The sequence below is a fragment of the Pseudarthrobacter polychromogenes genome (genome assembly GCF_014644495.1).
Classification (GTDB): Bacteria; Actinomycetota; Actinomycetes; order Actinomycetales; family Micrococcaceae; genus Arthrobacter; species Arthrobacter polychromogenes.
Map to the genome: position 1 here is coordinate 224,223 of NZ_BMKU01000001.1, position 112,027 is coordinate 336,249.

The following is a 112,027-nucleotide window of genomic DNA, read 5'->3' on the forward strand; positions in this document are numbered from 1 at the left end:
ACGGCGGCATCGGCGTCGGGCAGTTACGCCGTGCTGGCCGCAGCAGTCCTGCCCTGCTTCTGGCTGTACGCCGAGGTGGGCACAACACTCCACGCCCAGTTCGTGGCTGACGGGGAACCGGGCGGCCACCCCTACGCCGAGTGGCTGCGCACGTACGCGGATGAGGACTTCGCTGCCGCCACCCGCACGGCGGTTGCCATGGTGGACGGGGCCGGCCGCGCTGCTTCCGCGGGGGACCGGGATGCCATGGTGACGGCGTTCAGGCAGTCCTGCCGCCTCGAAGTGGACTTTTTCGACGCGCCGCGCATTCATTCCTGACACCTGGTGGCGCGTCCCGCCGGTACTATGGTGGGGCACGGGTAAGGGCGCGGACCTGGGCTGTGGTGCCTATCACAGACAACCCGCCGGAACCAGCCTCATTTGCGGCCGAAGCCAAAACTAGCGTATTCTAGATCTTCGGTGCTTACGCCAACACTTGGGTTATGACCCCACGGCGTTGAGGCACAGCGAGAGCCCACCCAATCATGGAACCGGGTTCCGCACGCAAATTTGTAATAAACGTCGAGAGAAGTGAGTTCCCAAGTGGTGTACGCGATTGTCCGCGCAGGCGGCCGCCAAGAGAAGGTTTCCGTTGGAGACTTCGTTACCCTGAACCGCGTCGCCGGTGGAGCTGGCAGCACCATTCAGCTGCCCGCACTGCTCCTGGTTGACGGTGACAAGGTCACCTCCGCCGCTGCTGACCTGGCCAAGGTAACTGTTACGGCTGAGATCCTCCAGGACCTCCGTGGTCCTAAGATTGTGATCCAGAAGTTCAAGAACAAGACCGGTTACAAGAAGCGCCAGGGTCACCGCCAGGAACTGACCAAGGTCAAGATCACTGGTATCAAGTAACCTTCCGTGACTGTTCAGGTTTTTCAGCAGATTCCCCAGAATTTAGAGGCAGGCATTTCAGATGGCACATAAAAAGGGCGCGAGCTCCACTCGCAACGGTCGTGACTCCAACGCACAGTACCTCGGCGTCAAGCGGTTCGGCGGCCAGGTAGTTTCCGCCGGCGAGATCATCGTCCGCCAGCGCGGCACCCACTTCCACCCGGGCGCCGGCGTTGGCCGTGGCGGCGACGACACCCTGTTCGCACTGACCCCGGGAGCCGTTGAGTTCGGTACCCGCCGCGGTCGTCGCGTCGTCAACATCGTTGCTGCTGCAGCTGCAGAGTAACAACCAGATCTGAAGCGGTGGAGCGGGCCATATGGTCCGCTCCACTGTTCTTTTAACCGCATTACAATCATCTTGGCGCCCTTGGGCGTCCAGGAAACAGCACTGAGGAGATCCACGTGGCCAGCTTTGTAGACCGGGTAGTACTGCACGTATCCGGCGGTACCGGCGGCCACGGGTGCGTCTCCGTCCACCGCGAGAAGTTCAAGCCGCTGGGCGGCCCCGACGGCGGCAATGGCGGCAATGGCGGCGACGTGATCCTTCGCGTGGACCACCAGACCACCACGCTCCTGGACTACCACCACGCACCCCACCGCCACGCCACCAACGGCGGCCCCGGCATGGGCGACTGGCGCGGCGGCAAGAACGGCGAGACGCTCATCCTTCCCGTCCCGGACGGCACCGTGGTCAAGTCCAAGGACGGCACCGTCCTGGCGGACCTCGTCGGCGAAGGCACCGAATTCGTGGCGGCGGCCGGCGGCATCGGCGGCCTGGGTAACGCCGCCCTCTCCTCCCAGAAGCGCCGCGCGCCCGGGTTCGCCCTGCTCGGCATCGAAGGCGAATCCAGTGACATCGTCCTGGAACTGAAGTCCATTGCGGACATCGCCCTGGTGGGGTTCCCGTCCGCCGGAAAATCGAGCCTCATCGCAGCCATGTCCGCGGCCCGTCCCAAGATCGCCGACTATCCGTTCACCACACTGGTCCCCAACCTTGGCGTCGTGCAGGCCGGCGACGTCCGCTTCACCATCGCCGACGTGCCCGGGCTGATTGAAGGCGCCAGCGAAGGCAAGGGCCTGGGCCACCACTTCCTGCGCCACGTGGAGCGCTGCGCGGCCCTGGTCCACGTGCTGGACTGCGGCACCCTTGAGGCAGACCGCGATCCGCTCTCGGACCTGGCCGTGATTGAGGCCGAGCTGGAGAAGTACGCCGTGGACATGAGCTACGCAGGCCAGGACGGCGAAGTGGTTCCGCTGAACCACCGTCCCCGCCTCGTGGCCCTGAACAAGGTGGACCTGCCCGACGGCAAGGACATGGCCGAATTCGTCCGCCCGGAACTCGAGTCCCGCGGCTACCGGGTCTTCGAAATCTCCGCGACCAGCCACGAGGGCCTGCGCCAGTTGGGCTTCGCGATGGCCGAAATCGTGCAGGCAGCCCGGGACGCGGTGGCAGCCGCGCCGCCCAAGGTCCAGCCTGTGGTCATCAAGCCCCGCGCCGTCAACGAAACCGGGTTCCGGATCCGCCGGGAGGAGAAGGGCCTTGAGCCGCTGTTCCGCGTGCTGGGCGAAAAGCCGGTGCGCTGGGTCAAGCAGACCGACTTCACCAACGAGGAAGCCATCGGTTACCTGGCCGACCGGCTTGCCAAGCTCGGCGTGGAGACGGAACTGTTCAAGCAGGGTGCCAAGCCGGGCGACACGGTTGTTATCGGCGAGGATGACGGCGTCGTCTTCGACTGGGAGCCCACCATGATGGCAGGCGCCGAACTGCTGGCTTCGCCACGCGGTACGGACGTCCGTTTTGCAGACATCGGCGACCGCCCCACGCGTGGGCAGAAACGTGAAGAGCAGCAGGAACGCAAGGACGCCAGGGCCGCTGCCCGCGCTGAACTCGAAGCGGAGCGCAAGGCCGGCATCTGGACCGAATCCGTGAGCAGCCGCAGGGTTGCCAAGCCGCTCAAGGAGAGTGGACTGGGCGCAGACGATGACATCTAGGGCTGCGTCCGCGGAACCGCTGGCGCGGTCCGTGGACAGGAGCGTGCTGGCCAACGCGCACCGGATCGTGGTGAAGGTGGGCTCGTCGTCGCTGACCAGCATCAAGGGCGGCATCTCGGAAGAGTCGCTGACCGCCCTCGCGGACGCACTCGCCGCCAAGCGCAACACCGGAACAGAGATCATCCTGGTTTCCTCCGGTGCCATCGCGGCGGGCCTTGCACCGCTGGGCCTCGCCAAGCGCCCCCGCGACCTCGCCACCCAGCAGGCGGCCGCCAGCGTCGGCCAGGGCCTGCTCATGGCCCGCTACACCCAGGCTTTCGGGGCCCACGGGGTGACCGTCAGCCAGGTGCTCCTCACCGCCGAAGACCTGATGCGCCGCAGCCAGCACACCAACGCGTTCCGCGCCCTCAACCGGCTGCTCAGCCTCGGCGTGGTCCCCGTGGTCAACGAAAACGACACCGTAGCCACCCATGAAATCCGCTTCGGTGACAACGACCGGCTCGCAGCCCTCGTGGCCCACCTGGTCCGCGCCGACGCGCTGGTCCTGCTGTCCGACGTCGACTCCCTCTACGACGGCCCGCCGTCCCTTGGCGCGAAGCGGATCCCGCTGGTGGAGGGGGCGCACGACCTCGACGGTGTCTCCATTGGCAAGACCGGCAAGGCGGGCGTCGGCACCGGCGGCATGCTCACCAAAGTGGAGGCAGCGTCCATGGCGGCGGGATCCGGCATCCACGCACTGGTCACTTCCACGCCCAACGCCGCCGCGGCCCTTAACGGCGAGGACGTGGGCACCTGGTTCACGGTCAACGGCGCCCGGAAGCCCGTCAGGCTTCTCTGGCTGGCGCACGTGGCCTCCGTCCAGGGACGGCTCGTGCTGGACGACGGCGCCGTGAAGGCCATCCGCCATCACCGCACGTCACTGCTGCCTGCCGGCATTTCCGCCGTCCACGGTGATTTTGAAGCCGGCGACGCCGTGGAGATAGCAGGAGCCGACGGTACGGTGGTGGCGCGCGGACTGGTGAACTACTCCTCCGCGGAGCTGCCCCAAATGCTGGGCCGGTCCACTAGGGACCTCGGTGAGGCGCTGGGCAGCGGCTATGACCGTGAAGTTGTTCATGTTGACGACCTGGTGCTGGTCTGAGCTTCCGGCTCGCCTAAACTTGGAACATGACTGAGGCCCTGATCCACAAGACTGCCGAAAATTCCGGAGACACCGCTGCCGCCACGCGGCCCGTTGAGTCATCGGCAGCACCGGTCCCGGCTGGCGTTCCGCTGTCTTCCGGCGACGTCGAGGCAGCAGTGCACGCCATCGCCGACCGCTCCCGCCATGCGGCGCGGCGGATGGCCATGGCCAACCGGGCATGGAAGGACCGTGCCCTCCGCGCAGTAGGCACAGCCCTGCAGGAGAGCACGGAATCCATTCTCACCGCCAACGCCATGGACGTGGCGGCAGGAAAGGCCAACGGCACCTCCGCTGCCATGCTGGACCGCCTCACCCTGACGGAAACCCGCATCGCGGGCCTGGTGGCGGCCCTGGAAAACCTGGCCAACCTGCCCGATCCCGTAGGCAACGTTGTGCGCGGGCAGACACTCCCCAACGGCCTGCGCCTCCGCCAGGTCAACGTCCCCATGGGCGTGGTGGCCGCCATCTATGAAGCACGGCCGAACGTCACGGTGGACATTGCCGGGCTGGCACTCAAGAGCGGCAACGCCGTGATCCTGCGCGGTGGCAGCGCCGCCCAGGCAACCAACGAGGTGTTGGTGCGGGTGCTGCGCGAAGCGCTCGACTCCGTGGGCCTGCCCGCAGACGCGGTCCAGACGGTCGACCAGTATGGCCGCGCCGGCGCCAATGTCCTGATGAAGGCCCGCGGCAGGGTGGACGTCCTGATTCCCCGCGGCGGCCGCGAGTTGATCCAGACTGTCGTCACCAACTCCGCCGTCCCCGTCATCGAAACCGGTGAAGGGAACGTGCACATCTTTATCGACGAGTCGGCCAGCGAGGACATGGCGGTGGAGATCCTCCTGAACGCCAAGACGCAACGGCCCAGCGTCTGCAACACGGTGGAGACCCTCCTGGTCCACTCCGGTTCACGCGTGCTCCCGGCCGTAGCGGCCGCCCTGCGTAAGGCCGGCGTCAGGCTGCACACCGATGAGCGCACGCGCGCCGCGCTTCCCGCCTCCATCGAGTCCGAACCGGCCACCGACGAGGACTGGGCCACCGAATACATGGACCTTGACCTTGCGGTTGCCATGGTGGACAGCCTCGACGAGGCAGTCAGTCACATCCGCACCTGGTCTACCGGCCATACCGAGGCCATCCTCACCAATGACCTGTCCAACGCCGAGCGCTTCATCGCCGAGGTGGATTCCGCGGCCGTCATTGTCAATGCGTCCACCCGGTTTACCGACGGCGGGGAGTTGGGGCTGGGTGCCGAGGTGGGCATCTCCACCCAGAAACTGCACGCCCGCGGTCCCATGGGGCTGACCGAACTCACCACCACGAAGTGGATCGTGCAGGGTGAGGGCCAGGTGCGCGGGTAGCGCACGGTAACATAGACCAGAAGCCAGAAACGGCGGAGCTTTCCGCTGCCACAATCGTTTGAGCCCAAGGGGAGAACATGCTGTTCCAGCAGATTGCCACGTCCGTCGCCGAAGGCGAAGAACACGAACTCGCGCCGCTGTGGGCTGAGCCGTGGGTCTTCGGTGTGGTCATCTTCGCCATCCTGCTGGTCATGATGTTCATCACGCTGTCCTACTCCAACCTGGGCAACCGCCACACGGCCACCGAGGAGCACGCGGATCCGCACCGCCAGCACCCGAACAAGCACGACCACGGGCAGGGCCACTAACATTTCCCGCGTTTTGCACCGCTCGGGTGCCAACGGCAGGCTGCGGCTGGGCGTGATGGGCGGGACGTTCGATCCCATCCACCACGGCCACCTGGTGGCTGCCAGCGAGGTGGCGGCGGAATTCGACCTGGACGAGGTGGTTTTCGTCCCCACCGGCCAACCGTGGCAGAAGTCCCACAAGCACGTCAGCGAACCCGAGCACCGCTACCTGATGACCGTCATCGCCACGGCGTCCAACCCGCGCTTTACGGTCAGCAGGGTGGACGTCGACCGGCCAGGTCCCACGTACACCATCGATACCCTTCGCGACCTCCGGGCCCAGCGCCCCGACGCCGATCTCTTCTTCATCACCGGGGCGGACGCCCTGGCACAGATCCTCTCCTGGAAGGACATCGACGAACTGTGGTCGCTGGCCCATTTCGTCGGGGTCACCAGGCCCGGGCATGTTCTGGACGGCATGGGACGCGATGACGTCAGCCTCCTGGAGGTCCCGGCCATGGCCATCTCCTCGACGGACTGCCGCGCGCGCGTGGCCGCGAACCATCCGGTCTGGTACCTGGTACCGGACGGCGTCGTGCAGTACATCGCCAAGTACGGCCTGTACGAAGCCGCCGCGGAAGCCGATGCCCCACCGTCCCTAGCACGTGAACCAGCCAGTACTGAATGAGTTCTCAATGAGTCAGGAACAGCCCCCCATCCGCAGCCGCCGGGAACTCCGGAAGGCCAGGGACGCCCAGCAGGAGTCTGCTTCCAAGGGCACGGAGCAGCTCCAGCCTGCCCTAAAGACGGATGCTGGTGCGCCGGGTGCTGCTGCCCCCTCGGGGCCCGTTGCTCCCTCGGGACCCGGTGCCGCCGGAGCGGCCGCCGGGCAGGCCAACACCCAGCGGTCATCCCAGATCCGGGCGCGGGACCGTGCAGCCCTTCGCGCCATCAAGGAGCTGGAGGAAAAGGAAGGCCAGCTCTCCGCCGGTGGTCCTCCCACCCGTCGGCAGCTCCGCCTCCAGCAGCTCAAGGAACAGGCGCTGACTGCGGCTAACCCCATTGTGCCGTTGGCTTCCACTTCGCCTGCTTCCACTCCTCAGCGTTCAACGGACGGGCCCCGGAATGGCGTCAGCCACAAGGACAGCGGCCACGAGGACAGTCACAGCGGCAGCAGCCAGGGCAGTGGCCCGTCCACCGACGCGAAAAACACCGGCGCGGGGGAGCAGGCCCGTCAGGGCGGGACAACCACCCCTGGCGTTAAGGCCGGTTCACCGGGCCCCGAGGGCATGACCGTGGAACAGGCGCTGGCGGCCCGGTCCCTGCTCGCGGAGCAGGCCAAAAACCAGATCGCGAAAATGGAGCACATCGCCTCCCTGGATCCCGAAGCGGTTGATCCGGAGATCCTGGCCGAGCAAATCGCCCTGGCGGAGCGTGCGGCGGTCATGAACCGCCGGGCCATGGCCAAGCAAAAGCTGGCCGAGCAGGCCGGTACACCCGCGGTTCCGGCGGCTCCGGCTGCCCCTCCGAAAAATCACGTCCAGGGACGTTCGCGGGATGCCGGAAAGCGTCCCGGGGATGCCGGAAAGCGTCCCGGGGATGCCGGCAAGAAGGACCAGGCCGGGAAGCCGGCGGCCGGACAACGCCCCGCCCCTTCTACTGCCAACAATCTGGCCATGGTCACGCCGCTGGAATTCGTGCAGGTCCCCGGCATCGACCGGCCCGTCATGAAGCCGCCCGCAACTTCGCACGTACCGGTCACCACCCGCCCGGGAACCAAGGTCACGCCTTCCAGGACCAAGAAGCGGCGATCACCAGGCCCCCAGCGCACTGCCCCAGCTGATGCTGGACCCGGCCGCTCGCAGGTGATCGCAAGGGCTGAAGCTGCCGCCCGGGCCGCTGCCCGCCCGCAGCAGGTGGTTACTGATGAGCACCAGGGGGAGGACCTCTTCGAGGACCTTCCTCGAATCCCGGCTTCGTCCGCCCACGGCCTTGATCCCCTGGACGCAGCCACGGCGGGACTGGCCCGGGCGAACAGGACCAGGGTCCTGCAGTTCCTGGTCCTGGCATTCGGCGTCGTGGCACTGGTCTCGGGCGTCATCCTGATCATCAACGGCATGGCCCGCTGATCACCAACCGCCGGCCGGCAACGGTCGGCCACTGCATATTTAACCCAACAAGGAGTCACGTGACTGCATCAGAATCGTCCATCACCATAGCCCGCGCCGCCGCCAGGGCAGCCGCGGACAAGATTGCCCAGGATATTGTTGCCCTGGACGTCAGCGAGCGGCTGGCCCTGGCCGACGTTTTCCTCATCGCCTCGGCACCCAGCGAACGCCAGGTCAATGCCATCGTTGACGGTATAGAGGAAGAACTCGCCAAGCAGGACCTGCGGCCCGTCCGGCGTGAGGGCCGCTCCGGTGGCCGCTGGGTGCTGCTCGATTACTCGGACATTGTCATCCACGTCCAGCATGAGGAGGACCGGGTGTTCTACGCCCTGGAACGCCTCTGGAAGGACTGCCCCGTGGTGGACCTGCAGCTCGGGGACGACGCGTCGGCCAAAGCCACCGCGGGGTCCGAGACCGAATAATTCCGCGGAATCGCGCGGAATATGCCCGATTTGGAATTTTCGGAATTGCTGTTCTAAGATATTTGAGTTGCTTCGGGGAAAGCCGAAAAAGCTCGACAGGGCAGCAATAGTTCGGGGCTGTGGCGCAGCTGGTAGCGCACCTGCATGGCATGCAGGGGGTCAGGGGTTCGAGTCCCCTCAGCTCCACCGAATATCCGCCGGAATCACTGCGATTCCGGCGGATTTTTTGTTAGCACTGTTCCGCGGACGCAGCCGGCAGGCCCGGACGGACCCCAGGCCGGGACGCGACACCACGATTGGCGTGCGGGGCGAAAGTGCATTAAGCTGAACAGGTTGCTTCGGGGAGTTACTCCGAAAGCGGCAAGTCCGGGGCTGTGGCGCAGCTGGTAGCGCACCTGCATGGCATGCAGGGGGTCAGGGGTTCGAGTCCCCTCAGCTCCACCGGTAGGCATCCTGCAACAAGCCGGAAGGCACAGGAGCATCGGAAGGGACGGTCCCATCGGGACCGTCCCTTCCGCGTTAACCCAGCTGCCCCTTCAGAGCCAGGTTGTCCGCCGCAGCGGGGGTTCATCACCGCCCGGCCGCTGGACCAGGACCTGGTTGACGCCCGTCAGGCCGCCCTCAAAGCCAAGCGCGCTGGAAGCCATATACAACCGCCACACCCGCGCCCTGCCCAGGCTGGCCAGCTTCACGGCGTGGTCCCAGTTGGCCTCCAGCCTGCTGACCCAGGCACGGAGGGTCAACGCATAGTGCCGCCGCAGCGCCTCTACATCCAGGACCTCGAATCCGGCGCCCTCCAGGGCGGACACCATCTCGCCAAGGCTGATCATCTCCCCGTCCGGAAACACATAGCGGGGAATGAACGAATCGGGATCCGGCTTGGTGGGCCCGGCGTTCCAGGAAACTGCATGGTTCAGCAGCCGCCCGCCGGGCCGGAGCAGGCTGAACAAGGCCGTTGCGTAGGCTGGCGTCTGCTCCCTGCCCACATGTTCGGACATCCCGATGGAGCTGATGGCATCGAAAGGTCCGTCGCCGATGTCCCGGTAGTCCCGGACCCGGATGTCCACCCGCTCCGTCAGGCCGGCCTCGGCAGCCCGCTTGCGTGCAAGGTTTGCCTGCTCCGTGGAAAGGGTGATGCCCACCACTGTTGCGCCGTACTGTCCGGCAGCATGGAGGGCGAAACTTCCCCACCCGCAGCCTACGTCCAGCACCCGCATTCCCGGCCGCAGGCCCAGCTTCCGGCACACCAGGTCCAGTTTTTCCTCCTGGGCTTCGTCCAGGCCTGCGGCGAGCAGGTTGCCTGACTCCGGGGATTCCGTGCCGTAGCTGCCGTCCGGCCAGACCGCGCACGAGTAGACCATGGACTGCCCCAGCACCAGGGCGTAGAAATCGTTGCCCACATCGTAATGATGGGAAATGGCTGCCGAGTCGCGCCGGCGCGAATGCAACCGGCCCTTCTTTACAACCTTTGCCTCCTCCGGCGGCGGCGCCGGATTCGGGCCCAGCGCACCCAGCCGGACGGCCGTGCGCAGCAGCGTCCACATTTCCCGGGCCGTGGGCCGCCGGAACGGGCCGGGCTCCGCGAACTTCCCCGCTGAACTCAAGGCAGTGAAGGCAGCGAAGATGTCCCCGGGGGAGTCGATATCTCCCGCCACGTAGGCCCGGCTCAAGCCGAGCTGGCCCGGGGACCACAGGATCCGGCGGAGGGCCCGGCGGGAATGGAACTCCAGGACAGGTGCACCCTCCGGCCCTGCCTCTGACCCGTCCCAGGCCCGCAGGCGCAACGGTATCTCTTTGGTGTCCAGCACAACTGACAGGGCCTGGGCCAGGCGCGCTGCGTGTCCTTTGCTTGTGGTCATGGTGGTCCTCCCGTCTCCATGGGCCAAGACTAAGGCCGGGAGACGCCCCGCGACTATCATGGGGGAGTGAATTCTGCCCGTGCCGACGTCGTCGTTATCGGCGCGGGCCAGGCCGGGCTCTCGGCTGCCTACCACCTTCAGCGCCGTGGCGTAGACCACGTAATTTTCGACGCCGAGGATGGTCCCGGCGGCGCGTGGCGGCACCGGTGGAAGAGCCTGCGGATGGAAACGGTCAACGGCATCAGTGATCTTCCCGGGATCGCCAAGCCCGCCGTGGATCCGCGGGAACCCAGCTCGGAATTCCTGGCGCGCTACTTCCGTGACTACGAGGAGGAACTGGGGCTGTCCGTCCGGCGGCCCGTGAAGGTCCGGTCGGTCAGCCGGGAGGACGCAAACCCTGCCGGCCTTCTGGGAATCGCCACATCGGACGGAGACTGGACAGCCGGGGCCGTCATCAACGCCACCGGCACCTGGACCCGCCCGTTCTGGCCTACCTACCCCGGGCAGTCCACCTTCCGCGGACGCCAGCTCCACGTGGCGGACTACGTCTCCGCGGAGGAGTTCAAAGGACAGCACGTGATTGTGGTGGGCGGCGGCATCTCGGCTGTCGGCCTCCTTGACGAAATCTCGCGCGTCACCACCACCAGCTGGTTCACCCGCCGGGAACCGGTGTGGCGGGATGAGGAGTTCGACGCCAGGGCGGGACACGACGCGGTGGCCCTGGTGGAGGAACGGGTCCGCAGGGGCCTGCCGCCGCAGAGCGTGGTGTCGGTGACCGGCCTGATCTGGACGCCGGCATTCAAGGCGGCGGCGGCCAGGGGCGCCCTGGACCGGCAGCCGATGTTCACCTCCATAGAGCCCGGCGGCGTCAGGCTCGCGGACGGAGGTTTCCAGCCGGCAGGCGCGATCGTGTGGGCCACCGGTTTCCGTGCGGAGCTGGAGCATCTCGCGCCGCTGCACCTGAGGGGACACGGCGGCGGAATCGTGATGGAAGGAACCCAGGTAGCCTCGGAACCCCGCGTCCACCTGGTAGGTTACGGGCCGTCGTCGTCCACAATCGGGGCCAACAGAGCCGGACGCGCCGCCGTGGCGGCCATCCTGAAACTCCCCGGGATCAGTCCGGCGGCAACACCAGTAAGTTGGGGCTGACGGCGGGGCACGGTCCGTGCCCGGTCCACGCACTCCAGCAAACGTACACACTCAACGCACAACGGAAGCGGCAGGAACACTTGGCATCAGACACTCTTGAGGACGTCTTCAGCGCACTTCGCCGGAGGCCGGATGTGGAAGCGCCCAACCTGCAGGCGTGGGACGCCACGGACCGGCTCCTGCTGGAGGCAGCTGCGGACTTGGTCCCCGGCGGAAGCACGGTTGCCGTTATCGGGGACCGCTATGGCGCCCTGACCCTCGGCGCCCTGGCCACCCTCAGCCCGGGCGCGGTGCGCGTGCACCAGGACCTGGTCACCGGAGAACGCGCCCTGCAGCTCAACGCCGCCGGACTTCGCAGCGGCGGCCTCCTGCCGGACACCACAGCAGGAATGCCCGACGGCGGCGCCGGGAACCAGCCCGGCTTCACGCAGGTGCCACTCGGGCCTGAGCTCCTTGCCGGCGCCCAAACGGTGCTTTTGCAGCTGCCCAAGACCCTGGCGGAACTGGATGAAGTTGCTGCCGCCGTGGCCCGGTACGCCGCGCCTGACGTCACGCTGCTCGCGGGCGGGCGGGTTAAGCACATGTCCCTCGGCATGAACTCGGTGCTGGAACGGCACTTCCGCTCGGTCCGGCCCCAGCTCGCCCGGCAGAAATCCCGCGTGATCCTGGCGGGCGGGCCGCAGGGGAGCGGGGAGCAGGAACGCTATCCCGTCGTCGAACACCTCGCTGAACTGGACCTCAAGGTCGCCGCCCATGGTGCCGTCTTCGCAGGCACCAAACTGGATATTGGCACCAGGTTCCTGCTGACGTTCCTTCCCTCCATGAAGGCAGCCCGGCACGCTGTCGACCTCGGCTGCGGCACCGGAATCCTCGCCGCCATGTACGCCCGGCAGCACCCCGGTTCGCAGGTGACCGCCACGGACCAGTCCGCCGCGGCCGTGGCCTCCGCCCAGGCCACGGCACAGGCCAACGGCCTGGCCGAGCGCATCACGGTCCTGCAGGACGACGCCCTCGGCACCATGGCGGACGGCAGCGTGGACCTGGTCCTGCTCAACCCGCCGTTCCATGTAGGTGCGGGCGTCCATGCAGGAGCAGGTTTGAAAATGATTGAAGCCGCGGGCAGGGTGCTCGCTCCGAAGGGAGAACTGTGGACGGTCTTCAACCGCCACCTGCCCTACCTGCCGGCGCTTGAGCGGCACGTGGGGCCAACCGTGGTGAAGGGCCGGAACCCCAAGTTCACGGTGACCTTGAGCACCCGCCGCAGCGCGGACCAGGCAGGGGCCTGAGCCGTGGCCCGCAGCCTGTCGGGCAGCGCCACCTTCCATGGCGGGCAGCGCCACCTTCGCTGCCGGGCCCGCGCACGGGGCCGCGCCGCGCCGTCGTGCCGTCCTATGGGTCTCTGACCACGCGTAACGTACGATTCAAGCATCACCATATGTACGTGGCCGAAGACGTTTAGGGGACGCTGTGACTGAGATCCGCCAATCCTCTCCGAGGCGCGGAACCAACCTGCCCAAAATGGGGGACTTCAACCTCACGGTGATCCTGGACGCCATCCGCAGGTCCTCCGGCGGCCTCAGCCGCGTGGAACTTGCCCAGATTGTGGGCCTGTCGCCGCAGACCATCTCCAACATCTCACGGCGCCTCCTGGACCAGAACCTGATCGTGGAAGCCGGCAAGGAAGGCAGCGGCCCGGGCAAGCCGCGCACCATCCTCCGGCTCAACCCTGGCGGTGTGTACGCCCTCGGCGTCCACCTCGATCCCGCGGTGACCACGTTCGTGGTCCTGGACCTGGTGGGATCGGTGGTGCGGCATTCCCGGATCAAAACCCCCGGCGGCAACGACCCCTCGGCGGTCATCGCCACCATCGCGGCCGAGATCGACCAGTTGGTGGAGGATTCCGGCGTGGACCGGGAGCGGATCGCCGGCCTGGGAGTGGCCGCACCGGGCCCCATCGACCTGGACAACGGCACTGTGGTGGATCCGCCGCTGCTGCCCGGCTGGGACAGGGTGGAACTGCGCAGCGCCCTTTCCGAAGCCACCGGATACTCGGTCCTGGTGGACAAGGACGTCACCAGCGCGGCCGTAGCGGAAACCTGGGCCGGCGGCCCCAGCGGCTCCGGCAGCTTCATCTTCATGTACATGGGCACCGGCATAGGCTGCGGCATTGTCCTCAATGACGAGGTGATCCGGGGAACCTCCGGAAATGCCGGCGAGATCGGCCACATCATTGTGGATCCTGACGGCGCCCCCTGTGATTGCGGCCTGCGCGGCTGCGTAAAATCCACCTGCATCCCGCAGGTGCTGGTGTCCGAAGCGGAAAACGCCGGCATCCTGGACGGCTCCCGTTCAGGCAACAGCGGAGCGGAAATCCAGCAGAGCTTTTCCCGGTTGTGCGACCTCGCGGACCAGGGCAACGAGCAGGCCCTTGCCATCATCGACCGGTCCGCGGTGCGCGTGGCCCGGGCGGTGGCCGTGGTGACCAACACGCTGGACGTTGAACGGGTGGTGTTCGGTGGGCCGTTCTGGAGCCGCCTGGCGGACCGATACCTCGAGAAGATCCCGGCGCTGCTGGACGCCCACAGCGACACCCGGCTCATCCATCCCATCGAGGTTGTGGGCACCGGGGTGGGGGACGACGTCGGCGCCATCGGGGCGGCTTCCCTGGTCCTGGAACATACGCTGGCCCCGCGGGCCCAGCGGCTCCTCCTCGAGAGCTGACCCGGCGGGCTGTTCGCAGCGTCTTGCCTGCGGCAGGACGTCCATCTAGCATGTGCATACTGTGCGGTTTGGGGCCCGCCAACAACAGGGCCGCCGCCATCGACCGAATGGAGCGCCATGCGTCGCCGGGCCCTGAAGACCATGTCCCTGATTGCCGCGGCAACGGTAGCCCTGGCGGCCTGCAGCCCGGACGATCCCGGCGCTTCGTCCAAAACCCTGAAAGTTGCGTATCAGAAAACGGACTCCTTCACCGCCCTGGACACCATGCTCCAGGCCGCCAAACAGGAGTTTGAGGCGGCTAACCAGGGAGTGACCGTTGAACTGCAGCCCATCCAGGCCAACGACGACGACTACGGGACAAAACTGGCCCTCGCGCTGCGCTCGCCATCCACGGCGCCCGACGTTTTCTACGAGGACACGTTCAAGGTCCGCTCCGACGTGGACGCCGGCTACCTCCTGAAACTGGACAGCTACCTGGAGGGCTGGGAGGAATGGGACACGTTCGACGACGGCGCCAAGGCGGCAGGGCGTGCGGACGACGGCGGGACGTACGCAGTGCCCCTTGGCACCGACACCCGCGCCATCTGGTACAACCGGAAAGTCCTGGAAGCTGCCGGGGTCACCCTTCCCTGGGAGCCGCGCAGCTGGCAGGACATCCTGGACACGGCACGGAAGATCAAGGCCAACGACCCCACCGTTGTCCCGTTCAACATGTACGCAGGCAAGGGAACCGGCGAGGGGACCGTCATGCAGAGCTTCTACGAGCTGCTCTACGGCACGGGATCCTCGCTCTATGACGAAGAGACCGGGAAATGGGTGGTGGGCTCGGCCGGCTTCCAGGACTCGCTGGCCTTCCTCAAGACCCTTTATGACGAACAGCTGGCCGTTTCACCAGCCGAGGCCCTCGATGCCAACGTGTGGAAGAAAGTGTTCGGGGAGTGGCTGCCCAACGCAAAGATGGGCGCCACCGTTGAAGGGTCCTACGCGCCGTCGTTCTGGCAGGATGGCGGGAGCTATGAGTGGCCGGGCTACGAACAGGAGATGGGCGTTGCCCCCTTCCCCACCCAGGACGGCCAGGCACCGGGGGCTGTGAGCATGTCCGGCGGCTGGACGCTGGCGCTCGGGGCGGAGACCAAGGAGCCTGAGCTGGCGTTCAGCTTCCTGACCACTGCGCTCAACGAACAGAACTCCCTCAGCTTCACCGTGGAAAGCTCGCAGATTGCCGTCCGGAAAGACGTGGCCGCCGACCCCGGGTACCTTGACGCCAACCCGTTCGTCAGGGATGTTTCCGCCCTCGTTTCGGTGACGAAGTACCGCCCTGCAACTGCCGACTACCCCCGTATTTCCGCGGCTGTTCAGGAAGCCACCGAGGCCGTCATCACCGGCACCAGGTCGCCCCAGGAAGCGGCTGCGGACTATGACGCCGCCGTGGCGGACATCGTGGGTGCCGCCAAGACCGTCCGGAAGTAGCGGGTGCGGTCTCCAGCCACGGCACGGCAACTGCTCCGTTACCTTCCGGTCCTTCCTGCTGTCCTGCTCCTCCTTGTCTTCCTGGCGGGCCCCGTGCTCTGGGCCTTCCACGCATCCCTCACGGACGCCGGCCTCACCGGCCGCAGTGCCCGCAATCCCTCATGGGTGGGGCTGGAGAACTACCAGCGGCTGCTGGCGGACCCGGTGTTTCCGCTCTCCGTCCTCCTCACGGTGGTGTTCGTGGCGGGTTCGGCGGTACTGGGGCAGAACCTGCTGGGCCTCGCGCTGGCCGTGCTGATGCGGCGGGCACGGCCGCTGGTGTCCGCCGTCGTCGGCACCACCGTGGTGGCCGCCTGGGTGCTGCCGGAAATCGTGGCCGCCTTCGCCGCCTATGCGTACTTCAGCGGGGACGGGACCCTGAACCAGCTACTGGGCGGCCTGGGACTTGTCCGGCAGGAGTGGCTGTACGCCTTTCCCATGGTGGCCGTGATGCTCGCCAACGTGTGGCGGGGGACAGCCTTTTCCATGCTGGTGTACCGGGCCGCATTGAATGAGGTTCCGGCGGAGGTGACCGAGGCGGCCCAGATGGATGGAGCCCACGGCTGGCAGCGGTTCGCGTTCATTACGCTGCCGATGATCCGGGGGAGCATCACCACCAACCTGATGCTGATCACGCTGCAGACCCTCGCCGTCTTTACGCTCGTCTGGGTGATGACGGCGGGCGGGCCCGCCAACGCCAGCACCACCCTGCCTGTCCTTGCCTACCAGGAGGCCTTCAAGTTCGGGGATATCGGCTACGGGACAGCCGTGGCTTCGGTGCTGATCCTGATCGGCGCCGCGTTTGGGCTGGCGTACGTGCGGCTGCTCCGGGAGCCGCGGCCATGACCGCCCCCACCAGGACGCTGGGCAGCCTTCCGCTCCGGCCCGCCGCGCCCAGGCGGCGCCAGGCCGGCAGCACCCCGGCTGACCTGGTGCTGCTGCTGATTGGCGCCTGCTTCCTGCTGCCCCTGCTCTGGCTCATCCTGGCTTCGCTGGACGCCGAAGCCGGGCATGAGCTGAAGCTTCCGGACCGGGCCGGCCTGGACAACTTCGCCGCAGTGCTGACGCCGGAGTTGCTGCTCCGGCCCTTATGGAACAGTGTGCTGCTGTCCGGGGGGACGGCGACGGTCACCGTTGTGGCCGCTGTACTGGCGGCCTACCCGCTGTCCCGCTACCGGTCCAGGTTCAACCGGCGCTTCATGTACACCGTCCTCTTTGGGACCTGCCTGCCCATCACGGCGATCATGGTCCCCGTGTATGGGCTCTTCGTCCAGCTTGAATTGCTTGACTCGATGACTGCCACCATCTTCTTTATGGCCACCACCACCTTGCCCATGGCCATCTGGATGACCCGGAACTTCATGGAGGGCGTGCCGGTGTCGCTGGAAGAAGCAGCCTGGGTGGATGGCGCATCGCGGATGACGGCACTGCGGACCATTGTCCTGCCGCTGATGAAGCAGGGGCTGGGGGTGGTGTTCATTTTTGTGTTCATCCAGGCCTGGGGAAACTTCTTCGTCCCATTCGTGCTGCTCCTCTCGGAAGCACGGCAGCCCGCGGCGGTGTCCATCTTCAGTTTCTTCGGACAGCATGGTGCAGTGGCCTACGGCCAGCTGGCCGCATTCTCCATTCTGTATTCGCTGCCGGTGCTGGTTCTCTATGTCATCGTGGCGAGGGGCGGCAGCGGTTCCTTTGCCCTGTCCGGAGCGGTGCGGGGCTGAACGGGCTTTGCTGCCGCAGCCGGACGGGCAGGAGGAACGGTTTCAGTCGATGTCCTCCAGGACCACACCGAACGGAAGGGTCTCGTCGAGGTGGGCCTGGTGGCCGGTGGAACCCGGGTTGTACGTGACCCGTACTCCATGAAGCCTGTCTGCCGCGGACTGCTGCAGGACGGGCTTGACGGTGCTGATGAACATCTCGCTTTTGTCGGCGAGAAACTCCTTGTAACTGGCTGGAAGCTCGCTCATGCCAAAAGGATAGACCTGGCAACGGCTGATGGGGAGGGGTCCCCATTGTCCAAAATGCCGGGGCGGTCTTGGATAGGATGGCGGGCGGAGTGCAGCCGGCCGGCAGCCACGCCCAGATCAGTTACCAGGGGGAAAATCCAGTGCTTTCGACCAGTGCGTCCGCGAGAATCGAACCCTCGGAACTGGCCCGGGCACAGCAGGTGGCGGCGAAGATTGCCGGCAGCTTTGACGCTAAGGTTGTGGGGCAGGCCCGGCTGCGTGAATCGCTGCTGGTGGGGCTGCTGACCGGCGGGCATATCCTCCTGGAAAGCGTCCCGGGCCTTGCCAAGACCACGGCCGCCCAGGCCGTTGCAGACGCAGTGAGCGCCGATTTCCGGCGGATCCAGTGCACCCCGGACCTGCTGCCCAGCGACATTGTGGGTACCCAGATCTACGACGCCGTCAACGGCACCTTCGTCACGCAGCTGGGACCGGTCCACGCCAACATTGTGCTCCTCGACGAAATCAACCGTTCCAGCGCCAAAACGCAGAGCGCCATGCTTGAGGCAATGCAGGAACGCCAGACCTCCATCGGCGGCCAGGAGTACCCGCTGCCCTCGCCCTTCCTGGTCCTGGCCACCCAGAACCCCATCGAGCAGGAGGGCACCTACCAGCTGCCGGAAGCCCAGATGGACCGTTTCATGCTCAAGGACGTGCTGGACTATCCGTCCCCCGCGGAGGAAGCCGAGATCATCCGGCGCATCGATGCCGGGGTGTACACGCCGGAGCAGGTGCCCGCCGCCGCCGCCTCCCTGGAGGCCGTCACCGCCGCCCAGGAACTGGTCCGGCGTGTTTACATCGATCCCGCCGTCATCAACTACATCGTGGGCCTGGTCTTCGTCACCAGGAACGCCCACCAGTACATCGACTCCCGGCTGGCCGGCTTCATCGAGTTCGGCGCGAGCCCCCGGGCCAGTATTGCCTTTAGCCAGGCCGCCCGTGCAGTGGCACTGCTGAACGGCAGGGACCACGTCATTCCCGAGGACGTCAAAACGCTGGCCCACCGGGTACTGCGCCACCGCCTGATCCTGAACTTCGACGCAGTGGCGGAACAGGTGCGGGTGGAAACGGTGATCGACGCCGTCGTCGCTGCCGTCCAGACCCCCTGAGGCCCGGGTGACCAGCCTCCTCCAGCGGGTGAAGTCGGATATGGCCATCTTCGCCCACCGCAAAGCCCGCGGCATGCTTGACGGCGAATACGGCTCGGTGTTCCGCGGCCGCAGCCTGGACTTCGATGACCTCCGCGCCTACATCCCGGGGGACGAGGTCCGCGACATCGACTGGAAGGCATCGGCACGGCACGGTTCACCGCTGATCAGGAGGTACGTGGCGGTCCGCCGGCAGACAGTCATCCTTGTCACCGACACCGGCCGCAACATGGCCGCGGCGGCCCGCGGCGGGGAAACGAAAAAGGACATCGCAGTGATGGCACTGGGCGTCATGGGGTACCTTGCCCACCGTCACGGCGACGTGGTGGGACTGGTGGCCGGCGATTCAGGGGGCACGACCGCGTTGCCGGCCAAGGGCGGCGAGGCCCACCTGGAACGGCTTCTCCGGCGGGTGGATTCTGCGGCAACACTGGACGCCGCGCCCAGCAGGATCGAGGACCAGCTGGAGCACGTGGCGCGGACCATCAAAGGCCGCAACCTGCTGTTCGTCGTCGCCGATGAGGTGGCGGCGAGCCCGGCCACCAGCCAGCTGCTGCGCCGCCTTCAGGCCCAGCACGAGATCCTCTGGCTTACGGTCAGGGACGCCGGACTGGTCCCGGGCGCACCCCTCCTGCCGCCGGACCAGGTTCCGGACTCCTACAGCGTCTCCGGCTCCTACCCGCTTCTTGCACACCTTGCCAGGGACCCGGCTGTCGCCTCTGCCTATGCCACCGCCGTCGCCGCTCGCGACGCCGGCCGGAAAGCCATGCTGCGCCAGGCCGGCATCACGGAGGGCGAGGTGGCGGGCAGCCGGGACGTGGTCACCGCGCTGTTCGCTCTCCTGGAAAGGCACCGCCGTGCAGGCTGACCCCGAATTTTACGGCCCGCTGCAGTATGGCCCGGTGTGGATGTGGGCAGGCGTGGCGCTGCTTGTCCTGGTGGCCGCCTGGTACGCCTTCGTGCTTGCAGCCACGCGAAGGCCCCGGGAGGCGCACAGCATCCAGCGTCCTGCCCAGCTGACGAACCTGGCAGCCCTCAAGGCGGCGTACCTGCAGCGGATCGATGATGTGGAACGGGACGCCGCCGCCGGAACGCGGAGCGCCCGCGGCTCCCACCAGGAAATCAGCCTCCTGCTGAGGAAGTTCGTCCGCGACGCCACCGGAGTGGACGCGCCCCGCATGACGCAGGCGGACCTGGCCAGGCATCCCCTTCCCGCGGCTGCGGCCGCCGTCGGAGCCCTGTACCCGGCCGCGTTCGGCCCCGACCCCGTTCCTTCCGTAGCCTCATCCGCTGCCGCAGCGCGAAGGGCGGTGCAGGCATGGAACTGATGTGGTGGTGGCTGCTTCCCCCCGCCGCGGTGGCGGCAGGCGCAGCCTGGTGGGCAGCCAAACGGACGGACAGCACAGCCAACGCACGACGGCGTCCGGTGGCCCATGCGGACCGGCTCACCCTCCTTCCGGAATACCAGGCTGCCCTGCGGCGGCACCGCCGCTGGCTTGCGGCGGCCCTGCTCGCCTGTGCCGCGCTGCTCGCCTCCACGGCGGTGGCAGCAGCCCGGCCCGTCGGGGTCACAACCACACGGCCCGAACAGCACAACCGGGACATCATGCTGTGCCTTGACACCTCGGGGTCCATGAGCAGTTCCGACGCCGCGGTGGTGGATGTCTTCGCCGAACTCGCCGCGGAATTCGACGGCGAACGGATCGGACTCACCATCTTTGACAGCACGGCCATCCAGGTTTTCCCGCTGACCGACGACTACCACTACGCCCGGGAGCAGCTGAAGCTGGCCCGGGACGCGTTCGACGGCAAGCCCGGCAGTTCGGGATTCCTGGACGGAACGTGGAGCGGCCGGGGCTCCTCCCTGATCGGGGACGGCCTGGCGTCCTGCCTCAACAGCTTCCCCCGCACCGCCGGCCAGCCGCAGCGCTCGCGGTCCGTGGTCCTGGCGACGGACAACTTCCTCTCCGGGGAGCCCATCATGACCCTTGGCGAAGCCGCAGCCCTCGCAAGACACAGGGCGGTGCACGTCTACGCGCTCAATCCGGGGGACCTCGACTACGGTTCAGGCCCGGACCAGCCAGGGGCGCAGCTGCGGGCCGCGGCAGAGTCCACCGGCGGGGCCTACTACGCTCTGGACAACCCCGAGGCCGTAACGGGTGTGGTGCGGGGCGTTGAGGAAACGGAAAAAACAGCGCTCAGCGGCGCCCCGCGGGCAGTCGTCTCCGATGAGCCGGGCCTTCCGCTGGCCGCTGCCCTCCTGTCCGGACTGGTCCTCGCGGTTGCCGGCTGGCGGTTGCGGCCATGACCCTCCAGCCGGTGCTGCCCTGGTGGCTGCTTCTTCCCCTCATCGCTGCCGCCGTGGCCTCCCTGGGATGGCAGCTCCGCGGGCCGGGGAACAGCCGGCATCAGCGCGGGGGAGCGGGCCGCCGCGCCGGGGTCCGGCACGCCATGCTGGTCCTGTTGCTGGCGGGGGCTTCGCTGCGCCCGGGGCTGCCGGGAGGAACGGCCCAGGCGGCCGCGGCCGACCTGAACGTGTTCTTCGTGGTGGACACCACCACCAGCATGGTGGCGGAGGACTACGGCAACGCGGAACCACGGATGGCGGGGGTTCGGCAGGACATCGCGGCCATCGCCGAAGAATTGCCCGGTGCCCGGTTCTCCGTCATCACCTTCGACACCGCGGCGCACGTCCGGATGCCCCTGACCACCGACACGCTGGCGCTGGACACCATCACGTCCGTCCTTGAGCCGCAGGTGACCGCCTATGCCAAGGGAAGCAGCATCACGGCGGCCCGCCAGATGCTGTCCGAACGCCTTACCCTTGCCCGGCAGAGCCACCCCGGGCGGCCCCGGCTCGTGTTCTACCTCGGCGACGGCGAACAGACCAGCGCGAAAGCACCGGCGCCGATGGACCTTGAGGACGGCCTGGTGGCCGGGGGAGCGGTGCTGGGCTACGGCACTGCCAGCGGCGGCAGGATGCGGGAGAACACCGGGGAGGATTACGACGACGGTTCCACAGGAGGTGGGGACGGCACCTATCTCCGGGACAGCAGCGGTGATGGCGCCGGATATGCACTTTCCACGATTGATGAAGGCCGGCTCCAGCAGATCGCGGGGCAACTGGGCGTCCCCTACGTACACCGGTCAGCCGGGGACCCCGCCGCGCCGATGCTGCAGGACGCCCGCCCCGCCGCCTTGGACGCCGGCGCCCTCACCAACGCCGGCCAGGACGGCTCCCTGGCCGCACGGACCGAGCTGTACTGGATACCGGCGGCAGGAGCCTTCGTCCTTGGCCTGGGGGAGCTGGTTCTTCTCCTTCGCCAGTTCCGGGAACTTCGCAGGATCCCGGCAGGCCCTGCTTCAAACACAGCTCCTTCACGCGCCGCTTCTGCACGCACCGCTCCGGATGCTGCCGGGCGCTCCGGCGTCCAAAAATCCAGCGCTGGCAAGGGGGTTATCCGGTGACGTCCGCCAGGCATGGCATGGACCGGCGGACGTCAAGGCGGCGCCTCCTGGCCTGGTCGGCCATACCCGTGATCCTCATGCTGTGTGTTGCGGCCAAACTCCTGAGCCTTGGCCTGTTGGGAGCACGGGCTGCCGGCGCCTATGAAGCGAACGACGCCGCATCGGTCCGGTCCGCGGCGGAAGCACTCCACGTCGTGAACCTCATCGAGCCGCACAAAGCGCCCCTCGCAGCCGGGGACGCCGACGTCCTTGCAGGGGATTTCGCAGCCGCCCGGCTCCGGTTCGAGGAAGCGCTTGGCCTCGTCCCTCCACGGCAATCCGGATCAGCCGAGGCCTGTGTCATCAGGGTGAACCTCGTCCTGGCCATTGAGCGGCTGGGCGACGAAAAGCTCGGTGCGGAGGACCCGGCAGCGGCCGCCGTCTTGTTCGAGGAAGCGCTCGCCGCCGTCGCGGCGGCGCCGGACGACTGTTTTTCCGAACACCTTCCGGCGGATACGGGGGACAGGCTGGCCGGAGCGGAAGTGCGGTTGCAGGAGAAACTCGCTGACACCCGCCAGGAGCAGGAGCAGGACCCGGATCCGGCCCCGGAAACCGGGCAGGAGGAAGGCCCAGGGGAGGACAGCCAGGAATCCGCGCAGCAGAGCAAGCTTGAACAACTTGAGGACAGTGCCCGGCAGGCCCAGCGTGAGCGCAACAGCGGCCGCGAAAGGGAGGACTACCTGGACGACTCAGGGGACTCTGCCGGTACCAGCAGGCCGTGGTAGGGCACAGGCGCGAAACAAAATTCCGTGGGGACGAGCTGCAAGCCGTAAAACTGCGTCTTAATTCGGGAGCCAACTTGAAAGCGGCACCTGCCCCTCATAGAGTCTTATACAAGTTACCGAGGTAACGTGTCAGCGATCCTCCTTCTGGAGGGTGTGGGTGCCCCCATGTGGGCCTGACATTTGCTCACGGAGAACTTCAATCCAGGCGTAACAGTCGCGGCTGCGTCCTGTGGAGTTCTTCTGTGTTCCCCAAACTCAAATTCATTGCCGGTCTACCGTCGCATTCGACGGTAGCCCCCAATGGCCCAAAGCCAAGGATGCAAATGTCTCCACCAAGCCTTATTGACACACACCCGAATCTCTCCGACACCGCTCCGGTGGCGCTCTCCTACGAGCTGTTCCCGCCCCGTTCGCCGGCAGCCGCGGAAACCCTCTGGACCACCATCCGGGAACTGGAAACAACCGCACCGGACTACGTCTCCGTTACCTATGGTGCCAGCGGCTCAAACCGGGACACCGCCGTCGAACTCATCAACCGGCTCCTGCTGGAAACCACCCTCCGGCCGCTGGCGCACCTGACGTGCGTGGGCAACACGCCCCAGGAACTGGCGGGAATCATCGGTGAACTGCTGGACACCGGGGTGCGCGGGATCCTGGCGCTCCGCGGCGACCTGCCCAAGGACGGCGCGGCGCCGGTTGCCGGTTCGCTCCGGTACGCCCAGGACCTGATCGAGCTGATCCGCCGCGTCGAGCAGCGACGTTCGGCATTGCTCTGCGCCGGAAAGATCGCGGTAGGCGTGGCGGCGTATCCCACCCGCCACCCGGAGTCGCCCAGCGAGGAGCACGACGTCGAGGTGCTGCTTGCCAAGCAGCGTTCCGGCGCGGACTTCGCCATCACACAGGTCTTCTTCCACACCGACCAGTACGCGGACCTCCTCACCAGGGCACGCCGTGCCGGGGTCACCATCCCGATCATCCCGGGAGTCATGCCCCTCACCAGCCTCCGGCGCGTCAGGCGCCTCGGCGAACTGACCGGCGTGGAGCCCGCTCCCGAGCTGCTGGAACGCCTGGCCTCAGCGGAGAATGACATCGAACGCCTCCGCATTGGTGTCGATGCCACGGTGGACCTTGCCAACGCAGCCCTGCAGGCCGGCGCACCCGGCATCCACATCTACACCTTCAATGAGCACCAGAGTGCCCTGGAGTTGCTGGACAAGCTGGCCCTCCCGCGGCGCACCCATTCCGGCATCCGCCCGGACGCAGCAGCCCGCCAGCTCGCCAGCTGACGCGCCACTTCCTGCATCGCAATCTTTCCGCCCACGGCGGACCTGTACCCAACCCTTAGGATTTTCCATGTCTGAAAACAACACGCCCAACCACACTCCGTTCCCCGCTGCGTCCCTCCTGGGCTACCCGCGTATCGGCCGCCGCCGCGAGCTTAAGAAGGCCGTCGAAGCCTACTGGGCAGGAAAGATCGACGCCGCCGCCCTGGACGCCGCCGCCAAGGACATCCAGCTGAGCATCGCCAACCGCCTGCGGGAACTCGGGCTCACCGAACCGGCCGCAGTGCCGGGCACTTTCTCCTACTACGACCAGGTCCTGGACACCACCGCCCACCTCGGCGCCGTGCCCGCCCGGTTCGGCAAGCTCCTCAACGGCCAGGGACAGCTGGACGTCGACGGCTACTTCACCCTGGCCCGCGGCACCAAGGACCAGCAGCCCCTCGAAATGACCAAGTGGTTCGACACCAACTACCACTACCTGGTCCCGGAGATCGGGCCGGAGACAGAGTTCACCCTCGCCTCCACCGCCAAGGTTGACGAGTTCGCCTTCGCGCTGGCCAACGGCATCGAGACCCGCCCCTACATCGTGGGTCCTGTCACCTACCTGCTCCTGTCCAAGGCGTCCGACGGCGCCCCCGCCGGGTTCGCGCCGCTGTCCCGCCTCGAGGACATCCTGCCCGTCTACGTCCAGCTCCTGGAGAAGCTCTCCGCCGCGGGCGCCAGCTGGGTCCAGCTCGACGAGCCCGCCCTGGTGGTGGACCAGGACACCCCGGCCGGCGAGGTCGAGGCCGCCGTGGCCCGCGCCTACGAGGTCCTCTCCTCGGCGGCCAACCGCCCGCAGATCCTCGTCTCAACACCGTACGGCTCACTGGACGGCGAGCTCGGCACCCTCGCCGCCACCAACATCGACGCGCTCCACATCGATGTCTTCAAGGGCGCTGTTCCCTCCGCCGCGGCACTCGCCGGCCTGGGCAACAAGACCCTGGTTGCCGGCGTCGTGGACGGCCACAACATCTGGCGCAACGACCTTGCCGCGTCCGCAGCCAAACTGGATGCACTGAAGGCGGCGGCGGGCAGGGTTGCCGTCTCCACCTCCACCTCCACCCAGCACGTCCCGCATGATGTTGCCGAGGAATCCCAGCTCTCCGAGCAGCTCCGCAGCTGGCTGGCGTTCTCGGATCAGAAGGCCGCCGAGGTGAAGACCCTCGCGTCCTACCTGGCCGATCCCGCCTCCGCCCAGGCGGCCATCGACGAGGCAACGGCCGTGATCGCCTCCCGGGCCTCCGCAGAAGGCGTGCGCCGCTCCGACGTCCGTGCACGCACCGAAGCGCTGACCGCAGCCGACTTCACCCGCTCGGCCTACGAAGTCCGCCAAGCCGCCCAGGAAGAGGCGCTGCACCTGCCGCCGCTGCCCACCACCACCATCGGCTCCTTCCCGCAGACCTCCGAGATCCGTTCGGCGCGGGCCCGCAACAACAAGGGGGACCTCACCGACGAGCAGTATGAAAAGCTGATGAAGGACGAGATCAAGCGCGTTGTAGAGCTGCAGGAAGAGCTTGGCTACGACGTCCTGGTGCATGGCGAGCCCGAGCGCAACGACATGGTCCAGTACTTCGCCGAGAACCTGGAGGGCTTCGACGTCACTGTCCACGGCTGGGTCCAGTCCTACGGCTCACGCTGCACCCGTCCGTCCATCCTGTGGGGCGACGTCACCCGCAGTGCTCCCATCACGGTTGAGTGGGCAAAGTACGCGCAGTCCCTGACCAGCAAGCCGATGAAGGGCATGCTCACCGGTCCGGTCACCATCCTGGCCTGGTCCTTCGTCCGCGACGACCAGCCCCTGGGCGAGACCGCCAACCAGGTTGGCCTGGCCCTGCGGGACGAAATCGCAGACCTCGAAGCTGCCGACATCAAGGTCATCCAGGTGGACGAGCCCGCGCTGCGCGAACTCCTTCCGCTGAGGAAGGCCGACCACGCCGACTACCTGAAGTGGTCCGTGGACTCCTTCCGCCTGGCCACCGCCGGTGCTGCCGACGCCACCCAGATCCACACCCACCTGTGCTACTCCGAGTTCGGCGTGATCATCGACGCGATCGACGGACTGGATGCGGACGTCACGTCCATCGAGGCCGCCCGGTCCCGCATGGAGGTTGTCCACGACCTCGAGTCCCACGGCTTCGGCCGCGGCGTTGGCCCGGGCGTCTACGACATCCACTCACCGCGTGTGCCGGGCGAGGCGGAGGTGACCGAACTGCTGGCCACCGCCGTCAAGCACGTCCCCTCCCGCCAGCTGTGGGTGAACCCGGACTGCGGCCTGAAGACCCGCGGCTACGCCGAGACCGAGGATTCCCTGCGGAACCTGGTCAAGGCAACCCAGACGGTCCGCGCCGGACTGCTGCAGGCAGCCAAGCAGTAGCAGCGAAGTAGGCATTAGCCAGAAGCGGCGGCTGCCCACCTTAGGTGGGCCGGCCGCCGTCGGCATTTAACCATCCATTGCTCCGTACTTGCCGTTATCGACGTTCAAAACGGCAGGTACGGAGCACTCGATTCAGGACTCCCAGACGATCTCGTCGTCCACCACGCCGTCCTCGTCGGCCGAGGCCACCAGCACCTCATCGGTGAAGTGCTCGCCCAGGGTGAAGTCCAGGACGAAGTAGCGCTCGGGCTGGCCGGGATAGATGCCCACGTGGCCCAGCTTCAGGGCTTTGAGGAAGACGTCGTTGGTGAGCTGGCTGCGGTCGGTGACGCCGAAGACTTTTTGCAGGTGTTCGTCCTTGAGGGCGTTGCAGTGGAAGTGCAGGTATTCCTGGGGGCTGGTGCCTTCCTGCTCCAGCTCCTCGGCGATCATGTCCCGGACCTCGTCCACGAGTTCGGGCAGGAACCGCAGGCGGTAGTCCACTTTCCGGAGGGCGGCTTCATCGAAGTGGTCGTGCGCCGTGATGTTGAGGTCGAGTTCCAGCGGATGTCCGCGAAGCTCATGCTTCGCGGCCACTAAGTGATCCTTGCCGTGGTTGAGTTCGATCTCTCCGAAGTGCCGGCTCGCTACCTTGCTCATAGTTTCAACATAGACCCGAACAGCGGCGCATTCCAGCATTCAGGCCTAATTCACGGCCGTCCGCATTCCGGCGAGCGTCTCGGCCAGGAGGTCCACGAAGAGCTGGACCCGTGCCGTTTTCCTGTCATTGATAATGAGGGCAAAGACGTTCCTGGCCAGCCGGATCTCCGGAACGTCCAGTACCACAACACCGGCCGGCTTGTTTCGCAGCGCGAGTTCCGGAACCAGGGCCGCTCCCAGTCCTGCGGCCGCCATCTCCAGGCTGGCGTGGAAGTCGTCGCTGTGGGCCACCACGCGCGGGTGCAGGTTGCAGCCGGCGAAGAGCCGCTCGATCACCATGGCGTCGCTGGTTCCCGGATGGTGCATGATCCACGGCATTTCGGAGAGGTGGTCGGCGGCGACCTTTGCGTCACTGCGGAAGCCCCAGCCGGCGGGCAGCACCACCCGGAAGTCGTCGTCGCCGATCCATTGCCGGTTGATGGTGTTGGGCCATGCGAAACCGGTCTGCCCCACCTGGAAAACCACGGCGAGGTCCAGTTCGCCGCCGGTGCGCAGCCCCTGGATGGTCTGCCCGGGTTCAGCGACGGATACTTTGAGGTCGATTCCCAGGTTCTTCCATGCCGGGTTCTTCAGGATCCGCGGCAGGACGTAGGTGGCCAGGCTGGGAAAGATCCCCAGCCGCAGTTCCTGGTTGGCCGAGTCCTGGGTTTTGGAGGCGGCAGCCATCAGCGCCTCGATGTCCGTCAGCACCTTGGCGGCGTGCCGGGTCATAACGACGGCGGCTTCCGTGGGCACCACGCTGCGTGCCGAGCGCTGGAACAGGACGACGCCGGTGTCCCGTTCCAGGGCGGACATCTGTTGGGAGACGGCTGAGGCCGTATAGCCCAACGTGGCGGCCGCGGCCGCGAAGGAGCCGAGGCGGCTGACCTCCAGGAGGGTCTTCAGGTGTACCGGGTTTACCACCTGCCCACAGTACTCCGCCGCCCGGCGCTGAAGAAGTTGCCCGGCGCGGCACCCATCCGCTGGCACGGTGGTGCCGAATTGCCCTCTAGCATTGGCAAATGTCCAGTAGAGGAGCATGCATTGTCACCTGACCCAGCAGTAACCGGAGGCGGGCGACGGCGGGTGGCCGTCATCGGCAGCGGCGTGGCCGGCCTGACCGCAGCCTACGTCCTCAACAGGCAGGACGACGTCACGCTGTTTGAAGCGGATTCCCGGCTGGGAGGGCACGCGCACACGCACGACATGCCGCAGGCGGACGGCTCCACCATCGGCGTGGATACCGGTTTCATAGTCCACAACACGCGGACCTATCCCACGCTTCTGCGGCTCTTTGCGGAACTTGGGGTGGAGACGCAGGACTCCGAGATGAGCATGTCCATCCGGTGTGATGGCTGCGGGCTGGAATATGCAGGCGCCCGCGAGGGCGGACGCGGAATCATTGCCCGGCCCTCCAGCCTGCTGCGTGGCCGCTATCTGCTGATGCTGCTGGAAGTGACCCGTTTTTACCGCAGGGCGCGGGCGCTGCTGGAGACGGCACCGGTTTCTTCGGTCACCCCGGACCTCGAGGTTCCCGAACCCACCCTCGGCGAGTTCCTGGAACGCGAGAAGTTCAGCCCCTACTTTGTTTCGCACTTCATGACCCCGGTGGTCAGTGCCGTGTGGTCCTGCGACCCCACCACCGCGCTGGCCTACCCGGCGCGGTACCTCTTCACCTTCCTGGGCCATCACGGCCTGCTGGGCGTCAAGGGCTCCCCGCAGTGGCGTACCGTCACCGGCGGTTCCGCCAGGTACGTCGAAAAACTGGCCGCCACGCTGACGGACGTCCGGCTCAACACCCCCGTGACCGCCATCCGGCGCACTCCCGACGGCGTGGAGATCACCACTGCACACGGGCAGGAAGACTTCGCCGCCGTCGTCATCGCCACCCACCCGGCCCAGGCACTGGGGTTCCTCGCCGACGCCACCCCGGCCGAGAAGGAGGCGCTGGGCGGCATGCCGTACTCGGTCAACCACACTGTCTTCCACCAGGATCCGGCCGTCCTGCCCTCCGCGGACAACGCCAAGGCGTCCTGGAACTACCGCCTGCCCTCCTGCGAAGCCCGGCCGGACAAGGTCCTTGTCAGCTACGACCTCACGCGGCTGCAGCGGCTCAGTCCGGCGGACGGCAAGCCCTACCTGGTGAGTCTGGGGGAATCGGAGCTGATCGCGGAGGATCGGGTCCTGGAGCGGATGGTATACGAGCACCCGCAGTACACGCCCGAATCGCTGCGGGCCCAGCAGGCGATTGCCGGGCTCAGCGACAACAGAATCGCGTACGCCGGCGCCTACCTGGGCTGGGGTTTCCATGAGGACGGCGCGCTCTCGGGCGTGCGGGCGGCCGGGGCGCTGGGCCGCTCCTGGGTGGCTGCGGAGGCTGCTGACCAGGTTGATTCCCGGGACGGCGGGGAACGGGAGCTGCTTTCCGCGGCTGAGCCGGCATGACCATTGAGGCAGCGATCTACCGCACAGCCATTTCGCATGTGCGGCGCACGCCGCTGAAGAACGCGTTCACGTACCGCAGCTACTCCTGGTTCGTGGACGTGGACCATCTGCCCCGTCTTCCGTTCCTGCTCCGGCCGCTCGCGGTTTTCCGGTCCGGTGACCACCTGGGGGACCCCGGGGCCAGCATCCGGAGCAACGTGGAGCGGTTCCTGCGCACCCAGGGCATGGAGCCCGACGGCGGCGCGATCCACATGCTGACCAGCGCCAGGGTCTTCGGCTACGTCTTCAACCCGCTGACGCTGTTCTGGTGCTACCGGACCAACGGCGAACTTGAGTGCGTGGTGGCCGAAGTCCACAACACGTACGGGGAGCGCCACTGTTACCTGCTGCATACGGACGCGGCGGGCCGCGCCTCGGTGCCGAAGGCGTTCTACGTTTCGCCGTTCAACGAGGTGGACGGGCAGTACCGCATGAAGCTGCCCGCGCCGGGAGAGCGGCTGGGGGTGTCCATCGTGCTGGAGCGCGAGGGCCACCGGCCATTCGTGGCATCCATGGATGGAGTCCGCCGGCCCGCCACAGTTTGGAACATCCTGGCGGCGGCGGTTGCCGTGCCTGCCGCGCCACTGCTGGTTTCCGCACTCATCCGGGTGCAGGGCATTACACTCTGGGCAAGACGCCTGCCGGTCGTCGCCCGACCCCACCACCCCTCACAGGAGGCAGTTCAATGACAATGACGGACGACAACCAGGCAACTGCATCCACCGGAGGCAAGGCGCAGCGCAAGACGCTGGAGGATGCTGCCACTCCGTATGCCGCAACATGGACCGCAACCGGGGTGCCGGCGTCGCCCGCCACCATCGATCCGGATCTGTGGCCGGAAGTTGCGCAGCCGCCGTCGGGAGCCAAAGCGGCGGTGGCCGGAAAAGCTGCAGGCCTCCTCTTCAAGGGGGCCGTGAAGCGGCTGCCCCTCCGCGTGCAGTACCCCGATGGCACCGTGCTGGGCACGGGTGGACCGGAGGCGCCGGTGATGACCATGGTCCGGCCGGACGCGTTTGAAGCCCGGATCGGCGACAACGGGCTGATCGGGCTGGGCGAGTCCTTCATGGCGGGGGACTGGGAAGCCAGCGACCTCGCAGGCGTGCTGGAGGTCTTTGCCGCCTCGGTGGACACGCTCATTCCCACGCCGCTGCAGAAGCTGCGCGCGCTGTACCTGCCGCGCACGCCCCGGCAGGAGCGGAACGCCGAGCAGAACACCCGGAGCAACATCTCGCGGCACTACGACCTCTCCAACGAGCTGTTCTCCAACTTCCTCGACTCCACCATGAGCTACTCTTCGGCGCTGTTTCCGCTCGCCGCGGGACCGCTGGCTTCCGTTGGCTGGGAGGCGCTCGCGGAAGCGCAGCAGGCGAAGATCGACAGGCTGCTGGACAAAGCCGGAGTCGGGGCAGGCACCAGGCTCCTGGAGATTGGCACCGGCTGGGGTGAGCTCGCGCTGCGGGCAGCGGCCCGCGGCGCCACTGTCTACAGCGTCACCCTGTCCAGTGAACAGCAGGCCCTTGCGCAGGAACGCATCGCGGCTGCCGGCTATGCGGACAAGGTGACCGTGGCGCTGCAGGACTACCGGGCTGTTGAGGGCGAATACGACGCCGTTGTCTCCGTGGAGATGATCGAGGCCGTGGGCTACGAGTACTGGCCCATCTACTTCCAGACCATCGACCGGGTGCTGGCGCCCGGCGGCAAGGTGGCCATCCAGGCGATCACCATGCCGCACGGCCGGATGCTCGCCACCCGGAACGCCTACACCTGGGTGCACAAGTACATTTTCCCCGGCGGCTTCCTGCCCTCCGTCCGCGCCATCGAGAGCATCACCCAGCAGCACACCACGCTGCGGGTGCGCGAACGGATGGGCATGGGGGACCACTACGCCGCCACGCTGCGGCTGTGGGAGGAACGGTTCCTGGAGCGCTCCCGCGAGGTGGGCGAGCTGGGCTTCGACGCGGTGTTCCAGCGGATGTGGCTGTTCTACCTGTGCTACTCGCGGGCAGGGTTCCAGTCCGGCTACCTGGACGTGCAGCAGGTTGTGCTGGACCGCAGGGAGGCGCAGCTGTAGCTGCTGCGCCCGGGCGGCTGCAGCCGCCGTGTGTTTCATCACCATAAGGGGTTCCGAAGCTCACGTCGGGGCCCCTTTTTGGTGCCCCGTGCAGCTGGCCGGGGGCGCGCGACACGCCGTCTTTTCCCCGACACGCTGGGCGAAAATTGTGGCTAAGTACTCCACAGGGTGTGGACGCCGTCCCCAAAAACAGCGGGATTCCGGACATTTTGGGGGCACCTGCCTGTGGATTAAAAGTGCATTAAATGACATACTTGTAATACATCATCTTGGGGTTCCAAAGAGGCGTCTGCACTAGATGTAGTATCTAGGTACAGCTTGGGCGGGGACACCGGACCAGCAAGTTTTCCAGAAAAGGGGACAGGAACCATGACCGTAACGGTTTACACAAAGCCTGCTTGTGTTCAGTGCAACGCCACCTACCGGGCGCTCGACAAAAAGGGCATCACCTACCAGAGCGTTGACATCTCCCAGGACGCCGAGGCCCTCGAGCGCCTGAAGTCACTGGGCTACATGCAGGCTCCCGTTGTGGTCACGGACCAGGACCACTGGTCAGGTTTCCGCCCGGACAAGATCGAGGAACTGGCCCTCTCCGCCGTTTCCTCTGTGGCATAAGGACCCTTTCCCTGCCGGCTTCCGGCAGCCAGCAACCAGCCGAGGTGACTTCAACGGCAGCACCAGCAGTCCAGGACATCCACACGGCTCAGCGTGTGGACCCTTCAGTGCCGGTCCCGCCGGTGGTCACCGGCAGCCGGCTCATCTACTTTTCCTCGGCATCCGAGAACACCAGCCGCTTTGTCTCGAAGCTTGGCCGTGACGCGGCGCGGATCCCGCTGCTGGCCAAGGATGCCCCCCTCCTCGCCACCCGGCCGTTCGTGCTGGTGGTGCCCACCTATGGCGGCACCGGGGGAGAAGGTTCCGTGCCCAAGCAGGTCATCCGGTTCCTGAACACCCCGCAGAACAGGGAGCTTCTGCGCGGTGTTATTGGGGCCGGCAACACGAACTTTGGGGACAACTACTGCATGGCGGGGGACATCATCGCCGCCAAGTGCGGAGTGCCGCACCTCTACCGCTTCGAATTAATGGGCACGCCAGAAGACGTGGCCCGCGTAAACAATGGATTGGACACGTTTTGGACACGACTGTCGCAGACACAGAAGTAACCAGGGCCCAGAAGCCCGAGATGCCCGCAGCGTACAAGGGCCTGGGCTACCACGAGCTCAACGCGATGCTGAACCTGTACGGCCCCAACGGCGAGATCCAGTTCGAGGCCGACCGTGAGGCTGCGCACCAGTACTTCCTGCAGCACGTCAACAACAACACCGTGTTCTTCCATGACCTGGAAGAGAAGCTCGAGTACCTGGTCAAGAACGACTACTACGAGCGTGAAACGCTGGACCAGTACACGATGAACTTCATCCGTGAGCTGTTCAACCGCGCCTACAAGAAGAAGTTCCGCTTCGAGACCTTCCTGGGCGCGTTCAAGTTCTACACGTCCTACACACTGAAGACGTTCGACGGCAAGCGTTTCCTGGAGCGCTACGAGGACCGCGTGTGCATGGTCGCCCTGCACCTGGCCCGCGGCAACGAGCAGCTCGCCCTGCAGATGGTGGATGAGATCATCGAGGGCCGCTTCCAGCCGGCCACGCCCACCTTCCTGAACGCCGGCAAGAAGCAGCGCGGCGAGCTGGTCTCCTGCTTCCTGCTCCGCATCGAAGACAACATGGAGTCGATCGGCCGCTCCATCAACTCCGCCCTGCAGCTGTCCAAGCGCGGTGGCGGCGTGGCCTTCGCGCTGACCAACATCCGCGAGGTGGGCGCGCCCATCAAGCAGATCGAGAACCAGTCCTCCGGCGTCATCCCCGTGATGAAGCTCCTCGAAGACAGCTTCTCCTACGCCAACCAGCTTGGTGCCCGCCAGGGTGCCGGCGCCGTTTACCTGCACGCACACCACCCGGACATCTACCGGTTCCTGGACACCAAGCGCGAGAACGCGGATGAGAAGATCCGCATCAAGACCCTCTCGCTCGGCGTTGTCATCCCGGACATCACGTTCGAGCTGGCCAAGCGGGATGAGGACATGTACCTGTTCTCCCCGTACGACGTTGAACGCGTCTACGGTATGCCGTTCTCCGACGTCTCCGTCACCGAGAAGTACTACGAGATGGTGGACGATTCCCGGATCAAGAAGACCAAGATCAAGGCGCGCGAGTTCTTCCAGACCCTCGCCGAGATCCAGTTCGAATCCGGCTACCCGTACATCATGTTCGAGGACACCGTGAACCGGGCCAACCCGATCGACGGCAAGATCATCATGTCCAACCTGTGCTCGGAGATCCTCCAGGTTTCCCAGCCCACCACGTACAACGATGACCTGTCCTACGACGACACCGGCAAGGACATCTCCTGCAACCTGGGCTCGCTTAACATCGCGAAGACCATGGACAGCCCGGACTTCGGCCTGACCATCGAGACGGCCATCCGGTCCCTCTCTGCCGTGTCCGACATGTCCAACATCACCTCGGTCCCGTCCATCGCCAAGGGCAACGACCAGAGCCACGCCATCGGCCTGGGCCAGATGAACCTGCACGGCTACCTGGCGCGTGAGCGGGTGCACTACGGTTCCGAAGAGGGCCTGGATTTCACCAACATCTACTTCTACTCGGTGGTGTACCACGCGGTCCGCGCCTCCAACCTGCTGGCCATCGAAACCGGCCAGACCTTCGGCGGGTTCGAGAAGTCCAAGTACGCCTCCGGCGAGTTCTTCGACAAGTACACGGAGCAGGAATGGGTGCCGCAGACCGAGAAGGTTGCGGAGCTGTTCAAGAACGTGCACATCCCCACGCAGGCTGACTGGCTGGCGCTGAAGGCTTCGGTCATGGAGCACGGCATCTACAACCAGAACCTGCAGGCTGTTCCGCCCACCGGCTCGATCTCCTACATCAACAACTCCACCTCCTCGATCCACCCGGTGGCGTCCAAGATCGAGATCCGCAAGGAAGGCAAACTGGGCCGCGTGTACTACCCGGCGCCGTACCTCACCAACGACAACCTGGAGTACTACCAGGACGCGTACGAGATCGGTTACGAGAAGGTCATCGACACCTACGCCGCAGCCACCCAGCACGTGGACCAGGGCCTGTCCCTGACGCTGTTCTTCAAGGACACCGCCACCACGCGCGACATCAACAAGGCCCAGATCTACGCCTGGAAGAAGGGCATCAAGACCATCTACTACATCCGTCTCCGCCAGCTCGCGCTGGAAGGGACTGAGGTGGAGGGCTGTGTTTCATGCATGCTTTAGTTGTAGCTTCAACTAACTAGCCAAGTACGACGGCGGGTGCCCGCCCGCCGTCGTACGCTTTAACTTAGAGAAAACCACCCAACGTTTAGGGGATGACATGACCGAGAAGGTCAAGCTGCTTAGCCACGTCGAGGCCATCAACTGGAACCGCATCCAGGACGACAAGGACGTGGACGTCTGGAACCGACTGGTCAACAACTTCTGGCTGCCCGAGAAGGTGCCGCTGTCCAACGACGTCCAGTCATGGAACACGCTGACGCCCGCCGAGCAGCAGCTCACCATGCGCGTGTTCACTGGCCTGACCCTGCTGGACACCATCCAGGGCACGGTGGGTGCGGTCTCCCTGATTCCGGATGCGCTGACCCCGCACGAGGAAGCCGTCTACACGAACATCGCGTTCATGGAGTCCGTGCACGCCAAGAGCTACTCCTCGATCTTCTCCACGCTGGCCTCCACCAAGGAGATCGACGAGGCATTCCGCTGGTCCACCGAGAACGAGAACCTTCAGAAGAAGGCCCAGATCGTGATGGACTACTACCAGGGTGACGACCCCCTGAAGCGCAAGGTGGCCTCCACGCTGCTGGAGAGCTTCCTGTTCTACTCGGGCTTCTACCTGCCCATGTACTGGTCCTCGCGCGCCAAGCTGACGAACACGGCTGACCTGATCCGCCTGATCATCCGCGACGAGGCAGTGCACGGCTACTACATCGGCTACAAGTTCCAGCGTGGCCTGGAGGCTGTTTCCCCGGAGCGCCGCCAGGAAATCAAGGACTACACCTTCGAGCTGCTGTTCGAGCTGTACGAGAACGAAGTCCAGTACACGCACGATCTTTACGACGGCGTGGGACTGGCCGAGGACGTCAAGAAGTTCCTGCACTACAACGCCAACAAGGCCCTGATGAACCTGGGCTACGAGGCGATGTTCCCGGCTTCCGTTACCGACGTGAACCCGGCCATCCTCTCCGCCCTGTCGCCGAACGCGGACGAGAACCACGACTTCTTCTCGGGGTCCGGCTCGTCCTACGTCATTGGCAAGGCTGTCAACACCGAAGACGAGGACTGGGACTTCTAGTCTCCTCTTCGTCTCCTTCCTTCAGCTCAGCCCTCCCGCGCATGAACGTGGGAGGGCTGAACTGTTCAGTCCTCGTGCCCGCATCCCGTCCGCAGATGATGGGCGATTCGGACGAAACGATGGTTGCTGCTGTACCTGAAGGTATGTCGCGTTCGCCTGTGGCAATGAACATGGAGGAAATTTGGCGAGTAGGTCCCATTGGAGGGCTGGAAGGAATCTACACGGGGGTGGAACAGGTGCTGGGGGCCGAGGACGAGTGGCCAGCCGTTCGAATGCTGACAGACGCGCCAATAAAGCCGCTTGAGTTGAACACTTTGGTTAATGATCCTCCATGGGATCGCGAAACCGACGCTCTCACCGAAGCGCGCAGGTCGTTGTTTGGTGATGCTTCGCGCTGGATTGCTGCTGATGGTTACCCCGATGGCTTGGCCTTAGCTATTACCGACTCCATTTTCTCAACGGGTTCGCGCTACCAGAGCGTCATCAACGTCGTGAACAGGTGCCGGGAGTACCGGCAGGTCCAGGGCGGTGACGCCGATCAGGACCCGGGATGATGTGCACGTAGCCTGCCCGGGAGATGTTCCGTTCGGATGAGCTGAGCTAAGCAGCCAGCCCAGTGTGGAGAGGGCGGCACCAGGGATCGTCATGGGGCCGCCTGCCTTTGGGTCCGGCCGAGTAACGCGTAGAGCGTTGCGGCCGTAGCTCCGGCAAGGGTAATCACATTCAGTCCGCAATGCCGGCGATCTCATGCAACGCCCGCAGGTGCGCGTCGAAGGCGTTCCGCCCGGCCCGAGTGAGGGTAATCCAGGTCAGACGGCGGGCATCACTGCGCGAAACCGATGCGGCTTTGCTCAGGCTGACGTATCCGGCCTCAGCCAGGGTCTTGAGGTGCTTCGAGAGGGTTGCGTCCGAGACGTCGAGCGTGTCACGCAGCACAGCGAAGTCCATCTGCTCCACCTGCCGCAACACTCCACAGATCCGGAGCCGGGCAGGGGCGTGGATGAGGTCGTCGAACTGTGCCTTGGTCATCGGCGGAGCTGGTCCAGTGCCGAGCGGAAGGCGATGCCTGCGAGCCACGTGACCATGCCGAAGGCGCACAAACTGGTCAGTACCACCGCCCAGCGCGCCCCGAAGGAAACAAGGCCGAGCGAGATTGAGAACAGCGCCAGGCAAAGCACGAGAATTGCGACCGCTACGAGTCCTGCCCGCAAGCCCATCTGACGGAAGCGGATGCCGGTTTCCCGGCGGATCAAGTGAGCTATTACCAAAGCTGCGACCAGACCCAGCCACCCGGATGTTGGCGGCTCGTAGTTCTCGCCGGGGTTGGCGGCTGCGGCCCCAGCCACCCACCAGGCCGCCACGCCTCCGAGCGCAGCCATGAGCATCTTCGGGACTTGCACTCCATTGGCCAGGGCGTGCCGGTCAGCAGCAAGGTCCCGGAGACTGGCAGCGGCCTCATAGGGCGACGGGCGCCGTTCAAAGTCGTTTTCCATGATGGAAAGAATAGCGGGATACTTTCCGTTCCGGCAAGTCACATGCGGCTGATGAACCTAAGCGGGCGCACAAATACGCGAGGATGGCTTCCTAAGTGATTTTTATTTGGGCGGACCCTGCCAGCCTGGATCCAGGGCGGGGCGGGCGGTGGAATGCGGGGAATGGCTGGCATCGGGAACATGCTCAAACTGAAATTCCCCCAGATGGTGTTGAACGTGAAGATCGCTTTACCCACCACCAGTGGGCCGGGCTGCGACATAGCCGGGCGGCGCGCTCTAGTATTGCCGAGCACGCCGGCTGGTGAATCAGTCCCGTAACTCTTTTAGAACAGCGGCCAGGGCACCGCCGACATCTGACCGTGTGGAGCGGGGAAACGGCCCGCCGAGCGCAACCGGGCGCAGCGTGCGGCGAGTGAAGCAATTTCCCCAGCGCTGAGCAGGTCCGCCAGGTTTCGGCCCAGCTCACCGTCCAGTCCTGCGCTGACGCGGTCGATGCCCTCAAGTTCCTCGGCGGTCAGGGCGTCCCCCAGCCACCCCCACAGCACCGTGCGCAGCTTGTGGTCACGGTGGAAGGTAAGCCCGTGGTCCACGCCGTGCCGGTGTCCGTCCGTCATGGCAAGGATGTGGTCGCCTTTGCGGTCGGCATTGTTTACGACGACGTCGAACACCGCCATGCGCCTGAGCGCCGGAGAGTCCTCGTGGATGAGGGCGACCATCCGTCCGGTCTCATCCTGACCCTCGAGGACGTGCTTCCAACCCGTTTCCGGTACGTCGTCCGACGCGACGAGGTCCACCGCGTTCTGGTCGGGGTCTGTCTCCTGCCACAGTTGCACCATCCCTTCGCCTAACGGACCATCGCGCAACCAGGTGCGGGGCACCACGTTCCAGCCGAGGACCTCCGAGACCAGGTAGGCGGAAACTTCTCTGTGGGCAAGGACGCCGTCAGGAAAATCCCACAGCGGCTTCTCCCCGGCTATCGGCTTATAGACAACCGTGGTGTCGCCGATGCTGCCTACGAAAGTGGCGTTGGACGCCGTCGTAATGCGTCCGGTGAGCGTCAGCTCGGCCGCCACCAGGTCCGGCGCCGGCATCAGGCCTCGGGCACAGTGCAGACGTGCCCGTCGGCGTCTACGGGGTAACCGCAGAGCGGGCACGCGGGACGCCCTGCGCCCACAACCTCCCGCGTGCACTTAGCAAATGCGCGGGCGGTGCCAACGGGAATCCGCACCAGCAGCATTTCGGGCACCTCGGCGTCATCCGCATCTGACGATTCGTCATCACTATCAGCGTCGACATCGGTGATCGGGTAGGCCTCGATCACCACCTGCGCCGTCGTCGGGTCCCACCCTAAGCCCATGGCGCCGGTCCGAAACTGCTCCTCAACGGCCTCAAGCCCGTCATTGTCAACCAGCTCAATGGGAGTGCTGGTGGGAACGCTGTGGGGGTTTCCCTCGACGGTGAGAAGCTGGTCGAGGATTTCGTCGATCTTCTCCGCGAGCAGGGCTGACTGCTGCTTCTCCATGGCGATACTGACGATCTGGTTCCCAGCCCGCACCTGCAGGTAGAACGTCCGTGCCCCCGGAAGGCCAATGGTGCCGACGACGACCCGATCGGGCCAGTCGAACTCATGAACACGTGTAGGCATAAGAGCATTTTAGGCACAGGCGCTTCATGGCGCCTGTTGCCCTGCACCGCCGCCCACCGGCGCGTCGGCAGAAAGGATGCTGTTCGACAGCCACGACAGGTCCCCGGCATCGGTGTTGGTCGCGTAAACGCTTGGCCTTGTGGCGCTGTAGCGCACGATCGATACGGATGCCGGGCCAACATTAATTCGCTGGAACAGGTCCAGGTGCATGCCCAGCGCGTCGGCAAGGATTGCTTTGATGACGTCACCGTGACTCACCGCCACCCATACGGCTCCTGGCCCGTACCCGGTTTCGAAGGCTGCATCGTGGCGTCGAATGGCTGCCACCGCCCGGGCCTGCATTCCGGCCATTGATTCGCCGCCGGGAAAGACGACGGCGGACGGCTGCGATTGCACAGCCGACCACAGATCTTCGGTTGCGAGGTCACTGAGCATGCGGCCCTGCCACTGGCCGTAGTCGCACTCGGTAAGGTCGGGTTCCACCGGCGCGTACGGAGTGCCGGCCTGGCGGTCGAGGATGAGCTGGGCGGTTTGCTGACAACGCTCGAGCGGGCTCGATACCACCCCTGCTAAGGGCACTGCCGCGAGCCGCTCTCCGGTCAAAGCCGCCTGCTCACTCCCAACCTGGTCCAGGCTGACACCGGCGGCCCGCCCGGCCAGCAGTCCAGTGGCATTGGCTGTGGTGCGTCCGTGCCGCACGAGGATAACTGTCGCCATCCACCCAGCCTATCCACCCGCTCGATGGCAGCGGCCACCCGGGCCCATTGAAATCTGCCGGCCACAGGTCACAGACCACTCACGGTGATCGTTCACCCACCAAGAAGACCACCGGGGGAGTAGTGACCGGGCCGGGGCAAGGATTGAAGGGGTCTTCCCTGGTCCACTCCAGATCGTTCGCCTGCTCGGCAAGCACCGAGCCGTCCGTAGCGAGGGCGCGCAGGGTGATGTAACTGGGTACCGGGCCAGGGATGAAGGTGAACCGCCAGGTGTCCTCGCCCTGCCTGCTGCCGATGTAGCGGGTGTCGGGGTAGGCGGGCGGCGGGACACTTGGGCCGGGTGCGGGGGAGAATCCTCCACCGGGAAGCTGTATCCAGTGGTCGGTGACTGCGAGGGAAGCGGCTGGGGCTGCAGTGGGTTCCGGCGCCGAGCGCCCCTCGTCCGTGCATAGCTGGACGTCGTCGACAGCTTCCGCACCGCCTTGAACGGTCACTTCGAGGGTGCTGACGTAGCCAATGGCGGGACACGCCGTACTGCAGCCCGCAGCCGGCAGCGTGACCGCGATCAGCGCGGCAACGCCCAGGATCCCCCAACCCGTTTTCATGGATGCAGTCTATGGCTGGAAGGTGTTGTCCGGTCACATTCGAAAAACAAGCGTTCCCGGTGCAGCGTCCCACCAATACGGATACTGTGGCTTCACCACGTGTAGGCGTGACCTGGGAGCAGCGGGCAGGGTTGTAATGAGCTGGCAGAACCGCCCGCGACCCAAGGAATTTCATGAACGTGTTCACCTCCCAGCCAACAAGCGTCCTCCAGTGGTAGCCGGAACCTCCCACTCGAGGCTGCGCCGGAAGAGGACCCGGCATCCGCGGTTCACTGTAGGGGAGAGGGTGAGCTTCCTGGACGCCGGCCTGTCCGGCACGGGCGTCGTGGATGCCATGACGGGCGACCACTCCATTGTCTGGATCTGGGCCGACGGCGGTCTTGGCCGCCGGATGTTCTTCCAGGGCTGCGGCAGTATCATCTCGTCCCTTGAGGACCATCCGGGGTGAGCAGTGGGACGTTATCGTCCGCCTTCTGCTGCGGCAAGGGGGCCTGTCACGCGGACCCCGCCAACTGCCCCCGTCCACGGAGTATCACCGGGCCCGGGAAGGTCCAGGTGCGCGAAAATGTAGCCCTGCTCGAGTTCAATGACTTTCGAAGTGGACCCGGCACAATCCAGCGCCAGCTCCAGAGGCTGAAAGGGCGCACCCGGATGCTCCTGGCCAACGGAAACCTTGGCGCCTGATGCACCAACACAGGCTGCGGTGACAGTGTACTGTCCGGCCGCCGGCACCTTTTCCATTGCTCCAAAGCCCCTGACCGGCCCATCCAGTGGCCCCTCCTCAAAAAGGATGGCGGGCCCCGGCACTGCCTTGAGCAGCCGGTCCAGCTCACCATAGTTCTTGACCTCCCGCTCCAGGACCAGCGGGTCGACATAAACCGGCGGGGACGCAGCCGACGCATCAGGGGCGGTGGTTGGCTTGTTCAATGAAGCAGTGCCACCTGGTGGCGGATACCCCGGCTCAGGGTAGTCATAAGAGCACCCCGCCAGAGTGATCAGCGAGCATGCGGCAAGCGCAACCAGCTGCCGCCTGTCCCTCGCTCCCATGGTCGTACCAAGTCCTGCCGGTCAGGCCGTCTGCCAAGTCACCGGGAGTGCCTTCAGTCCGTAGACGATCGTGCTCTCCATTCGTTCCAGGCGAGCTTCCTGATCCAGGGAAAGTCCTGGCAAACGGGACAGCAGGGCCTCCAGCGCGATCCTGGCTTCGAGCCGGGCAAGGGGCGCGCCAAGGCAAAAGTGAACGCCGTGGCCGAATGCCAGGTGCCGGTTCTGGCCGCGGTCTATATCGAACTCGGCAGGCCGCTGGAACTGCCGCTCGTCCCGGTTGGCGGAGCCTATCCAAGCCACGACCGGTGCCCCGGCGGGAATCACTTCGTCTCCCAGGGCAGTCTCCGCGACAGCCATTCGATACATGGACTGGACCGGCGATCGAAAACGCAGCACCTCTTCGATGGTCTGGGGCAGCAGAGCGGGTTCCCTTATCAGGCGGTCCATGGTGCCGGGGTTCTCGGACAGGCACAGAACTGCGTTGCCGATCAGATTGGTGGTGGTTTCATTGCCTGCGACAAGCAGCAAAGCGCAAAAACCGAGCAGTTCGGGCACCGTCAGTTTTTGGCCGTCAATCTCCGCTGCCAGCAGGGTGCTGATCAGGTCCTGGCCCGGGCGGCTCCTGCGTTCGTCGATCAAGGCCAGGAAGTACTCCGTCATCTCCATGTGCGCTGCGGTGTGATTCTCACTGGCCGAACCGGTCCGCGTTTGGCTGACAATCACATCCGACCACCGTTTGAAGCGCTCACGGTCCTGCGGGGGGATTCCCATGAGTTCAGAGATCACTATGACAGGCAACGGGTAGGCCAACTCCTTGATCAGGTCTGCGCTGCCGCGGTCCGCGATCCCCTCCAGAAGCTCGTCCGTGAGCCCGGCGATGCGGGGAGCCAGCGCATCCACGGCCTTGGGAGTGAACGCCTGGGTAACCAAGGAGCGCAGCTGCCGGTGCCTTGGAGGATCGGTGGCGATCAGGCTCGAGGAAAACAGTTGGCCGGTCCCCGATGCATCATCACCTCCCATGTGCGACGAGAAGGTGGCATATTCGGACAAAGCCCGCTGAACGTCGTCGTACCGGAAGACGTGCCAACTGCCAGATTGTTCGTCGTAATAGACGGGGGCAGTTTCCCGCTTGCGTTCGTAGTAGGGGAAAGGGTTGAGCTGATATTCAGGGGACGCACTGAAATCCATGGCTGGCCTCTCTGCTCGCCGGGGACTCTTCGGCTCCACGGACGCCGTGCCCTCAGCCGGTTGGAGCGTTGAACCCTGATTTTAGCCACTGCCAGCTTCCGGGTCATTAGCAGGAGTTGGCCCGGTTTACTCCGGATCGCTACCTACTGGGTGCAGGCGGTCCCGCCAGTCTTCCGGTACCTTGTCCGCCGGTGCAGGTGCCGGCTGTTCCGGTGGCCTGGATTGGGGATCCGGAAGCCTTGGTCCGCGGAAGAACTTCTTTGTGGTGTGTTCGTAGAACCAGGCCTCCCCAGGTTCAAAGGACCGCATCACGGGGTGACCGGCTTTTCGCACGTGGGCACTGGCATGCTGGGAGGGAGATGAATCGCAGCATCCGATGTGGCCGCACTGTGCGCAACGGCGAAGATGCAGCCACCAACCCGGGCCGTCACCGCCAAGGCACTCCAGGCACCCTGTTCCACTGGGTGTGGCAGCAAGGTTGATTCCCGCGATAGGGCGGTCCTCCAAGGGGTACTCCATGTCCATCACTCCGGTCCTGCTCAGGTCATCCCGGCTGCCCCTGTCGGGAGCAATTCTGGCAGAATCTCCGTGCCCTTGTCTGCACTGTCCCAGCGCGAGTATCGTGAGCGCCACCGAACCATTGAACCGGAAAGACGGCGGCCATGGATCACTCGGTTCCGATCATGCTGATTGCCACCTCAGACTCGGACTCCCGGCGCATTCTGGGAGATGAGTTACGCCGACGCTACGGTGCCGACTATGAGGTGGTGGCCTGCGAGGGGCACGCCCACGGGCGGGCGGTGCTTGAGGGGCTAAGGCGCTGGAACCGCCCGGTCGCGCTCATACTCGGGTGTTACGGACCGGCTGACCGCGGTGGGCTCGATTTCCTGCGTCGTGCCTATGGCTTCCACCCGGCGGCAAAGCGTGCAGTTGTGGTGACCTGGGGTGACTTCGCCAGCGCCCCCACCGTATTCCGTGCGATCGGGCAGGGGTATGCCGAACTGCTGATCATCCGCCCCGAACGCCCGCGCGACGAAGAATTTCACGGGGCGATCACTGACGCCCTTGACGACTGGCACCTGGCCCAGGGCGTCGGGTTCGAGGCGGTCCGGCTGATCGGGGAGGTTGGCGACGGGAGGACACATTCGCTGCGCGACTCCCTGAGCCGAAACCACATCCCGGTGGGCTTCCATCCTGTGGGGTCCGAGACGGCGGAACGGACGCTGGAGAGCCTTGGCCTGCGCGACCCCATGCTGCCGGTCCTGGTGTTGGAGTTCACTGCTTCACCCATTGTCCTCCAGAACCCAACTGACCTGGAGATTGCCGAAGCGATGGGGGTGACGCGACCGCCACCACCGGACAAGATTTTCGATGTAGTGGTGGTTGGGGCCGGCCCCTCCGGTCTTGCGACCGCCGTCTATGCCTCCTCGGAGGGCCTCGCCACCATGGTGGTTGAGGGAGAGGCTGTGGGGGGCCAAGCCGGCACCAGCTCCTTGATCCGCAACTACCCTGGCTTCTCCCGCGGTGTAAGTGGCGCCCATCTGGCCTACCGCTCGTTCCACCAGGCCTGGACCTTGGGCACGGACTTCCTGTTCTTACGGAAGGTGGAGGGCCTCGGCGCGGACGGAGCACTGTACTCTGTGTCGATTTCCGATGGCAGCGTGGTGCGGTGCCGCACAGTGGTGGTGGCCACCGGAGTGGACTACCGCCGCCTCGGGATACCCCAGATAGAGGATCTGGTGGGCAGGGGCGTCTTCTACGGGGCCACAGTCTCCGAGGCGCCGTCGATGGCCGGAAAGAACGTCTGCGTTGTGGGGGGCGGCAACTCGGCCGGACAGGCGGTCCTGCACCTTGCGAAGTTCGCGAAGAAGGTGACGCTGCTGGTGCGTGGACCCACCCTGTCGGTCAGCATGTCGGAATACCTCATCTCCCAACTGGAGGCCACCAGGAACGTTGCGATCCGCTATGGCACCGTGATCGTGGGCGCACGCGACCGGGACGGATTCCTTGCCTCGGTTAAGGTCGCCGCACCCGGCGCCCCCGACGCAGCGCCGGGTGAGGAGATCGAAGCCGGCGGTTTATTTGTGCTCATCGGTTCGGTGCCGCGGACCTCCTGGCTGCCCGACACCGTAGAGCGTGACCAGGCCGGCTTCCTCCGCACTGGCGCCAACCGGGATGTGAATGACGCCGGGTCCCTCAGGCCCGGCAGGCATCCGCTGGCCCTGGAAACGAGCATGCCCGGCATCTTCGCGATCGGCGACGTGCGGGCCGGTTCCATCAAAAGGGTGGCTACCGCCGTGGGGGACGGCGCCACCGTGGTTTCTATGCTCCACACGTACCTGGCCGAGCACCCCCTGCCTGCTTCGCCCCCTGCCCCAGGTGATGCTGCCGTACCCGAGGAGCTGCCCGGAGATGTCCGCTTCAACTGAGGCCACACCCTTGATCCAGCCGATGAGGCTGTTGCTCTACGTTGCTGCATTCCTCGTATTTCTTGCCGGGCTCGTGCTGTTCGTGTTTCCGCTGCGGACAGCGGAATGGTTCGCATGGACAGTCAATCCGCCCATGACCGCCGTCTTCCTCGGGGCGGCATACTGGTCGGCCGCCGGCCTGGAGGTGACGGGCGCCCGCTCAGCGAGTTGGGAGTCAGCGAAGCTGGCAGTCTGGCCCGTGTTCGTCTTCACCACGCTGACTCTCGGAGTCACCCTGCTTCATCTGGATCGCTTCCACCTCTCGCCAGAAAATGGCGCACTGGCCCAGATAGCCACTTGGGCGTGGCTGGCGATCTATGCCATGGTGCCCGTGGCGATGCTCGTGATCAGCTGGATGCAGCTCCGCTCCCGGCGTCCTGCCCCAACGTCCGTGACGGCGGGTCGGCCGGTGCTGCCCCCTGCGCTACGGCTGCTCATGGCGGGGATCGCCGGAGTACTGCTGTGCTATGGTCTGGCGCTTCTGGCAGTACCGGCTTATGCCGCCTCGTGGTGGCCCTGGACACTGTCCGAGCTCACGGCGAGGGCGGTCGGAGCGTGGCTGGTCGGCCTGGGATGGTCGGCTGCGCAGGGCCAGTCCAGCGCCGACCTCCGCACCGTACGCCCCGTGGCCCTGACCTCGGTTGCCTTCGTCATTCTGCAGGCGCTTGCCCTGCTGCGGTATGGCGGCGCCCTGACATGGCCGAGCGCACCGGCCATCGGCTTCGTCACCGTGCTGCTGGCCATTGGAACCGCCGGTGGATGGGCACTCGCTCTGTCCCGATCGCCCGGAGCACAGGCCCGAATCAGCTGAGCGGGCTTCCCGCCGTTGCTTGCTCCTTCTTGTGCGCCTGCCGCTCAGCGCGCTGCTTGATGCCCAACAGCATCGCGCGGTCCATGACCACATAACCCGGCTGAAGCAGGAAGTCCATGAAGCGCAGTCCTGCCGGCCGCCCCGGACCGGTGCGTGTCCGCAGCAGCAGCCGCGTCCCGCCGTCGTCCGCTTCGTGGAGGATGAACTGCAGTCCAGCCCCGTGAACCCTCATCTGCACCAGCCAGGGCCACACCTGGGCAGGCGGCGCGGAAATAGAGCCCATACCCAGGTACAGGATCAAAACTTTTGGTCCGGGGTCTGCTTCATCCCAGGCGAAATGACTTACGATCGAACTCACTTCGAGACCGGCTAATTCGATGACATGTCGCTGCGGACCCAGGACGGGTACCGATGCCCGCCCTTAGGGCGGTCCCGGTCCTGGTCCGCACTAATTCTGGGGGAGCTTGCTGGTGCAGCACCGAGTGAACAAATATGACTGTACTGTTCACACCGCTGATCTTGTCCGGCGGTTGGGACTCCTCGTGCCGTGCATTGCGGGGGAGGATCTCAGACCCGTTGGTGCGGCGGAGTTGGCGGGCTGGATCGATGTGGAGCTCGAGGCCGAACCCGAGATTCCCGGTCACGGCTGGCAGGTGGGACTGGGTGATGAAGTTGGCCTGTTTGTTCGCCCCGACCATGACGATCTGGCCGAATTCTTGGGCGGGCAGGCCGGCGTCCGCTCGGTTGTCCAGCTCGATCGGGAGGTGTTTGCCGTTGACGCGCCCCGGTTGTGTGCCGATGGACTGCGCGCAGCCGTGATGCAGGCTGTCGCAGCTGCCAACGTGAGGGCGCATGACCCCTCTGTCGCGGAGCGGCCGGAAGTCCCGGCCGGTGGCGCCGTCACTTTGGACGTTTCAGCAACTGTGTTCCATCCGGAGCAGCCGGTGGAACCTGAAGAGGACGATGACCTGTGCCGGCTGGTTTGCGGGGACGCCGCCAGCGGTGGCCGGCGGGTTCAAGTGTGGGTCAACATGAACGGCATCCTTATCCTGCCCGCTGGAACCATCCCGCACGGTCCGTTGGACCAGGGCGAGAACCCCCGTTTTCAGCGCGCCACCGTTACACCGGCGCGTGCCGTCAGGCTCGCGAAGCAGCACGAAGGACGTTGGATCCCGTATGCCTCCCTCACCAACCTCCGGCTCCGCCGGCCCAGGCTGGTACGCCGCCGGTGGTCGGCCACTGTTGTGGAGCGGGACGGCTTTTCTGTCCCCTTCAGCTGGCGGGGAACGCGTCCACACGCGCTGTTGCTGTGGGGGTACGTTGTGGCCCGGCGTGGGCTCGGCGCGGCGGACGGGCTGCCGTAGAAGGTACGTGGCGGGACGCTGCGAAGCGTTGGATAGGGCACCACATTCACTCTTCCGCAAGAAGTGCTCAACGTCCTGTCAATATTCCGGAAGCATTCAGGAACCGGGCCGTCAGCCGCTGTTTTTCGAACCCTTCCGGATCTACGCTGTCCAGCATCCGAAAGTTTGGGAGACGGCCATGAGCGCTGATGCCACACCACTGCTGTTGGGCGAGCGGGTTCCCGGGCAGGCAGTGCTCGGAGAGTTGATGGCGCTCCAAAGCCGCGTTCCGCCCCGCAACTGGCTACAGCGGGTGTTTGGTGCCAGCCCGCTCAGACCGGAAACCATCATGGGGTACAAGGGGGTGCTCGGCGAGATCGCCGTTGGGCGGATCCTTGAGGGGCTCGGCCCCGAGTGGCTGGTCCTGCATGCAGTGCCGGTGGGCGCAGGCTCCGCGGATATAGACCACGTGCTGGTAGGGCCAGCGGGAGTGTTCACCTTGAACACCAAGAACCACTCCGGCCAGCCCGTGTGGGTGGCCGGGCGGGCACTCCTGGTTGCGGGAAAGAGGACACACCACATTCGGAGCGCTGCGTACGAAGCTGCCCGGGCGGCAAAACTTCTGGGCTCCGCTGCTGGCTTCCCCGTCGAGGTGACTGGCGTCGTGGTCATCGTCCAGCCGAAGAGCCTGACCATCAAAGCGCGGCCCGAGCGCGTGGCCGTGGTGAGGGACGCACGGCTCCTTGACTGGCTGCGCCGGAGCCAGCCCGTCCTGGGCCCGGAGCAGGTTTCCCAGATCGCGTCGGCGGCCGTCCGGCCGGGGACCTGGTGCCGGAATCCACCTGCCGCGAGCGATCTGCCGGCCCTTCAGGACAGCTTCACTGCCCTCCGGAAGATGGTTGAACAAGCACGACGGCGGCAGGCAGCCTGGGCGTTGAGCGTTCCGGCAGTCGGTTTCGTGGTCCTGGCTAACAGCGTGCAGTGGGGCGCAGCAATCCTCCAAGGCCTCGGCGGTCGCTGAACCGCCCGGGACGTTTGGCCTCTGGATCCGGCACGGGGGTGACGCGCAGACTGGGGTAATGCGGTTCCACAGGCGTTTGGTCATCGTGTTCGCAGCTGGCGCTGCGGTCGCAACCTATGCCCGGTACGTGCGTGCGTGGCAGCTCCATTGGGGCGCGACGCCTGCAGAGATCTCACGTGCTTTGCCCGGAGATGAGCTCGTGCCGAGACCAACCTTCAACGCCACGCGAGCGGTCACGGTTGGCGCGCCACCGGAGCGGATCTGGCCGTGGCTGGTCCAGGCCGGCCTGACCCGTGCCGGCTGGTACAGCTACGACATCCTCGACAACCTGGGCCGTCCAAGCGCCCGGCGCATCATCCCCGAATTTCAACACCTCGCCGTCGGCGACATTGTGCCGATGAGCCCCGACGGCAAGCACGGCATGCCAGTCCAGGCGATGGACGCACCGAAGTCCATGATCTGGGGTACGCCCGGTGACACCACCTGGACGTGGCAGCTCGATCCCATGCCGGACGGCTCAACGCGGTTGATCAGCCGTGTGCGCTCGCGGTACCGGTGGTTTTCACCCACCATAGCTTTCTCCCTCTTGCTTGAGTTCGGCGACTTCTGGATGATGCGCAAAATGCTGCTGAACGTGCGCAGCCGGGCTGAATCGGCGTCACGCTGAAGTCGGGCTCGACGGGGAGAGCTGCACAACGATCAGGAGCCGCCGTAGAGGAATCGGCGCAGGCTGTCTTCCGCCGGGGATCGTGGAATGTACAGATAGTCTGCGTGGCCGCCGGGCTCAGTGGGCACGGACGTGCAGGGCGGCGGGCGGTGCGCTTGTCCCTTATGACGTTCCCGGGGCTGCTCCTCCGGTTTTGGTCGCGCGGGCATGGCCGACATGACAGTTTCGGGCCAGTGGGGTGGTTCCCAGTCCTGGTGTTCGCTTTTGTAGTGGCGCCCGGACGGTGAGGTCCAGCCGGGTGGTTCATCCTTGGTGGCCGGTGTTGGTTCCCAGCCGGTGGTGTGTCGAAGTTTGTGGTGCTTCGGGCAGGGTTGTCCGAGGTTGCTGATCCCGGTTGTCCCGCCGTGCTGCCAGGCCAGGAGGTGGTCTGCCTCGTTATCCAGGGAGCTGTTGCTGCAGCCGGGGAAGGGGCATGTGCCGTCCCGCATCCGCAGCCAGTTCCGCATGGCTTTGGTAACCCGGTAGCTGGTCCGCCCGATCTCCAGCGGCGCCCCGTCCCTCGGATCAACAAGGACCCGGTGGAACGAATCAGCACCGTTCGCAACCAGGTCCCGTGCCATGGACGCCGGGATGGGCCCGAAGCCGTCCAGCATGGCCGGCTCACCGGTCATTCCCGTCAGGGAGAATACCGGCACGGTGACGAGGACCTGCGCCCGGATCGGCGACGAGTGGGCGGGATTGCTGCCGCTGGTGAGGATCGCTGAGGCGAATTCGTCGGCCCGGATCTGGGTGAGGGTGCGGGGCTCGTTAGGTCCTTGTGCGGCCCGGGCGAGGGCGTTGAGGCGGTTCCAGCCTGCCAGTGCCTGATGGGCGGGGAGGCAGGCCGACAGCCAGGCCATGCCGTCCTGGTCCGGCCGGTATTCCACCCGCCGGTCCGCCAGACCCTTGGCGTGGCGCTTCTCGATAGATTCGGGATGGTGGCGTTCCCGCCAGGTGCGTGCTTTGTGCTTGAACCGGTGCGCGGGCATCTCCCCGATCGTGGCCGCGGTGGCGGGCCTGGGGGTGTCCGGGTCCAGGAAATGGCCCTCAAGGGCGGCGGCGCCGGCGGCATCGAGGGTGGCTGCCTCCTCCGCCATGCCCCGGGCGTGCTGCCACGAGAGCGTGCCGGCCTGCAGGGCCAAAAGTGTCAGGGGCAAGGTGGTGGTCAGGGCGTGGGAGACGGACAGGAACGCGCTGGCGGCCCGCGGCCCGATGGCCAGCACGCACCCGATCTCCGCGGCGACGGCCATTTCCTGCGCGCGGGCAGGCGTCCCGGGAGGGGCCAGGGCATGGGCGGTGTCGGCGTACTTCATGGCAGCGCGAGACTTCAACCCCGCCACGCCGGCCTCCACAGCCGCCGCGCCGGCGAGGATGTCCAGGTTTCCATCGGCCAGCCCGGCCAACGGATCGGCAGCCGAGAACGGCTCCGCGCCACACCCGTCCACCTCAGCGTTGAGCACGGCAAGGGCGGACCGGATGTCCGCAAACGCCTTCACCACCGCTTCCCTGCCCATGTACTCATCATCGGGGGAGGGTCTGACAATGACCGCAGAGAGGGCCGGATGGACGGGAAAGCGAGCTGGCACGAGATCCGGGAACTCCCGGGGGGAAGGAGCCGGGCACACGGGGAAACCGAGGGCTGCAGCCAGATCGGAGTGAAGCCCAGCGCCTACTGCCGTCATCATAAGAGTACGATCGCGATGTGAGCGATCCAGAGCTTGTTGCCCTGCCGGTGGGGTTTGAACGATTCCACCGACGGGACTTCATCAACTACCAACTCAACCGCGCCCATGCCCTGGGCTTTGCAGACCGGGATGAGCTGCTCGGCGCCGCTGCACATGTGCGGGGGATGGATGACTGTGCCGGCGTGTTCGAGGGCTTGTCCAACCGCGCCGCAGCCGAGGGCCGGCACAGGCAGGCGGCGGGCTACGCGAGGATCGCGGAGTTCTTCACGCCACCACGGTCAGTGGAGAAAACAGACCGCTACCGCCGCTACCTGCAGCTCTTCGACACGGCATTCGGTGCCGGACTGGCACGCCACACCATCCCCTACGGCGGGGCGTCGCTGCCGGCCTATGCGCTTCCGGCGTCCGGACCGCGCAACGGCGGCAGGGTACTGCTCCGCGGCGGGTTCGACTCCCTGATCGAGGAGTTCTTCCCCATCTGCCAGCGGATCGCGGCCGCCGGTTTCCAGGTGATTGCCTTCGAGGGGCCGGGCCAAGGCGGTGCCCGGACGTTGAACGGGCTCACCTTCGACCACGACTGGGAAAAGCCGGTGGGGGCGGTGCTGGACCACTTCCGGCTGGACCAGGCCGCCCTGGTGGGCATCTCGATGGGTGGGTACTGGGCATTGCGTGCCGCAGGGTGTGAGCCCCGGATCCACCGGGTGGTGGCCTGGCCGCCGGTGTATGACTGGCTTTACAGGCTTCCACCCGTGGCTCGCGGCCCGGTCCGCGCCATGGTGCGGCACCGCGACTTCACGCGGTGGAGCGTTCGCATCCGTGCCCGGCTGTTTCCCACCCTCCGCGCAGTGGTGGACCAAGTGCTGTACATGCTGGACAGCTACGATCCGGCGGACGTCGCCGAGTGGTTCTTGGGAATGAACACGGAGCACCTGGGCAGCGGCCGGGTGAACCAGGACGTACTGCTGATGTGCGGCGAAAACGACGCCTTCCAACCGCCAGCGCTGGCCAGGGCACAGGCAAGAGCGCTCGTGGCAGCCCGAAGCGTCACCACGCGCGTGTTCACCCGGGCCGAGAACGCCGACCAGCACTGCCAGATGGGGAACCTCGAGCTCGCCTGCGGGGTGCTCACCACCTGGCTGCAGGCTGCCGACACGGGCTCAGCCGAAACGTCCCCAGCCTAAGGACAGGTGGTCCTGAACACCGGGACCACCTGTCCGCTTCAGCGTCCGACGACGTCGAGCGCCACGAGATGCGCGCCCCCACCTTCCGCGAAGACCGCCAGGGCCGTGCTTGCCTCTGCAGGGAACACCAGGTCCGTGATGGTGGCAACCCCGTCCTGGGCGAAGACCTCCACGGAGCAGCGGTCCAGATGGATCCTCAGGCGGAGGCGGCCATCCTGCAGCGGCGCCGCGACGGCTTCAACGGAAGGAAAGGTGCTGTGGAAGCCTGCCTGCCCCGTCTCCCGCCGGTCCAGCCGAAGGATGCCCTCCACCACGTCGTAGCTGATCACGGTACGTTCGGCTCCGCCGGCCCGGACCAGTAAGCCCACCCTGTCTGCTGTGCCCGGTTCGAATTCGACGTCAATACGGGCCACAGCGGCCGCAACCGGCAGATCCTGGACGCCAGGTGCCAGAGCCTGCGGACCCAGACTGAAGCTCCTGGATTCCTGTTCGGCAAACGGGTCAATGGCCGTTTGCCGAAGCACCACTTTTCCGTCCCGCCTGGCCAGTGAGACTTCCCGCGGCAGCGTCATCGCACTGCGCCAGCCGCCGGTGGGGGTGGAGCCGGCATAGTCCCAGTTGTTCATCCAGCCGATCATGATCCGCCGGCCGCCAGCGACCCCGCTGAAGGAGACCGCGGCGTAGTAGTCGCGTCCCCAGTCCAGCCAGCCGTACTCACGCATCCGGCTGCCGTCCTGTTGGAAGCCCTCGGTGACCGTCGACACGGAACGGAACTCCACGCCGTCGAACGTGCCCAGGAAGTACTGCCCTGCCGAGCCGCCGGCGATGCCGCCGGGGTTGATGTTGACGATGAGGACCCACTTGGTTTCATCAGGGTTGCCGTCCACGGGCAGTTCGAAGAGGTCCGGGCACTCCCAGACCCCGCCGGTGGCGTTGGCCGGGCCAAAGGTGCTCAGGTACTCCCAGCTCTTCAGGTCCGCCGACTTGTAAAGCACCACCCGGCGCTCCACCGCCTCCACGGCGGCCATCACCCAGTAACTGCCGGCACCGCCGTCGTACCAAAACACCTTGGGATCCCGGAAGTCCGCGGACGCTCGGTCCAGGACCGGATTGCCGGAGTACTTTGTCCAGGTAGTCCCCTCGTCGAGGCTGTAGGCGAGCGACTGGGCCTGCCGGCCGGCCAACGGTGAGGGTTCACTGTAGGCGCTGGTGTAGATGGCAACCAGCGGAGGATTCCCGGCAGTGCCGAGGCCACTGGTGTTGTGCTCGTCGAACACTGCCGAGCCGGAGAAGATCGCCTCACGTTCGTCGCACGGGATGGCCACCGGATGCTCTTCCCAATGGAGCAGGTCCCGGGAGGTTGCGTGGCCCCAGGACATGTTCCCCCAGTCCGGGCCGAACGGGTTGTGCTGGTAGAAGAGGTGGTACGTGCCATTGAGGTACACCAGCCCGTTGGGATCGTTCAGCCAGTTGCGTTCGGCGGTGAAGTGGAACTCCGGCCGGTAAGGGTCCGCAGCGGCACGGGCAGGCGCAGCGGCACGTGCCGCGGGAGCGGAAGGTGCGCCGGCCGCCGTCGCTAATGAATTCATGCTCAGCCCTTCACGCCGCTGGAGGCGATGCTGTTGACGAACGAACGCTGGAAGGCGATGAAGAGCACCACCACCGGAACGGTGATGAGGGACGCGTAGGCCATCACCTCACCCCACGAGACGTTCAGCTGGAAGAAGTACTGGATGCCGATCATCACCGGGCGCAGTTCCTCTGACTGGACCACCATCAGCGGCCAGAGGTAGGAGTTCCAGGCCGGCAGGAACGTCAGGATCGCCACCGTGGCGGTGGCCGGCCCGGACAGCGGCATGACCACCTGGCGATAGATCTTGAACCAACCGGCGCCGTCGATGCGTGCGGCCTCGTCCAGCTCCTTGGGAATGGACTCGAAGTACTGGTGGAACAGGTAGATGGAGAAGGCGTTGGCGATGAAGGGGATGATCTGGACCTGGTAGGTGTCCAGCCAGCCCTTGGAAAATTCGAGGCTGAAGCCGTTCAGCTCGAAGTAGGGCAGTTGGTTGACCCACCACACCAGCGGCAGGGCCAGGGTCTGGAAAGGCACAATCAGCGTGGCCAGGATGGCGGTGAACACGATCTTCTTTCCGCGAACCTCCATCCGGGACAGGGCGAAGGCGCAGAGGCTGTTGACGAAGATGCCAAGCACCACCGTGATCGCGGATATTCCGATGGAGTTCATCAGGAAGCGGGCGGCCGGCACCCGGTCAAACACGGCTGCATAGTTGTCGAACGAGATGTTGCCGATGGGCAGGAACGCTGCCACGGAGGACATGTCACCGAAGATCTGCTGGTCCGGCTTGAGCGAGGACACCAGCATGAAAACGATGGGGAAAGCGGCGGCGACGGCGAACAGGATCCGTACCGCCATGGTCCCTGCGATGCTGAGACGGTTTGACTTGGGAGTCTGCTTCACGTCAGTCCTTCTCTCGGGTCAGGTAGCGCTGCACTGCGGAGATCAGCAGCACCAGGACGAAGAATACGAGGGAGATGGCCGAGGCGTAGGAGGTTTCCTGCTGCTTGAAGCCGGAGCGCACCGCCTCGAAAATGATGGTGGTGGTGGAATCGAGCGGTCCGCCCTGGGTCATGACGCTGACCTGGTCGAAGAGCCCGAGTGCCTGGATGGTGATGGTCACCATAATCAGGGTGCGGGTGTGCTTGAGGCCCGGCCAGGTCACGTAGCGGAACTGGTGCCAGCGGCTGGCTCCGTCCAGCTGGGCAGCCTCGTACAGTTCCCCGGAAATGCTCTGCAGGCCGGCGAGCCAGATGATCATATGGAAGCCGGCGGCCTGCCAGATGGACAGGATGATGATGGCCGGCATGGCGGTGGCGGGGTCATTGAGCCAGTCCGGGCCGTCGATCAAGCCAAAGCTGGCCGCGGACAGGAACTCGTTAATGAGCCCATCCTTGCGGTACATGAACAGCCACAGCAGCGACACCACCACCATGGACGTCACCACGGGCAGGAAGTACAGGGTGCGGAAGAAGTTCACGCCGCGGAACTTCTTGTTGATCAGCAGCGCCATAGCGAGGGCCAGGCCGGACTGGACGGGCACCACCACAACCGCAAAGTAGCTGACGTTCAGCAGCGCCCGCCAAAACGTGGGATCCGTGAAGAGCCGGACGAAATTGTCCGTTCCGACAAACTCAACGGGCCGTGGCGACACAAGGCGTGCATTAGTGAATGCCAGGCCAAAGCCCAGGATCGCCGGGAGGAAGACAAAGAGGAGCAGCAGGGCTGCCGCGGGGGCGATCATCGCCCACCCACTGAGCTGCTCGCGCAGGTAGCGCGGCCTGCGATGGGGTTTGCTGGGCGGTGCGGCCGGGGCCGGGGCCGCCACTCGGCGGCCAGGATTAGGGGGAAGCTGGGTGGTTGTCATGGGATTCTCCGTTGACAGTCAGGGCCGGAGGTACGACGACGGCGGGTTGCGCGCCGCCGTCGCCGTACCGTTCGGCAGCTGGCTAGCTCTTGTAGCCGCCGTTGGACTTGATATTGGCGTCAATCGCCTTGACTGCCTTGTCCAGGGCTGCCTTGGGATCCGCACCGGCAAGGATGTCCTGGACAGCCTTGCCGTATTCGGTGGCGATGAACGGGTAGGCCGGAGTCTCAGGCCGCAGCACGGCGTACTCGCGGGAGAACTCCATGAAGATTCGGTTGGCACCGCCCTCGGCGAACGCGGGAATCAGGGCTGCGGCTTCATCAGTGGCGGGGATGCCTCCCGTTGCCTTGATGACGGCAGCCACGTTTTCCGGCTTTAGGGAATAGGACAGGTAGTCCATCGCGGCATCCGTATTGTTGCAGCCACTGGTGACGCCCCACTGCCAGGAGGCTCCACCGATCTTGGGACCGTTGCCCAGGTCCACCGTGGGCATGACAACCAGCTCATCTCCCAGGGTTTCCCGGGCCTTGTCTCCTGCCCAGGAACCGGTGTACAGGAGGCCGCTCTTGTTGTTCAGGAAGTCCTGGGTGGAGTCTTTCCCGCTCTTCGTCGCCATGAAGCCCTGGTCCGCCAGGCCGCGGAACCACTTGGCCCACTCGACAGCGTTGTCACCATTCAGGGCTCCGTCAGCCGACTGGTAGTCCTCGCGGTCGATCAGGTCTCCGCCGAAGGACTGCAGGAACGGCGAGTACGCATACGGCAGCCATTCGCCCGTTCCGGCAGTACCCATGTCCAGCGGGTAATCCCACTTACCCAGCGCCTTGAGCTTGGTCAGCGCGTCCTGGAACTCCTCCTTCGTCCATGGCTTCTCAATGGTGGCGGCCCGGATGCCCGCTTCAGCGAGATCAGATTTGCGGGCAAACATGGACAAAGCGACGTCGCCGTACCCAACCGCATAAGTCTCGCCCTCCCACGTGGCAACGGTGCTGGGGAGGTTCTTGGAAAGGTCCGCGGATAGCTTCAGTGGCGTGAGGTACTCGGCCCACGCCCAGTTGGGAACGTTGGGCCCGTCAATGTCCACAATGCAGGGAAGATTGCCGGCTGAGGCGGCCCCAACGACGGAATCGTTGTAGGACTCCTGCGGGAAAGCCTGTACCTTGATTTGCGCCTTCGCGCCGCTGCTCTTGTTATAGGAGTCCACGATCGACTGGGTCGCCGCCAGTTCGGCCGGGTTTCCGGCTGCGTGGGTCCACATGGTGATCTCAGTGGAGCCTTCGGTTGTGGCGGAGGAACTGCCCTTGCCGCAGCCGGCGAGGGCGGAGGTGAGGGCGGCAGCGGCTATGCTGGTCGCCAGGATCCTTGTGAGCTTCTTGTTCATGGGTCGGTCTTTCTGCTTGGACAGCGGGGGATTGATGAGGGTCCTGCAAGGGAACGCGGCCGCTGCAACGGCTGCGTTCCCGTTTTTTCTGGGGGTAATTCAGGGGGATGGAGTCTGACGCGCCTCTTTCGCCGGATCAGTTCTTCTGCCGCTCAGTTCCTGGGTGGAGCAACAGAGTCCCGCTCCACCAGCGGGCAGGGGATTTTTTCGTGGGTTCGGGGCGCCCCGGGGTTTTCGAGCTCGCTGAGGAGCTTCAGGACAGCCCAGCGGCCCATTTCATAGTGGGGGAGTGCCATGGTGGACAGCCCCGGCCAGAGGGCGTCCGCGATGAGTTCGAGGTTGTCCACGCCCACAATCGAGAGGTCGTCCGGGATATTCAGGCCGAGGTGGCCAGCCGCCTGGTAGGCGCCCATGGCCATCTGGTCGTTGAAGCAGAAGAGCGCGGTGGGCCGTTCGCTGCCGGCCAACAACTCCAGTGCGGCCTCCCGTCCTCCCGCAGTGCTCGGATATGCAACCACCAGGCGGCTCTCCGGCAGCTGCATGCCGTGGCGGTCCAGGCCTGCCTGGAAGCCTGCGAGCCGCCCGTGGGCGGCGGGAATGTCGTCCTCGTTGTTGATCATGGCGATGTTGCGGTGGCCCGCTGAGACCAGCAGCTCGGCGGCAGATTCTCCTGCGCCGAACTCGTCCGGTACTACGGAGGACAGCCGTGGGTTGTCCGAGGTGGCGTCCAGGACGATGGTGGGCACGGCCTGGAGCTCCTCCGGGACAGATACCAGCTGGTTGAACATGCGGGCGTAGATGATGCCGTCCACCTGGTGCTGCTGGAGTGCCCGGATTTCCTGGCGCTCCAGTTCGTTATCGAGGCCGGAGTTGACCACCATGAGCAGGTGCCCGTGCTCGGAGGCGGCGTCCTGTGCGCCTTGGATCATGGCCCCGGCAAAAGGGGTGGTGGTGATTTCGTCGCTGACAATGCCCAGGATCTGGGAGCGCTGGTTGCGCAGTCCGCTGGCCAGCCGGTTCGGAGCGTAGCCGAGATCGCAGGCCACGGCTTTGACGTGCTCCACGGTCCGGGCATTGACCCGGGAGCTGTGCGCTTCGCTCAGGGCATGCGACACAGTGGTCACGGAGACGCCTGCGGCCTTGGCCACGTCCCTGATGTTTACCTTTGTCGCCATTGACTTCGTTCCTTTGCAAAACGTTTTGTATGTTGCTTGCATCACTATATGCAAAACGTTTTGCAGCCGTCAAGCTTTCTTGCGGATTCCGCTGTCGGTGACTTCGCGCAGCGGGGGAATAAAGGCTTTCTTCTGAGAGGTTAATCAGCCCGCCTCTTCCCGGGAAACTCCTCTTGACAGGCGTGCGGACAGGGGACTCTCATCAAAGAAAAACGTGAAGCAGAAAGGGGGTGGCGGCTGTGCCTGCCATCCAAACTACCCCCGCGACGCAGTCCCGGCTCCGGGCCGGAGCAGCCCTGATGGCTCTCGCCGGGCTGGCCTTCGTGGGGTACGCCGCAGCCTTCCTGGCACTCAACTTCTCGGGCGCCTTCCTGGAGCTGGGCATCGGTCCCGAACAGGTGGACAAGGGCAGGGCGGAGGTCCAGGCGTTCAGCCCCCAGCTGCATCACTACATCAGCCATCTGCACATTGCGCTGAGCGGGTTCATCGCTGCCACCGGGCTGGCCATTGCAGCCTTGTCCTGGTTCGGGGTGCGGCGGGGGGAACGGTGGGCCTTCGCCGCCACCGTCACCATTACGGCAGTCAGCCTCGCAATCTCTGTCCCGGCGCATTACCCGTGGGGCCTGGCAACGCTCGGACACCTCGGCCCGGTGTACGTGGCCCTCCTCATATTCTTGGCGGGCGCCGCCGCGGCCTACAGCGGACTGCGGGACATGACGGTGGAAGCAGGTGAAAGCAGCTGACAGCGGTCTTTGTGCCCTGCGCAGGGACGTCCCTGGCGTGCAACACTTTGCGAATGAGCAGCGCACGCAAGTTGGTTCCCCTGGCGGAGCATCACCGCGACCCGGCCAGCGGCCTGCACCCGGACAGCCCGTGGGTCCGGGCGGTCCGGCTGCTGGTGGGCGCGTTCGTGCTCGCCGCACTCGTGCAGAAGACCTATGACGCAACCCTGCCGGGCAACGACGTCGACAGCTTTCAGCTGTATTCGGAATTCACCGTCCAGGCGAACCTCGGACTCGGGCTCCTGCTGATCGCATCGGCGGCATGGCCGGCGGCCAGGCTTCCGCGTTGGTGGGTCCACCTCTTCGGCGCCTTTGTCCTCTACTTGGTGATGACGGGACTTATCTACATTGTCCTCGTGGCGCCGCCGGACGAACCTTGGTGGAGCTGGGACCTGTACTGGCCGCAGATGGCACACCACCGCCTGGCTCCCCTGTATGTTCTCCTCGATTGGCTCCTGGTCACGAGGACGGTGCGCGGTCCTTGGTGGCGGCCCCTGGCGTGGCTTGCCTACCCGGCGGCCTTCCTCATCTTTTCCTGGCTCCGGGGTTCGATCGACGGCTGGTACGTCTACGATTTCCTGGATCCAACGCTTGAGGGCGGCTGGCCTGCTGCCCTGGCGTCCATAGCCCAGGTCCTGGTGGCTTTCCTGGTGATTGCGGCCCTGGTGCATCTTGCCGGCAACGCGCGCGCCGCTCCCGCCCTCAGTCGCTCGCGGCGCCAACGCCAGGCAACCTAGGCCTGGGGATCCTGCCGGTATATCCCCGGTCCTTCCAGGATCCTCCTCGCATCTTCCTGGGCTCCGAGGGCAAGATCGCCCACCACCTCGCCCCTCAGGTGGCCGGAGGCGGAAATGATGTGCCGGAGCTCCGACACGGTGCGCGGCGGGCCGGCACTGCCGTGTGCCAGGGTGTGGCAGTTGGGGCACATTGGCACGAGGTCGGCTACGGGATCCAGCTGGTAGCCGCTCCCAAGCAGCTCCGGCGGCACCACGTGGTGGACGTCAATGGACCCGGAGCCGGCATCGCCATAAAAGGCTTCGAAGGAGAAACCGCAGGCAGCGCAGGACGTTCCATGGAAGGCCAAGCACACCCGGCGTGCGTCAAGGTTCCGCTCATGGCGGTTCACGTCGATAGTGCTGACGGCGTCCGGCGGGCAGGTCCCCGAAACAACGTGCGGGGGACGGGTCGCCGCGGGCCCGAGGTCCCGCCACAGACGGCGAAGGCCCGGCTCTTCATGGCTAGGAACGGCAAGGCCTGGGCGGTTAAGTGCCTCACCCCAGGGAATCCCGGGGACTGCTGTGCGGAGGGCATCCTGGCGGACCTGCTCACCGAGGGGGAGCAGCGCGTCGAACAGGATGCTGACGTGCCACTCCGCGGCGCTGTCTCGGGGCAGCGTCTTGTACGGCTCCGACATGACCACCCCGTGGCCGATCAGTCCGGTGCCAGCGTCGCTGCTTCCCTGGACGAACAGCCAGGCTTCACTTCCCGCGGTGACGTTGAGTGGCTGGTCAGCACTCCAGCGCTGCAGAAACCTTCCGGACTCCGCCACGAGGTCGACGGCGGCGCGGTAGTCCCAGCGTGCGGATCCGGTGGAGTTCCATCCAAGAATTACTGCAGCCACTACTCACCCAATCCAGCACACACGTGCGTTGGCCTTCACAGCCTGCAGAAGGGAACCTAGATGGGTTCCTTGGCCAGCGCCTTGGTCCTGGGCGGGGTTTCGCGGCCGAGCCGCTGGTCGAGCGTGACGCGCAGCCTGGCAGCAGCCACCTGGACACGATGCTCGGCAGGGGTGGCTTTCTTCGGGGCCGGCTTGGCGGCTGCGCTCCGCGGAGGATGGACGAACCGGTGTTCGGACGATGCTGCGCTCATGGTCCAACCTCCTTGGTAGTGTCTTCACCCGTAGTTCCATTCTCGCCTATGTTGCCATCGGCGTCCACGAACACCGTGTCCTGGCCAGCCTCGGTGCCCTGCCCGTCGTCGTCCGCGTTTTCATCGCCCCACACGCTTTTCCAGGCGATGTCGAACAACTCAAGCTCTTCGTTGCGGGCGAGCTCGCTGCGTGCCAGGACTTCCAGGGTTGCCAGCCCCAGGGCTTTCGTTCCTTCGTCCTGGTCCAGTGCCCGGTCCAGCGCCCACTGCGTCCGGCGCCACCATTCCGCGCGGCTGTCAGCTTCGGTCTTTTGCAGCAGTGCATGGGCGTCCGCTTCCCGCTTCTGCTCCAGCGCAGTGGCATCGGCAGCAGTGCGCTGTTTAAGCGTGCGCCAATTGATGTAGAAGGCCAGCAGGGCAGCGATGAGGACCGCCAGGGGACCCAGGCCGGCGAGGATGACCCACCAGTCAGCCGGTCCCGAATGGACGACGACGTCGAGCGGGCTTGGGGAGGGAGCAGGGGTCACTGGACCAGCATAGGCCGCGGCGGGGCTGTCAGCCGGGCGGCTGCCGCCGCGCCGTGCCCATCAGGACGCGACCATCAGGCGGTGATGACCACTTTCAGTGCGTTGGTCTCCGCGGCCCGGGCGAAAGTGTCGTACGCGTCCATGAACTGGTCGAAGCGGAAATGGTGTGTGGCGAACTTTTCTGCGGGCAGTTTCTTCTGCGCAACAAGTTTCAGCAGCATGGGCGTTGTGTTGGCGTTTACCAGGCCCATGCTGATGTTGATGTTCTGGATCCAGAGGTTCTCCAGGTGCAGTTCCACCGGTTTGCCGTGCACGCCAACGTTGGCAACTGTGCCACCGGGCCTGACGATCTCGGTGCACATGCCAAAGGTTGCCGGAACGCCCACGGCCTCAATGGCAACGTCCACGCCCTGCCCGTCCGTACGGGACAGCACTTGGTCCTTCCAGTCGGAATCACCGGACCGCACAACGTGGGTGGCCCCGAACGCGCGGGATTGCTCCAGGCGGTTTTGGTCAAGGTCTATGGCGATGATGGTGGCCGCCCCGTAGAGCCCCGCCGTGGCAATCGCGGCCAGTCCCACCGGGCCCGCTCCCACCACAGCCACCGTGTCCCCGGGCTTCACGCGGCCGTACTGGACCCCGATTTCGAAGCCTGTGGGGAGGATGTCCGAGAGCATGACGGCCTGTTCGTCCGTGACCCCCTCGGGGAGGAGATGTAGGGAGTTTTCCGCATAGGGAACGCGGACGTATTCTGCTTGGGTGCCGTCGATGAGGTGGCCAAAGACCCACCCGATTCCTGATGCGCCTTCGTCCCCGAGGCAATGGGAATAGAGCCCGGTCTTGCAGTTGGCGCAGTGGCCGCAGGACTTGATGCAGGAAATGATCACCCTGTCGCCGGGTTTCAGTGTGGTGACGGAGGCCCCCACTTCGGTGATGGTTCCCACGCCTTCGTGGCCCAGGATCCGTCCCTCCTGGACTGCAGGGACATCACCCTTGAGGATGTGCAGGTCTGTTCCGCAGATGGTGGTGGTGTCCACCTTGACGATGGCGTCGCTTGGATTGATGATCGACGGGTCCGGCACATCGGTCCAGGATTTTTTCCCGGGCCCGCCGTAGACAATGGCCTTCATGACTGCTCCTTGTTGGTCGGCGATCGGGTTGATTCCGGACTGCTGCGTCAACCTCAAGGATGGAGGAGGGGGCCGGGATCGATAAGGGTCCTAGGTCCCGGTGGCCAGGATTCTGCCGTCCATGGGTGTCAGTCTTTCTGCAGTTTCTCGGCGGGCATCACAATGATTCCGCTGGGGCCGCGGAGGTATGTGAGCTTGTACGCGTCGCCGTAGGTCGCCACGCCGCGCAGCGGACGGCATCCGTGCTTCGCGGCTACCTCAAGTGCTGTGTCCAGGTTGTCCACCGAGAAGGCCACGCGGTGCTTGCCAATGTCGTTGGGCCGGGTTGGATCTGTCTGGTTCGCTTCGGGGTGGATGTATTCGAAGAGCTCAAGTTGACCGTGGCCGTCCGGGGTCTGGAGCATGGCAATCCTGGCATGGTTGCCATCAAGCCCGACCACAGTATCCGTCCACTCGCCGCTGACCGTATCGCGGCCGACGACCGTGAGCCCGAGGTCGGTAAAGAAGGCGATTGCTGCTTCGATGTCGCGGACGGCGATGCCGACGTTCTCGAATTTGATGGCCATGGGTTGCAGCTACCAAGGCCGAGCCATCAGCTCCAGCGGCCTTATTGTTCCCCCCTGATGCGGGCGGTTGTGCCGCGGCGTGAGATGAGGACCGGGCCACGTGCGTGGTGCAGGACAGCATGGGCGGTGGAACCTATCGTCTCCCTGAGGAGCCCTTGGCCCTTGGTGCCCACAACCAGCATTCGTGCACCCTCCGACGCTTTGAGGATGGCATGGGCGACCGACGTATCGGAGAGCACCTTTCCGTCCACTGCAACAGCCGGGGCGAGGGTGCGGACACGGCCGAGGGTGGAACTGAGGACCTCCCTGGCGGCAGCCTCGGCGTCAGGCATCCCGCGATGCCCGTACCCGGGCGGCGTGTGGCGGACATGGACGACGGTGAGGCCCGCCTGCCAGGCAGAGGCGAGTTCACAGGCGTCCTCAAGCGCCGTGGGGGACCCCGTTCCGTCCACCGCGACGACGACGGGCCCGCCGGGGTGGAGATCAGGCCTTATCACTGCTACCGGGCACGTTGCGGTGGCCGCCAGCTCCAGGCTTACGGATCCCACCAGGAGTCCCAGGAACCCGCCCAGGCCCCGGCTGCCGACGACGATCATCTCCTCCCCGGAAGAGATCTCGGCAAGATACGATGCGGGCAATCCATGCAACAGGGTGCCTTCAACCTTCAGACCGGGTGCCGCCGCTTCGGCACGGCTGATGCCCTCGTCCAGAATTGCCTGCGCCGCCCGTTCCAGCCCGCTGTCCGCAACTCCAGGAACCGGGCCGAGGTTCCTGGTCAGCAGCGGCCAGATGGAGCAGTGGACCACAAGAAGGGAGCGATTGCGCAGCTGCGCCTGTTCCGCCGCCCAGTTGATTGCGGTTGCAGCTTCAGCCGAACCGTCATAGCCGGCAACGATGGACCTTGAATCCTGCATAGCGTCTGCGCTCCTGGTCAGGGGACTTTCGGCCCTGTGGTTGCTTCTTCTGGGACTGCAAGCTGGTGGCGTGGGTTCCTGTGTACCCGCTCAATCAAGCAGAGCACCACACAGCAGCGGGAAGCAACACATGCTGAGGATTGAGGAGCACCGCATGGCTGTGTGGCAGGAAAATGTCACGCCGGGCCGGTTCGAGGGCCAGACCGTCATCGTCACCGGCGCCGCATCCGGGATAGGACGTGCAACTGCCCTGCGCGTTGCCCGCGAAGGGGGCAGGGTGGTTGCCACCGACGTGGGCGAGGAACGGCTGGAAGAACTGGTGGTCGAATACGCGGAGCTCGGTTTCGTACCCGTGGCCGGCGACATCAGCAAAGAGGACGTGGTGCAGAGGGTGGTGTCTGCGGCTGGTGGACGCATCGACGCGCTGGCCAACGTGGCAGGCATCATGGATAGCTTCCAGCCCGTGCATGAGCTCGACGACGACACGTGGGAGCGGGTGCTGGAGGTCAACCTGACTGCCGTCATGCGCCTTACAAGGGCCGTGGTGCCGGTGATGCTGACGGCGGGGTACGGCTCGATAGTGAACGTCTCCTCCGAAGCGGGCCTGCGCGGGTCGGCGGCAGGTGCTGCCTACACCGTCTCCAAACATGCCCTGATCGGCCTGACCCGCAGCTCAGCAGTCATGTACGGCCGCCGCGGGATCCGGGTCAATGCAGTAGCCCCCGGCGGCACCAGGACCAACATCCACGCAGAATTCAAGTCCCAGCTTGGCGCGGAGGTCCTTGGCACCCTGCTCCAGGCAAATGTGCCGCCCATCGCGGAAGCCGGGGAAGTCGCCGCCGGGATCACCTTCCTTCTCAGCAGGGACGGCACCAACATCAACGGCGTGGTGCTTCCCTCCGATAACGGATGGAATGCTGTCTGAATGGGTATGGGAGCAGCCGGGTGACGCAGATGAACACCGCAGTGCACAGGCTCGTGGGCCTGCTGCTGGTCCTGGCGGCGCTGCTGCCGGCCGGATCAGCCGCCGCTTTCGCTGATCCGCCCTTGTCTGTGGAAGTCCAGGACACGGCGGGGGTGCTGGACCAGAACAAGCTGATTCCGGCCCTTGAGGGGATCGAGTTTTACGAGCCCACGAGGGTTGTCATCTACACGTACAACGGCAGCACCGAGGACAACCTCAACGAAGAAGTCCTCAGGTTTGCCCGGAGCGGGCATCCGGAATGGATCAGCCCGGACGGGCAGAAATGGGCAGACGGGATGTTTATCTTCGCCCTTGACCCCATAGGCCGCCATGTTGGGACCTACATGGGCGAAGACCGGAAGGTGTCCCTTGAACAACGGAGCGACATCCAGGACGCCGCCAAGGATCTCTTCCGTGACGCGCAGTGGACGGACGGAACAATTGCAGGCGTACGCCGCGGAGCCGAGCTCATCAACCAGCCGTGGTACCTGTCCGCGGCGTTCCTGATCACCGCCTGGGTAACCGCCGGAACTGCAGCCCTGGGCGCGGCAGCCTGGATCACTGTGCGGGCCGTCACCAGATCCTCCAGCCGTAAAGAGATTGAGCGCGGTGACCAAAGCTACGCCAGCGTCAGCATGGACCTTGAGGTGACAGAGCTGAACGCGGGCACCATCCCCGAGGCCTCCCGGTACGGAGGCCACGTCCTCGAGAAGCACCGCACTTTCCTCAACCGGTACAACACCGCCAGCCAGCTCTCAAACAAGGTGCATGCGCTGTCCAGGCGCGACCTGGGCCGCCGAAGGCACCTCAAGCTCGCCCGGGAATACGCAGACGCGGCCTCCGAGCTCGACGCGCTGGACGATGTCATCGCCGACACCAACGCCCTCCTCAACAGGGCCGGCACGTGGCCTGCGGCGTGGGACCGCCAACTCGCCCCCTTCCGCAAGGATCTCGCAGGGCTGGAGCAACTCCTTACCAAGCGCCACGGGCAGGGGGACTCTGCCACCGCGGCGGCCCTGCGGTCCTTCCGGGACCAGAGCCACCGGGATATCGAACGCTGGACGGCGGAACTGGCCGAAGCAAAGACCAGCCCCGAAAAGGCGCTCGACCGCCTCTACGACGCCCGGTCCCGGCTGGCCGTGCTCCTGGAAAACCATGCCCAAACAGTCATCGAGGGATTCGCGAAGAACGAACGAGAGGCGCAGCTGATGCGCAAGGAGATGCAGGCGGCCCAGGACGGACTCAACCACAAAAGGCGGCGCAGCTACGAGCCCAGCATCCTGGGCACCGTGTACCCGTCCTACAACTTCTTTTCCGTGGCCACCTTCAACTCCGGCCTCAACACGGGAGTCAGCGGCGTCAGCTCCGCCCGGGGCGGAGGCGGCAGCACCACCGGTTATGGAAGCAGCGGCGGAAGCTTCTCCGGTTCGGGCAGCTCATCCAGTTTCTAGTCCCGGCTAGCTGCCCGGATCAGCCCCCGGACATCACCCTGGAATGGCCAGGCACCAGAAACTACAGTGCCCGGCCGAGGCTCCGTTGCAGCAGGAATGACCCGAGCGCGAGCAGTGCCAGCGCCATTGCGGCGAGGACACCGAGCTGCGGAAGGATATCCGCCAGGGTGCCGTCATGCCGTTGGATATACGCGAAAGCGTCGTACGCCCAGCGGTGTGGCGTCACCCGGGAGACAGCCTGCAGCGTCTCGGAGAAGAACTCCGGGGGCACCATGGAGCCGCCCAACCCAGCCAGCACCAAACCCAGTCCCACCCCCACGCCGGACGCGGCGGCGTCGTTATCCATCAGCGAGCCGATTACCATCGCTGCCGCGGCCGAGACCGCGCAGAAGAACGCCAAAACCAACCCCGCCAGCAGGGGATTTCCCCAGTCAACGCCGAACAGCAGCGCCGTTCCCAGCATGATGTAACCGCCCTGGACGGCCGCAATGCCAAACCGTCCCAGCGCCTGGCCTGCGAGCGCCTGCCAGCTTGCAACGGGGCCCGCCATGACGCGCGCTATGACTCCTAAACGCCGGGCCTTGATCATGGTGGCGGCACCCGTGAGGGAGCTCAGGAAGACAAACAGCAGGAGCTGCTGCGCGGCACCCAGGTCGAACCGGCCCAGCCCCTGGAAGACCTGGGTGACGTCGTTAGTGTCCACCAGCACCACCTGGGGCTGTTGCACAGATTCCTTCGCCTGCTTCAACGCTGTTGCAGCTTCCGTCGCGCCCACTCCTGCCGATTCGAGAAGGGACTGTTGCCTTCGTTCCGTGCTGACGGCCTGGACGGAGGCCCGCACCTCCTGGAGCACGGCCTGTGCGGCTGACTGCGACGCAGTCAGCACCTCAAGGTCCGCCGGCTGGCCGGACGCGAAAGCCGCGGAGTCGTCGTCGCTGATGAAGATTCCGACATCAGCCCTTCCCCGGCTGAGCTGGTCGCGCGCCGCCCCGGCTCCGGCGGAGGACACCTGGACACCGTCTTCCTTCAATTGCTCCGAGAGGACCTTCGCCAACTCTGTGCCTGAACCACCGGACAGGACAACGCGTGCCTGGCCGCTGTTGGCACCGAACTGGGAGCCCAGCAGCAGGATCAGCAGGAGGGGAAAGATGAAGACAAAGAAGATATTGGACCTGTCCCGCAGGAAGAGCCTGACTTCGACGACGGCGATTCCAAGGATGCTTTTCATGCGCGGGCACCCCTGTCCGGGAGCGCTCGGGATGCCAGGGTGGCCACGGTGGCGAACCCCAGCATCACGGTAAGGGGGACCGCTACGTCCGTCACTCCGCCTCCGCCAGCTGTGATGCCAAGGCCGCGGATGAAGGCGGCAATCGGGTTCAGGTCCATCAGCGTGGCCAGGAACCCCGAGGCTTCAATCGGGAAGAAGGCGCCGCCGGCGATACCCAGCACCATGGCCAGGATGGACTGGGCGATGTTGGCCTGTTCGGCGCTGCGGACGAGGCGGGCAACGATGAACGTCAGGCTCGTGGCCGCCGCGGCCACAGCCAGGACCAGGAGCGCCACCACCGCCGGTGAACCGAAGGAGACGCCGAACAGTATGCTTCCTGCAGCCAGCAGTATCGCAGTAGCCACCACGCCAAGAATGAATCCGACGAGGGCCTTGGCCGTGATAATCGTGCCCGGAGCCACAGGGGTGGATTGCAGCCTGGACAGTGTGCCCTTCTCCCGTTCGGCCAGCAGCCCCAGGACCCCGAAGCCGACGGTGAAGAGCAGGAAGAGCCCGGTTTGCCCCGCCACCAGCGTTCCCTTGAGTGACAGCTGCTCAGCGGACGCCTGGCCTTCCGACAAGGTCAGGGCAGGCGTCCCGGCCGCAGCCTGCTGGGCAAGTCCGCCCAGGACATCGTGGGGGAGTCCGGCACTTCCGCCCGCCTCGGCAGCCACGGTGCCTGCCGCGAACTGCCCCAGGAGCGCGTCCACCACGGAAATCAGGACGTCGGTTTCAATGCCGGCCGCATCCCCTTCGACGACCTGGACTGAGAGCGCCTGCCCGGACGTCACCGCCGTCGTAAAGTCAGCCGGGAGGATGATGCCCAGATCGGCCCCCGTGGTTTTCGTTTCCCGCCGGACATCGCCGGCAGTGACCTTCCTGACGGTCACATCCATGACGGGCAGTGACTCCACCGCTTCGAGGAGTGCGTCGCCAAGCTGCCCGCTGTCTTCAGAACTTGCAATAACGACGGCGGGCTTGAGGTCCACGCTCCCGCTGTCGAAGCCGCCGAAGGAAAGATTCAAGACTCCCATGAGCGCGAGAGGGACAACGAGGGAGAAGATCACGACGGATTTGTCGCGGATCCGCTGCCGGAGGTCGTTGGCGACCATCGTCCACAGCCCGCGCACGTCAGTCCCGCAGGGCTTTGCCGGTCAGGTGCAGGAAGACGGATTCAAGGTCGGGCCGGACGATTTCCACGGAGGACAACGCCATCCCCGCTCCGCCCGCTTCGGCCACAACGGGGGCCAGGAGGCCCGGGCCGTTGTGCACCGTGAGCGTCAAACCTGACGCGCCGCCGTCCACATGCTTTACCCCTGGAAGCCGCCGCAGTGCCGAGGCAGCGGCACCGGTGTTTCCGCTGCCGTGCAGGTCGATGCGGTCCACCCCGCCGGTCAGCTCCACCAGTTCGCCCCTGGTGCCCTCCGCCTGGATCCGCCCTTCGTCGATGATGGCGATCCGGTCGCACAGCCGTTCCGCCTCTTCCATGTAATGGGTGGTATAGAGAACCGCCATCCCCTCCGTGGCAAGCGCCTCCACCGATTCCAGAATCGAGTTCCGGGACTGGGGGTCCACCCCCACTGTTGGTTCGTCCAGGATCAGCAGCGCGGGCCGGTGCAGCAGCCCGATGCCGATATTCAGCCGGCGCTTCATCCCGCCCGAAAACTTCTTGGTCTGCTCGCCCGCCCGGTCCGCAAGGCCGATGAGGTCAAGGACCTCCCCGGTGCGGGCCTTCAGGTCCCGGCCACTGAGTCCCTGGAGCCGGCCGAAGAACTGGAGGTTCTCCTTCGCTGTCAGGTCCGGGTAGATGGCAAGTTCCTGGGGGACCAGGCCGATGTGGCTCTTCAGCCGAGTGCTCGCCGGCGTCATGGCCGAACCGGCCACTTCGATGGATCCCGTGTCGGCGGGAATCAGCCCGGAGACCATGGAAATGATGGTGGTCTTGCCTGCGCCGTTGGGACCAAGCAGCCCGTACGTTTCACCGGCCCCGATATGGAAGGAGACATCGTCGACGACGGTATGGTCGCCATAGCGCTTGACCAGGCCTTTGACACCCAGGACCTGGGCCCTTTGCATCTGAACGTCCGCCGTCACTGGCCGAACGGATTTCTAAGCGGCACCGAGTGAGTTTGCCTTGCCGGCAAGGCGCGGGCGGACGTGGTGCGGACGCTTGGGCGTCCTGGTCCTTGCAAGGTTGGGTGCCGGAGCGAGGTCGCTGATCAAACCCGTTCCGGCGCACTCGCGGACATCCTCGATGGCTGCGGCAGCCTGGTATTTGTCCGGGTATTGTCCGGACACCGCCAGCACGGTTCCGTCCGGCGCGACAAGCCTGAACCTGATCCGCGAATCCTCATCGGCAAACAGCTCGAACGTTCCCGCCATAAATTTGCTCTCCCTCGATGGTCTTGCATCCGGCCTCTGTCTACGGTGCCAGAGGAAGAGGCAGATCCATTAGGGGCCAAGGTCCCGTTGTGGGGGTTCGCCGGGGGTCAATCCTGCCGGCGGGTCTGTCCGCGCATTGGTCCAGCGGAGACCGCGGAGGCCGCATACCCTAGGCACATGAGCGAGCGAAGAAGTACGTGGCATGCGCGGCACAAGGAGGGCCTGAGCCGGGGTGAGCGGGCGGCTGACGTCCTCCGCAACGGCATGGGCAGCTGGTCTTTTGTGGGTCTCTTCCTCGCCGCCATGGCAGCGTGGGCCGGGTACAACACGTACGTCCTGGCAGCAGCAGCCTGGGACCCCTATCCCTACATACTCCTCAACCTTTTCCTCTCGATGCTTGCCGGACTCCAGGGCGCCATCCTGCTGATTGCCGCCAAACGCCAGGACGCCATAGCGGCGGCGATGGCACGCCACGACTACGAAACGGACGTGCAGTCAAAGTCAGAGCTGGACCGGCTGATGGCCATTAACATCCAGCAGTTCGAAATGCTGGAGGAGCTCCGGGCGATGCTTGGGAAGCCTGCTGTCCCGCAGCCCGGGGTCCTGCAGCCTGGTGCGCCGCGGCAGGCAGACGGCGGCGGCAGTTAGTCCGCCTGGGCACTTTCTCCTGGGTCCCGGGCACTCACGCGAAGGGCCAAATGACCCGTGTCTGCCACTTTGCGGGGTCGGGTTCCGTTTCGGGGTCGCTCAGGTAGTACTCCCACATAATGTCCCCCGGAGTGAGGCCTTCCGCCTGCATCTGCCCAAGGACCGCGTTGTAAGTGTTTTCCAGGGTGTCATAGGGCCCGGTATGCATGGCCTCAAGGGCGTCAGTTTCCGGCAGCGTCCCGCCGGCCACTCCATCGGCGTCACTGAAGTGCCCAGCCATGGGAAAGCCGGCTTCCACGTCAACGGTCTCGCCGGGCTTTCCCCGGTAAAGCGCGAAAGGAGGGCCCGCGGGGGCCGCACCCTGTTTCTGGGCTGCTGCCATGACCGTCCCGAAGGCCCTGCCGAAGAATTCCGTCAGTGCGTCCATCCGGACGCGTTCACGCACGACGGCGACCGGCTGCTCAGGGAGGTGGACTTTCCTGGGGTGCGCGCCAGAGTCATTCATAGCTCCAGCCTGCGCCGTTGGCACCGGGCCTGACAGGGCCTTAGGACTCTAAACTGTCCGGCCCGCGGGGCGGTTTTGGCCCGCGCACTCAGCCTGCATCCTCATATGCCTGGCGCATCCATTGCTCCACCTCGCCGTCGAGTTGGCTGCTGTCCAAGAGCTCAAGATGGTGCATCCAGATCCCGGGGGCAGGGTGCGCTGTCTCCTTGAAGCGGGGCGAGCCGATCTCATGGGGAAGCGCCAACGACAGCACAACAGGAACCATGGACCTGACGTACATGCCCGGGCGCCACAGATACGCAAAGCCCCTGCGGCGGCGGAACGAGACCTGGCTCTTGGACACACGGACCGTCATGGGTCCGATGCCGGAGGCCATGCGTTCTGCCGCCTCGTAGATGTTCCGGGCAGTGCCGTCACCCTCAAAAAAGCGGTCAACAGTCCATGGTTCGCCGCCTTGCACCGGAGCGGTTGTGGCTACTCGAGCCCTGCGCGGGTGGCTTCGTTCAACGGTGTCTGCCAGGTGCCGGTGGCTGACAGGGTGAACCTCCGGCCCGTCACCGACTGCGGAATGATCCTGATGAGGTGGTCCTGCCCAACGCCCTGCCAGGGAAAGAGCCCCCGGCGTGTCTCGTTCAGGGCGGGGGACGCGGCGTCGTCCTGGACAGCCTCGCCCTTGACCACAACACTCCAGGCCAGGCCAAACTCGGCACTCACGCTGTCCGCCTCCAGGGCAACCATCGAGTTCGCCTCAATGGCCTGCAGCTTTGTTCCGCTGCCCGTCCGGAAGACCAGGCCCTCGCCGTCACGCTTGAAACTCACCGGGAACACGTCTGGCTGTCCGTCGACGACGACGCCAAGCCGTCCAATACTCGTTTGTTCCAGCAGTCTCCAGCACTCATCGGAGTCGAGAATTTCTGCGTCAGGGGCGATTTTCTTGTCGGTCATGCCGAGATCCTAAGCTGCTGGTCATTTCCCTAACAGGGCCCAAAGACCTTTGACCTGCCCGCCGGACCCCTGGCCGCCTCCAGGCGGGGCCGGGCCTTAATGCCCTAGCGGGCCCGGCTTGGCGGCAGTATTTTCAGCTGTATGCGCAATAACTCACCGGAACGGGACGGCCCATCCGCAGTGGAAGTCCTGGCCGCCAACGACTGCTGGGATCTCCTGCGCGCGGTTTCGGTGGGCCACCTGGCCGTCCTGGTGGACGGCCATCCGGAGATCTTTCCCGTGAACTACAAGGTGGACCATGGCTCGGTGGTCTTCCGCACCGGAGAAGGGACAAAGCTCCACGCCGCGTCCCAGCCCACCGCCGTCGCCCTTGAAGCGGACGGCACTGACCAGGATAAACGAACCGCCTGGAGCGTCCAGCTGAAGGGCCACGCCGAGGTCCTGGAACCCTCACCGGAGCTGATGGCCGGTGTGGGACTCACCCTGTTCCCCTGGCAGGCGGGCCACAAGGACCACTTCGTGCGGATCATTCCGACGGCGGTAAGCGGCCGGCGCTTCACCGTCGCCTCCCCGCTGACCTGGTGGAGCCATCTGGAAGTTCCGACGCGGGCGGGCCTTGCCTGAGGGAAAGCCGGCAGCCCCGCCCGGCACCCCCGTACCGCCGCAGCCGAAGGCCGGCCCCGATGAATCCGGCACGTCGCTCCCGGTCCGGGCCTCAGCGCTGATCCGTCAGTACCCCCTGGTGGCGCTGACATGCCTGATGCTCGCCGTCACCGGGATCATGCTGCAGTCCGGACTGGAACAGCCCGCCCGGCTCGGCGCGTCCGTTTACGCCGCCGTCGTCGCCGCCATCCGTGCGGTGGCGATGTTCCGCTCGCTCCGCGAGGGCCGCTGGGGGATCGACGTCCTGGCGCTGATGGCGATTGCCAGCACCGTGTGGGTGGGTGAGTACCTTGCCGCCCTTGTGGTGATCCTCATGCTGTCCGGCGGGGAAGCGCTCGAAATCTTCGCCCAGGGACGGGCAGCGCGTGAACTGAAGTCCCTGCTGGACAGGGCTCCCCGCTTCGCCCACCGCGAGGCTGCCGGATCAGTCCTGGAAGAAACACCCGTGGGCGAGGTGGTCCCCGGCGACGTGCTGGTGGTGCGCCCCTCCGAGCTGGTCCCGGTGGACGGGGAGCTCCTGTCCGACGCCGCAAGCCTGGATGAATCGTCGCTGACGGGGGAGAGCCTGCCCGTGGAGCGGGTCCGGGGGGACCTCCTGCTCAGCGGCTCCGTCAACGGCGAGACGGCCATCAGGATGCGGGCGGCCGCCACAGCCAAAGATTCGCAGTACAGCCGCATCATCGCCCTGGTGGAGGAGGCGGCGTCCAGCCGGGCCCCGGTGGTCCGCCTGGCCGACCGGTACGCAGTTCCCTTTACCGCGCTGGCGATCCTCATGGCCGGAACTGCCTGGGCCCTGTCCGGGGATCCCGTGCGCATCGCCCAGGTCCTGGTGGTGGCAACACCCTGCCCGCTCCTGATCGCCGCGCCCGTGGCGTTCCTCGCCGGCACCAGCCAGGCAGCCCACAGGGGCATCATCATCAAGAACTCCGGGACCCTTGAGCAGCTGGCCAAAGCCAGGACGGCGATCTTCGACAAGACTGGAACGCTGACCTCCGGACGGCCCGTCCTGGACACGGTCCAGGTTGCCCAGGACCAGGAAACAGGCCCACGTGCTGCGATGGGCGCCGGGCGGATCCTGCAGCTCGCCGCCTCAGCCGAGCAGTACTCCTCGCATGTCCTGGCGGCCTCGGTCATCGAAGCCGCCGCCCAGCGCAACCTTGAGCTCCTTCCCGTCACCCGGGCCACCGAACATGCCACCCAGGGCGTGGAAGCAGTATGCGGCGGGGACACTGTGGTGGTGGGCAAGGCGGGGCTGGTCCGGGACTCATCCGCGGGCTTCCGGGAAGCTGCCCTGCAGAGCGGCCAACTGGCCATCTATGTCGCCGTCAATGGGAGCTATGCCGGAGCCCTGATCATGAAAGACCCGCTGCGCACCGACGCAGGCGAGACCCTCGCCCGGCTGCACCGGCTGGGGGTCCGGCACACCATGCTGCTGACCGGCGACGCCCACGGGACTGCGGCCCACATCGCCGAGGAGGCCGGCATCCGGCATGTACAGGCAGACTGCCTGCCGGAGGACAAGGTCAACGCGGTGGCAGCCGTGCGGGAGCGGCCCGTCATCATGGTGGGCGACGGCGTCAATGACGCCCCCGTCCTGGCAGCCGCGGACGTGGGCATCGCCATGGGGGCAAAAGGTGCCACCGCCGCCAGTGAGTCGGCGGACGTCGTGATCATGCTCGACGACCTGTCCAAGGTGGCCGTGGCGGTCGAAATCGGGAAGCGCACGGTAGGGGTGGCCCTGGTGAGCATCTGGACAGGAATAGGCCTGAGCATCGGCCTGATGGCCGTGGCCATGACTGGCTACATTCCTGCAGTCACCGGTGCCCTCCTGCAGGAACTCGTGGATCTTGCCACCATCCTGAACGGGCTGAGGGCGCTGCACGGGGCCCGGCCGCGGAAACCCTGGGGCCGGGGCTGATCCGGCAGGTCCCGGCATGACCTTCGGCCCTTCCGCACTTCGCCGGCAGTGGCGAATGTGGTGGGTATGAACGCAGAAACAGTGTCCAAGCCTGTGATCGTGGGCGTCGACGGTTCCGAATATTCTTCCGCCGCCCTGCGGTACGCCGGAACCCTCGCCGCACGCCTGGGTGCGCGTCTGGAAGTCATCACCTGCATCGGCATGCCCGATTACCTGGTGGTGGCCCACCTCGAAAACGCCGAGCATCCCTTGACGGCAAGGCTGGAGGACACCGCCAGCCGCCTGGTGGAGGACGCCCTGGGACGGGCATTCACCGGGGACCGGCCGCAGAACATCGACGTCACCGTCAAGTTCGGGCCGCCCGGCAAAGTCCTCGTGGAAGAGAGCCGGCGGGCGCAGCTGCTGGTTGTCGGCCGGCACGGTGAGGGCGGATTCCTCGGCACGTCCATGGGATCGGTCAGCAAGGCCTGCGCAGCGCATTCCGCGTGCCCGGTGCTCCTGGTGGGCCAGGAGGCGGACGACGTGCCATGACGGCGGCGGGCCTGACCTCGGGCCAGGCTGCAGAACTCCTGAAGCAGGCAGGGCCGAACCTTCTCCCTGCCGAGGAGCCCGTACCGCAGTGGCGGAAACTCTGGGGGGAGCTGACGCACTTCTTTGCCCTCATGCTGTGGTTCGCGGCAGCCCTGGCCTTCCTCGCGGACCTGCCGCAACTGGGCGTGGCGATCATCGTCGTCGTTCTTGTCAACGGGGTTTTTGCCCATATCCAGCAGGAACGGGCCCAGCACGCCGCGGCCAGGCTGCGCGGGCTGCTGCCGGCTGACGTCATGGTGCGGCGGGACGGACGCGTCCGGAAAGTCCACGCCAGCGAACTCGTGGTCTCCGACGCCGTGCTCCTGACGGCCGGTGACCGCATCCCCGCGGACGTCGTCCTGGCCACGGCACAAGCCTGCGCTGTGGACGAGTCGATGCTGACCGGCGAAAGCGATCCGGTACCTAAAACGGCCGGTGACTCCGCCTGGGCCGGCACATTCCTGGTCAACGGCGACGCCGAGGCCACTGTCACGGCCACCGGTGCCCGGACACGGCTGGCCGGGATCTCCGCCCTCACCAGCGGCGCAGTTCCCCCGCCCACGCCGCTGTCCCTGGAACTGCGCCGGATTGTCCGGGTGGTGGCATCAGTTGCCCTGGCCATCGCCGCCCTGTTTTTCCTGGTGTCCCTGCTGGTGGGGATCGAATGGCGCGATTCCTTCCTGTTCGCCATCGGCGTCGCCGTCGCGCTTGTCCCCGAGGGCCTGCTGCCCACGGTGACGCTGTCGCTGGCGATGGGGGCGCAGCGCATGGCCTCCCGCAACGCACTGGTCCGCAACCTCGAAGCCGTGGAAACCCTCGGTTCCACCACCTTCATCTGCACCGACAAGACCGGAACCCTCACCCAGAACCGGATGAACGCCGTCGAGGTCTTCACGTCCGGCGGGTCGGTCCGCATAGCGGGCGAGGGGTACAACCCGGAGGGCACCGTCCAAGGGGACGGGCAGGAGAGAGCCGCGGAAACGGCGCTCGCGGCGCTCGCCGCCTCTCAGGGGCGGGCCGAACTGCATGACGGGCAATGGCGGGCATTGGGTGACCCCATGGAAGCCGCCATCGACGTGCTCGCGCGGCGACTGGGCGTGGCAGGTGCCCGCATGGCGCCTTCGCGCCGCTTCGCCTTTGACCCTTCACGACGGCGGGAGTCGGCGATCGTGGGGCACGAGCTTTTCTGCAAGGGCGCCCCCGAGGCCGTCCTTCCGCTGTGCAGCGACGTCGACGGTCCGGTGGCTGACCAGGTCCAGCTGATGGCCTCCCGCGGACTCCGTGTTATCGCCGTGGCGCGGAGGCGGCTCAATGGGCCGTCCGCCGACTGGGAGTCCCGCCCCGCCGGGGACGTCGAACGCGGCATGGAGCTGCTGGGACTGATCGGGCTCCATGATCCGCCGCGGCCGGACGTGGGCGACGTCATCCGGACGGCCCGCAAGGCCGGACTCAAACTGGCCATGATCACCGGCGACCATCCTGCCACCGCAGCGGCAATTGCCCGTGAGATTGGGCTTATGGGCGTACCGGAATTCGTCCTGGAGGGCTCGGACCTTCCCGGGGATGAACAGCTGCTGGGGGCACTCCTGGACCGGGACGGGGTAGTGGTGAGCAGGGTATCCCCAGAGCAGAAACTCCGGGTTGCCAAGGCCCTGCAGTCCCGCGGCCATGTGGTGGCCATGACGGGCGACGGCGTCAACGACGGGCCCGCCCTCCGTGAGGCGGACATCGGGGTGGCCATGGGATTGAGCGGCACCGACGTTGCGCGCGAAGCGGCTGACCTGGTGCTCCTTGACGACCACTTCGCGACGATCGTGGCAGCTATCGAGCAGGGCAGGGCCACCTACTCGAACATCCACCGGTTCCTGACCTACCACCTCACCGATAATGTGGCGGAGCTGACGCCCTTTGTGGTCTGGGCCCTCTCGGGCGGCCAGTTCCCGCTTGCGCTGGGCGTCCTGCAGATCCTTGCCCTGGACATCGGTACCGACCTGCTGCCTGCCCTGGCCCTGGGTGCCGAGCCGCCCGGCAAACGGGTGCTGTCCCGGCCGCCGGAGCGCCGGCACCTGATGGACCGGCAGCTGATGGTGCGGGTCTTCTGCGTGCTGGGCCCGGTGGAGGCCCTTGTTGAAATGACCGCGTTCTCCGTTGTGCTCTTCGGCGGCGGCTGGACCCGGGGCGAGGCGCCGGATCCCGGGCTCCTCATGGCGGCGTCGGGGGCTGCCTTCACAGCGGTGGTCCTGGGCCAGCTGGCCAACGCCTACGCCTGCCGGAGTGCCACCGTGCCGCCGTGGAGGCTGGGGTGGGGTTCGAACAAGCTCCTCGCGTGGGCTGTCCTGGCTGAACTGGCCGTGCTTGCAGCCTGCCTGTACCTGCCGCAGCTCGCCGCCCTGCTGGGCCAGGCCCCGCCGCCGGCGTCCGGGTTGTTGGTTGCCGCCCTGGCCGTACCGGCCGTCCTGGTGGTGGACTGGGCCTATAAGGGCTTCAGGGGCCGCAGCGTCCGGTGAGCAGCACCCAGGAACCCCGGCCCGTGGTCCTGTCCCTACGGGGTTGGGCGGGGGTGTCCTTGGACATGCGGCTGCTCGGGACCAAAGACTCTGCATAGCCTCCGGGGCACGGCCCAGAATCAAGGCATGACTGCTCCCGCAACGTCCCCGGCCGATGTCCACGTCAAGTGGTTCGAGGACACCGGGATCGGGGACATCGCGTCCGTGGGAGGAAAAAACGCGTCTTTGGGCGAGTTGAGCCGCTCCCTGCAGTCCGCCGGCGTGAGGGTTCCCGACGGGTTTGCCACCACCGCCGGCGCCTACCGCGCCTTCCTGGCTTCGAACGCCCTGGAGCCGCGCATCAGGACGTACATCGAGGAGTACCGGGCCGGACGCGCAACGCTGCGCCAGGCGGGGGCGGCAATCCGGGAGCTGTTCCTGTCAGCTACGTTCCCGGACAGCATCGGAGAGGCGATCCAGGAGCGCTACCGGCTCCTTTCCCGCCGGGCGGGCCAGCCGGAGGTGTCCGTTGCAGTCCGCAGCAGCGCCACAGCCGAGGACCTGCCGGACGCCAGCTTCGCGGGCCAGCAGGAGACATTCCTTAATGTGGCAGGGGAGCGGGCCGTCCTCGAGGCGTGCCGGAACTGCTATGCCTCGCTGTTCACTGACAGGGCCATCAGCTACCGCGAAATGAAGGGCTACGACCACCTCGACGTGGCCCTGTCCGTGGGCGTCCAGCGCATGGTCCGCTCGGACCTCGGCGCCTCCGGGGTCATGTTCTCCATCGACACCGAATCCGGCTTCCCGGAGGCCGTGCTCATCAGCGCGGCGTGGGGCCTCGGGGAGACCGTTGTCCAGGGGACCATCAATCCGGACAAATACCAGGTGTTCAAGCCGCTGCTCGCAGACGAGCGCTTCAGCCCAGTGATCGAGAGGGAACGGGGCGCCAAGGAACGCAAAATGGTCTACAGCCACGGGGGCAACGCGCGGACCCGGCTGGTGGAGACCACCGAACGGGAGCAGGAGTCCCTGGTGCTGTCCGATGACGAAGTGGTTCTACTGGCGCGCTGGGCCAAAGCCGTGGAAGACCACTATGGGCGGCCCATGGACATGGAGTGGGCCAAAGACGGCGTGACGGGCGAACTGTTCATGGTGCAGGCGAGGCCGGAAACGGTGCAGGCCCAGCGCAGCAGCACCTCCTTCCGGACGTACCATCTCCGGCAGCAGGGCAGGCTGCTGACCGCGGGGGCCGCGATTGGGGATGCCATCGCCGGCGGGCAGGCCTGCGTCATCCGGGACGCCAAGGACATCGAATCCTTCAAGGACGGGTCCGTGCTGGTGACCAGGATGACGGACCCGGACTGGGTCCCGGTCATGAAGCGGGCAGCCGGCATCGTCACTGACCACGGCGGCCCAACCAGCCACGCAGCGATCGTCAGCCGGGAACTCGGCGTGCCCGCCGTCGTCGGAACCCGGAACGCAACGGAAGCCGTGCCTGATGGTGCCCCCATCACTCTGTCCTGCGCAGAAGGCGAGGAAGGCCGCGTCTATGAGGGGCTGCTGGAGTTTGGCGTGGAAGAAGTGGACCTCGAGGCCCTTCCGGCCACCGGCACTGACGTGATGGTGAACATCGGCAGTCCTGCCGCAGCCTTCAAGTGGTGGCGGCTGCCGGCGGCGGGAGTGGGCCTCGCGAGGATGGAATTCATCATCAACAACCTCATCCGCATCCATCCCATGGCACTGGTCCACCCTGAAAGGGTGACGGACCCGGAGGAAGCTGCGCTCATCCGGAAGCTCACCAGCGGCTACAGCGACCCGACGGAGTATTTTGTTGACGTGCTGGCCACCGGGATCGCCAAAATAGCGGCGCCCTTCCACCCAAAACCGGTGATCGTCCGGCTCAGCGATTTCAAGAGCAACGAGTACAGCCACCTGGTTGGCGGCGGGTTTTTTGAACGTCCGGAAGAGAACCCCATGCTGGGCTTCCGCGGAGCCTCGCGCTACTACAGCGATCACTACCGGGAAGGCTTCGCCCTCGAATGCAAAGCCCTCAAACGGGTACGCGAGGAGGTGGGCTTCGCCAACATCATCGTTATGGTCCCGTTCTGCCGGACCGTCCGGGAAGCGGACCTGGTCATCGAAGCGATGGCCGGCCAAGGACTGGTGAGGGGCGGTGCCGGGCTGCAGCTCTACATGATGTGTGAAATACCCTCGAATGTAGTGCTGGCCGAGCAGTTCGCCGAGCGCTTCGACGGGTTCTCCATCGGCTCCAACGACCTGACCCAACTGGTCCTGGGGGTGGACCGCGATTCCGAACAGCTCGCCGGGCTGTTCGATGAGAGGGACCCCGCGGTCAGCGCGATGATTGCCCAGGCCATCGACAAGGCGCACGCCGCGGGCATCAAGATTGGCATCTGCGGGCAGGGGCCCAGCAACCATCCGGATCTTGCGGAATTCCTGATCGGCCGCGGCATAGATTCAATCTCGCTGAACCCGGACACCTACGTGAAGACCTTGCCCGTCATCGCCGCAGCCGAGCAGCGGCTGGCCAGACAGGCCTAACGGCACTGTCAACTGCGGACGGCCTGCTGGTATCCCTGTCATATGACCGCGTCCTCACCCACTGCCGCAGCCGCCAGGCCGCCCTTTGACGCCGTCATTTTCGATCTGGACGGGGTGGTGACCAACACGGCGCTGGTCCATCAGGCGGCCTGGCGGGAGGCCTTCGAACAGATCCTGCAGGACCCCAGGGTGCCGGACACTGCCGACCGTTCACCCCTTTCCAAAGCTGACTACCGCACCTACATCGACGGCCTTCCCCGGGAGGAAGGCGTCCTGAAGTTCCTTGCTTCACGGGGGGTCAAAGTTGAAAAAGGGTCTGACGGGGATGGGCCCGGCACCTGGACAGCGTTCGGCCTTGGTGCCCTGAAGAACCGGCTGTTCCAGGAGAGGCTTAGGCGGGACGGTGTCCAGAGCTATCCGGGAACGGTGCAACTGCTGCACAGGCTTTCCGACGCCGGAGTCCCCACCGGAGTGGTCACGTCCAGCCGCAATGCGTCCTCGGTCCTGGACGCCGCCGGCATCCCGGATGTTTTCGGCGTCATCCTGGACGGGACTGCTGCAGCCAACCTGGGCCTCCGGGGGAAGCCCGCCCCTGACGTCTTCCTGGCGGCCGCGTTCCGTCTTGGGGTATCGCCGTCCCACTCCGTGGTCATCGAGGATTCGGTGGCAGGGGTCCTCGCAGCGCACAGGGGCGGGTTCGGCCTGGTGGTGGGCATCGACCGCAGCGGAACCCGGCGGGAGCTCGAAGCCGCCGGTGCCGGCACAGTCCTCAATGACGTCCGCGAACTGGACCTGGGCCTTGTCCTTGGCGATCCGTGGCAGCTTGTCTATGAGGGCTTCGACGCAGGACACGAGGGCCACCGGGAAGCGCTGACCACCCTTGGCAATGGCTACCTGGCGGTCCGGGGCGCATCCCCGGAGGGCGGCGGAAGCATCCGGTATGCCGGCATGTACCTGGCCGGCGTGTTCAACCGCCTGGCCGCCGAAGTCGCCGGCGAGGTGCTCGTGGAGGAACACATGGTGAACGCGCCTGACTGCCTTCCCCTGGACCTGCGGCTGGCGGACGGGCAGTGGTGGTCGGAAGGAGGCCTGGCGGTTGTCCGCGAGCGCCGCGCCCTTGATCTCCAGCGTGCGGTTCTGGAACGGCGGCTCCTGCTGGAAGCCGGGGACAAACGGCGGATGGAAATTGTCCAGACCAGGTTCGTGTCCATGGCTGAGCCCCACCTGCTCGGCCTTGAAACGAAGATTACGCCCTTGGGCTGGAGCGGTGCCGTGGAAGTGCGCAGCGGCGTCACTACGGGCGTCACCAACTCGAATGTCCCCGAACCGGCCTCCAGCCCGGGGGTTCACCTCGTTGACCGGACCACGGACGGCGGCGGCATCAGTCAGCCGGCTCCGGACGACGTTTCCGTGGTCGAGGCCGAGACGACCCAGAGCCTGATCCGGGTAGCCGTGGCGTTCCGCACCCGTGTGTCCGGGGGAGCAGGCGTCGGCGGAACAGGAAGCGGCGGAACGGGTGCAGGGAAGCCCGGCAGCATAGGCCCGTTCCACTTCATGGCATTCCAGGTGGCCCTCGCTGACGGAGCTGCAGCAAGAATCAGCAAGACCGTGGCGGTGGTGACATCCCGCGACCGGGCGATCGCATCCCCGGCCTCAGCCGCCGTGGCCGTGCTGGCCCGCGCCGGCGGGGACATCGACGCCGTCATGACCGCACACCAGGACGCCTGGCGGCACGAACTCCATCCGTTCCTGGTGGACATCGAGGCTCCGGTGCAGGTGCGCCTGGTCCTCAACCTCCATATCTTCCATCTGCTGCAGACCCTTACGCGCCACACGGCGGAACTCGACGCCGGGGTCACCGCCCGGGGGCTCCACGGTGAGGGCTACCGCGGCCATGTCTTCTGGGACGAATTGTTTGTCCTTCCGCTCCTGACCACACGGACACCGGATGTAGCCCGGTCCCTCATTGAATACCGGTGGCGGAGGCTTCCGGCAGCCCGCCACGCGGCAGCGGTCCAGGGCCTCTCCGGGGCGCAGTTTCCCTGGCAAAGCGGGAGCGACGGTACGGAAGAAACGCCCAAGTGGCTCTATAACTACAGGTCCGGCAGGTGGGTGAAGGACCACTCGCACATGCAGCTGCACTCGGGACTGGCTGTGGCCTTCAACGTCTGGCAGTATTTCCAGGCCACCAGTGACAAAGCCTGGCTCCTCCGCAAGGGCGCCGAACTGGTGGTCGAGGTTGCCCGGTTCTTCGCATCGCGGGCCGGGCACAGCCCGGACACCGGGCGGTACCACATCCGCGGCGTCGTCGGGCCAGATGAATATCACACGGGATATCCGGGCCACACGGATCCCGGACTGGACGACAACGCCTACACCAACGCCATGGCTGCCTGGGTCTGCCTTAGGGCTGCGGAGATCATGGGCATCTTCCACGGGAATGAACTCGCCGGCCTGATGGAAAGGCTTGGCATCACCGGTGAGGAGGCAGCCGGCTGGGAGCAGGTGGGCAGGGCCATGTTCATCCCGTTCCACACGGACGGCGTCATCAGCCAGTTTGCCGGGTACGAGGGGCTCGAGGAACTCGACTGGGAACGGTACCGGGAAACCTATGACAGCATCGAGCGGCTCGACCTGATCCTGGAAGCCGAGGGGGACGAAACCAACCGGTACAAGCTTGCCAAGCAGGCCGATGTCCTGATGCTGCCCTACCTGCTGGGCCATGAAGGGGTGATCGCCCTGCTCCAGGAACTGGGATACGCGTTTACGGGAGACCAGTTGAACCGGACCATCGAGTATTACCTGGCACGGACTGCCCACGGGTCCACTTTGAGCCGGGTTGCCCACGCTTCCGTCCTTGCCGCGCTGGACGCCGACCGTGCCTGGGACAGCTTCCGGGAAGCGCTCGACGCCGACCTCGACGATACGCAGCACGGCACGACACGCACGGGCATCCATCTGGGGGCCATGGCTGGGAGCATCGACGTCATCCAGCGCAGCTTCGCCGGACTAAGGCTCAGCGGCGACACGCTCGTCTTTGCTCCCAACCTGCCCACCGGCCTCCGGTCCGTCGCCTTCAGGGTCCGGTACCGCGAGCATTTCCTGAACGTCGAATTGAAGGACGGGCGCATGAGGATTGCCTCGGCGGACGGGGACGCTGAACCCATCAGCGTGCGCGTCAACGGCAGGAAGGCTGCGCTTGCCGCCGGCCAAGTCAGGACATTCCGGCTGCCCATGCCGGGGGAGGGATCGGCCGCGTCATGAAGAAACTCGGAATCCTGACAAGCGGCGGGGACTGCCCCGGCGTCAATGCAGTAATCCGCGGAGCCGTGCTGGGCGGTGAGGTTGTCCATGGATACGGGTTCGTGGGGTTCCGCGACGGCTGGCGGGGAGTCCTGGAACAGGATGTGGTTCCTTTGCCCCGGCGGAGCGTCCGCGGCATATCCCGGCTCGGCGGGACCATCCTGGGAACATCCCGCACCAATCCGCTGGAAGGCGGCGGAACCGGCGCGGTGCGGGAAAGCCTGCGGCGCAACGGCCTGATGGGCCTGATCGCCATTGGCGGTGAGGGGACGCTCGCCGCAGCGAAGGCGCTGTGCGACCAGGGCGTCAACGTGGTGGGTGTTCCCAAGACCATCGATAACGATCTTGGTGCGACGGACTATACGTTTGGGTTTGATTCGGCCGTCCAGACAGCCACTGAAGCCATTGACAGGCTGAGGACCACAGGGGAGTCGCACCACCGGTGCATGATCGCCGAGGTCATGGGCCGGAATGCCGGCTGGATCGCCCTGCACTCGGGGATGGCCTCGGGCGCCCATGCCATCCTCATCCCCGAGCACCCGGTGTCCCTGGACCAGATCTCCACGTGGGTGATGTCAGCACGGGACCGCGGGCGGGCGCCCCTGGTGGTGGTGGCCGAAGCTTTTGCACCGGAGGGGCAGGGAACACCCTATGCGCCCCGTGGGCTCGATACCTTTGGCCGGCCGCGCCTTGGGGGTATCGGCCGGCTATTGGAACAGCAGCTGCAGGAGACCACCGGGATAGAGACAAGGGCCACCGTCCTGGGCCACATCCAGCGTGGTGGAGAGCCCACGGCGTATGACCGCGTCCTTGCCACGCGGCTGGGGCTGGCGGCCGTCGAAGCGGCGGCCAACGGCTCGTGGGGGACCATGGTGTCCCTTCGCGGCACGGACATCGTCACCGTGGGCCTCGAGCTTGCGCTCGGAAGCCTGAAGGTGGTTTCCGAGGCCCGGTACAAGGAGGCGGCAGTCTTGTTCGGCTGATGGCGCCGGTGCTGACGCGGCACCTGGCTGGCACGACACCTGGGTGGCGTGACCGTGCCTGGCCCAGGAGGGACCAGGCACATCGTCAGCCTCTGCTAATGGGGACCTTTGACGCGGAAGCCACCTCTCGCTGGTCCGGAAGGGGAGCGCGGACTTCCAGGACGCCGTCCTTGTAGGAAGCGGTGACGTCACCTTGCTGCACCCCGCTGGGGAGCGGGAGCCGCCGGACGAAAGAACCGTATCGGAATTCGGACCGGTAGCTGTCTTTGTCCTTGTGTTCCGTTTTCTCCTGCCGCTCGGCCTTGATGGACAGGACACCGTCTGTCACGGTCACGTCCACGTCTTTTTCCGGGTCGATTCCGGGCAGCTCCGCCCGCACCACCAAGGTGTTGCCGTCCACCATTTCCTCAACCCGGATGGGGGACGACCCCATCTCTCCTTCGAAGAGTCTTTCGATCACATCCATGGGGGAGCGGTGGGATTCAAACCATTTCATCAGGTCAGTCATTGTTGCCTCCTGCTCATTGTGCGCCGGGACGCGTCACCCGGCATTAACACCATCCGCCCTCTGCAGGTGCTGTTCCAGAGTCCAAGGTCCCACCCCGGTTTCACTCTTTCTCCGGGCGGACCCGCAGGACGGCAGAACCGGTAATCCTGTCCGCAGCGAGATCACCAAGAGCCGTGTCCGCGGCATCGAACGGGTAGGCGGTGGTGGTGGGTGACAGCGAAATCCGGGCCGCGAGCGCAAGGAACTCACGCCCGTCCGCGCGTGTATTGGCTGTCACGCTGCGGACCTGGCGCTCGTAGAACAGGTGGTCCTCATAGTTCAGGGCTGGTATGTCGGTGAGGTGGATACCGGCAATCGCAAGTGTGCCGCCGCGGTCAAGGGCGGCGAGCGCGGCCGGCACCAGGCCGCCCACCGGAGCAAAAAGAATCGCGGAATCAAGCGGCACCGGTGGCTTGTCATACGCGTCCCCGGCATATTCGGCTCCCAGGTCCCGGGCAAGGGCCCGGGCCTCCTTAGACCGGGTCATGACAAAAACGGATGCCCCCTGGTAGATCGCCATCTGCGCGGTCAGGTGGGCGGAACTGCCGAAACCGTAGATGCCAAGGCGCCCGCCAGCCGGCAGGTTGGCGCGTTTCAGAGCACGGTAGCCAATGATGCCCGAGCACAGCAGCGGCGCTGCCTGTTCGTCGCTGAACACCTCAGGAATGAGGTAGGCAAAGTCCTGGGAGACAGTGAGTTTTTGCGCGTAGCCGCCGTCGTTGTCCCATCCGGTGAAGACGGGCGCCGAGCACAGGTTCTCGTCACCCCGGCGGCAATACGTGCACGTTCCGCAGACGCCGCCCAGCCACGCGACGCCTACCCTGTCGCCCGGGGCGAACCGGTGGGCGCCCGGGCCGGTTTCCACCACCACGCCCACCGCCTCGTGGCCCGGGACAACCCCGGGACGGCGTGGTTGCAGGTCCCCTTCGGCCAGATGGAGGTCGGTCCGGCAGATTCCGCAGACACTCACGTCCACCAGGAGTTCATTGGCCGCGGGCCTGGGGTCTTCGCGGAGGCCCCGGACCAGGGGACGGGTGGACATAGGGCCGGGCTGGCCCACCCACCATGCGAGCACCTTGTCCTCCTTCTGCCGGGTTGTTTAACAATGGCCCAGCTTGGCTGTGCCTCCCAGAGCCGAAGGTCACCCTTGCTTCAGTCCGCTGAGCGGCCAGCCAGGCGCCGCTGGACGTACCGGATTGCTTCGATGATGATGCTGCCGCCCACGGCCACCGCGACCGAAGCGGCCAGGAGGTCCGTGGGCGGCCAGTCCAGGCGGAAGAACTCTTTTGACGGCGGCACGGTGAACAGGAGCGCCAGGCCTGCGTACATGCCCGCCAGAATGAGGGTCTTCGTCCAGGTGAGGGGCCGGGAGGCGGTCACGAGGATCCACGAGGCCACCAGGGCCAGGGTGATGACGGCGGCAGACTGCGTGGCCTCGGCGCTGCCAGGTGCAGCGAAGCGCGCGTACAGGCTGACCGCCAGGACACACAGGGCGCCGCACACTCCGGCCGGCACCGAGAAGGCCAGGGAGCGCTTCAGGAATCCGGCCTCATAACGCTGCGCGCTGGGTTGCAGGGCCAGGAAGAATGCCGGCAGCCCGATGGTCAGTCCGTCAAGGACGGACACCTGGCGCGGAAGGAACGGAAAGGGCCACAGGAGCAGGGCAAACGCCAACGAGATGACGGTGATGTAGACGGTCTTGCTGAGGAACACCATGGAAACCCGCTCGATGTTGCTGATGGCCCTGCGGCCCTCGGCAACCACCGCCGGCAACCTGTCGAAGCGCCCGTCCAGGAGGATAAGCCGGGCTACCGCCTTGGTGGCCGGTGACGCTGTGTCCATGGCGATGCCCAGGTCGGCTTCCTTGAGTGCCAGGACGTCGTTGACCCCGTCGCCGGTCATGGCCACCGTGTGCCCTCCCCGCTTCAGCGCCTGGACCATGTCCCTCTTCTGGGAAGGGGTCACGCTTCCAAAAACGTGATGGGTCTCCACCGTTTCCTGTAGCAGCAACGGGTCCGTGGGCAGTTTCCTGGCGTCGTAGGCCCCGCCCGGTCCCAGGCCCACCGCGCGCGCGAGCACTGCCACTGTGCGGGGGTCGTCACCGGAGATGATCTTCAAGGCCACCCCCTGCTGCCGGAAATAGGCAAGCGTCGCTGGTGCTTCCTTCCGGATATCCTCGCGGAAGGTCAGCAGCACCACCGGGATGAGGCCCGCGGGCACTGCGACGCCCTGCTCGGATACCGGCAGGGGCCCGGGCATGTGGGCGAGTGCCAGCGTCCGCAGGCCCGTGGAGGCCAGCGCCGCGGCGCTCCGGCGGGCGGGGGCGCCGGATGACAATTCCGCCAATACGAAATCCGGGGCCCCAAGTACCCAGGTCCCGGCGGCCTGCGAGCCCGGCGGGAACGTCACTGAGCTCCATTTCAGGGCCGAGGTGAACGGCACGGATGACGCTTCGGGCAAAACGTCGGCCGCGGGAAAAGCGTCGCCGATGGACTTGGCGGTGGTACTGGCTTCCTCCTTGGCGCCGAACCATTCAAGGGCCTTCCGCCACCCCTCGGCCGGTGGGGCACCGGCGTCGTGCACGGCGTCGAATGTCATGGCGCCGGAAGACAAGGTCCCGGTCTTGTCCAGGCACAGGACATCCACCCTGGCCAGTACCTCAACGGCCGCAAGCTCCTGGACCAGGACCATGTGGCCGGCAAGCCGGACCCCGCCCACCGCAAAAGCGACGCTGGTGAGCAGGACCAGGCCAAGGGGAATCATTGACATGATGCTGGCCACCAGTCCCACCGCGGCAGGGATCCACTGGCCGGAGCTGAAGGCGGCCTCCCAGCCGCCGGCGTTCTGGACTTGGGCGTGGGTAACCAGGACGGCAGTCGGCAGGAGCAGCCATGTGATGACCCGAAGCACCTTGTCCAGCCCGGAGCGTATCTCGGACGTGACCAGGGCGAACCGCCTTGCTTCGGCAGTCAGTTTGTAGGCAAACGTGTCCGGTCCCACCCGGACCACCACCGCCCGTCCGCTGCCGGCCATGATCAGTGACCCGGACAGGAGCGCTGCTCCCGGTTGCTTGGGAACCGGTGCTGACTCACCGGTCAAAAAGGATTCATCCGCCTCCACGTACCCGCCGTCCAGGAGCCGCACGTCAGCGGCCACCTGTTCCCCGGCGCTGAGCAGGACGATGTCATCAGGAACCAGGGCCTCCGCCGGGACCAGCCGGGTGCTGCCGTCCCGGATGACCCTGCTCTGTGCCGCGTGGAGTATGGCCAGCCTGTCCAGGGACTGCTTGGCGCGGTATTCCTGGACGATTCCGATTAGGGAATTCCCCAGCGCCGAGAAGCCAAAGAGCGCGTCGCGCCACTGGTCCAGCACCAGCAGCAGGACAAAGCAGCCCGCCACGATGGCGTTGAAAAGGGTCAGGACGTTCGCCCGGACAATGTCCCACACGCTGCGGCTTGTTGCTCCGGGGATGCTGTTGGTCTGTCCCGCGTTAGTCCGGGCCAGGACGTCGGCTGAGCTGAGTCCGTCCAGCCCCGGCTGTCCCGCGGGGGCGCCGGAAGCCACGTGCTGTCCGGCGCTTTCCCCTGCTTCAAACATCACGTGGGGCGCGCAGCCCGCCCGTTATGTGTCATGCCGGGACTTCTTGAGCCGGGTGATGACCGTGGGGCAGGGAGGCTGGGTCAGGACACCGTGCGCCGTCGAGCCGAGCAGAAGCCTGCCGAAGCTTCCCCTGCCCCGGCTGCCCAAAACCAGCATCCGGGCGTCCGCGGCTGCCCGGACCAGGGCATCTGCAGGTTCCAGGACGGTTTCCAGGACCCCGTGCACTACAAGGCCGGGGTAGTCCTGGCGAAGTCCCGCAACAGCCTCGGCCAGGACAACCTGTTCCTCTTCCTCCACATGTCCGGCGAAGCTGCTGGACGGAAGGCCCGCTCTGATCCAGCGGTTGGGGCCAGTGAACGCGTACAGGACGGTGAGTTCCTCGCCCAGTGCGTCAGCCTCGGCCGCGGCGAAAGCCACGGCCTGCGTGGACTCCCTCGACCCGTCCACGCCCACCACCACACCCTGCCCGCTGCCCTGGCCTGTCCCGATCACGGCCACCGGGCATTCGGCCGTTGCAGCTGCCTGGAGGGCCCGGTCGGTCAGCGCACCGCGGGAGTGGCCACTGCTGCCAAGGACCAGCATCGAGGCGTTCTCCGAGTACTTGCCAAGGGATGCCCCAACGCTTCCTTCCAGGAGTTCATGGGAAACCTGAAGGTCCGGTTCTGCGCTGCGCACCGTTTCTCCGGCTTCTTTCAGCATGTCCATCGCAGATTTGCGCAGGACGTCGATGTAGGGGAGGGCTTCAATCCTTTCGCCCGCCATCCAGCGGTCGTCGAGGACATGAAGGATTGCCAGCGGCACCTTTTGCCGACGGGCACGGGCCGCTGCCCACAGCAGTGCGGCCTTGGAAGGAGCGGAGTCGGCGATGCCGACGGCGACGGGCTTGTGTGCGTCCATGGGTGACCTTCCGTGAAGCTGCTGTTGCTGACGGTTTCTCATGCCGGACAGGGCCTCAGGCCCTGCCGGCCGGTTCCTGCGGTGCCCACCACCTGGTTGGCGGGGCGATGACGAATTTCCTCCCGGTGATTTCCTCAGGGGTGACCCGGATAAGGCTTTCCTTGGGGCCCGCCTGCCAGGGAGACAAACCTGCGTCTGAGGCATCCTGGAAGTCTTCGGCGTCGTCCACTACGGCAGCGTGCCCCTTCACCACCACGCTCCAGGCAATGGTGCCGTATTGGTTCAGCCCGTCAGCTTCCAGGGACACTGCCTTGCGGCCGGCCACTGCATCCATTTTTGTGCCCGGGCCGGTGCGAATCAGCAGGGTGCCGTTGCTGGGCACAAAGTTGACTGGGAAGATCTCCACCGTGTCGCCGCGGGTAAAGGCCATCCTGCACACCGAGGTTGACCGCAGGTACCTCCAGCAGTCATGCACTCCAAGGTTTTCGGGTTCCGGTTCTGTTGCAGCTGTGTCCATGGCCGTAGCCTAGGCCGCGGAGCTGGACGGGGCTAGGGAAGAAGGTCCTGCTGCATGCCGTCCTGGTGGCAGCTGATTCCGGCGTTCCATAAAAAGGGGTATTTCAGGCCTTGACTTACCCTCCTAGACTGGTGCCGGGACGTCGCTTCGTACTCAGGCGGAAGCGGCGTTGCCGGGGGACCAACTTCCCGGACGCGTGCAACACCGCTGAGGGCCCGCAACGACGCAGGCGCTCTCCACAGGAGGTCGGACATGAGTACTGAGCCGTGGAGCTCTCCCATGAAGGAGCGGGCCGAGGATCTCCTGCGGGACTTCGTTGCCCGCGCAGATGAGCTGCTGCAAACCCAGGAACGAATGAACGGCCTGCTTGCCGCCGTCGTCGCACTGGCCCAGGATCTGAGCCTTGAAGCCGTGCTGGACCGCCTTGTCCGCTCAGCATGTGAACTTGTGGGTGCGAAGTACGGCGCGATGGGGGTGATCGCGGAGGACCGCAGCCTGAGCCACTTCATCACGGTGGGAGTCGATGAGGAAGACATCAGGTCCATTGGGGACTTGCCTACGGGGCACGGTGTCCTGGGACACCTGATCCGGGAGCCTCGCCCATTGAGGCTCCACGACCTCGGCCGGCATCCCATGGCCTCGGGCTTTCCCCCCAACCATCCACCGATGAGCACCTTTCTTGGGGTGCCGGTCCGTGTCCGCGACGAAGTGTATGGGAACCTCTACCTGACGGAAAAGGACGGCGGGCAGGACTTCACCCCGGAGGATGAAGACCTTGCCGTGGCCCTCGCCGCCGCTGCCGGTGTGGCCATCCAGAATGCCCGCCTGTTCGAGGACAGCAAGCGGCGCCAGAAATGGCTGGAGGCCGGCATGGAACTGAGCAGCCGGCTGATCATGGCGCCGCATCCCGGGGACTCGGACAACCTGGACCTGGTGGCCGAAACTGCCTTGCGGGTCTCAGACTCCGCGCTTGCCGTGATTGCTGTCCCGGCCGGCGACGGGGTCCTGCGGTGCAGGTCCTCCGTGGGCGTCCAGGGCCTGCAGGCAGGGCAGGAAATCGGTGCTTCTGATGCCGTCTCCAAGGTCATGGAGACGGGGGAGTCCCGCGTGGTGCGTGATGCCCAGCAGGTGTTTGGTGACCAGGTGGCGGAAAAGCTGGGGTCGGTGCTGGTGTGCGCCATCGGCCACAGCAACAGCGAGAACGGCGTGCTGCTGCTCGCCCGTCCGCAGGGATCAACTGCCTACAGCCAGGCCGAAGCGGAATCCAGCTCGATTTTCGGGAGCAGGATCGGGCTGGCACTCGACCTTGCCCGGGTCCATGCGCTCCGTGAACAGAATCTCCTGTTCACGGACCGGGAGCGGATTGCCCGGGACCTGCACGATCTTGTCATCCAGCGGCTTTTCGCCTCCGGATTAAGTATCCAGAGCCTCCGCCGCTACACCCTTGACCCCATAGCGCACGAACGGATTGCCACGGTCACGTCCGAACTGGACGACACCATCCGGAAGCTGAGGGACACTATCTACTCCCTTCGGACCGGTGAGGAAAACCATGACCCCCTGACCAGCCGCATCCTGGGAGTGGTCCAGGACAACTCCCGCAGCTATGCCGTGGAACCGAAAGTAGCCTTTACCGGCCCCGTGGACGCAGTCCGGGAGAACGTTGCCGGCCACGTGCTTTCCGTTCTTTCCGAGGGACTCAGCAATGCCGCCCGCCACTCCGGTGCCAAGGAGATACGCGTTGCCGTGTCCGTAACCCCACGCCAGGTTGAACTGGTGATCCAGGACAACGGGTGCGGTTTTGACGAACCTGCGCAGGTGAGTGGCCTGGCCAATATGCGGCACCGGGCAGAAATGCTGGGCGGCAGCTGCACCATCCGGAGCGCGCCGGGGGAGGGCACCCGGATTACGTGGACCGCCCAGCGGCTGTGACGGAACCGGAAAGCGGCTCGCCCTGAACTGCTGCCGTGACCGGCAGCTGCGGGCCCGTGGGGCACGCTATTGCCCGTCGTGACTGTTCCGCGTGACGTACACGGCGGCCTGTGTCCTCCGCTCGAAGCCCAGCTTCGCCAGGATGGATGACACGTAGTTCTTCACTGTTTTCTCGGCCAGGAAGAGTTCCTCGCCGATCTGGCGGTTCGTCATGCCCTGCCCGATCAGCGTCAGGACCTTCTTCTCCTGGGCACTGAGCGCATCCAGCCGCGGGTCTGTCTGGGTCTTGGAAAGCCCGGCGATGATCCGCTCCCTGACTCCGGGCTCAAACAGGGACTCGCCGGCAGCGGCCCTCCGGATTCCGGCGAGGAGGTCGTCGCTCCTGATCTGCTTGAGGACGTACCCGGAAGCTCCTGCCAGGACGGCGCCGCGGATGGCCTGCTCGTCGTCGTAGCTTGTCAGGATCAGGCAATGCAGGCGGGGGTCCAGCGAGCGCACGTCCCGGCATACCTCGATGCCGGTGCCGTCCGGGAGCCGTCCGTCCAGGATCGCGATGTCCGGCTGCAGCGCCGGGATACGGCGCGTAGCCTCCGCCGCGGATCCGCTTTCCCCGACCACCTCGAACCCTTCGCCCTCCAGCAGGTCTTTCAGCCCCTGCCGGACAAGCTCGTGGTCATCGAGAATGAACACGCGAAGCGGCTCCTGGGGATCTGCGGCCCTGTCCGAGCCTGACTCAAGCCTTTGCACCCTATGCTCCCAATTGTCTTAAGGACTATGCCTGCACTGCTGTGCCGGCAGCCCGCGCCAGGGGCTTGGTCTCATCTTTCCTTCCGCGCGGACCCGCTGGAAGGGACCAAAGTCTGGAGTCCTGATCATATATCTGCCGCGCCACCACCGGCGGTTGTCCGCCACCGGCCCGGCGCCCCCGGCCGGCCGGTGACTTTCGGCCCTATCCCGTTGCCCGGACCCTGTACAGTCTGGGAGCAGACCCAACAGATCGGAGCCACATGGACGCCCCCGAGCGGCACCCCAGGATTGTTGTAGGCGTAGACGGTTCCGACGCCTCGATCGCGGCCCTTCGTACAGCCGGGTCATTGGCCGGGCCCCTCGGAGCCACGGTGGAGGCCTGGGCATGCTGGGACGTGCCGCCTGGCTATGGGCTCTACCTCGTTGTTGGCATTGAGGGCTTCGAATACGCCGCCAAGCAGTCACTGGAGCAGGCCCTCGCGGACGCTTTCGGCCCGGAGTTGCCGGCATTCGTCCAGCCGCGGCTGGTGCGGGGGAAAGCCAGCGAGCAACTGATAGAGGGGAGCCGGAACGCATCCCTCCTCATCGTGGGGCGGCGCGGGCACGGCAGCCTGGTGCTGGGTTCGGTGAGCTCGGCGTGCGTCAGCCACGCCCACTGTCCGGTCCTGGTGGTCCACGCCCCGGAGGAATCCACGCACGGAAAAAGAGGAAGCCACGCACGGAAAAGCGACGACGGGCAGTAAGTCCGGCTTATCAGCGATGGTGCGCGCCGTCGTCGTGCGTTCCGCCGTGGTGGCCCGCGCCTTCTCCGGTCAGTTCGTGAAGCCCCCGCACTGACTCGGCAAGGGACATGTCCGGGGACTGGACAATGAAGGGCATCAGCAGGCGGTTTTCCTTGTCCAGATGCAGGGCAAACAAGCGCTGGATGGCAGAGCCGGCCACGGCGGCGGCAAGTCCGCTGGAGGTGCGCAGTTCCTCCACGAGATCGACTATCACGCGGTGCTCGGCAAGCATCCCCTCCACCAGGAGCCTTCCCTCGGGTGTGGCGTGCGGTCCTGCCTAGAACGCGTGGCGCCGGAAGCGCTTGTCCACGGCGACAACGAGTGAAGCCAGCACGGCGATGCCCAGGATCCGCAGCCACGTGTCCACACCGATGGGGGCCGTGTGGAAGAGCCCGTTCATCACTGGTGAGTAAGTGATGGCCAGCTGGCCGGCCGCCTGGACCACGACGCCCAGGATGACCCAGCGGTTGCTGAAGAAGCCGATCCGCCAGACAGACCGCGTGAGGGAACGGCAGCTGAAGAGGTAGAACAGCTCCACCGCCACAAAGACGTTCACCGCCGCGGTCCGGGCCTCGGCGAGGGACGCCCCACTGTCCAGTTCAAGTTCGAATATCCACCAGGTGCCTGCCACGAGCAGGGTGGAGACCAGCAGGATCCGGAGGGTTAGGGTCCAGGTCAGGAGCGGCCGGCCGGGGGCCCGGGGAGGGCGGGACATGAGGCCCGGCTCCTTCGGTTCGAAGGCCAGCATCAGGCCCAGGCACACAGCGGTGGTCATGTTGATCCAGAGAATCTGTGTGGGCAGGACGGGCAGCGTTGCTCCGGCCAGGATCGCCACGAGGATTACCAGGCCTTCCCCCATGTTGGTGGGCAGGGTCCAGACGATGAATTTGGTCAGGTTGTCAAAGACGTTCCTGCCTTCCTCGACAGCTGCCTCAATCGTGGCGAAGTCGTCGTCGGTGAGGACGATGTCCGAGGCCTCCTTGGCCACTTCCGTCCCTGACCGGCCCATCGCGATACCGACGTTCGCCTGGCGCAGGGCCGGCGCATCGTTGACGCCGTCCCCGGTCATGGCAACCACGTGGCCCCGGGACTGCAGGGCACCGATGAGGCGAAGTTTCTGCTCGGGGGATACCCGCGCGAAAACTGTTGCCCGCTCCACCGCATCCGCCAGTTGGTCTGCGGGAATCGCGTCCAGCTCCGCTCCGGTCAGCGCTGTCCCGTCCGCCCGGTCCGCGGTGATGCCCACGGCCTCGGCGATGGTGGCGGCCGTTCCCACGTGGTCCCCGGTGATCATCTTGACGGCCACTCCGGCCTGGTGGCAGGCACGGACTGCTGCCGCTGCCGCCTCCCGCGGCGGATCGAACATCGCCTGGAGCCCTGTCAGCGTCAGCTGCCCGTGCAGGTTTGCCTCCGAGAGGACGGTGCCGGCAGGCAGGTGCATCGTGGCGGTCGCCAGGACCCTCAGTCCCGTGCCGGCAAACCGGTGCGCAACCTCCAGGACTGCCTGCTTGTTGAGGTGCCCGTTGGCGCCGTGGCTGTCCATCTGCCAGGCACACAGCTCCAGCACCCGTTCCACGGCGCCCTTCACCAGCACGGTGTCCTTCCCGGTGCCGCTTCCGTCCGGGAGCCGCGGGGAGTGGAGGGTGGCCATGAACAGGCGCTCGGACGTGAAGGGCAGCGCGCTGCGGCGCGGAGTGGCGGCGAGGAACTGCGCGGTGTCCACGCCGCCCTTCCCGGCGGCCACCAGCATCGCCGCCTCCGTGGGGTCCCCCTGGACCTGCCAGAGATTCCCTTCCCTGACCACCTTCGCGTCATTGCAGGCGCCGCCCGCCAGGAGGGACCAGTGCAGCGCCACGTCCGACGCCGCCGCCCCGCCAGCCGCTTCCACGGCGGCCTGGACACCCGCACCTGCACCCGCACCCGCACCTGCACCCGCACCCGCACCTGCGGGAAGGCTACGCCCCTCCGGGCCGTAGCCCGAGCCTGTCACGTCGTAGGAGCCGGCCGGAGTCCAGAGGCCCCGCACCGTCATCTGGTTTTCGGTAAACGTGCCGGTCTTGTCAGAACAGATGACCGTGGTGCTGCCCAACGTCTCAACAACCGGCAGCCGGCGCACCACCGCGCGGCGCCGTGCCATCCGGCGGACGCCGATGGCGAGCGTTACGGTGACTGCTGCGGGAAGGCCTTCAGGGATTGCCCCCACCGCCAGCGCAACGGCGGCCGTAAACATTTGGGCGGGCTCCTGGCCGCGTGCCACGCCGGCAAGGAAGGTCACGGCGGCCAGGGCAAGGATGGCCACCGTCAGCGTCATGCTGAAGCGCGCCAGCTTTTGGGTCAGGGGGGTGGCTACCGGCTGGACCGCTCCCATCAGCCGATGGATCTCACCGAGCTCCGTCTCGCCGCCGATGGCGACGACGACCCCGGCGCCGGTGCCGGCCGTCACCAGGGTGCCGCTGTAGACCATGTTCCGGCGGTCCGCCACCGGTGTTGTCGGGGGAAGGACCACTTCGTCCTTTGCCACTGCTTCGGACTCGCCTGTCAGTGCGGATTCGTCCGCCCGCAGGCCGGACAGCCGGACCAGCCGAAGGTCCGCCGGTACCTTGTCGCCGGCCTCGAGCAGGACCAGGTCTCCTGGAACGAGATCCTCCGAGGGCACCTCCAGCCGTTGCCCATCCCTGACCACCACTGCACGCGTGCGGACCAGGGAGTGGAGCGCATCCAGGGCAGCCTCTGCCCGGACTTCCTGGACAAAGCCAATCACCGTGTTAACCAGGACGACGGCGAGGATGACGCCCGAATCCAGGTACTCACCAAGGAACAACGTGACGGCTGCCGCGGCCAGCAGCACGTACACCAGCGGATTGTTGAACTGCCGCGCGAGTTTCCGGAAGATCCCCCCGCCGCGTGAGCGCGGAAGGACGTTGGCGCCGAACTGGACCTGCCGGCTGGCCACCTCCGCGGACGCGAGGCCCTGGACGTGGTCTGTCCCCAGCAGCAGGACCACCTCATGCAGGGGGAGTCCGTGGTGTGCGGGGTCGGCCGTTCCGCTGGCTGCCGCAGCAGGACGCCTGCCGGTGGATCTCGCCTGCCTGGTCTTTTCCATGACTGGCCTTTCCGGTCCTAGGGGGCCAGCAGCGCGTCGAGGGTGGCGAAGCCGTACCCTGCGGCGCTGATCCGGTCGATGATGTCCGGCAGGGCGTCGGCGTCAAGGGTGGAACCGTCGTCGGGATTCGAACCGATGTGCATAAGGACGATTTCGCCTGGCTGCAGGGCGGCCAGCGTGCGGTCCGCGACCGTCTGGGCTGTAGCGCCGCCACTGGTGCCCTTCCATCCCAGGGTGTCCACGGTCCACCGGACCGCAACGTAGCCGAGGCTGTTGACAGCGGCAATGGTGCGGGCATCCCGTTCACCGAAGGGGAAGCGGAACAGCGGGCGCGGATCGCCTCCGGCCGCCAGGATGGTTTGCTCCGCTCCCCGGACCTGCCGGGCAATCTGCGTGCCGTCCAGCCCGGTGAAACCCGGATGGGTCATGGAGTGGTTGGCCACCCGGTGCCCCGCGGAGACAATCTGTCCCACCCCGCCGGGGTTGGCCTCCACCCAGTTGCCGGTGAGGAAGAACGTGCCAGTGACCCCCTTTGCTGACAGGGTGGACAGGATTTTCGGCAGTCCTGCCGCGTTGGCGCCGGCATCAAAAGTCAGCGCCACCACGCTGCCCGCGTTCGGGATCACCGTGAGGTCCTGGGTCAGGAGCGCTGAAGGGAACGGCGCCGCCGGCGGCACAGGATCCGGCGCAGGGCCAGGCCCGGCTACCGGCACGGACGGCGGCGGGACCGGGACGGGCGGCACAGTGACGGGTGGCTGGACAGGATCCTGCCCTGCCTCCGGTGTTTCCGTCGATGCCCCCACGGGCTGGGATGGGGAGGGCTGGGCTGTTCTGGGCTGGGTTGTGGAGGGAGTGGCGCTGGAGGCCGCCGGACCGGGACTGGGGCTGGTGGACGCGCCCGGGGAGGCGGAGGGCGCGGCCGGCTGTGGAGGACTTCCCGCCGGTGCCCGCAGAAAGACGGCAAGAACAATGGCGAGGACAAGCAGGGCGAGCACGACGGCGGCTGCCGCCATCCGTCGTCGTGCGTCACTTTGCAGCGGCTCCGTCAACGGTCTGCGCCTGCCGTGGTCCCGGCCATGTGGACCTCCTCCGGAATCCCCTAGTTCTGTTCATCCGGAGTGTGGACCACCAGCACCGGGCAGTGGGCATGGGCCACCAGGGCTGAGCTGACCGAGCCCAGCAGCAGCCCGCCGAAGCCGCCGTGCCCGCGCCGTCCCACCACCACCATGTCTGCGTCGCGGCTTGCTTCGATCAGCGATTCGCGCGGATGGCCGCGGACCAGGGTAGGAACAACGTTCGACGGCGTTTCGTCACCGAACGCTGTTTTGACCGCCTCATCGAGGATCTCCCCGGCGCGCTCCTCGAAACCTTCGATGCCCATCATCACGTAGCCCGCGTAGACCTGCGGGTAATCCCAATACGCGTTGGCCATGACCTTCGCGCCCAGCGGCGTTGCCAGGCGCTGGGCCTGCCGCAAGGCCTCGATGGACGGCTCCGAGCCGTCGACGCCCACAAGGATCCGGGCAAATGGCGCTCCAGCAGTACTCATCTCAGCTCCTCAGGTGACCCGTGTGGTCCATCGTAATGATGTCCCGGCAGGACAGCGGGAGGTAGGGCCGAAAGTCACTGCAGACTTGCTGTGGATGCGGGTTGAGTGGGGCCATGGAACAGTTGATCCCGTGGCTGGTGTTTTGCGTGGCCTTCCTGGTGTTTTGTTTTGCCCGGCCGAACGGTGCCCGGATCTTCATTGGCATCTTCTTCATCGTCATGGCGCTGGGGGTCAATGCCCTCCTGGCTTTTGTGGCCCCGGAGCAGTTTGTTGCGATGGGGACGGATGACCCACTGATTCCTGTTTACGCCTGGGTTTTCCAGAACGTGGTGGCTGCCGCTCCCACCGTGGTGGGTATGCTGGCGGCCGCGGGTGAGATCGTGGTGGGCCTGCTGGTCCTCAGCCATGGACGAAAGGTGAAGGTGGGCCTCCTCGCTGCGATCGTATTCCTGCTTCTGGTCACTCCGCTGGGCGTGTGGACGCTTCCCAATCCGCTGATGGCCGTGGGGCTGGCGAGGCTGCTGACCCAGGAGTTCCCGCGCTCGTTATGGCAGAGGAGGCAACCTGCTGCCAGGTCATGATCCGGGAGTCGGGCCGGCCTCCGGGCGCGGCACTTCATGATGCGGTGGTTCCTGGTGTGATGGTTCCTGGTGAACTGGTCCCGATACCGCGGGCGGAACTTCCGCGGGGCCCTGGTCAAGCCGGAACGGCGGGTATTCATCGCGCATCAGGGCGGTGTAGGCCAGGACGCGGTAGATCCAGCGGTTGATGCCGAGGATGAAATCGAACAGCGGCCGCTGGTACCTTCCGGTGAACAGCAGGGCCACCACGGCCACCAGGACGAGCAGGCCCAGCAGGGACGGGCCCGTTGCGCGCTCATAGGTAGTGCCCAGATCAGTGGTTTCGGTTTCCCACGTCCACGTGGCGCCGGACAGCGCTGCGACGATCAGCAGATGCGGGAGGGACAGGAGCCACCACTTCACCAGAACCAGTCCGCGGGAGAGCCGCTCCGGGTAGTCCACCTCGAAGTCCGCCGGATAATCGGTGTGTGCCAGGGTGAAGGGCGGGTAGCGGTCCGTGCCCGCCGCGGCGTAGGCGTAAAACGCCACCCGCCAGTTCCAGCGCAGAACTCCCACGTTGAAGTCGAACAGGGGCCGGGGGTAGCGGCCGGTGAACAGGATGGCAAAGCCGGCCACAATCGTGGTCACGAGGAACGCAAACCACAGGAAGACCAGCACAATGAAGTGCGGGATGGCCAGGAACCACTTGACCAGCCACATTGCCCGGGACAGGGCAGGGTCAAGGTCACCGAAGAGCCGGGCGGGATATGGCGCGCGGTCTGCACGGTTTGCGGCGCCGGTGTGGGGCACCGGCGGGACTCCGGGGACCGCGGCTCCCGGCATGCCCGGCGCTCCTTGGGTGCCGGGGGCTGATGTTCCAGGCACTGCTCCTGCCTGCCCGGGTGGTGGTTCATGTCCGGGCAGTGGTGTAGACCCAGCCGCATAGCCGGGCGGTGGGCCATACGCCGGCGCGTAGCCCGGCTGTGTGCCATAACCCGGCCCGTAACCCGGTGGCGTTCCGTACCCGGGTGGCGGCGCGGCAGGCCCACGGGGCTGCTGCCGCGCGTGCCGGCCGAGCCCTATGGCGCCCAGGACCAGCAGGGGGATCCCGATGGCCAGCGCAACGGCCCCTCCCACCAGCAGCCCTGTGGCCGCCGGCATGATCAGATCGGAGCGGAAGCCCGCCTGCACCTCGGCATCCACCCCAAGGCTGCCATCGGCGTTCATGATGACTATTGCCCAGCTGCCGGCGGCCAGGTCCCACGTGAGCTCCTGCTCGCCGGGGCCGGAGGCGGATGTGCTCCAGAACGCCTGCGCTGCAGGTGGTGCGGGCGTGCCGGTGCCTGGAATGTCACGGTATTCGGCCCGGAAGGGCCGGCTGTCCACTTCAAGCAGTTCCGAATGATGCACGCCTGAAAGGTACCGCTCAACGTCGTCCTGCGGGGCAACGCCTATGAAGATCTCCTTGCCTGGGTCCGCGGACGTGGCCCGCAGCCTCAGCGTCCCGACGTCGAAAGGCAGGCGCGGCGGGATGCCCTCGCCGACGGCATCAAGCCGGGGCGAGGTCAGGGCGTGGGACCCAACGGCCAGGCGGGCGGTGCCTGACGTGAGGTATCCGTCTCCCTGCGCGGATCCCACCACCGAGGCCACCGCACCTCCGGCCAGAGTGGCGAGGCCAACCATCGAGATGAGGATCCCAAGGACGAGCATTATTACTGAAGCAGTCTTCTTCATGGTGCCAACCCGGAACGTAGGAGGAGGGGAACAGTGAATGAGCGGGAGAAGCGGGAGGCCCGGTACAGCCTAGTTCTTGTTCTTGCTGGCCTGGATCCGGGTAATGACGGTAGGACAAGGCAGGTGCCGGAGTACGCCATGGGCCGTGGATCCCAGGAGGAGCCGCTGGATTGCGCCCCTGCCGCGGTTGCCCACCACAAGCATCCTGGCGTTCATGGCGGCATCCACAAGGGCTTCAACCGGACCCTTTTCGGTTTCCAGCACCTGGTGAACCTGCAGGCCCGGATAGTCCTCCTTGAGCCCGGCCACCGTCTCCGCCAGGACAAGGCGCTCCTCTTCGGCAATGAGCTCGGCGAGGCTGGTGGATGTGAGGCCGGCATCCTCCACCCGGTCCGGGGCGATGATGGCATACACCACGGTCAGCTCCTCACCTTCCCGGTCGGCCTCTGCTGCGGCGAAGGCCACGGCCTGCGTGGCTTCCTTTGAACCGTCAACACCCACCACTACGCCGGAGCGGCCCTCCAGGTCCTGTGTTCCCACCACGGCCACCGGAACCTTTGAAGAGGCAGCAACCTGGAGAGCCGGGTCGGCCAGCGAACCGCCCAGGTGGCCGGTGCCCGAGCCGATGACCAGCATGGATGCCTTGGCCGAGTACTTCGCAAGCGAACGTCCTATGCTTCCGGTGAGGAGCCGGGTGGTAATGGCGATGGGGAACGCGTCGCGGACGCGTCCGGCCGCCGTCTGCAGGAGCCGGTCACCGGCCTCTTCCATGACGCCGATCCAGGGGTACGGCTCAGCCACCCACCTGTCGTCCACAACGTGGAGGACCACCAGGGGCAAACCGGCCCGCTCCGCCCGGCGTGCAGCCCACAGAACCGCCGCCTGGCTCTGCGGTGAGTCGTTGGTGGCTGCCGCGATCGGTTGACGAGTTGTCATGGCCGGATCTCCTGGTTCGCGCGGGCGTGGTCACTTACAAGACTCGCGCCACGCCCACGGCAGATATAGGGCCAAAGGTCACGGCAAATGCAGGCTTGGACGCTTTCAATGGAGGGGCACGTCGAGGAACTCCGGCGCAGGCTCCTGGTGGCTCAGTTGCGGGGACGTCAGCAAGGACACCATGTGATCAGTATGCTTACTATTGTTACTCCGGCGATTCACGAGAAAGGCATCACCATGACGGAACAGAACCTTCCCGAGGAGGGGCTTGAAGTTGTCCAGGATGACGACGTGCTCCTTGATGAGACCCCCGGCGCGGCTTCATCCCTTGAACTAGACCCTGTACATGGCGAGCCGGACAGCTACCCTGGCGCGGCGGAGAACAATCCGGACCGCTGGCAGGAGGATCCGCTGATCCAGGATGAGTCTGTTGCCGATGCCGAGTTTGGCGAAGCCGCTGCCAGTGATGATGAGGAAACCTTCGGCGGGTCGCCGCTCAGTGAATTCGAACCCGACGATTTGGAGCGTTGAGGAGCAGGACAGCACTTAAGCCGGGGCGGGGGAATCCAGGGGACGAAGGACTCTGGCCCCGGACGCCCTCTGCGGAGATAGTCGAGCAAAGGCCGGCAGCCGGGCGGAGGAGCAGCGATGATGTACTGGGACGGAAGCATGGGCGCCTGGGGTTTCGTCCTGATGGTGGTGAGCTTCATCCTGTTCTGGGGCGCAATCATCGCTGCCCTTGTCCTTTTTGCCCGCTCCACGTCCCCGGGCCACCGCGGGCGCGGGAGCACCGGGCCCGGTGGAAGCGCGGCGGAGGACCTGCTTGCCGAACGGTTCGCCCGCGGCGACATAGACGAGACGGAATACACTGCCCGGCTGGCAGCGCTACGCCGCGCCCGTGGAGCCTAGGCGCCCGGCGTCGCGGTACCTTTTCCGTCGCGGTACCTTTCCCTACTGGAAGTCGGCCTGCCAGAGGTCCGGACCAAATACCTCGTACTGGATGTCCTTGGGCGGAATGCCCTTGGAGATGAGGCTGCTCCGCACGGACTGGAGGAAGGGCAGCGGGCCGCAGAGATAGTACTCGGCGTCGAGCGGGAGTTCGACGGCGTTCACGTCCATGAATCCGGTAAAGCTGGAACCGTTGGAGTCCTGGTCCCGGTTGAGGAACCAGGTGTGCATGGTGCCGTCGGACAGGAGTTCCAGGTCCTGGGCGACCTGACGGCGCAGGGGAAAGGAATCCGGGCTGTCGTCAGCATGCAGGAGCATTACCTGGCGCTGGCTCCCGGCTTTCACAAGGTGCGAGAGCATGCCGGCCATCGGCGTCACCCCGATCCCCGCGCTGGCCATGACCACCGGCCTGTCCGTGTACTCCAGCACTACATCCCCGAAGGGGGCTGAGAGCACCACCTCGTCACCTACTTTGACGTCGGTGTGCAGGAGGTTGGACATTTCGCCGTCGGGAGTTCCCTGGCCGTGCACCCGCTTGACGGCGAAGTGCCGGTGCTTGCCGTCGTCGGCGCGGGTAAGGCTGTACTGCCGCGGCTGGTGGACGCCGTCCTTCATTCGCATCTTGATGGTCACGTACTGTCCCGGCAGGGAAGGCTTCACCTCCCTCTCGTCGACGCGCTCCACGACGAAAGTGACGACGTCGTCCGTCTCCTGGATGCGCTCAGCCACCCGCCAGGTGCGCCAGATGGTCTCCGGCGACAAGTGCACAGCGTTGTACAGTCCCCGTTCCTGGTTGATTAACATGTTGCCCATCAGCCAGTAGACCTCGTCCCACGCAGCCGCCACGTCCGGTGTTACAGCCTCGCCGAGCACATCAACAATGGCCCAGAACAGGTGCTCGTGAACGATCTGGTACTGGTCGGGGCTTAGTCCCAGCGAGACATGCTTGTGGGCAACCCTGGACAGCAGATGGTCAGGCAGCTGGTCGGGTTTCTCCACGAGGTACCGGGCGAACGCTGCGATGGATCCGGCCAGCGCCTGTTGCTGCCGGCCGTCGGCCTGGTTTCCCCGGTTGAACAGGCCGTCCAGCAGGTCAGGCCGTGCCTCGAACATGTGCTGGTAGAACCGCTTGGCGATCTCCTGGATATTTTCGCCGACCACAGGCAGCGTTGCCTTGATCACGGGGAGGGAGGTGTCTGAAAGCATGATGGTTACCTTCCGGATAACGGGTTTCCTGGCGGGGGGAGGTGGCCTGAGGCGTGCAAATTTAGCAGCCGTTCCTGCCCGCCGATAGGGGCAACCGCCCCTATTCCCCAGCTCCCGGGCCGGGCTGTGGACTTCATTTATGGCGGGGATGTTTGGCCAATCCCCTCGACCTGCGGCCAAACTAGGCTAAAATCATAAGCAGGCTGATGAATATCGGTTGGCAGGATCACTACTGAAGGAGTTTCGAATGAACTTGGGAAGCATGATCAAAAATGCCGCTGGACGATTCGCAGGCAGGACGGGTACCGGCGGAACTGCCCGCGGGACCGGGCTGAATGCCACCGGCCGGACGCCCGGCACCACGGGTGCCGCAGGTGCAAGGCCGGGCGGCGTAGCCGGCAGGATCATGGGAATGCTCCGGCGGCGCTAAGCCGCCGCCGCAACCAACAAAGCAGGTACCGGATCTTCCGGCACCTGCTTTTTGGCCCTTAATAACAATGCGCCAGCTCGTCGTCCTCGGCACCGCGTCCCAGGTCCCCACCCGGACCCGGAACCACAACGGCTACCTCCTGCGCTGGGACGGCGAGGGCCTGCTTTTCGACCCGGGCGAGGGAACGCAACGCCAAATGATCCACGCAGGGGTTTCCGCGAACATGATCACCCGCATCTGCCTCACACACGTTCACGGTGACCATTGCTTCGGGCTGCCGGGGGTGCTTTCGCGCATGGCCCTCGACGCCGTGCCCCACCCGGTCCATCTCCACTTCCCATCCTCCGGCGCGGACGTGGTCCGGGCCCTCGTGTCCGTCAGCACACCGGGTGTGGACCTCGGGCTGCACCCGCACGGAGAAGGCGGACCGGTGGCTGACGGCCTGGAAGTCCGGCCCCTCAAGCACCGCATAGAAACCTACGGCTACCGGTTGGTCGAGCCGGACGGCCGGACTCTGCTGCCGGAACGCCTGCAGGCGGCAGGGATCTCCGGGCCGGACACAGGGCGCCTGCAGCGCCAAGGGAACCTGGCAGGGGTGCGGCTTGATGACGTCAGCGCCGCCCGGCCGGGCCAGCGTTTCGCCTTCGTGATGGACACGGCGCCCTGCCCGGGCGCAGAGGAACTGGCCGACGGCGTCGATCTCCTCGTCGCCGAGTCGACCTTCGCCGACGACGACGCCGGGCTGGCCGGCCAGTACCGCCACCTCACAGCAGGGCAGGCGGGAGAGATGGCGGCACATGCCGGCGCCCGCACCCTGGTGCTCACGCACTTCTCCGCACGGTACGGCGGCGACGCCACACTGCTCTCGGCCCAGGCGCGCGCCAGTGCGGGTACTGCGGCGGTCATCGCCGCAGAGGACCTGCAGCGTATCGGCTTCCCCCGGCGGCGGCGCTGGTCCCAAGGCGCCGCGCTGCAGCACGGGCCGGTCACCGCATCGATGCCAAACCCCTCGTTCAGCCAAGTCAGCCATGGAGGTCACTCGTGAGTGCAGCTTCAGAAGAAGTGTCAGACGTTACCGCGCATGGCAAGGAGCCCACGCTTAAGAGAGTGCTGGGACCCAAGCTCCTCCTGCTGTTCATCGTGGGGGACATCCTCGGCGCGGGTGTTTACGCGGTGACCGGAACCATGGCCGGCACCGTGGGGGGAATCGTCTGGCTGCCGTTCCTGCTGGCCTTCGTGGTGGCCACGCTGACCGCCTTCTCCTACCTTGAACTGGTTACGCAGTATCCACAGGCGGCGGGTGCCGCGCTGTACACCCATAAGGCGTTCGGGATCCACTTCGTCACCTTCCTGGTGGCCTTTGCGGTGGTCTGCTCCGGAATCACCAGCGCGTCCACCTCTGCGAACGTCCTGGCCCAGAACTTCTTTGGCGGCCTTGAGATCAACGGCTGGATGGGCAAACCCGGTCAGGGCGTGATCACCGCGGTTGCCCTTGGATTCATGCTCCTCCTGGCCGCCATCAACCTGCGTGGGGTGGGGGAGAGCGTCAAGTTCAATGTGGTGCTCACGGTGGTGGAGATGGCCGCACTGTGCATTGTGATCGGCGTCGGGTTCTTTGTCATGGCCCAGGGGACCGGAAACCCGGGCGAAATCTTCGTCTTCAACGACTCCCAGGACAAGGGACTCTTCCTGGCCGTCACCGCAGCCACCTCCATCGCGTTTTTTGCCATGGTGGGCTTCGAGGACTCCGTCAACATGGTGGAAGAGACCCAGAACCCCGAGAAAATCTTTCCCCGCACCATGCTCACCGGCCTGGGCATAGCAGTCCTGCTCTACATGCTGGTGGCGGTGTCCGTGGTGAGCGTCCTCACGCCCACCGAACTCGAGGGCATCCGGGAAGCTGAGGGCGCGGCCCTGCTGGAAGTGGTCCACAAGGGCTCGCCGGACTTCCCGATCGACAGGGTCTTTCCCTTCCTGGCAGTCTTCGCGGTCGCCAACACGGCCCTCATCAACATGCTGATGGCCAGCCGGCTGATTTACGGCATGGCCCGCCAGCACGTCCTGCCCCGCCAGCTGGGCAAGGTCCTTCCCGTCCGGCGCACCCCGTGGGCGGGAATTGCATTCTCCACTGTCCTGGCACTGGGCCTCATCCTGTATGTCACCAGTGATCCCGAAAGCAACATTGTGGCCAACCTGTCCGGCACCACCGCCTTCCTGCTGCTGTGCGTTTTCACGGTGGTCAACGTGGCCTGCGTGGTGCTGCGCCGCAAACGGGACCCCCACCGCAAGGTGTTCTTCACGTCCCCGGGCCAGCTTCCGCTCGTTGCCGCCGCCCTGTGCGCATTCCTTGCCGGACCCTGGGTGGGCAGGAACATCATCCAGTACCAGATCGCCGGCGGACTGATGGCCATTGGAGTCATCCTGTGGCTTATCACCTGGCTGATCAACCGCAGGACAAACGACGGCGCTAGGGTTGATTCATGACTGCAGCAGCAGAATCAACTGTCACCTTCGAAGGACTTTTCGCCAGTGAACTCCCGGAACTCGCCGTTCCCTGGCAGGCCGAGGAAGCGCCCGAACCCGGGCTCCTGGTTCTCAACGATGCCCTGGCCGGCGAGCTGGGACTTGCCCCTGAATACCTGAAGACCCCCGAAGGCGTGCGGCTGCTCCTGGGGAACCATGTCCCGGCCGGGGCCACCCCGGTTGCCCAGGCATACGCCGGGCACCAGTTCGGCGGCTACTCACCGCTGCTCGGCGACGGCCGGGCGCTCCTGCTCGGCGAACTGGTGGACGTTGGCGGGCGCCGGCGGGACGTGCATCTCAAAGGCTCCGGCCGCACACCCTTCGCCCGGGCTGGCGACGGCCGTGCCGTCGTCGGCCCCATGCTGCGGGAATACCTTGTGAGCGAGGCAATGCACGCCTTGAACATCCCCACCACCCGGGCCCTGGCCGTTGTGGCCACAGGACGCCCGGTGCGGCGGGACACGATGCTGCCCGGCGCCGTCCTGGCCCGGGTGGCCAGCAGCCATCTCCGGGTGGGCAGCTTCCAATATGCCCGGGCCACGGACAACATGGAGCTCCTGCGCCGGCTGGCGGACCATGCCATCAGCAGGCACTACCCGGACGCAGCCCAGGCTGAACATCCCTACCTGGAACTGTTCGCCTCGGTGGTGGCCGCCCAGGCCGGGCTGGTGGCCCGGTGGATGCTGGTGGGGTTTGTGCACGGCGTTATGAACACGGACAACATGACCATTTCCGGCGAAACCATCGACTACGGCCCCTGCGCCTTCATGGACGCTTTCAATCCCGGGGCCGTGTACAGCTCCATTGACGTCAGCGGCCGCTACGCCTACGCCAACCAGCCGGTGGTGGCTGAGTGGAACCTGGCGCGGCTGGCGGAGGCCATGCTGCCGCTCTTCCACGAGGACCAGGAACAGGCAGTCGCCCCCGCAGTGGAGGCGCTGGGGAAGTTCCGCAGCCAGTACAGCGATGCCTGGTTCAACGGCATGAAGGCAAAGCTTGGCATCAACGGCGGGCCGGCCGGAAGCAAAGAGGGGGACGAGGCGTCGGCACTGGTGGACGGGGTGATCGCCCTGCTGAAAGACGGACCTGTCGATTACACACAGTTCTTCCGGAGCCTTGGCCAGGCCGCCAGGGGCGATACCAGGCCGGCGCGGGACATGGGCCTGGATCTCGCCGCGTTTGATGCCTGGGCTGGGCGCTGGGCCGGCCTGAAGCGCGACGCCGGGCTGATGGACAGCGTCAACCCGGTGTACATACCCCGCAACCATCTGGTGGAGGAAGCGCTGGCGGCGGCAACAGCCGGGGACATGGGCCACTTCAACCGCCTCCTGGAGGTGGTGAAGTCCCCGTTCGAGGAACGCCAGGGGCTGGAGCGCTACACCGAGGGGCCGCCGGAGGACTTCGGCACCTACCGGACCTTCTGCGGTACCTGACCCCGGGCGGCGCTGGGCTCCGGACGGACCAAGAATGAAAACCGTGGAAGCATGACAAAGGCGGCAGCCGGGAGAACCCGGCTGCCGCCTTGGCTGGAGTGGCCTGGCCCCTGTGGGCCGGCTGCGCCTGTGTCTGTGTCTGTGGTGACTACGCCACGCGGACGAAGGAAGCGCCGCTGAGCCAGCTGATGGAGTGAACGGCGGTCTGGTTGCCGTTCACGCCGCCGCTGACAACCTGGCCGTCGCCGGCGTAAACGCCCACGTGGCCGGCGGTGATCACCAGGTCGCCGGGAGCGGGGGTGCCCACGGTGGTGCCGTACTGGTAGAACTGGCCCGGGGCAAGGTCGCCGACCGACTTGCCGACCGTACGCAGGGCTTTCTCCACCATGGCGGTGCAGTCCTGGATCTGGCCCACCTGGCCGTAGGCGTTGGCCAGGATGGCTGCTCCGGCGCCGCTGCCCGTGGCTGCAACCGGTGCGGACGCGTAGGACATGTTCATTCCGGTGTTCGCCGGGGTAGTAACAGCAGCGGTCTGGACCGGTGCCGGTGCCGGTGCTGCAGCCGGTGCGACGTAGGCCGGCGCCGGGGCAGCCGGAGCGGAACCGGCAGCAGGAATCTGAATCTGGTCACCGGGGTAGATGATCGTGGAGACGGAAAGCCCGTTGGCTGACAGGACGTCATTCAGGCTGACACCATGCATCGACGCAATGGCACCAAGGGTGTCGCCCGATACAACCGTGTGGACGTTGCCGGCTGCTGCGGCGGGGGCTGCGACTGCTGCAGCAGGGGCGGCCGACGCCTGGACGCTAGCGGTCTCGGTGGTGTCCGGACCGTTCACACCGGCGTGGGCCGGGGCGCCTACGCCGAAGGCAATGCCGGAGGCTGCTGCTACGGCGAGAGCCGGACGGCCCAGGGACTTGGCCGAAACAGCCAGCCCTTCGATCGCGATGGAGCGGGCCGGGGTTGCGCGGTGACGGGCAGTGGTGGAATTTTTTGACACAGTTGATCGCCTCTCCCATGCCTGCGGGGTGAGCTGTCGGGTTCGGGTTGGAGATACCCGGCCGGCAACACCTCCGAATGGAACGGACGCGCTGTCGACTTAACCCCAAGGCCTTCAAAGGCCGCGGAAACTTGGTTCCCCCGTCCCTGCCAGCTGGAAAGCGTTGGTTCCCGGGTCAGTGGCAGGGCTCGGCATTCTGACGGGGAATGTCCCGTCTGGGAGGGACACCTGAAGACCATAACCCGACTTAGCACCCATTGTCACATTTGGATAACATGCGAGGCGATTCTCTCGGTTTCGCTATCGACTGGATTACGCGTGACCCATGGGCATCAGTGCGCAGAACAGGCTCGCCGATTTTGCCGGGAGTGTTTCTCATCACGAATCCATAAAGGAAAGGCAAAGATCGCCGGGGAACCTTGTCCGGAGCTGGCTGGGGGAGGAGTATGTTCGGCACCCCCGAGGAGGCAGACTGTGACCCAGCTTGGCAAGTATGAGAAATACCTGATTGAGGAATTCTTCGATGACTACCGGACCGGCGCACTGAGCCAGCGGACCTTCACCCGGCGTGTTGCCTTCATCACCGGCAGCATGGCGGCGGCGTCGGCGGCGATGCTGCTGGTGGGCTGCACGCCCAGCGAGGTGCCACGGAGCACCGACCCCATGCCCACCCCGGAACCCTCCCCGTCGTCCGCTGCCGGGACCACCGGGACAGCGGGGTCGGGAGCGGTGCCCGGGGCCAAAAGCCCGCTCTCTGTCCCGGAGGGGGCGCCAGGATTGACGACGGCGTCCGTCCAGTTTCCGTCCGGCGGCGCCTCGGTCAGTGCCTACCTGGCAAGGCCCGAGCAGGAAGGGCGCGCTCCCGCCGTGTTGATCTGCCATGAGAACCGCGGGCTGACGCCTCATATCGAGGACGTTGCCCGCCGCTTCGCGAAGGAGGGGTATGCGGCCCTTGCGCTCGACCTGCTCAGCCGAGAAGGCGGGACAGCCGGCATGGACCGGGACGCTGTACCCGGCGCCCTCACCCAGGCCGGCGCCCAGCGGCATGTGGCGGACTTCGCGGCAGCACTGGAGTACCTCCAGGCCCAGGACTTCGTGGACGGCGGCCGCGTCGCCATGACCGGCTACTGCTTCGGCGGCGGCATCACCTGGCAGGCGGCCACCGAACTGGTCGGCCTGAAAGCAACCGCGGCATTTTACGGACCCGCCCCTGACCTGGCCAAAGTACCGGACATCAAGGCGGCCGTATTCGGGGTCTACGCTGAACTTGATCAACGCATTACCGGGCCCATGCCTGCGCTCAAGGATGCGCTGGCAGCCTCCGGTGTTGTCCACCAAATCGCGGTCTACCCTGGTGTGGACCATGCCTTCCACAACGACACCGGCGACCGCTACAACGAAGCCCAGGCGACGGCCGCGTGGAATGACACCCTTGCCTGGTTCGGCCAGCATCTGTAAGAGGCCGGCACTTCTGTCCTTCCCGTCAACGTAACTGCCTTCGGTCCATAACGATGTAGAAACGTCCGCCTTCAACCTGAGGATGAAGGCGGTAGGCTTCCCGACTATGTGCCGGTTCGTTACCAAACCCAGGGCGCGGCTCGCCGCGGTGCTTCTTTCGTGTGCGCTGGTGGGAACCCTATGGCTCACGCCGGCAGGTGCTGCGGAGGTCCCGCCCGGCGATTTCCCGTCCTGGGAGGAGGTGCAGGACGCGAAGGAGAGCGAGGCCAAAAAGGCCGCGGAAATTGCCAGGATAGGTGGTTTGCTGTCCGCCCTTCAGGACCAGTCCGAGGCCGCAGGCTCCGCCGCGGTGCAGGCGGCGGCGGAGTACGCGGTGACGGACGCGGCTTTGCAGGCTGCATCTGCAAGGGTGGAAGTCCTGGCGGCGCAGACCGCGCAGGCTGACTCTAAACTGGTCCAGTACAGGAAAGAGCTCGGTGCGCTGGCGGCCCAGTCATACAAAACCGGCGGTACGAACATGGGGTTCTTTGTTGCCCTCGACGCCGTCCAGGGCAACACCGTGCACGGGCTCAACGTGGTGCAGATCGTGGGGGACAAGACCGCCGCGCTCGTGCACAAGGCGTCGGCCGCAGGAAAGGTTGCTGCTGCGCTGGCGGCCCAGGAACAGGCTGCGAAGGATGAGCGCGGGCGGCTGTCCCTTGAAGCCGACGCCAGGCTCACGGAGGCCCGGTCCGCCCAGGACGCCGTGACCCGCCAGGCGGCGGAGGAAAAGCAACGCAGCGGGCAGCTAACGGCGCAGCTGGCGTCGCTCAAAGGCACGACGGCGGAGGTGGAGAACGCCTACCGGCAGGGCCAGGCGGCGCTGGCCGCCTACGAGGCATCCCAGGCGGCCAAACGCGCCGCGGCTGAAGAACAGTCCCGCCGGCAGGCCGACGCAGCTGCCCGGCCCGCGCCGCTGCCCGCTCCCCGGCCCGCGGCTCCGGAAGCGCCCCAGCCCGGCGGCCCAGCCCCCGCGCCCGTCAATCCGGCTCCGGCAAACCCGGCCCCGACAACCCCTGCCCCGGACAGCCCGCCCCCTGCGCCGCCAAGCCCGCCGCCCGTCGTCGTGCCTTCCCTCCCCGGCGGCGCGGTCAATGACCCGGCAGGAGCCAAAAGCTACGCCTCCAGCAGGTTGGGCGCCCATGGCTGGGGCCAGGACCAGTTCCTCTGCCTGGCCCAGCTGTGGACCAAGGAATCGAACTGGCTGACCACCGCCACCAACCCCTATTCCGGCGCCTACGGAGTCGCGCAGGCCCTCCCGCCAGGCAAGTACTCAAGTGCCGGTGCCGACTGGCTTACCAGCTACCGGACGCAGATCGACTGGGGGCTGGGCTACATCAGGGAGCGGTACGGCTCGCCCTGCGCCGCCTGGAACCACTCCATGGCAAAGAACTGGTACTGACCCCGCGTAGGCTTTTCCCATGCCTGACTATGAACGCTTCCGGATCCTTCTTGAGGAGGAACGGGAGCGGAA

Annotated in this window: 110 protein-coding genes, 2 tRNA genes and 1 riboswitch (2 of these 113 only partly in view); of the genes, 65 read left to right on the forward strand and 47 right to left on the reverse strand. The window is 66.0% G+C overall.

All coding sequences use genetic code 11. From position 1 onward, the window contains the following. From thiD to IEX43_RS01230, 12 genes are all read left to right on the forward strand, one after another. Nucleotides 1-318 carry the 3' portion of a bifunctional hydroxymethylpyrimidine kinase/phosphomethylpyrimidine kinase gene (gene thiD / locus IEX43_RS01175; RefSeq protein ID WP_188809040.1) on the forward strand. 1,242 nt of this gene lie to the left of the window's left edge, so 318 of the gene's 1,560 nt are visible here — the last part of the coding sequence; its start codon lies beyond the left edge, outside the window; the stop codon is at nt 316-318. 264 nt (nt 319-582) lie between these two features. Continuing rightward, entirely contained in the window at nt 583-891 is a 309-nt protein-coding gene (rplU, locus tag IEX43_RS01180) for a 50S ribosomal protein L21 (protein ID WP_066276623.1), read from the forward strand. Nucleotides 892-952: 61 nt separating this feature from the next. After that, nucleotides 953-1,216 (forward strand): 50S ribosomal protein L27, encoded by a 264-nt coding sequence (gene rpmA, locus IEX43_RS01185; RefSeq protein ID WP_009372867.1) that lies wholly within the window; start codon nt 953-955, stop codon nt 1,214-1,216. Between the two features lie 116 nt (nt 1,217-1,332). Next, nucleotides 1,333-2,922, forward strand: coding sequence for a GTPase ObgE (gene obgE, locus IEX43_RS01190; RefSeq protein ID WP_188808713.1), 1,590 nt, complete (start codon nt 1,333-1,335; stop codon nt 2,920-2,922). After that, nucleotides 2,912-4,063: a glutamate 5-kinase gene (gene proB, locus IEX43_RS01195; RefSeq protein ID WP_104186062.1), complete on the forward strand. Its 1,152-nt coding sequence runs from the start codon at nt 2,912-2,914 to the stop codon at nt 4,061-4,063. The genes obgE and proB overlap by 11 nt, the downstream gene beginning before the upstream one ends. Before the next feature lie 26 nt (nt 4,064-4,089). After that, nucleotides 4,090-5,463 carry a glutamate-5-semialdehyde dehydrogenase gene (locus IEX43_RS01200; protein ID WP_188808714.1) on the forward strand — a complete coding sequence of 458 codons (1,374 nt, stop codon included), beginning with the start codon at nt 4,090-4,092 and terminating at the stop codon, nt 5,461-5,463. 77 nt (nt 5,464-5,540) lie between these two features. Then, on the forward strand, nt 5,541-5,771 hold the full coding sequence (locus tag IEX43_RS01205; RefSeq protein ID WP_104186060.1) for a hypothetical protein: 231 nt from the start codon (nt 5,541-5,543) through the stop codon (nt 5,769-5,771). A gap of 13 nt (nt 5,772-5,784) precedes the next feature. Then, entirely contained in the window at nt 5,785-6,438 is a 654-nt protein-coding gene (gene nadD, locus IEX43_RS01210; RefSeq protein ID WP_192044147.1) for a nicotinate-nucleotide adenylyltransferase, read from the forward strand. A gap of 7 nt (nt 6,439-6,445) precedes the next feature. Further along, nucleotides 6,446-7,879, forward strand: a complete 1,434-nt coding sequence (locus IEX43_RS01215; protein WP_188808715.1) for a hypothetical protein — start codon at nt 6,446-6,448, stop codon at nt 7,877-7,879. 59 nt (nt 7,880-7,938) lie between these two features. Next, nucleotides 7,939-8,340 (forward strand): ribosome silencing factor, encoded by a 402-nt coding sequence (gene rsfS / locus IEX43_RS01220; RefSeq protein ID WP_066276611.1) that lies wholly within the window; start codon nt 7,939-7,941, stop codon nt 8,338-8,340. 113 nt (nt 8,341-8,453) lie between these two features. Further along, nucleotides 8,454-8,526: transfer RNA gene (locus tag IEX43_RS01225), tRNA-Ala, on the forward strand. 182 nt (nt 8,527-8,708) lie between these two features. Further along, nucleotides 8,709-8,781, forward strand: a tRNA-Ala gene (locus tag IEX43_RS01230). A 95-nt stretch (nt 8,782-8,876) separates the two neighbouring features. On the opposite strand, the gene IEX43_RS01235 is transcribed toward IEX43_RS01230, so the two are convergent. Then, nucleotides 8,877-10,199, reverse strand: a complete 1,323-nt coding sequence (locus tag IEX43_RS01235; RefSeq protein WP_188808716.1) for an SAM-dependent methyltransferase — start codon at nt 10,197-10,199, stop codon at nt 8,877-8,879. Between the two features lie 66 nt (nt 10,200-10,265). On the opposite strand from IEX43_RS01235, the gene IEX43_RS01240 reads away from it, so the two are divergent. The 6 genes from IEX43_RS01240 (at nt 10,266) to IEX43_RS01265 (ending at nt 17,296) form a co-directional block, all read left to right on the forward strand. Further along, nucleotides 10,266-11,348 (forward strand): FAD-dependent oxidoreductase, encoded by a 1,083-nt coding sequence (locus IEX43_RS01240; protein WP_188808717.1) that lies wholly within the window; start codon nt 10,266-10,268, stop codon nt 11,346-11,348. A gap of 80 nt (nt 11,349-11,428) precedes the next feature. After that, nucleotides 11,429-12,634 carry a class I SAM-dependent methyltransferase gene (locus IEX43_RS01245; protein ID WP_188808718.1) on the forward strand — a complete coding sequence of 402 codons (1,206 nt, stop codon included), beginning with the start codon at nt 11,429-11,431 and terminating at the stop codon, nt 12,632-12,634. A 232-nt stretch (nt 12,635-12,866) separates the two neighbouring features. Then, nucleotides 12,867-14,069 carry an ROK family transcriptional regulator gene (locus tag IEX43_RS01250; protein WP_188809041.1) on the forward strand — a complete coding sequence of 401 codons (1,203 nt, stop codon included), beginning with the start codon at nt 12,867-12,869 and terminating at the stop codon, nt 14,067-14,069. A gap of 117 nt (nt 14,070-14,186) precedes the next feature. Then, nucleotides 14,187-15,539 carry an extracellular solute-binding protein gene (locus tag IEX43_RS01255; protein WP_188808719.1) on the forward strand — a complete coding sequence of 451 codons (1,353 nt, stop codon included), beginning with the start codon at nt 14,187-14,189 and terminating at the stop codon, nt 15,537-15,539. Nucleotides 15,540-15,542: 3 nt separating this feature from the next. Then, on the forward strand, nt 15,543-16,424 hold the full coding sequence (locus tag IEX43_RS01260; protein WP_188808720.1) for a carbohydrate ABC transporter permease: 882 nt from the start codon (nt 15,543-15,545) through the stop codon (nt 16,422-16,424). After that, nucleotides 16,421-17,296 (forward strand): carbohydrate ABC transporter permease, encoded by an 876-nt coding sequence (locus tag IEX43_RS01265; protein ID WP_188808721.1) that lies wholly within the window; start codon nt 16,421-16,423, stop codon nt 17,294-17,296. Before IEX43_RS01260 ends, IEX43_RS01265 begins: the two co-directional genes overlap by 4 nt. Before the next feature lie 42 nt (nt 17,297-17,338). Here the strand turns inward: IEX43_RS01265 and IEX43_RS01270 are convergent, their stop codons facing one another. Further along, the gene (locus tag IEX43_RS01270; protein WP_188808722.1) at nt 17,339-17,542 is read right to left on the reverse strand and encodes a hypothetical protein; all 204 of its coding nucleotides are present in this window, start codon (nt 17,540-17,542) and stop codon (nt 17,339-17,341) included. 140 nt (nt 17,543-17,682) lie between these two features. On the opposite strand from IEX43_RS01270, the gene IEX43_RS01275 reads away from it, so the two are divergent. The 8 genes from IEX43_RS01275 to metE all read left to right on the forward strand — a co-directional run bounded on the left by IEX43_RS01275 (nt 17,683) and on the right by metE (nt 26,660). Beyond that, complete coding sequence (locus IEX43_RS01275; RefSeq protein ID WP_188808723.1) at nt 17,683-18,690, forward strand: AAA family ATPase; 1,008 nt, start codon at nt 17,683-17,685, stop codon at nt 18,688-18,690. Between the two features lie 7 nt (nt 18,691-18,697). Then, complete coding sequence (locus IEX43_RS01280) at nt 18,698-19,597, forward strand: DUF58 domain-containing protein (RefSeq protein WP_188808724.1); 900 nt, start codon at nt 18,698-18,700, stop codon at nt 19,595-19,597. After that, entirely contained in the window at nt 19,587-20,057 is a 471-nt protein-coding gene (locus tag IEX43_RS01285; protein ID WP_188808725.1) for a hypothetical protein, read from the forward strand. Before IEX43_RS01280 ends, IEX43_RS01285 begins: the two co-directional genes overlap by 11 nt. Beyond that, the gene (locus IEX43_RS01290; RefSeq protein ID WP_188808726.1) at nt 20,048-21,037 is read left to right on the forward strand and encodes a vWA domain-containing protein; all 990 of its coding nucleotides are present in this window, start codon (nt 20,048-20,050) and stop codon (nt 21,035-21,037) included. Before IEX43_RS01285 ends, IEX43_RS01290 begins: the two co-directional genes overlap by 10 nt. Beyond that, entirely contained in the window at nt 21,034-22,197 is a 1,164-nt protein-coding gene (locus tag IEX43_RS01295) for a vWA domain-containing protein (protein ID WP_188808727.1), read from the forward strand. Before IEX43_RS01290 ends, IEX43_RS01295 begins: the two co-directional genes overlap by 4 nt. Beyond that, nucleotides 22,194-22,961, forward strand: coding sequence for a hypothetical protein (locus tag IEX43_RS01300; RefSeq protein WP_229666249.1), 768 nt, complete (start codon nt 22,194-22,196; stop codon nt 22,959-22,961). The genes IEX43_RS01295 and IEX43_RS01300 overlap by 4 nt, the downstream gene beginning before the upstream one ends. Nucleotides 22,962-23,284: 323 nt before the next feature. After that, entirely contained in the window at nt 23,285-24,247 is a 963-nt protein-coding gene (locus IEX43_RS01305) for a methylenetetrahydrofolate reductase (protein WP_188808728.1), read from the forward strand. 67 nt (nt 24,248-24,314) lie between these two features. Then, entirely contained in the window at nt 24,315-26,660 is a 2,346-nt protein-coding gene (metE, locus tag IEX43_RS01310; protein WP_188808729.1) for a 5-methyltetrahydropteroyltriglutamate--homocysteine S-methyltransferase, read from the forward strand. Nucleotides 26,661-26,792: 132 nt separating this feature from the next. Here metE and IEX43_RS01315 read toward each other — a convergent pair whose 3' ends face one another. Both IEX43_RS01315 and IEX43_RS01320 read right to left on the reverse strand, forming a co-directional pair. Then, nucleotides 26,793-27,299, reverse strand: a complete 507-nt coding sequence (locus IEX43_RS01315; RefSeq protein WP_188808730.1) for a DUF2004 domain-containing protein — start codon at nt 27,297-27,299, stop codon at nt 26,793-26,795. Between the two features lie 45 nt (nt 27,300-27,344). Beyond that, nucleotides 27,345-28,262, reverse strand: coding sequence for a LysR family transcriptional regulator (locus IEX43_RS01320; RefSeq protein WP_188808731.1), 918 nt, complete (start codon nt 28,260-28,262; stop codon nt 27,345-27,347). Nucleotides 28,263-28,382: 120 nt separating this feature from the next. On the opposite strand from IEX43_RS01320, the gene IEX43_RS01325 reads away from it, so the two are divergent. The 8 genes from IEX43_RS01325 to IEX43_RS01360 all read left to right on the forward strand — a co-directional run bounded on the left by IEX43_RS01325 (nt 28,383) and on the right by IEX43_RS01360 (nt 36,823). Further along, entirely contained in the window at nt 28,383-29,783 is a 1,401-nt protein-coding gene (locus IEX43_RS01325) for an NAD(P)/FAD-dependent oxidoreductase (protein ID WP_188808732.1), read from the forward strand. Beyond that, nucleotides 29,780-30,511: a DUF1365 domain-containing protein gene (locus IEX43_RS01330; protein ID WP_188808733.1), complete on the forward strand. Its 732-nt coding sequence runs from the start codon at nt 29,780-29,782 to the stop codon at nt 30,509-30,511. The genes IEX43_RS01325 and IEX43_RS01330 overlap by 4 nt, the downstream gene beginning before the upstream one ends. Next, nucleotides 30,508-31,893 (forward strand): class I SAM-dependent methyltransferase, encoded by a 1,386-nt coding sequence (locus tag IEX43_RS01335; protein ID WP_188808734.1) that lies wholly within the window; start codon nt 30,508-30,510, stop codon nt 31,891-31,893. The genes IEX43_RS01330 and IEX43_RS01335 overlap by 4 nt, the downstream gene beginning before the upstream one ends. Before the next feature lie 369 nt (nt 31,894-32,262). Then, a complete protein-coding gene (gene nrdH / locus IEX43_RS01340; RefSeq protein ID WP_066276552.1) occupies nt 32,263-32,508 on the forward strand; it encodes a glutaredoxin-like protein NrdH in 246 nt (81 codons plus the stop codon). Nucleotides 32,509-32,585: 77 nt separating this feature from the next. Beyond that, nucleotides 32,586-33,056 (forward strand): class Ib ribonucleoside-diphosphate reductase assembly flavoprotein NrdI, encoded by a 471-nt coding sequence (gene nrdI, locus IEX43_RS01345; protein ID WP_188809043.1) that lies wholly within the window; start codon nt 32,586-32,588, stop codon nt 33,054-33,056. Between the two features lie 20 nt (nt 33,057-33,076). Then, a complete protein-coding gene (nrdE, locus tag IEX43_RS01350) occupies nt 33,077-35,197 on the forward strand; it encodes a class 1b ribonucleoside-diphosphate reductase subunit alpha (RefSeq protein ID WP_188808735.1) in 2,121 nt (706 codons plus the stop codon). A 97-nt stretch (nt 35,198-35,294) separates the two neighbouring features. Further along, nucleotides 35,295-36,269 (forward strand): class 1b ribonucleoside-diphosphate reductase subunit beta, encoded by a 975-nt coding sequence (gene nrdF, locus IEX43_RS01355; protein ID WP_013601219.1) that lies wholly within the window; start codon nt 35,295-35,297, stop codon nt 36,267-36,269. A 95-nt stretch (nt 36,270-36,364) separates the two neighbouring features. Beyond that, on the forward strand, nt 36,365-36,823 hold the full coding sequence (locus IEX43_RS01360; RefSeq protein ID WP_188808736.1) for a hypothetical protein: 459 nt from the start codon (nt 36,365-36,367) through the stop codon (nt 36,821-36,823). 169 nt (nt 36,824-36,992) lie between these two features. Here IEX43_RS01360 and IEX43_RS01365 read toward each other — a convergent pair whose 3' ends face one another. The 6 genes from IEX43_RS01365 to IEX43_RS01390 form a co-directional block, all read right to left on the reverse strand. After that, nucleotides 36,993-37,298 (reverse strand): transcriptional regulator, encoded by a 306-nt coding sequence (locus IEX43_RS01365; protein WP_188808737.1) that lies wholly within the window; start codon nt 37,296-37,298, stop codon nt 36,993-36,995. Then, nucleotides 37,295-37,762 carry a hypothetical protein gene (locus IEX43_RS01370; protein WP_188808738.1) on the reverse strand — a complete coding sequence of 156 codons (468 nt, stop codon included), beginning with the start codon at nt 37,760-37,762 and terminating at the stop codon, nt 37,295-37,297. The genes IEX43_RS01365 and IEX43_RS01370 overlap by 4 nt, the downstream gene beginning before the upstream one ends. A gap of 323 nt (nt 37,763-38,085) precedes the next feature. Then, entirely contained in the window at nt 38,086-38,853 is a 768-nt protein-coding gene (locus IEX43_RS01375) for an SCO1664 family protein (RefSeq protein WP_188808739.1), read from the reverse strand. Further along, nucleotides 38,853-39,407 (reverse strand): DUF3090 domain-containing protein, encoded by a 555-nt coding sequence (locus IEX43_RS01380; protein WP_188808740.1) that lies wholly within the window; start codon nt 39,405-39,407, stop codon nt 38,853-38,855. The genes IEX43_RS01375 and IEX43_RS01380 overlap by 1 nt, the downstream gene beginning before the upstream one ends. A 24-nt stretch (nt 39,408-39,431) precedes the next feature. Then, the gene (locus IEX43_RS01385; RefSeq protein ID WP_188808741.1) at nt 39,432-40,124 is read right to left on the reverse strand and encodes a histidine phosphatase family protein; all 693 of its coding nucleotides are present in this window, start codon (nt 40,122-40,124) and stop codon (nt 39,432-39,434) included. Nucleotides 40,125-40,203: 79 nt separating this feature from the next. Next, a complete protein-coding gene (locus IEX43_RS01390) occupies nt 40,204-40,728 on the reverse strand; it encodes a hypothetical protein (protein ID WP_188808742.1) in 525 nt (174 codons plus the stop codon). Between the two features lie 286 nt (nt 40,729-41,014). Between IEX43_RS01390 and IEX43_RS01395 the strand changes: the two genes are divergently transcribed. Beyond that, nucleotides 41,015-41,176, forward strand: a complete 162-nt coding sequence (locus IEX43_RS01395; protein ID WP_229666250.1) for a hypothetical protein — start codon at nt 41,015-41,017, stop codon at nt 41,174-41,176. Nucleotides 41,177-41,187: 11 nt separating this feature from the next. Here IEX43_RS01395 and IEX43_RS01400 read toward each other — a convergent pair whose 3' ends face one another. The 3 genes from IEX43_RS01400 to IEX43_RS01410 form a co-directional block, all read right to left on the reverse strand. Continuing rightward, nucleotides 41,188-41,655, reverse strand: a complete 468-nt coding sequence (locus IEX43_RS01400) for a hypothetical protein (RefSeq protein WP_229666251.1) — start codon at nt 41,653-41,655, stop codon at nt 41,188-41,190. Between the two features lie 141 nt (nt 41,656-41,796). Beyond that, on the reverse strand, nt 41,797-42,963 hold the full coding sequence (locus IEX43_RS01405; RefSeq protein WP_188808745.1) for a cytochrome P450: 1,167 nt from the start codon (nt 42,961-42,963) through the stop codon (nt 41,797-41,799). 126 nt (nt 42,964-43,089) lie between these two features. Beyond that, nucleotides 43,090-43,488 (reverse strand): UBP-type zinc finger domain-containing protein, encoded by a 399-nt coding sequence (locus IEX43_RS01410; RefSeq protein WP_409372346.1) that lies wholly within the window; start codon nt 43,486-43,488, stop codon nt 43,090-43,092. Nucleotides 43,489-43,625: 137 nt separating this feature from the next. Between IEX43_RS01410 and IEX43_RS01415 the strand changes: the two genes are divergently transcribed. Both IEX43_RS01415 and IEX43_RS01420 read left to right on the forward strand, forming a co-directional pair. Beyond that, a complete protein-coding gene (locus IEX43_RS01415; RefSeq protein ID WP_188808746.1) occupies nt 43,626-45,392 on the forward strand; it encodes an NAD(P)/FAD-dependent oxidoreductase in 1,767 nt (588 codons plus the stop codon). Next, a complete protein-coding gene (locus IEX43_RS01420) occupies nt 45,376-46,242 on the forward strand; it encodes a hypothetical protein (RefSeq protein ID WP_188808747.1) in 867 nt (288 codons plus the stop codon). The genes IEX43_RS01415 and IEX43_RS01420 overlap by 17 nt, the downstream gene beginning before the upstream one ends. Here the strand turns inward: IEX43_RS01420 and IEX43_RS20180 are convergent. Further along, the gene (locus tag IEX43_RS20180) at nt 46,235-46,600 is read right to left on the reverse strand and encodes an SRPBCC family protein (RefSeq protein ID WP_229666252.1); all 366 of its coding nucleotides are present in this window, start codon (nt 46,598-46,600) and stop codon (nt 46,235-46,237) included. The two genes, IEX43_RS01420 and IEX43_RS20180, sit on opposite strands and share 8 nt — an antisense overlap. A 250-nt stretch (nt 46,601-46,850) precedes the next feature. Between IEX43_RS20180 and IEX43_RS01430 the strand changes: the two genes are divergently transcribed. The 3 genes from IEX43_RS01430 (at nt 46,851) to IEX43_RS01440 (ending at nt 49,273) form a co-directional block, all read left to right on the forward strand. Next, entirely contained in the window at nt 46,851-47,606 is a 756-nt protein-coding gene (locus IEX43_RS01430) for a hypothetical protein (protein ID WP_229666253.1), read from the forward strand. Nucleotides 47,607-47,784: 178 nt separating this feature from the next. Continuing rightward, nucleotides 47,785-48,606 (forward strand): nuclease-related domain-containing protein, encoded by an 822-nt coding sequence (locus IEX43_RS01435; protein ID WP_188808749.1) that lies wholly within the window; start codon nt 47,785-47,787, stop codon nt 48,604-48,606. Between the two features lie 58 nt (nt 48,607-48,664). Further along, nucleotides 48,665-49,273 carry a hypothetical protein gene (locus IEX43_RS01440; RefSeq protein ID WP_229666254.1) on the forward strand — a complete coding sequence of 203 codons (609 nt, stop codon included), beginning with the start codon at nt 48,665-48,667 and terminating at the stop codon, nt 49,271-49,273. Between the two features lie 32 nt (nt 49,274-49,305). On the opposite strand, the gene IEX43_RS01445 is transcribed toward IEX43_RS01440, so the two are convergent. Continuing rightward, entirely contained in the window at nt 49,306-50,826 is a 1,521-nt protein-coding gene (locus IEX43_RS01445; RefSeq protein ID WP_188808750.1) for an HNH endonuclease signature motif containing protein, read from the reverse strand. 188 nt (nt 50,827-51,014) lie between these two features. On the opposite strand from IEX43_RS01445, the gene IEX43_RS01450 reads away from it, so the two are divergent. Beyond that, nucleotides 51,015-52,178 carry an alpha/beta hydrolase family protein gene (locus IEX43_RS01450; RefSeq protein ID WP_188808751.1) on the forward strand — a complete coding sequence of 388 codons (1,164 nt, stop codon included), beginning with the start codon at nt 51,015-51,017 and terminating at the stop codon, nt 52,176-52,178. Between the two features lie 38 nt (nt 52,179-52,216). Here IEX43_RS01450 and IEX43_RS01455 read toward each other — a convergent pair whose 3' ends face one another. The 5 genes from IEX43_RS01455 to IEX43_RS01475 all read right to left on the reverse strand — a co-directional run bounded on the left by IEX43_RS01455 (nt 52,217) and on the right by IEX43_RS01475 (nt 58,174). Then, on the reverse strand, nt 52,217-53,767 hold the full coding sequence (locus IEX43_RS01455; RefSeq protein ID WP_188808752.1) for a glycoside hydrolase family 32 protein: 1,551 nt from the start codon (nt 53,765-53,767) through the stop codon (nt 52,217-52,219). A gap of 2 nt (nt 53,768-53,769) precedes the next feature. Further along, entirely contained in the window at nt 53,770-54,612 is an 843-nt protein-coding gene (locus IEX43_RS01460; RefSeq protein ID WP_188809046.1) for a carbohydrate ABC transporter permease, read from the reverse strand. 46 nt (nt 54,613-54,658) lie between these two features. Continuing rightward, on the reverse strand, nt 54,659-55,621 hold the full coding sequence (locus IEX43_RS01465) for a carbohydrate ABC transporter permease (protein ID WP_188808753.1): 963 nt from the start codon (nt 55,619-55,621) through the stop codon (nt 54,659-54,661). A gap of 82 nt (nt 55,622-55,703) precedes the next feature. After that, a complete protein-coding gene (locus IEX43_RS01470; RefSeq protein WP_188808754.1) occupies nt 55,704-56,999 on the reverse strand; it encodes a sugar ABC transporter substrate-binding protein in 1,296 nt (431 codons plus the stop codon). Nucleotides 57,000-57,151: 152 nt separating this feature from the next. Next, complete coding sequence (locus tag IEX43_RS01475) at nt 57,152-58,174, reverse strand: LacI family DNA-binding transcriptional regulator (protein ID WP_188808755.1); 1,023 nt, start codon at nt 58,172-58,174, stop codon at nt 57,152-57,154. Between the two features lie 239 nt (nt 58,175-58,413). Between IEX43_RS01475 and IEX43_RS01480 the strand changes: the two genes are divergently transcribed. Together IEX43_RS01480 and IEX43_RS01485 are read left to right on the forward strand one after the other, a co-directional pair. Beyond that, nucleotides 58,414-58,917 carry a hypothetical protein gene (locus IEX43_RS01480; RefSeq protein WP_188808756.1) on the forward strand — a complete coding sequence of 168 codons (504 nt, stop codon included), beginning with the start codon at nt 58,414-58,416 and terminating at the stop codon, nt 58,915-58,917. Between the two features lie 53 nt (nt 58,918-58,970). After that, nucleotides 58,971-59,693 (forward strand): Pr6Pr family membrane protein, encoded by a 723-nt coding sequence (locus tag IEX43_RS01485; protein WP_188808757.1) that lies wholly within the window; start codon nt 58,971-58,973, stop codon nt 59,691-59,693. Here the strand turns inward: IEX43_RS01485 and IEX43_RS01490 are convergent. The 6 genes from IEX43_RS01490 to IEX43_RS01515 all read right to left on the reverse strand — a co-directional run bounded on the left by IEX43_RS01490 (nt 59,690) and on the right by IEX43_RS01515 (nt 63,965). Continuing rightward, nucleotides 59,690-60,577, reverse strand: coding sequence for an HNH endonuclease (locus IEX43_RS01490; protein WP_188808758.1), 888 nt, complete (start codon nt 60,575-60,577; stop codon nt 59,690-59,692). The two genes, IEX43_RS01485 and IEX43_RS01490, sit on opposite strands and share 4 nt — an antisense overlap. Nucleotides 60,578-60,633: 56 nt before the next feature. Continuing rightward, nucleotides 60,634-60,828, reverse strand: coding sequence for a hypothetical protein (locus IEX43_RS01495; RefSeq protein WP_188808759.1), 195 nt, complete (start codon nt 60,826-60,828; stop codon nt 60,634-60,636). Continuing rightward, nucleotides 60,825-61,355: a hypothetical protein gene (locus IEX43_RS01500; protein ID WP_188808760.1), complete on the reverse strand. Its 531-nt coding sequence runs from the start codon at nt 61,353-61,355 to the stop codon at nt 60,825-60,827. The genes IEX43_RS01495 and IEX43_RS01500 overlap by 4 nt, the downstream gene beginning before the upstream one ends. Nucleotides 61,356-61,429: 74 nt before the next feature. Then, nucleotides 61,430-62,485, reverse strand: a complete 1,056-nt coding sequence (locus tag IEX43_RS01505; protein ID WP_188808761.1) for a zinc-dependent alcohol dehydrogenase family protein — start codon at nt 62,483-62,485, stop codon at nt 61,430-61,432. A gap of 128 nt (nt 62,486-62,613) precedes the next feature. Next, a complete protein-coding gene (locus IEX43_RS01510) occupies nt 62,614-63,051 on the reverse strand; it encodes a VOC family protein (protein WP_188808762.1) in 438 nt (145 codons plus the stop codon). 41 nt (nt 63,052-63,092) lie between these two features. Further along, a complete protein-coding gene (locus IEX43_RS01515; protein ID WP_188808763.1) occupies nt 63,093-63,965 on the reverse strand; it encodes a universal stress protein in 873 nt (290 codons plus the stop codon). A 130-nt stretch (nt 63,966-64,095) separates the two neighbouring features. Between IEX43_RS01515 and IEX43_RS01520 the strand changes: the two genes are divergently transcribed. Both IEX43_RS01520 and IEX43_RS01525 read left to right on the forward strand, forming a co-directional pair. Next, nucleotides 64,096-64,890 (forward strand): SDR family NAD(P)-dependent oxidoreductase, encoded by a 795-nt coding sequence (locus tag IEX43_RS01520; RefSeq protein ID WP_229666255.1) that lies wholly within the window; start codon nt 64,096-64,098, stop codon nt 64,888-64,890. A gap of 29 nt (nt 64,891-64,919) precedes the next feature. Beyond that, entirely contained in the window at nt 64,920-66,380 is a 1,461-nt protein-coding gene (locus IEX43_RS01525) for a DUF5129 domain-containing protein (protein WP_188809047.1), read from the forward strand. A 61-nt stretch (nt 66,381-66,441) separates the two neighbouring features. Here IEX43_RS01525 and IEX43_RS01530 read toward each other — a convergent pair whose 3' ends face one another. From IEX43_RS01530 to IEX43_RS01545, 4 genes are read right to left on the reverse strand one after another with little or no spacing between them, the layout of a single operon-like run. Beyond that, a complete protein-coding gene (locus IEX43_RS01530; protein ID WP_188808765.1) occupies nt 66,442-67,608 on the reverse strand; it encodes an ABC transporter permease in 1,167 nt (388 codons plus the stop codon). After that, nucleotides 67,605-68,759 carry an ABC transporter permease gene (locus IEX43_RS01535; RefSeq protein ID WP_188808766.1) on the reverse strand — a complete coding sequence of 385 codons (1,155 nt, stop codon included), beginning with the start codon at nt 68,757-68,759 and terminating at the stop codon, nt 67,605-67,607. The genes IEX43_RS01530 and IEX43_RS01535 overlap by 4 nt, the downstream gene beginning before the upstream one ends. A 19-nt stretch (nt 68,760-68,778) precedes the next feature. Beyond that, nucleotides 68,779-69,741 carry an ABC transporter ATP-binding protein gene (locus IEX43_RS01540; protein ID WP_188808767.1) on the reverse strand — a complete coding sequence of 321 codons (963 nt, stop codon included), beginning with the start codon at nt 69,739-69,741 and terminating at the stop codon, nt 68,779-68,781. Nucleotides 69,742-69,756: 15 nt separating this feature from the next. Next, a complete protein-coding gene (locus IEX43_RS01545) occupies nt 69,757-70,029 on the reverse strand; it encodes a YegP family protein (protein WP_188808768.1) in 273 nt (90 codons plus the stop codon). Nucleotides 70,030-70,206: 177 nt separating this feature from the next. Between IEX43_RS01545 and IEX43_RS01550 the strand changes: the two genes are divergently transcribed. Next, on the forward strand, nt 70,207-70,677 hold the full coding sequence (locus tag IEX43_RS01550; RefSeq protein ID WP_188808769.1) for a DUF1003 domain-containing protein: 471 nt from the start codon (nt 70,207-70,209) through the stop codon (nt 70,675-70,677). Between the two features lie 34 nt (nt 70,678-70,711). On the opposite strand, the gene IEX43_RS01555 is transcribed toward IEX43_RS01550, so the two are convergent. From IEX43_RS01555 to IEX43_RS01565, 3 genes are all read right to left on the reverse strand, one after another. Continuing rightward, nucleotides 70,712-71,182: a GyrI-like domain-containing protein gene (locus IEX43_RS01555; RefSeq protein ID WP_188808770.1), complete on the reverse strand. Its 471-nt coding sequence runs from the start codon at nt 71,180-71,182 to the stop codon at nt 70,712-70,714. An 88-nt stretch (nt 71,183-71,270) separates the two neighbouring features. Beyond that, the gene (locus IEX43_RS01560; RefSeq protein WP_229666256.1) at nt 71,271-71,642 is read right to left on the reverse strand and encodes a DUF5655 domain-containing protein; all 372 of its coding nucleotides are present in this window, start codon (nt 71,640-71,642) and stop codon (nt 71,271-71,273) included. A 14-nt stretch (nt 71,643-71,656) separates the two neighbouring features. Then, the gene (locus IEX43_RS01565) at nt 71,657-72,127 is read right to left on the reverse strand and encodes a pyridoxamine 5'-phosphate oxidase family protein (RefSeq protein WP_188808771.1); all 471 of its coding nucleotides are present in this window, start codon (nt 72,125-72,127) and stop codon (nt 71,657-71,659) included. A gap of 141 nt (nt 72,128-72,268) precedes the next feature. On the opposite strand from IEX43_RS01565, the gene IEX43_RS01570 reads away from it, so the two are divergent. The 7 genes from IEX43_RS01570 (at nt 72,269) to IEX43_RS01600 (ending at nt 84,612) form a co-directional block, all read left to right on the forward strand. After that, entirely contained in the window at nt 72,269-72,751 is a 483-nt protein-coding gene (locus IEX43_RS01570) for a pyridoxamine 5'-phosphate oxidase family protein (RefSeq protein ID WP_188808772.1), read from the forward strand. Nucleotides 72,752-72,887: 136 nt separating this feature from the next. Beyond that, nucleotides 72,888-74,708, forward strand: a complete 1,821-nt coding sequence (locus IEX43_RS01575; protein ID WP_188809049.1) for a heavy metal translocating P-type ATPase — start codon at nt 72,888-72,890, stop codon at nt 74,706-74,708. Nucleotides 74,709-74,774: 66 nt separating this feature from the next. After that, nucleotides 74,775-75,239: a universal stress protein gene (locus tag IEX43_RS01580; RefSeq protein WP_104186003.1), complete on the forward strand. Its 465-nt coding sequence runs from the start codon at nt 74,775-74,777 to the stop codon at nt 75,237-75,239. Then, a complete protein-coding gene (locus tag IEX43_RS01585) occupies nt 75,236-77,785 on the forward strand; it encodes a cation-translocating P-type ATPase (RefSeq protein WP_188808773.1) in 2,550 nt (849 codons plus the stop codon). The genes IEX43_RS01580 and IEX43_RS01585 overlap by 4 nt, the downstream gene beginning before the upstream one ends. Before the next feature lie 126 nt (nt 77,786-77,911). Further along, complete coding sequence (gene ppsA / locus IEX43_RS01590) at nt 77,912-80,326, forward strand: phosphoenolpyruvate synthase (RefSeq protein WP_188808774.1); 2,415 nt, start codon at nt 77,912-77,914, stop codon at nt 80,324-80,326. 42 nt (nt 80,327-80,368) lie between these two features. Further along, entirely contained in the window at nt 80,369-83,590 is a 3,222-nt protein-coding gene (locus IEX43_RS01595) for an HAD-IA family hydrolase (RefSeq protein WP_188808775.1), read from the forward strand. After that, nucleotides 83,587-84,612 (forward strand): ATP-dependent 6-phosphofructokinase, encoded by a 1,026-nt coding sequence (locus IEX43_RS01600; protein WP_188808776.1) that lies wholly within the window; start codon nt 83,587-83,589, stop codon nt 84,610-84,612. Before IEX43_RS01595 ends, IEX43_RS01600 begins: the two co-directional genes overlap by 4 nt. Nucleotides 84,613-84,697: 85 nt before the next feature. On the opposite strand, the gene IEX43_RS01605 is transcribed toward IEX43_RS01600, so the two are convergent. From IEX43_RS01605 to IEX43_RS01625, 5 genes are all read right to left on the reverse strand, one after another. Then, the gene (locus IEX43_RS01605) at nt 84,698-85,120 is read right to left on the reverse strand and encodes an Hsp20/alpha crystallin family protein (protein WP_188808777.1); all 423 of its coding nucleotides are present in this window, start codon (nt 85,118-85,120) and stop codon (nt 84,698-84,700) included. Nucleotides 85,121-85,220: 100 nt separating this feature from the next. After that, nucleotides 85,221-86,234, reverse strand: coding sequence for a zinc-dependent alcohol dehydrogenase family protein (locus IEX43_RS01610; protein ID WP_188808778.1), 1,014 nt, complete (start codon nt 86,232-86,234; stop codon nt 85,221-85,223). 77 nt (nt 86,235-86,311) lie between these two features. Then, nucleotides 86,312-88,756 (reverse strand): HAD-IC family P-type ATPase, encoded by a 2,445-nt coding sequence (locus IEX43_RS01615; RefSeq protein ID WP_188809050.1) that lies wholly within the window; start codon nt 88,754-88,756, stop codon nt 86,312-86,314. Between the two features lie 24 nt (nt 88,757-88,780). Further along, nucleotides 88,781-89,656, reverse strand: coding sequence for a universal stress protein (locus IEX43_RS01620; RefSeq protein ID WP_188808779.1), 876 nt, complete (start codon nt 89,654-89,656; stop codon nt 88,781-88,783). 55 nt (nt 89,657-89,711) lie between these two features. Continuing rightward, nucleotides 89,712-90,173: a pyridoxamine 5'-phosphate oxidase family protein gene (locus IEX43_RS01625; RefSeq protein ID WP_188808780.1), complete on the reverse strand. Its 462-nt coding sequence runs from the start codon at nt 90,171-90,173 to the stop codon at nt 89,712-89,714. Nucleotides 90,174-90,425: 252 nt separating this feature from the next. Here IEX43_RS01625 and IEX43_RS01630 point away from each other — a divergent pair, with 252 nt between their 5' ends. Then, complete coding sequence (locus IEX43_RS01630; RefSeq protein WP_188808781.1) at nt 90,426-92,105, forward strand: GAF domain-containing sensor histidine kinase; 1,680 nt, start codon at nt 90,426-90,428, stop codon at nt 92,103-92,105. Between the two features lie 66 nt (nt 92,106-92,171). Here the strand turns inward: IEX43_RS01630 and IEX43_RS01635 are convergent, their stop codons facing one another. Next, nucleotides 92,172-92,795 carry a response regulator gene (locus IEX43_RS01635; RefSeq protein WP_188808782.1) on the reverse strand — a complete coding sequence of 208 codons (624 nt, stop codon included), beginning with the start codon at nt 92,793-92,795 and terminating at the stop codon, nt 92,172-92,174. Nucleotides 92,796-93,112: 317 nt separating this feature from the next. On the opposite strand from IEX43_RS01635, the gene IEX43_RS01640 reads away from it, so the two are divergent. After that, the gene (locus IEX43_RS01640; protein WP_188808783.1) at nt 93,113-93,595 is read left to right on the forward strand and encodes a universal stress protein; all 483 of its coding nucleotides are present in this window, start codon (nt 93,113-93,115) and stop codon (nt 93,593-93,595) included. 10 nt (nt 93,596-93,605) lie between these two features. Here IEX43_RS01640 and IEX43_RS01645 read toward each other — a convergent pair whose 3' ends face one another. Genes IEX43_RS01645 through IEX43_RS01660 form a run of 4 tightly spaced genes read right to left on the reverse strand, consistent with a single transcriptional unit; the run spans nt 93,606 to nt 98,286 of the window. After that, a complete protein-coding gene (locus IEX43_RS01645) occupies nt 93,606-93,866 on the reverse strand; it encodes a hypothetical protein (protein ID WP_229666258.1) in 261 nt (86 codons plus the stop codon). Nucleotides 93,867-93,911: 45 nt separating this feature from the next. Continuing rightward, on the reverse strand, nt 93,912-96,737 hold the full coding sequence (locus tag IEX43_RS01650; protein ID WP_188808784.1) for an HAD-IC family P-type ATPase: 2,826 nt from the start codon (nt 96,735-96,737) through the stop codon (nt 93,912-93,914). Nucleotides 96,738-96,754: 17 nt separating this feature from the next. Beyond that, nucleotides 96,755-97,786 carry a polysaccharide deacetylase family protein gene (locus tag IEX43_RS01655; protein WP_229666259.1) on the reverse strand — a complete coding sequence of 344 codons (1,032 nt, stop codon included), beginning with the start codon at nt 97,784-97,786 and terminating at the stop codon, nt 96,755-96,757. A gap of 50 nt (nt 97,787-97,836) precedes the next feature. Continuing rightward, nucleotides 97,837-98,286, reverse strand: coding sequence for a universal stress protein (locus IEX43_RS01660; RefSeq protein WP_188808785.1), 450 nt, complete (start codon nt 98,284-98,286; stop codon nt 97,837-97,839). A gap of 113 nt (nt 98,287-98,399) precedes the next feature. On the opposite strand from IEX43_RS01660, the gene IEX43_RS01665 reads away from it, so the two are divergent. Then, nucleotides 98,400-98,867 carry a hypothetical protein gene (locus tag IEX43_RS01665; RefSeq protein ID WP_188808786.1) on the forward strand — a complete coding sequence of 156 codons (468 nt, stop codon included), beginning with the start codon at nt 98,400-98,402 and terminating at the stop codon, nt 98,865-98,867. Here IEX43_RS01665 and IEX43_RS01670 read toward each other — a convergent pair. Both IEX43_RS01670 and IEX43_RS01675 read right to left on the reverse strand, forming a co-directional pair. Further along, nucleotides 98,862-100,580 carry a DUF4389 domain-containing protein gene (locus IEX43_RS01670; RefSeq protein ID WP_229666260.1) on the reverse strand — a complete coding sequence of 573 codons (1,719 nt, stop codon included), beginning with the start codon at nt 100,578-100,580 and terminating at the stop codon, nt 98,862-98,864. The two genes, IEX43_RS01665 and IEX43_RS01670, sit on opposite strands and share 6 nt — an antisense overlap. Nucleotides 100,581-100,649: 69 nt before the next feature. Next, nucleotides 100,650-101,516, reverse strand: coding sequence for a universal stress protein (locus tag IEX43_RS01675; protein WP_188808787.1), 867 nt, complete (start codon nt 101,514-101,516; stop codon nt 100,650-100,652). A 192-nt stretch (nt 101,517-101,708) separates the two neighbouring features. Between IEX43_RS01675 and IEX43_RS01680 the strand changes: the two genes are divergently transcribed. Both IEX43_RS01680 and IEX43_RS01685 read left to right on the forward strand, forming a co-directional pair. Then, on the forward strand, nt 101,709-102,047 hold the full coding sequence (locus IEX43_RS01680; RefSeq protein ID WP_229666281.1) for a hypothetical protein: 339 nt from the start codon (nt 101,709-101,711) through the stop codon (nt 102,045-102,047). A 117-nt stretch (nt 102,048-102,164) separates the two neighbouring features. Further along, a complete protein-coding gene (locus IEX43_RS01685) occupies nt 102,165-102,425 on the forward strand; it encodes an SHOCT domain-containing protein (RefSeq protein WP_188808788.1) in 261 nt (86 codons plus the stop codon). Between the two features lie 42 nt (nt 102,426-102,467). On the opposite strand, the gene IEX43_RS01690 is transcribed toward IEX43_RS01685, so the two are convergent. Beyond that, a complete protein-coding gene (locus IEX43_RS01690) occupies nt 102,468-103,670 on the reverse strand; it encodes a globin domain-containing protein (protein ID WP_188808789.1) in 1,203 nt (400 codons plus the stop codon). A gap of 247 nt (nt 103,671-103,917) precedes the next feature. Here IEX43_RS01690 and IEX43_RS01695 point away from each other — a divergent pair, with 247 nt between their 5' ends. The 4 genes from IEX43_RS01695 to IEX43_RS01710 all read left to right on the forward strand — a co-directional run bounded on the left by IEX43_RS01695 (nt 103,918) and on the right by IEX43_RS01710 (nt 108,056). Next, nucleotides 103,918-104,100 carry a hypothetical protein gene (locus IEX43_RS01695; RefSeq protein ID WP_188808790.1) on the forward strand — a complete coding sequence of 61 codons (183 nt, stop codon included), beginning with the start codon at nt 103,918-103,920 and terminating at the stop codon, nt 104,098-104,100. A gap of 67 nt (nt 104,101-104,167) precedes the next feature. After that, a complete protein-coding gene (locus tag IEX43_RS01700; RefSeq protein ID WP_188808791.1) occupies nt 104,168-105,145 on the forward strand; it encodes a ribonuclease Z in 978 nt (325 codons plus the stop codon). Beyond that, nucleotides 105,142-106,584, forward strand: coding sequence for an APC family permease (locus IEX43_RS01705; RefSeq protein ID WP_188808792.1), 1,443 nt, complete (start codon nt 105,142-105,144; stop codon nt 106,582-106,584). Before IEX43_RS01700 ends, IEX43_RS01705 begins: the two co-directional genes overlap by 4 nt. Beyond that, nucleotides 106,581-108,056 carry a protein adenylyltransferase SelO gene (locus IEX43_RS01710; RefSeq protein WP_188808793.1) on the forward strand — a complete coding sequence of 492 codons (1,476 nt, stop codon included), beginning with the start codon at nt 106,581-106,583 and terminating at the stop codon, nt 108,054-108,056. Before IEX43_RS01705 ends, IEX43_RS01710 begins: the two co-directional genes overlap by 4 nt. 148 nt (nt 108,057-108,204) lie before the next feature. Here IEX43_RS01710 and IEX43_RS01715 read toward each other — a convergent pair whose 3' ends face one another. Further along, a complete protein-coding gene (locus IEX43_RS01715) occupies nt 108,205-109,056 on the reverse strand; it encodes a C40 family peptidase (RefSeq protein WP_188808794.1) in 852 nt (283 codons plus the stop codon). Nucleotides 109,057-109,059: 3 nt separating this feature from the next. Next, nucleotides 109,060-109,229: riboswitch (cyclic di-AMP (ydaO/yuaA leader) on the reverse strand. Nucleotides 109,230-109,530: 301 nt separating this feature from the next. On the opposite strand from IEX43_RS01715, the gene IEX43_RS01720 reads away from it, so the two are divergent. From IEX43_RS01720 to IEX43_RS01730, 3 genes are all read left to right on the forward strand, one after another. Next, complete coding sequence (locus IEX43_RS01720; protein WP_188808795.1) at nt 109,531-110,514, forward strand: dienelactone hydrolase family protein; 984 nt, start codon at nt 109,531-109,533, stop codon at nt 110,512-110,514. 106 nt (nt 110,515-110,620) lie between these two features. Then, nucleotides 110,621-111,955, forward strand: a complete 1,335-nt coding sequence (locus tag IEX43_RS01725) for an aggregation-promoting factor C-terminal-like domain-containing protein (RefSeq protein WP_188808796.1) — start codon at nt 110,621-110,623, stop codon at nt 111,953-111,955. A 19-nt stretch (nt 111,956-111,974) separates the two neighbouring features. Next, on the forward strand, nt 111,975-112,027 hold the start of the coding sequence (locus IEX43_RS01730) for a TraR/DksA family transcriptional regulator (protein WP_188808797.1). 307 nt of this gene lie beyond the right edge of the window; the window shows 53 of its 360 coding nt (coding positions 1-53); its start codon is at nt 111,975-111,977; the stop codon falls past the right edge of the window.

Excerpts from the sequence above, each read along its gene's own strand:
- rpmA (WP_009372867.1), top strand. The coding sequence starts at position 953 with ATGGCACATAAAAAGGGCGCGAGCTCCACTCGCAACGGTCGTGACTCC.
- proB (WP_104186062.1), top strand. The coding sequence starts at position 2,912 with ATGACATCTAGGGCTGCGTCCGCGGAACCGCTGGCGCGGTCCGTGGAC.
- IEX43_RS01200 (WP_188808714.1), top strand. The coding sequence starts at position 4,090 with ATGACTGAGGCCCTGATCCACAAGACTGCCGAAAATTCCGGAGACACC.
- IEX43_RS01205 (WP_104186060.1), top strand. The coding sequence starts at position 5,541 with ATGCTGTTCCAGCAGATTGCCACGTCCGTCGCCGAAGGCGAAGAACAC.
- IEX43_RS01215 (WP_188808715.1), top strand. The coding sequence starts at position 6,446 with ATGAGTCAGGAACAGCCCCCCATCCGCAGCCGCCGGGAACTCCGGAAG.
- IEX43_RS01235 (WP_188808716.1), bottom strand. The coding sequence starts at position 10,199 with ATGACCACAAGCAAAGGACACGCAGCGCGCCTGGCCCAGGCCCTGTCA.
- IEX43_RS01250 (WP_188809041.1), top strand. The coding sequence starts at position 12,867 with ATGGGGGACTTCAACCTCACGGTGATCCTGGACGCCATCCGCAGGTCC.
- IEX43_RS01255 (WP_188808719.1), top strand. The coding sequence starts at position 14,187 with ATGCGTCGCCGGGCCCTGAAGACCATGTCCCTGATTGCCGCGGCAACG.
- IEX43_RS01265 (WP_188808721.1), top strand. The coding sequence starts at position 16,421 with ATGACCGCCCCCACCAGGACGCTGGGCAGCCTTCCGCTCCGGCCCGCC.
- IEX43_RS01270 (WP_188808722.1), bottom strand. The coding sequence starts at position 17,542 with ATGAGCGAGCTTCCAGCCAGTTACAAGGAGTTTCTCGCCGACAAAAGC.
- IEX43_RS01290 (WP_188808726.1), top strand. The coding sequence starts at position 20,048 with ATGGAACTGATGTGGTGGTGGCTGCTTCCCCCCGCCGCGGTGGCGGCA.
- IEX43_RS01295 (WP_188808727.1), top strand. The coding sequence starts at position 21,034 with ATGACCCTCCAGCCGGTGCTGCCCTGGTGGCTGCTTCTTCCCCTCATC.
- IEX43_RS01305 (WP_188808728.1), top strand. The coding sequence starts at position 23,285 with ATGTCTCCACCAAGCCTTATTGACACACACCCGAATCTCTCCGACACC.
- metE (WP_188808729.1), top strand. The coding sequence starts at position 24,315 with ATGTCTGAAAACAACACGCCCAACCACACTCCGTTCCCCGCTGCGTCC.
- IEX43_RS01315 (WP_188808730.1), bottom strand. The coding sequence starts at position 27,299 with ATGAGCAAGGTAGCGAGCCGGCACTTCGGAGAGATCGAACTCAACCAC.
- IEX43_RS01330 (WP_188808733.1), top strand. The coding sequence starts at position 29,780 with ATGACCATTGAGGCAGCGATCTACCGCACAGCCATTTCGCATGTGCGG.
- IEX43_RS01335 (WP_188808734.1), top strand. The coding sequence starts at position 30,508 with ATGACAATGACGGACGACAACCAGGCAACTGCATCCACCGGAGGCAAG.
- nrdH (WP_066276552.1), top strand. The coding sequence starts at position 32,263 with ATGACCGTAACGGTTTACACAAAGCCTGCTTGTGTTCAGTGCAACGCC.
- nrdE (WP_188808735.1), top strand. The coding sequence starts at position 33,077 with ATGCCCGCAGCGTACAAGGGCCTGGGCTACCACGAGCTCAACGCGATG.
- nrdF (WP_013601219.1), top strand. The coding sequence starts at position 35,295 with ATGACCGAGAAGGTCAAGCTGCTTAGCCACGTCGAGGCCATCAACTGG.
- IEX43_RS01360 (WP_188808736.1), top strand. The coding sequence starts at position 36,365 with ATGATGGGCGATTCGGACGAAACGATGGTTGCTGCTGTACCTGAAGGT.
- IEX43_RS01365 (WP_188808737.1), bottom strand. The coding sequence starts at position 37,298 with ATGACCAAGGCACAGTTCGACGACCTCATCCACGCCCCTGCCCGGCTC.
- IEX43_RS01370 (WP_188808738.1), bottom strand. The coding sequence starts at position 37,762 with ATGGAAAACGACTTTGAACGGCGCCCGTCGCCCTATGAGGCCGCTGCC.
- IEX43_RS01375 (WP_188808739.1), bottom strand. The coding sequence starts at position 38,853 with ATGCCGGCGCCGGACCTGGTGGCGGCCGAGCTGACGCTCACCGGACGC.
- IEX43_RS01380 (WP_188808740.1), bottom strand. The coding sequence starts at position 39,407 with ATGCCTACACGTGTTCATGAGTTCGACTGGCCCGATCGGGTCGTCGTC.
- IEX43_RS01385 (WP_188808741.1), bottom strand. The coding sequence starts at position 40,124 with ATGGCGACAGTTATCCTCGTGCGGCACGGACGCACCACAGCCAATGCC.
- IEX43_RS01390 (WP_188808742.1), bottom strand. The coding sequence starts at position 40,728 with ATGAAAACGGGTTGGGGGATCCTGGGCGTTGCCGCGCTGATCGCGGTC.
- IEX43_RS01405 (WP_188808745.1), bottom strand. The coding sequence starts at position 42,963 with ATGGATTTCAGTGCGTCCCCTGAATATCAGCTCAACCCTTTCCCCTAC.
- IEX43_RS01410 (WP_409372346.1), bottom strand. The coding sequence starts at position 43,488 with ATGGACATGGAGTACCCCTTGGAGGACCGCCCTATCGCGGGAATCAAC.
- IEX43_RS01415 (WP_188808746.1), top strand. The coding sequence starts at position 43,626 with ATGGATCACTCGGTTCCGATCATGCTGATTGCCACCTCAGACTCGGAC.
- IEX43_RS01420 (WP_188808747.1), top strand. The coding sequence starts at position 45,376 with ATGTCCGCTTCAACTGAGGCCACACCCTTGATCCAGCCGATGAGGCTG.
- IEX43_RS01435 (WP_188808749.1), top strand. The coding sequence starts at position 47,785 with ATGAGCGCTGATGCCACACCACTGCTGTTGGGCGAGCGGGTTCCCGGG.
- IEX43_RS01440 (WP_229666254.1), top strand. The coding sequence starts at position 48,665 with ATGCGGTTCCACAGGCGTTTGGTCATCGTGTTCGCAGCTGGCGCTGCG.
- IEX43_RS01445 (WP_188808750.1), bottom strand. The coding sequence starts at position 50,826 with ATGGGCAGGGAAGCGGTGGTGAAGGCGTTTGCGGACATCCGGTCCGCC.
- IEX43_RS01455 (WP_188808752.1), bottom strand. The coding sequence starts at position 53,767 with ATGAATTCATTAGCGACGGCGGCCGGCGCACCTTCCGCTCCCGCGGCA.
- IEX43_RS01460 (WP_188809046.1), bottom strand. The coding sequence starts at position 54,612 with ATGGCGGTACGGATCCTGTTCGCCGTCGCCGCCGCTTTCCCCATCGTT.
- IEX43_RS01465 (WP_188808753.1), bottom strand. The coding sequence starts at position 55,621 with ATGACAACCACCCAGCTTCCCCCTAATCCTGGCCGCCGAGTGGCGGCC.
- IEX43_RS01470 (WP_188808754.1), bottom strand. The coding sequence starts at position 56,999 with ATGAACAAGAAGCTCACAAGGATCCTGGCGACCAGCATAGCCGCTGCC.
- IEX43_RS01475 (WP_188808755.1), bottom strand. The coding sequence starts at position 58,174 with ATGGCGACAAAGGTAAACATCAGGGACGTGGCCAAGGCCGCAGGCGTC.
- IEX43_RS01485 (WP_188808757.1), top strand. The coding sequence starts at position 58,971 with ATGAGCAGCGCACGCAAGTTGGTTCCCCTGGCGGAGCATCACCGCGAC.
- IEX43_RS01495 (WP_188808759.1), bottom strand. The coding sequence starts at position 60,828 with ATGAGCGCAGCATCGTCCGAACACCGGTTCGTCCATCCTCCGCGGAGC.
- IEX43_RS01505 (WP_188808761.1), bottom strand. The coding sequence starts at position 62,485 with ATGAAGGCCATTGTCTACGGCGGGCCCGGGAAAAAATCCTGGACCGAT.
- IEX43_RS01510 (WP_188808762.1), bottom strand. The coding sequence starts at position 63,051 with ATGGCCATCAAATTCGAGAACGTCGGCATCGCCGTCCGCGACATCGAA.
- IEX43_RS01515 (WP_188808763.1), bottom strand. The coding sequence starts at position 63,965 with ATGCAGGATTCAAGGTCCATCGTTGCCGGCTATGACGGTTCGGCTGAA.
- IEX43_RS01520 (WP_229666255.1), top strand. The coding sequence starts at position 64,096 with ATGCTGAGGATTGAGGAGCACCGCATGGCTGTGTGGCAGGAAAATGTC.
- IEX43_RS01525 (WP_188809047.1), top strand. The coding sequence starts at position 64,920 with ATGAACACCGCAGTGCACAGGCTCGTGGGCCTGCTGCTGGTCCTGGCG.
- IEX43_RS01530 (WP_188808765.1), bottom strand. The coding sequence starts at position 67,608 with ATGAAAAGCATCCTTGGAATCGCCGTCGTCGAAGTCAGGCTCTTCCTG.
- IEX43_RS01535 (WP_188808766.1), bottom strand. The coding sequence starts at position 68,759 with ATGGTCGCCAACGACCTCCGGCAGCGGATCCGCGACAAATCCGTCGTG.
- IEX43_RS01545 (WP_188808768.1), bottom strand. The coding sequence starts at position 70,029 with ATGGCGGGAACGTTCGAGCTGTTTGCCGATGAGGATTCGCGGATCAGG.
- IEX43_RS01550 (WP_188808769.1), top strand. The coding sequence starts at position 70,207 with ATGAGCGAGCGAAGAAGTACGTGGCATGCGCGGCACAAGGAGGGCCTG.
- IEX43_RS01555 (WP_188808770.1), bottom strand. The coding sequence starts at position 71,182 with ATGAATGACTCTGGCGCGCACCCCAGGAAAGTCCACCTCCCTGAGCAG.
- IEX43_RS01565 (WP_188808771.1), bottom strand. The coding sequence starts at position 72,127 with ATGACCGACAAGAAAATCGCCCCTGACGCAGAAATTCTCGACTCCGAT.
- IEX43_RS01570 (WP_188808772.1), top strand. The coding sequence starts at position 72,269 with ATGCGCAATAACTCACCGGAACGGGACGGCCCATCCGCAGTGGAAGTC.
- IEX43_RS01575 (WP_188809049.1), top strand. The coding sequence starts at position 72,888 with ATGCTCGCCGTCACCGGGATCATGCTGCAGTCCGGACTGGAACAGCCC.
- IEX43_RS01580 (WP_104186003.1), top strand. The coding sequence starts at position 74,775 with ATGAACGCAGAAACAGTGTCCAAGCCTGTGATCGTGGGCGTCGACGGT.
- IEX43_RS01585 (WP_188808773.1), top strand. The coding sequence starts at position 75,236 with ATGACGGCGGCGGGCCTGACCTCGGGCCAGGCTGCAGAACTCCTGAAG.
- ppsA (WP_188808774.1), top strand. The coding sequence starts at position 77,912 with ATGACTGCTCCCGCAACGTCCCCGGCCGATGTCCACGTCAAGTGGTTC.
- IEX43_RS01595 (WP_188808775.1), top strand. The coding sequence starts at position 80,369 with ATGACCGCGTCCTCACCCACTGCCGCAGCCGCCAGGCCGCCCTTTGAC.
- IEX43_RS01600 (WP_188808776.1), top strand. The coding sequence starts at position 83,587 with ATGAAGAAACTCGGAATCCTGACAAGCGGCGGGGACTGCCCCGGCGTC.
- IEX43_RS01605 (WP_188808777.1), bottom strand. The coding sequence starts at position 85,120 with ATGACTGACCTGATGAAATGGTTTGAATCCCACCGCTCCCCCATGGAT.
- IEX43_RS01615 (WP_188809050.1), bottom strand. The coding sequence starts at position 88,756 with ATGTTTGAAGCAGGGGAAAGCGCCGGACAGCACGTGGCTTCCGGCGCC.
- IEX43_RS01620 (WP_188808779.1), bottom strand. The coding sequence starts at position 89,656 with ATGGACGCACACAAGCCCGTCGCCGTCGGCATCGCCGACTCCGCTCCT.
- IEX43_RS01625 (WP_188808780.1), bottom strand. The coding sequence starts at position 90,173 with ATGGACACAGCTGCAACAGAACCGGAACCCGAAAACCTTGGAGTGCAT.
- IEX43_RS01630 (WP_188808781.1), top strand. The coding sequence starts at position 90,426 with ATGAGTACTGAGCCGTGGAGCTCTCCCATGAAGGAGCGGGCCGAGGAT.
- IEX43_RS01640 (WP_188808783.1), top strand. The coding sequence starts at position 93,113 with ATGGACGCCCCCGAGCGGCACCCCAGGATTGTTGTAGGCGTAGACGGT.
- IEX43_RS01645 (WP_229666258.1), bottom strand. The coding sequence starts at position 93,866 with ATGCTTGCCGAGCACCGCGTGATAGTCGATCTCGTGGAGGAACTGCGC.
- IEX43_RS01650 (WP_188808784.1), bottom strand. The coding sequence starts at position 96,737 with ATGGAAAAGACCAGGCAGGCGAGATCCACCGGCAGGCGTCCTGCTGCG.
- IEX43_RS01660 (WP_188808785.1), bottom strand. The coding sequence starts at position 98,286 with ATGAGTACTGCTGGAGCGCCATTTGCCCGGATCCTTGTGGGCGTCGAC.
- IEX43_RS01665 (WP_188808786.1), top strand. The coding sequence starts at position 98,400 with ATGGAACAGTTGATCCCGTGGCTGGTGTTTTGCGTGGCCTTCCTGGTG.
- IEX43_RS01670 (WP_229666260.1), bottom strand. The coding sequence starts at position 100,580 with ATGAAGAAGACTGCTTCAGTAATAATGCTCGTCCTTGGGATCCTCATC.
- IEX43_RS01675 (WP_188808787.1), bottom strand. The coding sequence starts at position 101,516 with ATGACAACTCGTCAACCGATCGCGGCAGCCACCAACGACTCACCGCAG.
- IEX43_RS01680 (WP_229666281.1), top strand. The coding sequence starts at position 101,709 with ATGCTTACTATTGTTACTCCGGCGATTCACGAGAAAGGCATCACCATG.
- IEX43_RS01685 (WP_188808788.1), top strand. The coding sequence starts at position 102,165 with ATGATGTACTGGGACGGAAGCATGGGCGCCTGGGGTTTCGTCCTGATG.
- IEX43_RS01690 (WP_188808789.1), bottom strand. The coding sequence starts at position 103,670 with ATGCTTTCAGACACCTCCCTCCCCGTGATCAAGGCAACGCTGCCTGTG.
- IEX43_RS01695 (WP_188808790.1), top strand. The coding sequence starts at position 103,918 with ATGAACTTGGGAAGCATGATCAAAAATGCCGCTGGACGATTCGCAGGC.
- IEX43_RS01700 (WP_188808791.1), top strand. The coding sequence starts at position 104,168 with ATGCGCCAGCTCGTCGTCCTCGGCACCGCGTCCCAGGTCCCCACCCGG.
- IEX43_RS01710 (WP_188808793.1), top strand. The coding sequence starts at position 106,581 with ATGACTGCAGCAGCAGAATCAACTGTCACCTTCGAAGGACTTTTCGCC.
- IEX43_RS01725 (WP_188808796.1), top strand. The coding sequence starts at position 110,621 with ATGTGCCGGTTCGTTACCAAACCCAGGGCGCGGCTCGCCGCGGTGCTT.